Annotated in this window: 114 protein-coding genes and 3 pseudogenes (2 of these 117 only partly in view); 57 read left to right on the forward strand and 60 right to left on the reverse strand. The window is 68.9% G+C overall.

Features of this window, described 5'->3' with window-relative positions; genetic code table 11:
- From ACIBCK_RS21945 to ACIBCK_RS21960, 4 genes are all read left to right on the forward strand, one after another.
- Positions 1-37 carry the 3' portion of a carbohydrate ABC transporter permease gene (locus tag ACIBCK_RS21945; RefSeq protein WP_399392602.1) on the forward strand. The gene continues 971 nt to the left of window position 1, outside the view, so 37 of the gene's 1,008 nt are visible here — the last part of the coding sequence; the start codon falls outside the window, past its left edge; it ends in the stop codon at positions 35-37.
- 80 nt (positions 38-117) lie between these two features.
- Positions 118-993, forward strand: coding sequence for a carbohydrate ABC transporter permease (locus tag ACIBCK_RS21950; RefSeq protein ID WP_399393119.1), 876 nt, complete (start codon positions 118-120; stop codon positions 991-993).
- Between the two features lie 92 nt (positions 994-1,085).
- Positions 1,086-2,297 (forward strand): ROK family protein, encoded by a 1,212-nt coding sequence (locus ACIBCK_RS21955; RefSeq protein ID WP_399392604.1) that lies wholly within the window; start codon positions 1,086-1,088, stop codon positions 2,295-2,297.
- Between the two features lie 111 nt (positions 2,298-2,408).
- A complete protein-coding gene (locus tag ACIBCK_RS21960) occupies positions 2,409-3,311 on the forward strand; it encodes a Gfo/Idh/MocA family protein (protein WP_399392606.1) in 903 nt (300 codons plus the stop codon).
- Between the two features lie 117 nt (positions 3,312-3,428).
- On the opposite strand, the gene ACIBCK_RS21965 is transcribed toward ACIBCK_RS21960, so the two are convergent.
- Together ACIBCK_RS21965 and ACIBCK_RS21970 are read right to left on the reverse strand one after the other, a co-directional pair.
- Entirely contained in the window at positions 3,429-3,794 is a 366-nt protein-coding gene (locus ACIBCK_RS21965) for a hypothetical protein (protein WP_399392608.1), read from the reverse strand.
- Between the two features lie 252 nt (positions 3,795-4,046).
- Complete coding sequence (locus ACIBCK_RS21970) at positions 4,047-4,772, reverse strand: nucleotidyltransferase domain-containing protein (RefSeq protein ID WP_399392610.1); 726 nt, start codon at positions 4,770-4,772, stop codon at positions 4,047-4,049.
- Positions 4,773-5,034: 262 nt separating this feature from the next.
- On the opposite strand from ACIBCK_RS21970, the gene ACIBCK_RS21975 reads away from it, so the two are divergent.
- Complete coding sequence (locus tag ACIBCK_RS21975) at positions 5,035-5,868, forward strand: PIG-L family deacetylase (protein ID WP_399392612.1); 834 nt, start codon at positions 5,035-5,037, stop codon at positions 5,866-5,868.
- A gap of 139 nt (positions 5,869-6,007) precedes the next feature.
- On the opposite strand, the gene ACIBCK_RS21980 is transcribed toward ACIBCK_RS21975, so the two are convergent.
- Positions 6,008-6,655 carry a hypothetical protein gene (locus ACIBCK_RS21980; RefSeq protein ID WP_399392614.1) on the reverse strand — a complete coding sequence of 216 codons (648 nt, stop codon included), beginning with the start codon at positions 6,653-6,655 and terminating at the stop codon, positions 6,008-6,010.
- 246 nt (positions 6,656-6,901) lie between these two features.
- Positions 6,902-7,645: a metallophosphoesterase gene (locus tag ACIBCK_RS21985; RefSeq protein ID WP_399392616.1), complete on the reverse strand. Its 744-nt coding sequence runs from the start codon at positions 7,643-7,645 to the stop codon at positions 6,902-6,904.
- Positions 7,646-7,837: 192 nt separating this feature from the next.
- On the opposite strand from ACIBCK_RS21985, the gene ACIBCK_RS21990 reads away from it, so the two are divergent.
- Complete coding sequence (locus tag ACIBCK_RS21990) at positions 7,838-8,467, forward strand: CGNR zinc finger domain-containing protein (RefSeq protein ID WP_399392618.1); 630 nt, start codon at positions 7,838-7,840, stop codon at positions 8,465-8,467.
- Between the two features lie 64 nt (positions 8,468-8,531).
- Here ACIBCK_RS21990 and ACIBCK_RS21995 read toward each other — a convergent pair whose 3' ends face one another.
- The 5 genes from ACIBCK_RS21995 to ACIBCK_RS22015 all read right to left on the reverse strand — a co-directional run bounded on the left by ACIBCK_RS21995 (position 8,532) and on the right by ACIBCK_RS22015 (position 12,466).
- Positions 8,532-8,957: a DUF6069 family protein gene (locus ACIBCK_RS21995; RefSeq protein WP_399392620.1), complete on the reverse strand. Its 426-nt coding sequence runs from the start codon at positions 8,955-8,957 to the stop codon at positions 8,532-8,534.
- Entirely contained in the window at positions 8,954-9,565 is a 612-nt protein-coding gene (locus ACIBCK_RS22000) for a TetR/AcrR family transcriptional regulator (RefSeq protein ID WP_399392622.1), read from the reverse strand. The genes ACIBCK_RS21995 and ACIBCK_RS22000 overlap by 4 nt, the downstream gene beginning before the upstream one ends.
- A gap of 199 nt (positions 9,566-9,764) precedes the next feature.
- The gene (locus ACIBCK_RS22005; RefSeq protein WP_399392623.1) at positions 9,765-10,229 is read right to left on the reverse strand and encodes an SMI1/KNR4 family protein; all 465 of its coding nucleotides are present in this window, start codon (positions 10,227-10,229) and stop codon (positions 9,765-9,767) included.
- A gap of 83 nt (positions 10,230-10,312) precedes the next feature.
- Positions 10,313-11,110, reverse strand: coding sequence for an SDR family oxidoreductase (locus ACIBCK_RS22010; RefSeq protein ID WP_399392625.1), 798 nt, complete (start codon positions 11,108-11,110; stop codon positions 10,313-10,315).
- Between the two features lie 120 nt (positions 11,111-11,230).
- Positions 11,231-12,466, reverse strand: a complete 1,236-nt coding sequence (locus ACIBCK_RS22015) for an MFS transporter (protein WP_399392627.1) — start codon at positions 12,464-12,466, stop codon at positions 11,231-11,233.
- Between the two features lie 205 nt (positions 12,467-12,671).
- Here ACIBCK_RS22015 and ACIBCK_RS22020 point away from each other — a divergent pair, with 205 nt between their 5' ends.
- Together ACIBCK_RS22020 and ACIBCK_RS22025 are read left to right on the forward strand one after the other, a co-directional pair.
- On the forward strand, positions 12,672-13,112 hold the full coding sequence (locus ACIBCK_RS22020; RefSeq protein ID WP_399392629.1) for a VOC family protein: 441 nt from the start codon (positions 12,672-12,674) through the stop codon (positions 13,110-13,112).
- Between the two features lie 129 nt (positions 13,113-13,241).
- On the forward strand, positions 13,242-14,147 hold the full coding sequence (locus ACIBCK_RS22025) for a bile acid:sodium symporter family protein (RefSeq protein ID WP_399392630.1): 906 nt from the start codon (positions 13,242-13,244) through the stop codon (positions 14,145-14,147).
- Between the two features lie 28 nt (positions 14,148-14,175).
- Here ACIBCK_RS22025 and ACIBCK_RS22030 read toward each other — a convergent pair whose 3' ends face one another.
- Positions 14,176-14,481, reverse strand: a complete 306-nt coding sequence (locus ACIBCK_RS22030; RefSeq protein WP_399392632.1) for an SRPBCC family protein — start codon at positions 14,479-14,481, stop codon at positions 14,176-14,178.
- A gap of 100 nt (positions 14,482-14,581) precedes the next feature.
- Entirely contained in the window at positions 14,582-15,619 is a 1,038-nt protein-coding gene (locus ACIBCK_RS22035; protein ID WP_399392633.1) for an alpha/beta fold hydrolase, read from the reverse strand.
- Positions 15,620-15,718: 99 nt separating this feature from the next.
- On the opposite strand from ACIBCK_RS22035, the gene ACIBCK_RS22040 reads away from it, so the two are divergent.
- From ACIBCK_RS22040 to ACIBCK_RS22085, 10 genes are all read left to right on the forward strand, one after another.
- Positions 15,719-16,291, forward strand: a complete 573-nt coding sequence (locus ACIBCK_RS22040) for a helix-turn-helix domain-containing protein (protein ID WP_399392635.1) — start codon at positions 15,719-15,721, stop codon at positions 16,289-16,291.
- 242 nt (positions 16,292-16,533) lie between these two features.
- A complete protein-coding gene (fabV, locus tag ACIBCK_RS22045; RefSeq protein ID WP_399392637.1) occupies positions 16,534-17,766 on the forward strand; it encodes an enoyl-[acyl-carrier-protein] reductase FabV in 1,233 nt (410 codons plus the stop codon).
- Positions 17,767-17,841: 75 nt separating this feature from the next.
- Complete coding sequence (locus tag ACIBCK_RS22050) at positions 17,842-18,531, forward strand: hypothetical protein (protein WP_399392639.1); 690 nt, start codon at positions 17,842-17,844, stop codon at positions 18,529-18,531.
- A gap of 160 nt (positions 18,532-18,691) precedes the next feature.
- Positions 18,692-19,102, forward strand: coding sequence for an Imm10 family immunity protein (locus ACIBCK_RS22055; protein WP_399392640.1), 411 nt, complete (start codon positions 18,692-18,694; stop codon positions 19,100-19,102).
- Positions 19,103-19,205: 103 nt separating this feature from the next.
- Positions 19,206-19,988: a phosphodiesterase gene (locus ACIBCK_RS22060; RefSeq protein WP_399392642.1), complete on the forward strand. Its 783-nt coding sequence runs from the start codon at positions 19,206-19,208 to the stop codon at positions 19,986-19,988.
- A 318-nt stretch (positions 19,989-20,306) separates the two neighbouring features.
- Positions 20,307-22,730, forward strand: a complete 2,424-nt coding sequence (locus tag ACIBCK_RS22065; RefSeq protein ID WP_399392644.1) for a DUF3289 family protein — start codon at positions 20,307-20,309, stop codon at positions 22,728-22,730.
- Positions 22,717-23,313 carry a hypothetical protein gene (locus ACIBCK_RS22070; protein ID WP_399392646.1) on the forward strand — a complete coding sequence of 199 codons (597 nt, stop codon included), beginning with the start codon at positions 22,717-22,719 and terminating at the stop codon, positions 23,311-23,313. The genes ACIBCK_RS22065 and ACIBCK_RS22070 overlap by 14 nt, the downstream gene beginning before the upstream one ends.
- A gap of 18 nt (positions 23,314-23,331) precedes the next feature.
- Positions 23,332-23,505, forward strand: coding sequence for a hypothetical protein (locus ACIBCK_RS22075; protein WP_399392647.1), 174 nt, complete (start codon positions 23,332-23,334; stop codon positions 23,503-23,505).
- A gap of 50 nt (positions 23,506-23,555) precedes the next feature.
- The gene (locus tag ACIBCK_RS22080; RefSeq protein ID WP_399392648.1) at positions 23,556-24,431 is read left to right on the forward strand and encodes an alpha/beta fold hydrolase; all 876 of its coding nucleotides are present in this window, start codon (positions 23,556-23,558) and stop codon (positions 24,429-24,431) included.
- Between the two features lie 167 nt (positions 24,432-24,598).
- The gene (locus ACIBCK_RS22085) at positions 24,599-25,939 is read left to right on the forward strand and encodes an ATP-binding protein (protein WP_399392650.1); all 1,341 of its coding nucleotides are present in this window, start codon (positions 24,599-24,601) and stop codon (positions 25,937-25,939) included.
- A 71-nt stretch (positions 25,940-26,010) separates the two neighbouring features.
- Here ACIBCK_RS22085 and ACIBCK_RS22090 read toward each other — a convergent pair whose 3' ends face one another.
- Positions 26,011-27,834, reverse strand: coding sequence for a ThuA domain-containing protein (locus tag ACIBCK_RS22090; protein ID WP_399393121.1), 1,824 nt, complete (start codon positions 27,832-27,834; stop codon positions 26,011-26,013).
- A 5-nt stretch (positions 27,835-27,839) separates the two neighbouring features.
- On the reverse strand, positions 27,840-30,296 hold the full coding sequence (locus ACIBCK_RS22095) for a PQQ-dependent sugar dehydrogenase (protein WP_399392652.1): 2,457 nt from the start codon (positions 30,294-30,296) through the stop codon (positions 27,840-27,842).
- A gap of 350 nt (positions 30,297-30,646) precedes the next feature.
- Here ACIBCK_RS22095 and ACIBCK_RS22100 point away from each other — a divergent pair, with 350 nt between their 5' ends.
- The 4 genes from ACIBCK_RS22100 (at position 30,647) to ACIBCK_RS22115 (ending at position 35,007) form a co-directional block, all read left to right on the forward strand.
- Positions 30,647-32,398 carry a chitinase gene (locus ACIBCK_RS22100; protein WP_399392654.1) on the forward strand — a complete coding sequence of 584 codons (1,752 nt, stop codon included), beginning with the start codon at positions 30,647-30,649 and terminating at the stop codon, positions 32,396-32,398.
- A gap of 265 nt (positions 32,399-32,663) precedes the next feature.
- Positions 32,664-33,176, forward strand: a complete 513-nt coding sequence (locus tag ACIBCK_RS22105) for a beta-ketoacyl-[acyl-carrier-protein] synthase family protein (RefSeq protein ID WP_399392656.1) — start codon at positions 32,664-32,666, stop codon at positions 33,174-33,176.
- A gap of 225 nt (positions 33,177-33,401) precedes the next feature.
- Entirely contained in the window at positions 33,402-34,019 is a 618-nt protein-coding gene (locus ACIBCK_RS22110; protein WP_399392657.1) for an RNA polymerase sigma factor, read from the forward strand.
- Positions 34,012-35,007, forward strand: a complete 996-nt coding sequence (locus ACIBCK_RS22115) for a CU044_5270 family protein (protein ID WP_399392659.1) — start codon at positions 34,012-34,014, stop codon at positions 35,005-35,007. The genes ACIBCK_RS22110 and ACIBCK_RS22115 overlap by 8 nt, the downstream gene beginning before the upstream one ends.
- Positions 35,008-35,067: 60 nt before the next feature.
- On the opposite strand, the gene ACIBCK_RS22120 is transcribed toward ACIBCK_RS22115, so the two are convergent.
- The 6 genes from ACIBCK_RS22120 to ACIBCK_RS22145 all read right to left on the reverse strand — a co-directional run bounded on the left by ACIBCK_RS22120 (position 35,068) and on the right by ACIBCK_RS22145 (position 41,452).
- Positions 35,068-36,024, reverse strand: a complete 957-nt coding sequence (locus ACIBCK_RS22120; RefSeq protein ID WP_399392661.1) for a helix-turn-helix domain-containing protein — start codon at positions 36,022-36,024, stop codon at positions 35,068-35,070.
- A gap of 176 nt (positions 36,025-36,200) precedes the next feature.
- Positions 36,201-37,715 carry a helix-turn-helix domain-containing protein gene (locus ACIBCK_RS22125; RefSeq protein ID WP_399392663.1) on the reverse strand — a complete coding sequence of 505 codons (1,515 nt, stop codon included), beginning with the start codon at positions 37,713-37,715 and terminating at the stop codon, positions 36,201-36,203.
- A gap of 221 nt (positions 37,716-37,936) precedes the next feature.
- A complete protein-coding gene (locus ACIBCK_RS22130; protein ID WP_399392665.1) occupies positions 37,937-38,614 on the reverse strand; it encodes a TetR/AcrR family transcriptional regulator in 678 nt (225 codons plus the stop codon).
- Positions 38,615-38,653: 39 nt separating this feature from the next.
- Positions 38,654-39,313, reverse strand: a complete 660-nt coding sequence (locus ACIBCK_RS22135; RefSeq protein ID WP_399392667.1) for a TetR/AcrR family transcriptional regulator — start codon at positions 39,311-39,313, stop codon at positions 38,654-38,656.
- A 137-nt stretch (positions 39,314-39,450) separates the two neighbouring features.
- Positions 39,451-40,701, reverse strand: coding sequence for a peptide synthetase (locus ACIBCK_RS22140; RefSeq protein WP_399392669.1), 1,251 nt, complete (start codon positions 40,699-40,701; stop codon positions 39,451-39,453).
- A gap of 67 nt (positions 40,702-40,768) precedes the next feature.
- On the reverse strand, positions 40,769-41,452 hold the full coding sequence (locus ACIBCK_RS22145; RefSeq protein WP_399392671.1) for a DUF3159 domain-containing protein: 684 nt from the start codon (positions 41,450-41,452) through the stop codon (positions 40,769-40,771).
- A 235-nt stretch (positions 41,453-41,687) separates the two neighbouring features.
- Here ACIBCK_RS22145 and ACIBCK_RS22150 point away from each other — a divergent pair, with 235 nt between their 5' ends.
- Together ACIBCK_RS22150 and ACIBCK_RS22155 are read left to right on the forward strand one after the other, a co-directional pair.
- On the forward strand, positions 41,688-43,574 hold the full coding sequence (locus ACIBCK_RS22150) for a S9 family peptidase (RefSeq protein ID WP_399392673.1): 1,887 nt from the start codon (positions 41,688-41,690) through the stop codon (positions 43,572-43,574).
- Between the two features lie 60 nt (positions 43,575-43,634).
- On the forward strand, positions 43,635-43,970 hold the full coding sequence (locus ACIBCK_RS22155) for a GPP34 family phosphoprotein (RefSeq protein WP_399392675.1): 336 nt from the start codon (positions 43,635-43,637) through the stop codon (positions 43,968-43,970).
- Positions 43,971-44,087: 117 nt separating this feature from the next.
- Here ACIBCK_RS22155 and ACIBCK_RS22160 read toward each other — a convergent pair whose 3' ends face one another.
- Positions 44,088-44,615: a 2'-5' RNA ligase family protein gene (locus tag ACIBCK_RS22160; RefSeq protein ID WP_399392677.1), complete on the reverse strand. Its 528-nt coding sequence runs from the start codon at positions 44,613-44,615 to the stop codon at positions 44,088-44,090.
- A 438-nt stretch (positions 44,616-45,053) separates the two neighbouring features.
- Between ACIBCK_RS22160 and snpA the strand changes: the two genes are divergently transcribed.
- Positions 45,054-45,746, forward strand: coding sequence for a snapalysin (gene snpA / locus ACIBCK_RS22165; RefSeq protein ID WP_399392679.1), 693 nt, complete (start codon positions 45,054-45,056; stop codon positions 45,744-45,746).
- 203 nt (positions 45,747-45,949) lie between these two features.
- Here snpA and ACIBCK_RS22170 read toward each other — a convergent pair whose 3' ends face one another.
- The 13 genes from ACIBCK_RS22170 to ACIBCK_RS22230 form a co-directional block, all read right to left on the reverse strand.
- On the reverse strand, positions 45,950-46,510 hold the full coding sequence (locus ACIBCK_RS22170) for a cytochrome b (RefSeq protein WP_399392680.1): 561 nt from the start codon (positions 46,508-46,510) through the stop codon (positions 45,950-45,952).
- A gap of 68 nt (positions 46,511-46,578) precedes the next feature.
- The gene (locus ACIBCK_RS22175; protein WP_399392682.1) at positions 46,579-46,764 is read right to left on the reverse strand and encodes a hypothetical protein; all 186 of its coding nucleotides are present in this window, start codon (positions 46,762-46,764) and stop codon (positions 46,579-46,581) included.
- Positions 46,761-47,057, reverse strand: coding sequence for a hypothetical protein (locus ACIBCK_RS22180; protein ID WP_399392683.1), 297 nt, complete (start codon positions 47,055-47,057; stop codon positions 46,761-46,763). Before ACIBCK_RS22180 ends, ACIBCK_RS22175 begins: the two co-directional genes overlap by 4 nt.
- Positions 47,058-47,079: 22 nt before the next feature.
- A complete protein-coding gene (locus ACIBCK_RS22185) occupies positions 47,080-48,195 on the reverse strand; it encodes an AI-2E family transporter (RefSeq protein WP_399392685.1) in 1,116 nt (371 codons plus the stop codon).
- 121 nt (positions 48,196-48,316) lie between these two features.
- Positions 48,317-49,234, reverse strand: a complete 918-nt coding sequence (locus ACIBCK_RS22190) for a LysR family transcriptional regulator (protein ID WP_399392687.1) — start codon at positions 49,232-49,234, stop codon at positions 48,317-48,319.
- 40 nt (positions 49,235-49,274) lie between these two features.
- Entirely contained in the window at positions 49,275-50,642 is a 1,368-nt protein-coding gene (locus tag ACIBCK_RS22195) for an MFS transporter (protein ID WP_399392689.1), read from the reverse strand.
- Positions 50,639-51,784 (reverse strand): M20 family metallopeptidase, encoded by a 1,146-nt coding sequence (locus ACIBCK_RS22200; protein WP_399392691.1) that lies wholly within the window; start codon positions 51,782-51,784, stop codon positions 50,639-50,641. Before ACIBCK_RS22200 ends, ACIBCK_RS22195 begins: the two co-directional genes overlap by 4 nt.
- A complete protein-coding gene (locus tag ACIBCK_RS22205; protein WP_399392692.1) occupies positions 51,781-52,458 on the reverse strand; it encodes a DUF1028 domain-containing protein in 678 nt (225 codons plus the stop codon). The genes ACIBCK_RS22200 and ACIBCK_RS22205 overlap by 4 nt, the downstream gene beginning before the upstream one ends.
- Positions 52,455-52,922 carry a RidA family protein gene (locus ACIBCK_RS22210; RefSeq protein ID WP_399392694.1) on the reverse strand — a complete coding sequence of 156 codons (468 nt, stop codon included), beginning with the start codon at positions 52,920-52,922 and terminating at the stop codon, positions 52,455-52,457. The genes ACIBCK_RS22205 and ACIBCK_RS22210 overlap by 4 nt, the downstream gene beginning before the upstream one ends.
- A gap of 31 nt (positions 52,923-52,953) precedes the next feature.
- Entirely contained in the window at positions 52,954-54,204 is a 1,251-nt protein-coding gene (locus ACIBCK_RS22215; RefSeq protein WP_399392695.1) for a flavin-containing monooxygenase, read from the reverse strand.
- A 201-nt stretch (positions 54,205-54,405) separates the two neighbouring features.
- Positions 54,406-56,052 carry a dihydroxy-acid dehydratase gene (ilvD, locus tag ACIBCK_RS22220; RefSeq protein WP_399392696.1) on the reverse strand — a complete coding sequence of 549 codons (1,647 nt, stop codon included), beginning with the start codon at positions 56,050-56,052 and terminating at the stop codon, positions 54,406-54,408.
- The gene (locus ACIBCK_RS22225; RefSeq protein ID WP_399392698.1) at positions 56,049-56,255 is read right to left on the reverse strand and encodes a fumarylacetoacetate hydrolase family protein; all 207 of its coding nucleotides are present in this window, start codon (positions 56,253-56,255) and stop codon (positions 56,049-56,051) included. Before ACIBCK_RS22225 ends, ilvD begins: the two co-directional genes overlap by 4 nt.
- Before the next feature lie 111 nt (positions 56,256-56,366).
- Positions 56,367-57,533 (reverse strand): SIS domain-containing protein, encoded by a 1,167-nt coding sequence (locus ACIBCK_RS22230; protein ID WP_399392700.1) that lies wholly within the window; start codon positions 57,531-57,533, stop codon positions 56,367-56,369.
- Between the two features lie 1,046 nt (positions 57,534-58,579).
- Here ACIBCK_RS22230 and ACIBCK_RS22235 point away from each other — a divergent pair.
- Positions 58,580-59,338, forward strand: a complete 759-nt coding sequence (locus tag ACIBCK_RS22235; protein ID WP_399392702.1) for a DeoR/GlpR family DNA-binding transcription regulator — start codon at positions 58,580-58,582, stop codon at positions 59,336-59,338.
- Positions 59,339-60,020: 682 nt separating this feature from the next.
- Here the strand turns inward: ACIBCK_RS22235 and ACIBCK_RS22240 are convergent.
- Positions 60,021-60,503, reverse strand: coding sequence for an SRPBCC family protein (locus ACIBCK_RS22240; protein ID WP_399392703.1), 483 nt, complete (start codon positions 60,501-60,503; stop codon positions 60,021-60,023).
- A gap of 75 nt (positions 60,504-60,578) precedes the next feature.
- On the opposite strand from ACIBCK_RS22240, the gene ACIBCK_RS22245 reads away from it, so the two are divergent.
- Both ACIBCK_RS22245 and ACIBCK_RS22250 read left to right on the forward strand, forming a co-directional pair.
- A complete protein-coding gene (locus ACIBCK_RS22245; RefSeq protein WP_399392705.1) occupies positions 60,579-61,190 on the forward strand; it encodes a TetR family transcriptional regulator in 612 nt (203 codons plus the stop codon).
- A gap of 60 nt (positions 61,191-61,250) precedes the next feature.
- Positions 61,251-61,685 carry a hypothetical protein gene (locus tag ACIBCK_RS22250; protein WP_399392707.1) on the forward strand — a complete coding sequence of 145 codons (435 nt, stop codon included), beginning with the start codon at positions 61,251-61,253 and terminating at the stop codon, positions 61,683-61,685.
- Positions 61,686-61,749: 64 nt separating this feature from the next.
- On the opposite strand, the gene ACIBCK_RS22255 is transcribed toward ACIBCK_RS22250, so the two are convergent.
- Positions 61,750-62,556 carry a DUF899 family protein gene (locus ACIBCK_RS22255; protein WP_399392709.1) on the reverse strand — a complete coding sequence of 269 codons (807 nt, stop codon included), beginning with the start codon at positions 62,554-62,556 and terminating at the stop codon, positions 61,750-61,752.
- Positions 62,557-62,831: 275 nt separating this feature from the next.
- Between ACIBCK_RS22255 and argF the strand changes: the two genes are divergently transcribed.
- On the forward strand, positions 62,832-63,833 hold the full coding sequence (argF, locus tag ACIBCK_RS22260) for an ornithine carbamoyltransferase (RefSeq protein ID WP_399392711.1): 1,002 nt from the start codon (positions 62,832-62,834) through the stop codon (positions 63,831-63,833).
- A gap of 86 nt (positions 63,834-63,919) precedes the next feature.
- Positions 63,920-64,591: an HAD family hydrolase gene (locus ACIBCK_RS22265; RefSeq protein WP_399392713.1), complete on the forward strand. Its 672-nt coding sequence runs from the start codon at positions 63,920-63,922 to the stop codon at positions 64,589-64,591.
- A 36-nt stretch (positions 64,592-64,627) separates the two neighbouring features.
- Here the strand turns inward: ACIBCK_RS22265 and ACIBCK_RS22270 are convergent, their stop codons facing one another.
- Together ACIBCK_RS22270 and ACIBCK_RS22275 are read right to left on the reverse strand one after the other, a co-directional pair.
- The gene (locus ACIBCK_RS22270; protein WP_399392715.1) at positions 64,628-65,524 is read right to left on the reverse strand and encodes an aminoglycoside phosphotransferase family protein; all 897 of its coding nucleotides are present in this window, start codon (positions 65,522-65,524) and stop codon (positions 64,628-64,630) included.
- Between the two features lie 52 nt (positions 65,525-65,576).
- A complete protein-coding gene (locus ACIBCK_RS22275; RefSeq protein ID WP_399392717.1) occupies positions 65,577-66,527 on the reverse strand; it encodes a GlxA family transcriptional regulator in 951 nt (316 codons plus the stop codon).
- Between the two features lie 70 nt (positions 66,528-66,597).
- Between ACIBCK_RS22275 and ACIBCK_RS22280 the strand changes: the two genes are divergently transcribed.
- Positions 66,598-67,476 carry an alpha/beta fold hydrolase gene (locus ACIBCK_RS22280; protein ID WP_399392718.1) on the forward strand — a complete coding sequence of 293 codons (879 nt, stop codon included), beginning with the start codon at positions 66,598-66,600 and terminating at the stop codon, positions 67,474-67,476.
- Between the two features lie 104 nt (positions 67,477-67,580).
- On the opposite strand, the gene ACIBCK_RS22285 is transcribed toward ACIBCK_RS22280, so the two are convergent.
- Complete coding sequence (locus ACIBCK_RS22285) at positions 67,581-68,240, reverse strand: hypothetical protein (RefSeq protein ID WP_399392720.1); 660 nt, start codon at positions 68,238-68,240, stop codon at positions 67,581-67,583.
- Between the two features lie 109 nt (positions 68,241-68,349).
- The gene (locus ACIBCK_RS22290) at positions 68,350-69,399 is read right to left on the reverse strand and encodes a hypothetical protein (RefSeq protein WP_399392722.1); all 1,050 of its coding nucleotides are present in this window, start codon (positions 69,397-69,399) and stop codon (positions 68,350-68,352) included.
- A 154-nt stretch (positions 69,400-69,553) separates the two neighbouring features.
- On the opposite strand from ACIBCK_RS22290, the gene ACIBCK_RS22295 reads away from it, so the two are divergent.
- The gene (locus ACIBCK_RS22295; protein ID WP_399392724.1) at positions 69,554-70,129 is read left to right on the forward strand and encodes a hypothetical protein; all 576 of its coding nucleotides are present in this window, start codon (positions 69,554-69,556) and stop codon (positions 70,127-70,129) included.
- Between the two features lie 24 nt (positions 70,130-70,153).
- Here the strand turns inward: ACIBCK_RS22295 and ACIBCK_RS22300 are convergent, their stop codons facing one another.
- The 3 genes from ACIBCK_RS22300 to ACIBCK_RS22310 all read right to left on the reverse strand — a co-directional run bounded on the left by ACIBCK_RS22300 (position 70,154) and on the right by ACIBCK_RS22310 (position 76,843).
- On the reverse strand, positions 70,154-70,621 hold the full coding sequence (locus ACIBCK_RS22300) for a hypothetical protein (protein ID WP_399392726.1): 468 nt from the start codon (positions 70,619-70,621) through the stop codon (positions 70,154-70,156).
- Between the two features lie 127 nt (positions 70,622-70,748).
- A complete protein-coding gene (locus tag ACIBCK_RS22305; protein WP_399392727.1) occupies positions 70,749-75,581 on the reverse strand; it encodes a cation-translocating P-type ATPase in 4,833 nt (1,610 codons plus the stop codon).
- Positions 75,582-76,282: 701 nt separating this feature from the next.
- Complete coding sequence (locus ACIBCK_RS22310; protein ID WP_399392729.1) at positions 76,283-76,843, reverse strand: TetR/AcrR family transcriptional regulator; 561 nt, start codon at positions 76,841-76,843, stop codon at positions 76,283-76,285.
- Positions 76,844-76,985: 142 nt separating this feature from the next.
- On the opposite strand from ACIBCK_RS22310, the gene ACIBCK_RS22315 reads away from it, so the two are divergent.
- On the forward strand, positions 76,986-78,584 hold the full coding sequence (locus tag ACIBCK_RS22315) for a carboxylesterase/lipase family protein (RefSeq protein ID WP_399392731.1): 1,599 nt from the start codon (positions 76,986-76,988) through the stop codon (positions 78,582-78,584).
- Between the two features lie 20 nt (positions 78,585-78,604).
- On the opposite strand, the gene ACIBCK_RS22320 is transcribed toward ACIBCK_RS22315, so the two are convergent.
- Both ACIBCK_RS22320 and ACIBCK_RS22325 read right to left on the reverse strand, forming a co-directional pair.
- Entirely contained in the window at positions 78,605-79,252 is a 648-nt protein-coding gene (locus tag ACIBCK_RS22320) for a hypothetical protein (protein WP_399392732.1), read from the reverse strand.
- Between the two features lie 152 nt (positions 79,253-79,404).
- Positions 79,405-80,073: a cysteine hydrolase family protein gene (locus ACIBCK_RS22325; protein WP_399392734.1), complete on the reverse strand. Its 669-nt coding sequence runs from the start codon at positions 80,071-80,073 to the stop codon at positions 79,405-79,407.
- A 76-nt stretch (positions 80,074-80,149) separates the two neighbouring features.
- On the opposite strand from ACIBCK_RS22325, the gene ACIBCK_RS22330 reads away from it, so the two are divergent.
- The 6 genes and pseudogenes from ACIBCK_RS22330 to ACIBCK_RS22355 all read left to right on the forward strand — a co-directional run bounded on the left by ACIBCK_RS22330 (position 80,150) and on the right by ACIBCK_RS22355 (position 84,313).
- Entirely contained in the window at positions 80,150-80,662 is a 513-nt protein-coding gene (locus tag ACIBCK_RS22330; protein ID WP_399392736.1) for a PadR family transcriptional regulator, read from the forward strand.
- Between the two features lie 137 nt (positions 80,663-80,799).
- Positions 80,800-82,092 (forward strand): MFS transporter, encoded by a 1,293-nt coding sequence (locus ACIBCK_RS22335; protein ID WP_399392738.1) that lies wholly within the window; start codon positions 80,800-80,802, stop codon positions 82,090-82,092.
- 201 nt (positions 82,093-82,293) lie between these two features.
- A complete protein-coding gene (locus ACIBCK_RS22340; RefSeq protein ID WP_399392740.1) occupies positions 82,294-82,908 on the forward strand; it encodes an SH3 domain-containing protein in 615 nt (204 codons plus the stop codon).
- A 269-nt stretch (positions 82,909-83,177) separates the two neighbouring features.
- Positions 83,178-83,509, forward strand: a pseudogene (locus ACIBCK_RS22345) (epoxide hydrolase N-terminal domain-containing protein).
- Positions 83,497-83,712: an alpha/beta fold hydrolase gene (locus ACIBCK_RS22350; protein WP_399392742.1), complete on the forward strand. Its 216-nt coding sequence runs from the start codon at positions 83,497-83,499 to the stop codon at positions 83,710-83,712. The pseudogene ACIBCK_RS22345 and the gene ACIBCK_RS22350 overlap by 13 nt, the downstream one beginning before the upstream one ends.
- Before the next feature lie 415 nt (positions 83,713-84,127).
- The gene (locus ACIBCK_RS22355; RefSeq protein ID WP_399392744.1) at positions 84,128-84,313 is read left to right on the forward strand and encodes a hypothetical protein; all 186 of its coding nucleotides are present in this window, start codon (positions 84,128-84,130) and stop codon (positions 84,311-84,313) included.
- 23 nt (positions 84,314-84,336) lie between these two features.
- Here the strand turns inward: ACIBCK_RS22355 and ACIBCK_RS22360 are convergent, their stop codons facing one another.
- Positions 84,337-85,617 (reverse strand): YeeE/YedE family protein, encoded by a 1,281-nt coding sequence (locus ACIBCK_RS22360; RefSeq protein WP_399392746.1) that lies wholly within the window; start codon positions 85,615-85,617, stop codon positions 84,337-84,339.
- A gap of 378 nt (positions 85,618-85,995) precedes the next feature.
- On the opposite strand from ACIBCK_RS22360, the gene ACIBCK_RS22365 reads away from it, so the two are divergent.
- From ACIBCK_RS22365 to ACIBCK_RS22385, 5 genes are all read left to right on the forward strand, one after another.
- Positions 85,996-86,349: an ArsR/SmtB family transcription factor gene (locus ACIBCK_RS22365; RefSeq protein ID WP_399392748.1), complete on the forward strand. Its 354-nt coding sequence runs from the start codon at positions 85,996-85,998 to the stop codon at positions 86,347-86,349.
- Positions 86,346-86,615, forward strand: a complete 270-nt coding sequence (locus ACIBCK_RS22370; RefSeq protein ID WP_399392750.1) for a hypothetical protein — start codon at positions 86,346-86,348, stop codon at positions 86,613-86,615. Before ACIBCK_RS22365 ends, ACIBCK_RS22370 begins: the two co-directional genes overlap by 4 nt.
- 71 nt (positions 86,616-86,686) lie before the next feature.
- Positions 86,687-87,406 (forward strand): DUF4097 family beta strand repeat-containing protein, encoded by a 720-nt coding sequence (locus tag ACIBCK_RS22375; protein WP_399392752.1) that lies wholly within the window; start codon positions 86,687-86,689, stop codon positions 87,404-87,406.
- A 132-nt stretch (positions 87,407-87,538) separates the two neighbouring features.
- Entirely contained in the window at positions 87,539-87,796 is a 258-nt protein-coding gene (locus ACIBCK_RS22380) for a hypothetical protein (RefSeq protein ID WP_399392754.1), read from the forward strand.
- Positions 87,793-88,164 carry a fic family toxin-antitoxin system, toxin component gene (locus tag ACIBCK_RS22385; RefSeq protein WP_399392756.1) on the forward strand — a complete coding sequence of 124 codons (372 nt, stop codon included), beginning with the start codon at positions 87,793-87,795 and terminating at the stop codon, positions 88,162-88,164. Before ACIBCK_RS22380 ends, ACIBCK_RS22385 begins: the two co-directional genes overlap by 4 nt.
- An 87-nt stretch (positions 88,165-88,251) precedes the next feature.
- Here the strand turns inward: ACIBCK_RS22385 and ACIBCK_RS22390 are convergent, their stop codons facing one another.
- From ACIBCK_RS22390 to ACIBCK_RS22420, 7 genes and pseudogenes are all read right to left on the reverse strand, one after another.
- Complete coding sequence (locus ACIBCK_RS22390; protein ID WP_399392758.1) at positions 88,252-88,587, reverse strand: DUF3140 domain-containing protein; 336 nt, start codon at positions 88,585-88,587, stop codon at positions 88,252-88,254.
- The gene (locus tag ACIBCK_RS22395) at positions 88,584-88,811 is read right to left on the reverse strand and encodes a DUF2945 domain-containing protein (RefSeq protein WP_399392760.1); all 228 of its coding nucleotides are present in this window, start codon (positions 88,809-88,811) and stop codon (positions 88,584-88,586) included. Before ACIBCK_RS22395 ends, ACIBCK_RS22390 begins: the two co-directional genes overlap by 4 nt.
- A gap of 443 nt (positions 88,812-89,254) precedes the next feature.
- Positions 89,255-89,647: a hypothetical protein gene (locus tag ACIBCK_RS22400; RefSeq protein ID WP_399392762.1), complete on the reverse strand. Its 393-nt coding sequence runs from the start codon at positions 89,645-89,647 to the stop codon at positions 89,255-89,257.
- Between the two features lie 242 nt (positions 89,648-89,889).
- A pseudogene (gvpJ, locus tag ACIBCK_RS22405) lies at positions 89,890-90,171 on the reverse strand (gas vesicle protein GvpJ); the annotation flags it as partial.
- Between the two features lie 120 nt (positions 90,172-90,291).
- A complete protein-coding gene (locus ACIBCK_RS22410; RefSeq protein ID WP_399393122.1) occupies positions 90,292-91,428 on the reverse strand; it encodes a phosphatidylserine/phosphatidylglycerophosphate/cardiolipin synthase family protein in 1,137 nt (378 codons plus the stop codon).
- A 175-nt stretch (positions 91,429-91,603) separates the two neighbouring features.
- Positions 91,604-91,732, reverse strand: coding sequence for an LPFR motif small protein (locus ACIBCK_RS22415; protein ID WP_399393124.1), 129 nt, complete (start codon positions 91,730-91,732; stop codon positions 91,604-91,606).
- Between the two features lie 109 nt (positions 91,733-91,841).
- A pseudogene (locus ACIBCK_RS22420) lies at positions 91,842-92,174 on the reverse strand (transcriptional regulator); the annotation flags it as partial.
- 149 nt (positions 92,175-92,323) lie between these two features.
- Between ACIBCK_RS22420 and ACIBCK_RS22425 the strand changes: the two are divergent.
- Positions 92,324-93,175, forward strand: coding sequence for an aldo/keto reductase (locus tag ACIBCK_RS22425; RefSeq protein ID WP_399392764.1), 852 nt, complete (start codon positions 92,324-92,326; stop codon positions 93,173-93,175).
- A 239-nt stretch (positions 93,176-93,414) separates the two neighbouring features.
- Entirely contained in the window at positions 93,415-93,957 is a 543-nt protein-coding gene (locus tag ACIBCK_RS22430) for a flavodoxin (protein WP_399392766.1), read from the forward strand.
- 44 nt (positions 93,958-94,001) lie between these two features.
- On the opposite strand, the gene ACIBCK_RS22435 is transcribed toward ACIBCK_RS22430, so the two are convergent.
- Positions 94,002-94,379 (reverse strand): MerR family DNA-binding transcriptional regulator, encoded by a 378-nt coding sequence (locus ACIBCK_RS22435; protein ID WP_399392768.1) that lies wholly within the window; start codon positions 94,377-94,379, stop codon positions 94,002-94,004.
- A gap of 75 nt (positions 94,380-94,454) precedes the next feature.
- On the opposite strand from ACIBCK_RS22435, the gene ACIBCK_RS22440 reads away from it, so the two are divergent.
- The 4 genes from ACIBCK_RS22440 (at position 94,455) to ACIBCK_RS22455 (ending at position 97,562) form a co-directional block, all read left to right on the forward strand.
- Positions 94,455-95,186 (forward strand): SDR family oxidoreductase, encoded by a 732-nt coding sequence (locus ACIBCK_RS22440; RefSeq protein WP_399392769.1) that lies wholly within the window; start codon positions 94,455-94,457, stop codon positions 95,184-95,186.
- A 212-nt stretch (positions 95,187-95,398) separates the two neighbouring features.
- Positions 95,399-96,052 (forward strand): hypothetical protein, encoded by a 654-nt coding sequence (locus ACIBCK_RS22445; RefSeq protein ID WP_399392771.1) that lies wholly within the window; start codon positions 95,399-95,401, stop codon positions 96,050-96,052.
- Positions 95,985-96,653, forward strand: a complete 669-nt coding sequence (locus ACIBCK_RS22450; protein WP_399392772.1) for a hypothetical protein — start codon at positions 95,985-95,987, stop codon at positions 96,651-96,653. The genes ACIBCK_RS22445 and ACIBCK_RS22450 overlap by 68 nt, the downstream gene beginning before the upstream one ends.
- A 78-nt stretch (positions 96,654-96,731) precedes the next feature.
- Positions 96,732-97,562 carry a hypothetical protein gene (locus ACIBCK_RS22455; protein WP_399393126.1) on the forward strand — a complete coding sequence of 277 codons (831 nt, stop codon included), beginning with the start codon at positions 96,732-96,734 and terminating at the stop codon, positions 97,560-97,562.
- A 124-nt stretch (positions 97,563-97,686) separates the two neighbouring features.
- On the opposite strand, the gene ACIBCK_RS22460 is transcribed toward ACIBCK_RS22455, so the two are convergent.
- The gene (locus ACIBCK_RS22460) at positions 97,687-99,075 is read right to left on the reverse strand and encodes a CoA transferase (protein WP_399392774.1); all 1,389 of its coding nucleotides are present in this window, start codon (positions 99,073-99,075) and stop codon (positions 97,687-97,689) included.
- Between the two features lie 62 nt (positions 99,076-99,137).
- On the opposite strand from ACIBCK_RS22460, the gene ACIBCK_RS22465 reads away from it, so the two are divergent.
- On the forward strand, positions 99,138-99,680 hold the full coding sequence (locus ACIBCK_RS22465) for a DJ-1/PfpI family protein (protein WP_399392775.1): 543 nt from the start codon (positions 99,138-99,140) through the stop codon (positions 99,678-99,680).
- Between the two features lie 140 nt (positions 99,681-99,820).
- Here the strand turns inward: ACIBCK_RS22465 and ACIBCK_RS22470 are convergent, their stop codons facing one another.
- The 3 genes from ACIBCK_RS22470 to ACIBCK_RS22480 form a co-directional block, all read right to left on the reverse strand.
- Positions 99,821-100,111 (reverse strand): hypothetical protein, encoded by a 291-nt coding sequence (locus ACIBCK_RS22470; protein ID WP_399392777.1) that lies wholly within the window; start codon positions 100,109-100,111, stop codon positions 99,821-99,823.
- A gap of 422 nt (positions 100,112-100,533) precedes the next feature.
- The gene (locus tag ACIBCK_RS22475; RefSeq protein WP_399392779.1) at positions 100,534-101,172 is read right to left on the reverse strand and encodes a hypothetical protein; all 639 of its coding nucleotides are present in this window, start codon (positions 101,170-101,172) and stop codon (positions 100,534-100,536) included.
- Between the two features lie 113 nt (positions 101,173-101,285).
- A complete protein-coding gene (locus ACIBCK_RS22480) occupies positions 101,286-102,080 on the reverse strand; it encodes a hypothetical protein (RefSeq protein WP_399392781.1) in 795 nt (264 codons plus the stop codon).
- Positions 102,081-102,432: 352 nt separating this feature from the next.
- On the opposite strand from ACIBCK_RS22480, the gene ACIBCK_RS22485 reads away from it, so the two are divergent.
- The 3 genes from ACIBCK_RS22485 (at position 102,433) to ACIBCK_RS22495 (ending at position 104,533) form a co-directional block, all read left to right on the forward strand.
- Positions 102,433-102,738 (forward strand): hypothetical protein, encoded by a 306-nt coding sequence (locus ACIBCK_RS22485; RefSeq protein WP_399392783.1) that lies wholly within the window; start codon positions 102,433-102,435, stop codon positions 102,736-102,738.
- Positions 102,739-102,947: 209 nt separating this feature from the next.
- On the forward strand, positions 102,948-103,547 hold the full coding sequence (locus tag ACIBCK_RS22490; RefSeq protein ID WP_399392785.1) for a DoxX family protein: 600 nt from the start codon (positions 102,948-102,950) through the stop codon (positions 103,545-103,547).
- A gap of 356 nt (positions 103,548-103,903) precedes the next feature.
- The gene (locus ACIBCK_RS22495; protein ID WP_399392787.1) at positions 103,904-104,533 is read left to right on the forward strand and encodes a hypothetical protein; all 630 of its coding nucleotides are present in this window, start codon (positions 103,904-103,906) and stop codon (positions 104,531-104,533) included.
- Positions 104,534-104,602: 69 nt separating this feature from the next.
- Here ACIBCK_RS22495 and ACIBCK_RS22500 read toward each other — a convergent pair whose 3' ends face one another.
- Positions 104,603-105,046 carry a DUF4190 domain-containing protein gene (locus ACIBCK_RS22500; protein ID WP_399392788.1) on the reverse strand — a complete coding sequence of 148 codons (444 nt, stop codon included), beginning with the start codon at positions 105,044-105,046 and terminating at the stop codon, positions 104,603-104,605.
- Between the two features lie 141 nt (positions 105,047-105,187).
- A complete protein-coding gene (locus tag ACIBCK_RS22505) occupies positions 105,188-105,697 on the reverse strand; it encodes a nucleoside deaminase (protein ID WP_399392790.1) in 510 nt (169 codons plus the stop codon).
- Between the two features lie 133 nt (positions 105,698-105,830).
- Between ACIBCK_RS22505 and cynR the strand changes: the two genes are divergently transcribed.
- Positions 105,831-106,790 (forward strand): transcriptional regulator CynR, encoded by a 960-nt coding sequence (cynR, locus tag ACIBCK_RS22510; protein ID WP_399392792.1) that lies wholly within the window; start codon positions 105,831-105,833, stop codon positions 106,788-106,790.
- Here cynR and ACIBCK_RS22515 read toward each other — a convergent pair.
- Positions 106,760-107,674, reverse strand: a complete 915-nt coding sequence (locus ACIBCK_RS22515) for a carbon-nitrogen hydrolase family protein (RefSeq protein WP_399392794.1) — start codon at positions 107,672-107,674, stop codon at positions 106,760-106,762. The genes cynR and ACIBCK_RS22515 overlap by 31 nt on opposite strands.
- Before the next feature lie 156 nt (positions 107,675-107,830).
- On the opposite strand from ACIBCK_RS22515, the gene ACIBCK_RS22520 reads away from it, so the two are divergent.
- Positions 107,831-108,442, forward strand: coding sequence for a TetR/AcrR family transcriptional regulator (locus tag ACIBCK_RS22520; protein WP_399392795.1), 612 nt, complete (start codon positions 107,831-107,833; stop codon positions 108,440-108,442).
- A gap of 110 nt (positions 108,443-108,552) precedes the next feature.
- Positions 108,553-110,070 carry the start of a WD40 repeat domain-containing serine/threonine protein kinase gene (locus ACIBCK_RS22525; RefSeq protein ID WP_399392796.1) on the forward strand. It continues 1,932 nt past the right edge of the window, so only the first 1,518 of its 3,450 coding nucleotides appear in the window; the start codon lies at positions 108,553-108,555; the stop codon falls past the right edge of the window.

Consider the following 110,070-nt stretch of genomic DNA (forward strand, 5'->3'; position numbering starts at 1 on the left):
GTTCTTCGGCAAGAAGGTGCAGGAGGAGTCGGCATGACCCGGACCCAGACGATGACCCGAGCGGGCACCGAGCAGCCACAGCGGCCGGACCGCCCCCGGTCCGAGCCGCCGAGCCGCATGCCGCGGCTGACCCGCGCGCAGTTCGAGGAGCGCTTCTTCGGCGTCCTGCGCTGGGTCGTGATCGCCTTCCTCGCCGCGATCACGATCGTGCCCTTCTACTACATGCTCCTGCTGTCGGTGAAGCCCATCGACGCACTGCTTCTCGACCCCGGCAACCTCTGGGTCTCTGCCAAGGACTTCACCCTCAGCACGTACGAGAACGTGCTCAAGTCGTCCTCCGACGGCGGCCAGGGTTTCCTCGGCATGCTGCTCAACTCGGCACTCGTCGCCGTCGCCACGGTCCTGCTGACGCTGGCCGCCGCGGTGCCCGGCGCGTACGCGGTCAGCCGACTGAAGTTCTTCGGCAACCGGCACGTCAGCGCCATCTTCCTGGCCGTCTACCTCTTCCCCGCGACACTGCTCGCGGTGCCGCTGTTCGTCATGTTCGCGAAGATGGGGCTCTCCGGCAGTCTCGTCGGCCTGGCCATCGTCTACATCGCCCAGACGGTCCCGGTCTCGATCTACATGCTCAAGAACTACTTCGTCACCATCCCCTTCAGCATCGAGGAAGCGGCGGCGATCGACGGGGCCTCACGGCTGCAGACCGTCCGAAAGATCATCCTGCCGCTCGCCACGCCGACCCTGATGGCCACCGGGCTCTACGTATTCATGATCGCGTGGAACGAATTCCTCTTCGCGCTCCTTTTCCTGGCCGCCGAGCCCGACAAGTGGACGGTCTCGCTGGGACTGCAGCAACTGGCCAACGGCATCGAGGTGTCCAAGACCGTACTGATGGCCGGGTCGGTCATCCTCACCATCCCCGTGGTACTCCTGTTCTTCGCCGCCGAACGGCTCCTGACCGAGGGCCTGACCAGCGGCGCGGACAAGGGCTGACACCGGCTCAGCACGGCAGGCACCACACGCATCACACGCATCACCCGCACGACACGGCACAGATCAACAGGACAGGACGGGGAACAGCGGGCATGGCAGGAAACCAGGCCAGCGCAGGGCACCTGCTGCAGCTCATCCGCAGCGGACAGGCCACCACGCGCGGAGCGCTCCAGCAGGCCACCGGACTCTCCCGGTCGACGGTGGGCCACCGGCTCGACCAGCTCTTCGCGGCCGGCTGGCTGCGCGATGCGACGGGTGCCTCCACCGGCGGACGCCCCTCCGCGCGCCTGGAGTTCGACCCGACGCACGCCGTGGTGATCGCCGCGGACCTGGAGACCCGGCACGCGCGCGCCGCGGTGCTCGACCTGTCGGGAAACGTTCTCGCCGAGCACAGCGGAGCCCTCCTCATCGGCGACGGCCCCGACCGCGTCCTGGACGAACTGGCCCGCTGGTTCGCCCCGTTGCTCGCCGAGGCAGGTGCCGACGCGGCACGGGTCTGCGGCATCGGCCTTTCCGCGCCGGGCCCGGTCGACTGGGAGACGGCCCAGATCGTGCAGCCGCCGATCATGCCGGGCTGGGACCGCTTCCCCGTACGGGAACGACTGCGCGAGGCATGGGCCGAGCACATCGGCCCCGCGTCCGATGCGGGGCCCCCGCCCGTCTTCGTGGACAACGACGCCAACCTGATGGCCTTGGCGGAGCAGCGAGTCGGTCACCCGGACTGCAGTGCCTTCGTTCTGATCAAGGCTTCCACGGGCATCGGCGCCGGCGTCATCGTCGGCGGACAGGTCTACCGAGGCATCGACGGCGGGGCCGGCGACATCGGCCACATCCGTCTGCACGACCGCCCTGACGCCCTGTGCATGTGCGGTTCCTACGGCTGTCTCGCCGCGGTCGCCAGTGGTGGCGCCATCGCCAGGCAGCTGACCGCCGCCGGAGTGCCCACCGCTTCGGGATCCGACGTTCGCGCCCACCTCGCCACCGGCCACCCGGACGCTACGCGCTTCGCCCGGGAGGCGGGCCAGCGCGTGGGCGAAGTCCTCGTCACCGTCGTCACCTTGCTGAACCCCGGCGTTCTGGTCCTCACCGGCGACTTGGCCGGAACGCCCTTCCTCACCGGTGTACGTGAGCTCCTCTACCAACGCGCCATGCCGCGCACCACCTCCCACCTTCAGGTCGTCACGTCGGAACTGGGCGACCACGCCGCCCTGATGGGCGCCACCCTCATGGTCGTCGAACACCTCTACGCGCCGGATACGGCGGATGCGCGCCTCGTCGCGCTCCTCGCCACCGGCGACAGGTGAACCGCTCACGCGCGACGCCGGACCCACTTCCGCGCACTACAGGCCACGCGCACCACAGGCCATGCCCCCGCACATCACAGGCCACGCACACGCACACCCCGGAGTAGCACCATGCCGCACCTCAGCACCCCCGACGCCGCCGCTTGGGCCCATGCGCCCGTCCACGTGGGCCTCGTGGGGGCCGGCCCGTGGGCTCGTGCCATGCATGCGCGCATGCTGGCCGCGGGCCCGGAGACGACACTCGCCGGGGTCTGGGCCCGTCGGCCCGAGGCTGCCGCGGAGGTCGCCGCGGCGTACGGTGCTCCGGTCGCCGCCTCCTACGAGGAACTCCTCGACATGTGCGAGGCAGTGGCCTTCGCCGTACCGCCCGCCGTGCAGTCCGCCCTTGCCCCGCGTGCCGCTGCGGCGGGCCGCGCACTGCTCCTGGAGAAGCCGCTCGGTGTCGACCTGGACGCCGCCCGCGGAGTCGCGTACGCGGTTGCCGAGCACCAGGTGATCTCCCAGCTCGTCCTCACCAAGCGGTACCACCCGGCCACCCGCGCCTTCCTCGCCGAAGCGGCGAAGCGGGATGTGTCCGGTGCCCGCTCGTGCTACCTGCACGGTGCCTTTCTCGGGGGCGACTTCGCCACGGGGTGGCGGCTGGAGCACGGCGCGCTGCTCGACCTGGGCCCGCACCTCCTCGACCTGCTCGACACCGCCGTCGCCCCGATCGTCTCCGTACGCGCCACGGGCGATCCGAAGCGCTGGATCGAACTGACCTGTGAACATGAGAACGGGGCGATCAGTCAGGCTTCCCTGTCCGGCAGCGTGAACCTTCCGCGGGCCAGGACGCGGGTGGAGCTCTTCGGGCCCGGCGAAGAGCTGGTCTACGACACGGCCGGCATCGACCACGAGGAGTGCTGGCCCATTCTGCGGCGCGAGTTCGCCACCGCGGTCCGTACGGGACACGGCACGGGAATCGACGCGGCGCACGGCCTCCACATCCAGCGACTGCTCGACCACGCCGCGGGCTGACGATACGGGCGCCCGCTGTCAGCGCGACAGCGGGCTCTACGACTGAAGGCGTCAGGGTGGAGAGGGGCAATGCCTCTCCACCCTGACGCCTTCAGTGGTTGATGTATGCGGTAGAAGTCAGATGCGCCCATGCGTCAGCCGTGTCAACGGTCCGCCCTGGACCTTCGCGGTCCGGCGCCCGGCGGTGAAGGAAACACCGACCACACTGACCAGGCCGGCGGCAGCCCCCGCGGCGATGGCCTTACGGTTCTTCACCAGGGTCCAGCCGGCGACTGCCGTGGAAGCGACCTTGCCGGAGGCCGACACCACTGTCTTGCCGCCGCTCTCGATGCCCGCGGCTGCCGCCTGCTTCGCACGCTGCGTCGCGAGTCCGAACGAATGCGCACCAGAAGTGGCGGCGTCGGCCGCCTCCCCGGCGGTCCCCTTCGCCTTCTCGGCAGCCTCGGTCGATTCCTGCTTGGCCTTCTGTGCGGTGGTGTTCACCTTGCGCGCTCCTGTACTCGCAGCGGACCGCCCCTTGGCGGATGTTGCCTTCGTGCTCTGTCGAGCGTTTCCGGCGCTGTCACTGGAATTTCTTCTCTCGTCAGCCATGGAGTCCGTGTTGCCGTTCAACGCCTCGTGAAACAAGAAGGGTTCGACTACTGGTGAACATCGCTCCCACGAGCTGGATCTTCCGACGCATATTGCTACCGATATTGCTACCGAAAACGGACGGGTGGACGCCGCACCGCATGCTCACGCGCGCCAGCGGTGTACGTATCCCTCCATCAACGGGCCCCCGACCAAGTCGAGAGCCTGCTTGACCGCAGCGGCCAACGGCGCGGGGTCGGCGTGCTCGGACACGGCGCGATGCCCGTTCAGGAGGGCTGTACCCAGGGTGGGATCCGCGATCAGCAACCGGCGGGGAAGCCACTTGCCGATCCCTGTCCAGGCACGGTGATGGGCGGTAACCAGGTCAGCCGCCAAGCGCAGCACCTGATCGGCGAGGGAAAGCTGCTCGTACCGGTCCGCCGGTGGAGTGTCGCCGAGGTCGTCCAGGAAGCAGGTGAGGGCGTAGCGACCGTGTTGCCATTCGGCATCGGTGAGCGGTGGAGGACCGGACGCGAGCACGCTTCGAGCCAGCTGGCGGGTACGGGCCACGTGTCCGTGTGGATCAGCCAGGGGCAGACCTTGGTCGTAGACGAAGAGGACGGTGCCGCGACGCCGGGCCCGGTCCCAGGCAAAGAACTCGGGAACGTCCGCAAGGGTGTTCAGAAACAACTCGACTATGCGGCCATCGTGACGGATCACCTCCCGGCGGCTCGTGTCGGAGTCGGGGAGGAGAACGGCCACATCCAGATCGCTGGCAGGGGTGGCACGCCCTTGAGCGGCGGAACCTCCGAGCAGGGCACCCAGGGCATGCGGGAACAGCTCGTTGACCACACGGAGAGCTTGGGCTTCGACAGCTTCTTGATCGTCCATGGACGCTCATCGTGCCAGCCCACCCGCTCGCCACGGCATTGGTTCCCGACGCCTGGAAAACTAGAGGCCCGTGCCGGGAACAGGTGATCCGGGCGGTGCTGTTGCACCGACGGGGGCACCGGCGCCCGGCGGCCGGGGAACGGAGAGCACGAGGTCATCGGCCCCACCGGGATTCGGGCGTCCGCGCCCCAGATCGCGGCGCAGTGGAGCCTGGGCCACGACGCCTGGGCCAGGACATTTTCTTGCAGGAGGACTGTTTTTTATGATCGACCGGCCTTTGACACTCATGGCAGTACACGCCCACCCCGACGACGAGGCCACCGGAACCGGAGGTGTCCTCGCGCGGTATGCGGCGGAAGGATTCCGTACGGTACTTGTGACGTGTACCGACGGCGGTTGCGGGGACGGGCCGGGGGGCGTAAAGCCAGGCGATCCCGGCCACGATCCGGCGGCCGTCGCCCAGATGCGCCGTCAGGAACTCAGGGAGAGCTGTGACGTCCTGAAGATCAGCGATCTGGAGACGCTGGACTATGCCGACTCCGGAATGATGGGCTGGTCGAGCAACGACGCCCCCGGATCCTTCTGGCAGACCCCCGTGGAGGAAGGCGCCGCCCGCCTCGCGGAACTCATGCGGCACTACCGCCCTGATGTGGTCGTCACTTACGACGAGAACGGCTTTTACGGCCACCCCGACCACATCCAAGCCCACCGCATCACGATGGCGGCGCTGGCGATGACCACGCTGACACCGAAGGTGTACTGGACGACGATGCCCCGCTCGATGATGCAGCGGTTCGGGGAGACCATGCGCGAGTTCCAGGAGGACATGCCGGAGCCGGATCCCGCCGAGGCCGCCGCGCTCGCTGAGATCGGTCTTCCCGACGACGAGATCACCACGTGGGTGGACACCACCGCCTTCAGCGGCCAGAAGTTCGACGCGCTGGCCGCGCACGCCAGTCAGGGCGAGAACATCTTCTTCCTCAGGATGGGCAAGGAGAGGTTCGGCGAGCTGATGGGCATGGAGACCTTCGTACGCGTCGCGGACTCCACGGGCGCGGCCGTACCCGAGAACGACCTCTTCGCCGGACTACGCTGATCCACCCGACAGGGACGGGCTGGGTGGGCCGGGCCTGGTCGCCATCGGCCAGGCGCTAACCGGGAAGCAGCCACCACACCGCGGCCCGGACCGTCCGCGGTCTACCCAGCGCCCCCGTGCGCGAGCAGTGCGACGCCAGTCATCCGATCGGCACGCGCATCTCCTTGCGTACCTGCAGCGTCGTCCGCGCGACCTGCGCCAGGTCGACGTCCTGGGGGTCCTGGTTCACGTTCTCATCGGTCACCAGGCCCACGGCGGCTCCGGTGTTGGCGTCACCCCACGCGCACATCGGGACGTTGCTCCGTGTTCCGTCCCGCTCGGAGGTCAACACCTGGCAGCGCAGCGTCGTGTCCGAACCCGAGGGTGTGATGTCGCGGGCGGGGACGGCGACCGTAGCGCCCTCGGCTTCGGCGGCGCCCTCCATCATGTCGGAGCGCGCCGCGGCCGGGTTCTTGAACTGCCCGTACATGCCGGAGACGACCAGCCTGCTGCCGTCCTGTTCTCCTTGCCCCATGTAACCGCCCACGACAGCCGTGGGGTTGCGGACGTTGCTGCGGTTGCGGTTCTGCTCCACGACCCGCCGACCTGCGGTGTCCGACTGGTCCGTGCTGAGCGTGAACGTTCCTCCGGCCAACTGGTCAGGCACCCGCAGGCGGTACTTCGCCTCCGGGAACCCCGCACCATCGCCGACCATGGCGAAACCCGCGATCACCAGGACCAAGGCCCCCACGCCGGCACCGACGACGGCCAGCACTTTGCCGGTGCTGCGTTTGGCCGGCGGCGTCATGGGCGGCGCACCCCAGTAACCGGGGCCGGGACCAAGACCTGGGCCAGGACCCGGGCCCGCCCCATAAGGCTGCTGCCCGGACGGCCCGTACGGGGGAGGGGCGGCACCGAAACCGGCGGGTGGTGAGGGCGGCGTGGACATGCCGCCACGCTACGTCATTGCGTGGACACGGCAACGCCCGGCCCGGCCTGGGCAGTTGTGGGGCGGCGCCTCCGAGCGAGTGAGCGATTGAGTGAGCGGGCCGGGTCAGAGCACGACGCGGTAGTGGGTGGTCAGGCGACGGTCGTCGCCCAGAACGTGGAAAGCGAGACCGGGGGGCTGGTCGCGGTCGGCGGGGTGGTCGCTCTCCCAGGGCATGCGCAGGGTCCAGGTGACGGCCGGCCCGACGATCAGTGGGCGAGCGGCGAAGGTGGAGGCCGCCGCTGTGTGAGCGTGGCCGGTCAGGAGGGCGACGACCTGGGGGTGTGCGTCGAGCAGGGCGGCCAGTTGCTCGGGCTGTTCGAGCATTCCGGAGTCGGGCAGGGGATGGTGGAGTTCGACCGGTGGCTGATGGAAGGCGATCAGCGCCGGGGTGTCCTGCGGCAGGCCCGCGAGTTGGGTGTCGAGCCAGTCGAGCGTCTCGGCATCCAGGCGCCCCTCGTCGCGGCCGGGGATCGTGGAGTCGCACATGAAGATGGCGGTCCCGGCAATGTGGTGCATCCGGTTGATGGGGGTGGTGCCTGGGGTCTCTCCGAGCAGGGCCTTGCGGTAGGCCGGACGTGCGTCGTGGTTGCCGGGGCAAGTGAGCACCGGGAAGGGGGCCTTGAGGATGCGCGCCGCTTCCTCGTACTCCGCCTCTGTGCCGTGGTCGGCGACATCTCCGGTGACCAACAGGGCGTCGACCGGGTGGGGCAGGGCTCGCAGGTAGTCCATGACGCGGTCGGCACGCTGGATGGACCTCTGGCTGCCGTCCAGGTGCAGGTCGCTGATCTGGGCAAGCAACACTGTCATGATCCATCCCCCGTAATTCGTCTCCTCGTCTCGTCGGTTCCTTCGAGACGATCTGACCACCGCTCCACGCCGGGACAGGCCCCCGACCATCCAGTGTCTAACGGTAGTTCTCATTTAACCGTTAGGGACTCTAGGGTGTACGTGGGCGGGTGATCAAGTAGCTGACGCGGACAGACCCGGAAGGGGGCGCTGATGGAACGCTGGCTGGCACTGGAGTTGGCGAGCACGATCCGCCACGACGGAGACGGCGGCGTCACCGATGACCTCGCCACGGTGCATGGAACGGGCCACTGGATCCAGGCTCAGGCCGATCTCCTGGCTGTACACGTCGCGCCGGGAGAGGTCGCCGCGGACGAAGGGCTCAGGAGCGAGATCATCGAGCTGCGGCGCGCGATGCGCGCGCTGTTCGCACGGACGGTCAGCCCGGCGCCGCCCAGCCCGGCGCCGCCCAGCCCGGCGGACGCACGCCGGCTGATGCCGGCTGACCAGGCAATAGCCCACATCAACGCTGTCGTTGCGCGCGAGCCAGTCGTTCCGCAATTGGACTGGCCCTCCGAAGGAACACCTGCTGCCCGCCTGCAGTCGCCGGAGAACGACCCGAACATCCGGCTCATGGCCACCTTGAGCCGCGCCGCCATCGACTTCCTGAGCGGCCCCCAGCGCGAGCACCTCCGTGCCTGCACCGCTCCGCGGTGCGTGCGTTACTTCGTCAAGTCCCACGGGCGGCAGGAGTGGTGCAAACCGTCCTGCGGAAACCGCGCCCGGGCAGCGCGCCATTACCGACGCCAGCGCCTGGCACCCGAGGGTGGCCCCACCTTGTGATGACTCCCGGAGGCGTTGGCGCTGAACGAAAGCACCGACCGCCCAGCGCCACCTCTGCGGTACGTCAGCGCTGCGCGACGGTCACATCACTGCAGTTGCTCCGCGCCCCGGGGTTCCTGCCGCCAAGCCCCGGGATCAGTACCGCCGCCACCGCCAGGTGCATCAGAGCGAGGGCGGCCCGGGTGCCGCCGTCCATGCCGTCGCCGATGAACGGCAGGAAAGACACGGCCAGTACGACGCCGGCTGCCCCGGTCCAGATGGCGCGGGCGCGGCGCGCCGCAAACCGCTCCAGGATGGCCAACAGCCCCCAGGCGGAGAGCGACGCCAGCAGCGCGACCGACACCACCGGCACGGCTCCGATGTGAAGGGTCTGCTCGCTGTCGGCGATCCGTAGCCGGTGTCCCAGCAGGGGGTCCGCGACCAGCCATACCAGGGCGGCGGACAGGACGGCTAAGGCCGTGACTCCCAGGCGCCTTCCTCGCGCGCTCACTTGGCGCCCCTTGAGACCGCTCCGTGCAGGAAGACGTCCACCAGTTCCTGCGGGGTCAGGTCGGGTTCGTCCTCCGTTCGCGGCTGGGTGAAGAGCAATCCGAAGAAGAGGGCGGCGATCTGCTCGGGCGGCCGGCGCAGGGTCGCCCTTTCGGGCTCCAGCAGTTCCGCGAGGGCCGCGCGGATACGGGTCGTCGACTCGGCGCGGCCCGCGCCGCGCACCGTACCGGGGTGCTTGCCGCCGCGATGCCCCAGCGAGCCGACGATCGCGCCCATCCTGTCCATGTGCGCCTGCAGCGCCTCGGCCGCCTCCGCGAGCCGGTCGGGCAGAGGCTGGGACACGTCGATCGCGTCGAGCTCGCGGATCGCGTGCTCGGGGGAGAGCGCCTCGGCCACGCAGGCCTGCAGCAGTTCGTCCTTGTCGGCGAAGACACGGAAGATCGTGCCCTCGCCGATGCCCGCGGCGCGGGCGATCTTCGCGGTCGTTACCGCGGCCCCGTATTCGGCGATCAGCGGGATGGCGGTCTGGATGATCATTTCACGGCGCCGCTCCGGCGACATGGCGGCGGCGCGGCGGCGAGGGGGCGGGTTCTCCTTGGCTGCTGTCATGGTGCCGAGCTTACGGAGTGAGTCCTCACTCCGTCAATGAGTGAGGACTCACTCCGTTCGTGTGACGTACTCGATCACCTGTCGATGGCCGCCTGGCCGGCTCGGCCGCCCTCACCCTGAACCTGACGGTCAGACACCACTCAAGAAGACCAGTAGACCGGCCCCTCGGCGCCGCCCGCGCGTGACAACCCGTGAGCCGTCAAAGGAGGTCGTCATTGGATGCGAACTCATGCTCTGCAGGGGGGAAATCGTCGAAGTAGACCGTGTCGGCTGCTCCCGTAAGAACGGAGAGGAGGAAATCCGCGCAGGGGTGGGGGTGGTACTCCCATTCGGGGCCACGGCCCTCGTTGAACAGGGTGGTCCACTCCTCCGGCCTCTGCCCCGGCCGGCGCAGCCAGTAGAGCATCGCGCCGCTGCCCTCTATGTAGGCCCAGGGCAGCACCTCGGCTCCGTCGCCTTTCAGCAATTGCGGTGGCTTGGCCTCGGTTTTCCACAAGCGAGCGAGGATCTCCGCACGTGCCGTGGCCTCATCAAGGAGGTTGCAGCCCCTGTCAGGGCATGCGGGGTCCAGGAGCCAGATCTCCTCGTCGAAGACACCTCCCCCGTAGACCTCGACGAGTTCCTTGTAGTCCTGCGGTAAGGCGGTGCCGAGCAGTTGCTCCACCGCGGGCCAGTCTCGTGAGCGGCGAGGCCCGGGAGGAGGGATGAGCCTGGCAAGGCGTTCGACGGTGGGGTGCATGCGCTCGGTCACCCGAGACCGCCGTCGCTCTTAAGAAGCTGGCCGTTGACCCATCCACCCTCGGCCGAACAGAGGAACGAGACCAGGTTCGCGCAGTCCTGCGGCACGCCCAGGCGCCCCAGGGGAGTGAAGCGGACCATGTCCGCCCTCTGCTCCTCGGTCATCCACCCGGTCTCGGTCGGCCCGGGGTTGATCGCGTTGCAGGTCACTCCCAGGTGGGCCAGTTCACGCGCGGCGGCCAAGGTGATGCGGTCCATCGCACCCTTGCTTGCCCCGTAAGGCAGGTTGCCGGCGGTGTGGTCGCTGGTCAGGCTGACGATGCGCCCGCTGCCATGTTCCCCGCGGAACCGCAGCCCGTACTCCCGGATCAGCAGCCAGCTCGCGCGTGCATTGACCGCGAAGTGCAGGTCGAAGCTTTCCACCGTCGTGTCCAACAGCCCCGAGTCGACCGACTCGCAGTGGCAGAGCACCAACGCGGTGACGTTCCCCAGTTCGGGCTCGACGCTGTCGAAAAGCTGAGCCGGCACGGCCGGATCGCTCAGGTCCGCCTCGATGGCATGGGTTCTCGCCCCGAGGGACGCCACCTGCTTCCGCAAGTCCTCCGGCGCCCCCGGCTCTCCGCCCCACTGCATCCGCGCGTCATACGGAGTCCAGTACGTGAACGCCACGTCCCAGCCCGTCCGGGCCAGATGCAGGACCACGGACGCCGCGATTCCCGCCGAACGCCCCGCCCCCGTGACCAGGGCAAGCGGGCGCCCCGAAGCTGCCATGTCCCGTCGCTCATCCCCGTGCGTCTCGCCGCTCATGATCCCCATTTTGGCGCGACACGCGGCCCCTGGCACTCACTTTTCCCCACCGCACGACGCCCTCGGCGTCCGGAGCCGGAATCACAAACGCCGGTTCCTGCGCCCAGCGGCCACCTCCCATCACATTGGGAGCAACTGGGATCGAGTTCGCGTACCCCAGCGTTCGAGCGAGGGGCCGACGGCGCCCACTATGGCGAAGAACGCGCCGAGGATCAGCCAGCCGGTGGTGCCAAGTCCGAGTACGACGGTGGTGAGGATGGCGGGGGCGAGGGCCTGGCCCGCGCTGAAGCCGAGCCCGAGAAGGCCTTGGTACTGGCCCTGCGCATGGTCGGGCGCCAGGCCGAAGCCGAGGGCGAAGCCGGCCGAGGACTCCCATATCTCGCCGAGGCTGTGGACGAATATCGCTGTGACGACGAGGGCGACGGCCGCCCACACCGGAGTGTGTGCGGTCAGGGCCATCATCGGACAACTGAGGAGGAAGAGCAGCCCCGCCGTGCGGAATGCTCTACCGCCGTCGCGAGGGGTTTCGATACGGGATCCGATTCTGGTCTGCAAGAGGACGCAGACTCCCGCATTGAGCGCGAATACCGCGGCCACGGTCCAGCGCGGCGCGTCGGTGTGCTCCGAGATCCAGATCGGCAGAAGCAAAGACACTGCCGGGTATTGCAGCCCCATCGCCCCATAGAGGGCGGTGAACGCGACGAACGGACGGTCGCGGAGAGCGATCCAGCGGCGCTGCTCCGGCGGTCGCGCCAACGCTCGGTAGTGGGGGAGCAAGAACAAGAGAAGCGCGCACAGCGCAAAGCTGGTCGCATTGCCGAGAATCAGCACGGTGTAGGCAGTGCGAGTATCCGCAGCGACCGCGACTCCGGCACCCACGGTTCCCAGGACGACGCCCAGATTGACGTAGGTGCGGAGCTTTGCCCTGAACAGCGCAGGGCGGTCAGTGCCGACCCGGACGACTAGGGCTCCCCAAGCCGCGCCGCCGACTGCCGCGGCAAGTTGGTCGACAGTTGCGATGACCGTGAGGGCGCCCCAGCTCTCGACCAGTACGAGAGCGGACATCGCCACTGCCTGAACCGCCAGAGCGAGCACCATGATCGTGCGAGGCCCGCGTCGATCGGCCAGGTGTCCTCCCGGTATGCCCGCGAGCAGGCCCAGCAACCCAGCGACCGTGAGAGCGACACCGACCTGCGCCGGCGGTAGACCCACGACCAACGTGAAGTAGAGCGCCGACGCCGCGTTGAAGAGTCCATTGCCGACGCGGTTCACGAAGCTGGCCAGGATCAGTACACGCTCAGGCCTGTCGTTCCCCGCTATGTGAGCTATTCGACCGGGCTTTCTTCCGGTGATCATGGACGCAGGTTAGCAGTGGTCGAACGCACCGCCAGGGGGGCGAAGTTGTAGCAGCGCGGTGCAGTGTCTGCTGTAGCGGTGCCGAGGACCGATCCAGAATATTTCGGAGTTCGGCGGTCCGAGGATGTCGAGAACGTGCCACCGGCTCCGTCCCAGGGACATCAGCGGCCACCACCGGCCGCACGAGGAAGAAGGAGAAGCCAGCATGGCGATTCAGCGGATGGACAATGTCGGCATCGTCGTCGAGGACATGGACGCGGCCATCGCGTTCTTCGTGGAACTCGGTATGGAGCTGGAGGGCAGGGCGGAGGTTCAAGGCCCCGTCGCCGACAAGTGCACCGGCCTCGACGGCGTCCACTGCGACATCGCGATGGTCCGTACTCCGGACGGACACAGCCGGCTCGAGCTTTCGAAGTACCGCAGCCCCGCGGCGATCAGCGCGGGGCCGCGTAACCAGCCGCACAACATTCTGGGCACGCACCGCGTCATGTTCGCCGTCGACGACCTCGAGGACACCGTTGCCCGCCTGCGCCCTCACGGCGCCGAAGTCCTCGGCGAGATCGCCCGGTTCGAGGACAGCTATCTGCTCTGCTACGTCCGCGGCCCCGAGGGCATCATCGTAGGACTGGCCGAGCAACTGAACTGAGACTCGGGGACGATCTCAGTACGCGGAACGGCGAACCGGGCTCGACGATCTGCTCGCCCTGTTCGTTCTCCGGGGGCGTTGTTCGGCATGAGCGTGTACTTTTCGAGCGGCCTCCCGGAGGCTGTTCGCGTGGACTCACCGTTGACCACCTATCTGCTTCCCGCCGTGCTCGCCGTGATCATGTTCGGTCTCGGACTCGGTCTGACCGTGGCCGACTTCCGCAGGATCGCGGCGTATCCGCGGGCCGTGGCCGTGGCGCTCGTCTGCCAGCTGGTGCTGCTGCCCGCCGTCTGTCTGGGCCTGGTGCTCGCTTTCGACCTGAGCCCCGCGCTGGCCGTCGGCATGATGCTGCTCGCGGCGTCTCCCGGCGGCACCATGGCGAACATCTTCAGCCACCTCTTCGGAGGCGACGTCGCCCTCAACGTCACACTGACCGCGATCAACTCGGTGATCGCCGTCGTCACGCTGCCGATCGTCGTGAACCTCTCCCTCGACCACTTCATGAGCGGCACGGACGAAGCGCTGGGCCTGCGCTTCGACAAGACATTGCAGGTCTTTCTCGTCGTGCTGGTGCCGGTCGGGGCCGGGATGCTGGTGCGGCGCCGGCGGCCGGACTTCGCCGAGCGCGCCACCGGGGTGGTCAAGGTGACGGCGGTGGTGGCGCTCGTCGGCATCATCATCGCGGCGCTCGCCGCCGAGCGGAACAACGTGCTCGACTACCTCGCCGACGTCGGCCTCGTCGTCTCCCTCTTCGCCGCCATCTCCCTCACCGTCGGTTACGGTGCGACCCGGCTGGCCCGCGGCGATCACCGGCAGTCCGTCGCCACCTGCTTCGAGATCGGCATGCACAACACGACGCTGTCGATGGCCATCGCCCTGAGCCCGTCGCTTCTCGACAGCACCCGGATGGCCATCCCTTCGGCGGTGTACGCGGTGCTCATGTTCGTCATGGCCCTGGCCGCGGGCTTCCTGCTGCGCCGCTTGGCTCCGGCCGATTCCGTCGCCACCTCCAAGGCGGCCCGCACTGCCGAGTGAGGCTCGGGACCTGACTGCGTCACGAGCGTCACTGAGCCTGTCCGACCTCCTCGGCATAGCGGGCAAGACCTTCCGCCATGCCTTGCACGCCCTCGTAGGCCAAGAGGCGTTGCTCGACCTTCTGGGTCAGGCGCTCCCCGGTCACGGTGCGTCCCGTCCGGAAGGCCCGGACGGCACCGACCCCGTCGTCCCCGCCCGGGTCCAGGTCGACGGACCGTGTCGTGTCCAGGCTGTCCACCTTGGACCACAGCGGCCAGCTCGCGGCGTCGACCAGCAGCTTCCAGACGACTTCCGGCGGGGCGCCAGTGGTCACTGAAACGTCGTAGTTCGGCATGGTGCGATGCTCCTGTGAGTGGTGGTTTCCGGCGCAGTCTCCGGCCAAGAAGACGCTGTTGATACGGAGGGAAGGGCTGAGCCTCGGCCCGGGTGCGAGGTCACTGCGCGGCGGTGAAACTGAGGATCTCGCGCGCCACGGCAACGGGGTTCTCCTCGGCGAGCCAGTGCCCCGACTTCGGAATCTCGACGGCGCGTGTGACGTTGCGCAGCATCGGTGTCAGGGTCGGCCGGGTCGCGGCGAGCGAGCCGGTCGCCGTGAGGAGGAGGGTGGGGGTGTCCGTGGGCGTGGCGGCGGCGTTGTCCCGCTCGTCCCTGTCCAGGCTCCGGTAGAGCTCGAACCCGGCGTGCCGCGCGTCCGGTCGGCCGTAGGTGCGGACGTACTCGTCGGTCTCCGCGACGGTAAAGGGAGGCTCGGTCCTGGTGCCGCCGAAGGCCGTTCCCCCGTAGGCGACTTGTGTGGTGAACGCCGTGAAGTACTCGCGCATGTCGTTCTGGTCGTCGACGAGCTTTTCGGGAATCGCCTGCTGGCTGTTGAAGGCCATGTGCCAGGAGAACGTACGGTACTTGGCGGCGGGGAGCTCCCGTCCGGGAAGCGGATAGTCCATGTGTACGTAGGAGTTGACCTGCCGGGGGAACTGCGAGACGTACTGGGCGCCGACGCCGGCGCCCAGGTCGTGTGCCGCCAAGTCGAACCTGTCGAGCCCGATGCGATCACGCAGCAGTCCGTCGACGTGACGGGCCAGCGTCTTCTTGTCGAAGCTCGCCGGGTTTCCCCTGCTGTCGCCGAGGCCGGGAAGGTCGAGCGCGTACACGGTGTGATGGCGGGCGAGCGCAGGCATGATCTTCCGCCACTCGTACCAGGTCTGCGGCCAGCCGTGCAGCAGCACCAGCGCCGGCCCCTTGCCGCCAGTGACGTAGTGCATGCGTACGCCGCGGACCTTCGCGAACCCGTGCTTGAACGTCGCGTTGAACTCCGCGTCGTGCACGGTCGCGGCGTCGTACGCCGTGTCCTCCCTGGTGGGGAAGGCAGAGGCGGAAGCGGCGGCCAGGGGAGTGGCGAGTGAGAGAGCCAGGGCGCCGGTCTGGAGGAGCAGGCGTCGGCGACCGGGATGCCTCGTGTTTCGAGCGAGTGTCATGGTGCGATCCTCGAAGGGATCCTTGCGGAACTGCACGCACTTTTGCAGACTTGCAAAAACCTATGTCAGGTGCCCACGCGGCAGTGGAGGTGTCGGCCGGTGACGGAAGATCAGGCGGTACTGGAGAACGTCGGGCCGAGACTACGGGGCTTCCGGCAGGCCCTAGGCCTGACGCTCGCCACTCTGGCGGAGCGCACAGGACTCACGCAGAGCACCCTCTCGCGACTCGAACGCGGACACATCCGCCCGACTCTGGAACAGCTCCTGCCCCTCGCCCGCGCCTATGCCGTGCCGCTCGACGAGCTCGTTGCCGCGCCGTCCACCGGTGACCCGCGGGTCCACCTGCGCCCCTTTCACAAGGACGGGCTGACCTTCGTGCCACTGGGCGTGAAGACCGGCGGCATGCGCGCGTACAAGGTGATCTACCCGCCGATGTCGACACTCCCGGCACCGCGATTCCACATGCACCCAGGCCGGGAATGGTTCTACGTGCTGCACGGAACGGTCCAACTCGTCCTGACCGACACCCGGACAGAACTGACGGCGGGCGAGGCCGCGGAGTTCGACACGTCGGTTCCGCACTGGATCGGCAACGCCCGGGACGACACACCGGCGGAGACCATCGCCATCTACGGGCAGCAAGGTGAGCGAGTGCACGTCACCGACGTCTGACGCACCCGCGCGACGGGTCGTCTCACATCGGGGCTGGAACGGGGCAGATGGGCGCGGGAGTAGGAGTGGGCGTTGCCGCGCTGAGCCGCGCCATAGCCAGTGGGAACCCCTCCAAGGCCGGCCGGACATCGTTGTGGCGGTCAAGATCGCCGTGTTTCTCCGCACGGCAGCAGGCTTGCGGGAGAGCGGTGGCCGGACGGCCGCCGCGTCCATGTCCGTGACGACACCTGGGGCACCCCACCGTGAGCGAACGCGTCATCGCGCCCAAGAACCGAGGCTTCCTCTTCCTCGACTCCCACCCTGACGGCTGCCGACAGCTGGTGGACGAGATGTGGCAGGCCGTTCCGGCCCCGGGCCCGACCTCCGCCGGCGGGGAGAGGCCGGTCGCTCTGGTCGTCGGCTCATCCGCCGGGTACGGCCTGGCCGCTACGATCGCGGGCCTGGCCCGCGTCGGAATCCGTGGCATCGGTGTGTGCTTCGAGAAGGCACCCGCGCGGCGCACCGGCACCGCCGGCTGGTACCGCACCGCCGCCACCGCCCGGCTCGCCCGACAGCACGGGCGGGACATGGTCTTCCTCAACGGCGACGCCTTCAGCGACACGATGAAGGAACAGGTCGCCACCCTCCTGAGCGAGCGGTTCGGGGGCCGACTCGACTACCTGATCTACTCGGTGGCCGCCCCCCGCCGCACCGACCCGGATTCCGGCAACGTCTACACCTCGGTCCTCAAGCCGATCGGCGCCCAGCACACCACCAAGACCCTCGTCTTCGACGAGCACGGTGCCCATGAGGTCAAGGAGGTGACCACCGCGCCCGCCGAGGGGGACGACATCGAGCAGACGGTAGCGGTGATGGGCGGAACCGACTGGGAACGGTGGATCACGTTCCTCGCCGACCGCTCCCTGCTCGCCGACGGGTTCACCACCGCGGCCCTGTCCTACATCGGCTCGCCCCTGACCGCGGCGATCTACCGGCAGGGCACCGTCGGGGCCGCGAAGTCCCATCTGGAGGCCACCGCACGTACGTTGCACGAGCGGCTCGACAAGACCGTGGGAGGCAGGGCCGTAACTTCCGTCAACGCCGCCGCCGTCACCCAGTCCTCCACTGCCATCCCCGGCATCGCCCTGTACGTCGGCTTGTTGCGCGGTGTACTCGGCGACGCCATGGTGGCTCCGATCGGTCAACTGGTGGAGCTGTGGGACCAGTTGACCGGCGCCCGTCCACTCGACCTCGACGGCGAGGGCAGGGTCCGCCTCGACACCTGGGAACTCGATCCTGCCGTACAGAACGCGGTCGCCGATCGCTGGTCCACCGCCACCAGCGACACCATCACCGAGCTCGCCGACCTCGACTGGTTCAGCGACGAAGTCCGCCGCCTCTACGGCTTCTCCGTCCCCGGCATCGACTACACCGCGCCCGTCGAGACCGATGTACCGTGGCCGGGGGTTTTGGTTTCGTCCTCACGATGGTGGTGAGGTCTCGCCCCATCGGTACCGGATAGCCTGACGACGCATCAAGGTGTTGTGCGAGGTCGGCGAGGAGGGCATGTCATGACGTCCAGGAGTAAACAACGCGTGATCGCCGACCGATTGGGCATCAAGGCCGAGGCCGCGGAATGGTGCACGCTCGACAAGATTCCCGCACCCCCCGCCGATGTCCTCCAGGCGGCCGGGTCACCGCGGCTCCGGCCGGGGCGGATGCCTCTCTTGGAGATGCTCGGAACGGTGCTCATCTCACCGTTCATCCTGATCGGATGGTTGCTGACACCGCTGGGAGGCGCGCACGAGGCGGTCATGCGAGCCCTCTCCACCTCCAAGAGAGAGAGGGAGCGGAGCCAAGAGAAGCACGCCGACGCCAAGCAGCGTGAGACCCTCATCATCGAGCGGGGGCTCGACCGCGTCTTCGACGGCAACTGGCAGGGAGCCGCAGGGCAGTTCCTGCTGCGCTGGTACACCCACTCCACCTGCGACGCACGCCTCGTCGTCATCACCCAGGACGGCATCGTCCTCGCCGCCCCGCCCGTGCGCGCGGTCACGGACCGCGAAAAGCGCATGCAGGTAGTCACCAGGCTCACCCCCGAAGAGGCGAGCCTGGTCGACCCCTTCCCCTACGAGTACGAGACACGGATGCTGCTCCTGAGTTTCCGCGACGGGACGTGGCTGCGGATCGAGGCGGGAGACACCCACAGCGACCTGCACAAGTACCTGCTCCGCCAACCCGCCCCCGACACCGGCAACTGAGGCCTTACCGCAGCGATCAGGGCTAATTCAGTGCGCCTGCGGGGGTGCAGACGTGAGGCCTCCAACCGTCGGACGAACTCCTGGAGTTCCCCCTTGGCTCATGAAGAGGCCAAGCTGGCACTCGGACTGGCGAGGGGGATCGCGTTGATACAAAGGCTGCATGACCTATCGATTCACCGCTCGTGCCGCCGGAGCTGAGAAAGACCCGGACGGGTACTTCATCGAGGCCGGAATCTCCGAAGGCGTGGACGGCGGTGGCTTCATGCTGCTGTTCATGAGTGGTGAGGAAGACCCGGACGAGCAGGACACCAGGCTGGGGTTCGACACCCATTGTTTGGCCACCGCAGGACAGGGCACGGCATATGGATGCGTACGAAAAGCCGTCCTGACCGGCAATGTCCTACGGCTCTCCCTGAACCCGGCAGCGCTGACAGCGCTGGGCCTCGATGACACAGAGGTCGAAGCCACCATCGAGGCGCCGGCCGAGGACATCGCTCGGTTCCGCGAGGTTCTCGCCCAGATCCTGGCCTACGGACGCGCTGACGCACTGCCTGCCCACGTCGTCATCTGACCTGAGGAGCAGTCCGATGGTGATCAACAGGGCCGTCGCCAACAATCATTCGCCCTGAGCGTTATCGGTTGCCGCGCCTGAAGTGGCGTTGGAGCGTTCCAGGGTGACCGTATCCATCGCGCACCTCAGTGACCCGCACATCGCAACCGGCCCACTGGCCGGCGCCCCCGCGGAGGGGTTGGCCCGGGCGCTCGGCCGTGTCCTCACGCTCGACCCGCAGCCTGACTGCGTGGTCATCACCGGGGACCTGGTCGATCGTGCCACCCCGGAGAGCTACCGGGCGCTGCGCGAGGTGATCGATCGCTTCCCACTGCCGCTGTACCTGGTGGCAGGCAACCACGACGATCACCGAGTGCTGCTGGAGGAGTTCGCCGATTCACGCTTCCTGGGCGACGGAGCGCAGGCGCACTACGCGGTGGACTGTCCCACGTTCACCCTCGTCGTCCTGGACTCGTCGGTTCCCCAGTCACCGGGCGGCCGCCTGGGGGCCTCGCAGTTGGCGTGGCTCGATGAGGTCCTCGCCCGCAGGCCGGAACTCCCGGCGGTCGTCTGCCTGCACCACCCGCCGATCGCGGTCGGCATCCCGTTCTTCGACGGCATGCGCTCGGACGACGGCGAGGATCTGGCTGACCTGCTCACCCGGCATGGCAATGTCGTGCGGGTTGTGGCGGGCCATGTGCACCGCCCCATCACCGCCGCGTTCGCAGGCAGCATCCTGGCCACAGCTCCCAGCACCCACCTACAAAGCGGCCTGGCCCTCCGCGGCGGCGTACCCAACTACCTCCCGGACCCGACGTCCTTCCTCCTCCACCTCGTCAGCGGCGCTTCGTGTGTCACCCATACCGTCTCCGTCAGCCATGCCGCGGCACCCATTGCCTGCCTCTGAGAAGTGGGGTCTGATGCGTCCAGAATTGAGACTTACATCGTTCGTCGTTCTGAGGATCCCGGTCTCGCTACGCGCTACTCGCGACCCCACCACGCACACGAGGTGACACGAGGGCTCATCCGTCCCCCAGACCTCGCACGAGCCACAAGTTCCCTTTTAGACACGGGACTTGACGCTCTTTCAGTCATCCTCAACCACCCCACCAAACGGTCACGATTCCATCACCCCCATCTGTTACGTTCCTGCTCGATTGGCGAAGTGCCGTGAAACGGGGGCTACTTCGCGTCGACAGGTAAGTCTCCATTCGAGGGGGGCGCCATGAACAGACGTGTCACACTGCCGCTCAGTGCCTTATTACTCCTGGTCGGCGTCGCGGCGCCGGCCGTCGCAGGCGACGACCGCGACAGCACCGATTCCGGGAAGACGATCTATCGGGACGACACGGTCGACGTGTCCTACCGGCAGCTCGCGGCGGACGATCCGCAGTGGAGCAAGGTTCCCCGGACCTTCCGCGACAAGGTGCCGGAGGGCTCCTACATCGCGCAGCTGCAGATCAAGAACGTATCCAAGGGCGACATCAAGGACTGGTCGCTGTCGTTCGAGTCGCCGGACAAGATCACGGCGACCGAGTCGGCGAAGCTGGGCGCCCAGCAGAGCATGCGTACGACGATCCAGAACGACCCGGCGGACAAGCTGATCGAGGCGGGATCGACCTCGACCATCTGGTACCGCGCGCAGGACGGGAAGACGACGGCGCACACGCCCGCTTGGGCGACCTTCGCGAAGGGCGGGGCTCGGCCGACGAAGGACACCGATGGTGACGGGCTCCCGGACGACATGGAGCAGCGCGCCAAGCTCGACCCGTCGAGCAAGGACACGGACCGCGACGGCTTGTCCGACTTCCTCGAACTCGGCACCGGGAGCAGTCCGTTGAAGGCGGACAGCGACGGTGACGGGGTCCAGGACAGCAGCGAGGACCCGGACAGCGACAAGGTGCCGAACCAGCGCGAGGTAAAGCTCAAGACCTCCCTCACGCGGGCGGACACCGACGGTGACGGACTTGCCGACGGAAAGGAGCTGACCCGGCACACGAGCCCGGCCAAGCCCGACACCGACGGTGACGGCGTGGACGACGGCCAGGAGACGCGGATCGGGTCGGACCCGCGTGCCGAAGAGTCCGCCTTCGACGTGACGCGGTCCGCGAACGGCGGCGCCACCAAGGCCTCGGCCACGATCAAGGGTCTCAGTCCTCGGCAGGTGTCGACGTTCCGGATCACCAAGCTTCCGGCCGACCAGCAGCAGTTCCCGAAGTCCACTCCGGGGCACGTGGGCAACGGGTACGAGTTCGCGGTCGACGGCCGGTTCGAGCAGGCGAAGATCTCCTTCAAGGTCGACGCGAAGCAGGCGGGCCCGGACGCCAAGCCCGCCGTCTACCGCTACGACGACAAGTCCCAGCGGCTGGTCAAGCTCGCGGACCAGCGGGTCGACGGCGACACGATCACGGCCACGACCGGCGACTTCTCCAAATACGTCGTCCTCGACAGCCGCGTCTTCGACAAGGTGTGGGACCAGCCCCAGCGCAAGAGTTCCGGTTCCGGCGAGGCGCCGTCCTTGTCGAAGGACACCGACAACGACGGGATCAGCGACTACCACGAGAACGAGATCCGGGACGGGAACCTCCTCCAGGGCAACGGCGTGCCCGTCGGCGCGATGGACCCGAAGAACCCGGACACGGACGGCGACTCGCTCAAGGACGGCAAGGAGGTCCAGATCGTCACGGACGAGCTGTCCGGGACGAAGGAGCTGGTCTACGCCAAGCTGACCTCGAATCCGCTGAAGAAGGACACCGACGGCGACGGCTCCCGGGACAGCGCCGACCAGCAGCGGCGCGTCGCGGACCCGACGAACATGCTGATCCACCAGTCCCAGAACCGGGAGGGCCGGCGCAAGGAGCCCGACCCCAACAACTTCCCGGTGCCGCCGAGCCGGCAGGTGGCGGACGACCTGACGTTCAACGACTACAACTACGACGAACTGACCGATCTCAGCTGGGACTTCTGGGTCGCCTCGTTCACGCCCGAGTTCCTGATGTGGGGCGAGTTCAACGACATCATGAATATCGGCAAGGCAGGCGCGGACGCCGACAACCAGCAGGCGGTGGACGACCTGCGCAACGCCTTCCGCTACGGCCACGACGGGCAGAGCGCCGGCTCCGTATCCGTGGAAGACAACTATGACCCCGCCAAGTACCTGCAGGTCGGCTCCGGCAGTGCCCTGTCCCGGGCGGTCGCGGCATCTCCGCAGGAGCAGAGCTACATCGACAAGGCCAAGGGGATCATCCTCCAGTCGATCACGGAGAACCGGGGCGGGACGGCACAGTTCCAGGTCCAGGACGACCTGAACAAGAACCTGCTGTACCAGCTGTTCAAGAACAGCGGCCTGCAGTACCCGGTCTACGACTTCTCCGTCGGCGACGCCAACCAACGTGCCCTGTCCATCGCCATCCATCAGTTCCACGGGCACACGATCCAGCTCAAGGACTACACGGTCACCGGAAACACGTTCTCCGGGACCCTGGTCTTCCACTCGTACGACCACTTCGGGCTCGACCCCGACGACGAGATCACCAACTACGGGTTCATCGACTGGTTTACGCTCCAGCACTATGACCGGTTCGAGGGGAAGTACCCCCCGGCGATCGCGGTGGCGGACGTCGAAGTACCCATCAGTGGCTCGTTCTGACGCCCTCGAACTGGAGCGGCGCCTGAGGCGGCGCTCGCCGGGCCGGATCGTGCTCGTCACGCTGATCGTCGTGGCGGCACTCATCCTGGCCTGGCGAGTCGTCGCCTTCGGCGCGCTGGAGAAGTACTTCGGCAGCGGGTTCGACGACCGGCGGTTCGACAAGCTGGAGACGGAGTTCGATCACCGCCGACGGGCCTTCGCCCAAGCCGACGCCCGGATGCGGGAGTTGGCGGCCGCCCACCCGCGGGCCGAGCGGATCGGCTGGAGCCTGGCGCTGATCTGCGTACGCGATGCCGGTCGGGCCGAATCCTGCGAGCCGACGACGCCGCGGGACCAGGCGACGTACGAGGCGCTGGGCGGCGTGGACGTGATCGTGCGTCAGTCGAAGGACGATGGGCGCACGTTCTTCCGCTCCTACGCGGACGACCCGCCGCGTTACACGATCATGCACGCGCACGACGGCACGGACGTGGCGGCGTACGCGAACGACCGGGGGTTCCGGAGCACCCGTTCGCTCAAGCCGGGGTGGGTGATCCTCGGGCCGATCCCTGACGTGGATCGTGAGAACGCTCAGTGGCAGTGAGATGCGGCTCGGGCAGCGGTGCAGATCGACCGGTACGCCCGCCTGGAGCAGGCGCAGCGCATGGGTGATGCCCTCGTCGCGGAGCGGGTCGAACGGATCGGCAAAGCCCTGGGCTTCGACATCACCGAGCCGACAGGCCTGATCCGAGCGGGGCTCGCGCTCACCGCTTGGCGGCTGCTCGACGACGCATGACCGGTCGTGGAGGCGGGCACAGGATCGTTTCCGAAGCTAGGGAGGCCGGGGTGTTCGAAGGGTTCAAGGCGACGCACGTCGATGTCGGGGAGGCTCGCATCTTCGTCCGCTTCGGCGGGGACGGGCCGCCAGTGGTGCTGCTGCACGGCCATCCCCGCACGTCGGCGACGTGGCACCGGGTCGCTCCACTGCTCGTACGAGCCGGCCACACGGTGATCTGCCCGGATCTGCGGGGATACGGGCGCTCCCGAGGGCCGGCCTTCACTGCGGATCACGCGGGCTATTCCAAGCGCGCGGTCGCCGGGGACGTAGTGGTCGTGATGCGGCACCTCGGACACCATCGGTTCGCGCTGGTCGGGCACGACCGCGGCGGGAGTGTGGCACTGCGACTCGCGCTCGACCATCCCGAGGCCGTCTCGCGGGTGGCCTTCGCCGACTGTCTGCCGGTGACGGAGCATCTGTCACGGATCACCGCCGATTTCGCCACGCAGTGGTGGCACTGGTTCTTTTTCGCGCAACCGGCCATTCCCGAGCGAGTGATCACCGCCGATCCCGACAGTTGGTACGTCGGCGACCCGGAGGCAATGGGACAGGAGAACTACGACGAGTGGCGGCAGGCCACACGCGACCCCGACGTGGTGCGGGCCATGCTCGAGGACTATCGCGCCGGCCTCACCGTCGACCGACGGCACGAGGAGGCCGACCGCGCCGCCGGCACACGCATCGCCTGCCCGACACTGGTTCTGTGGTCGCTTCAAGACGACCTGGAGGATTTGTACGGAGATCCTCGCGCGATCTGGCGCCGGTGGGCGCACGACGTCCGCGGTCACGGCATCGACTCCGGGCACCATGTCGCCGAACAGGCGCCCGAAGCGCTGGCCTCCGCGCTCGTCGACTTCCTTCGGCCGAGCCCGGACCCCCAGTAGCGGCCGTTCAGGAGCGGCCCCGAGCATGCTCGCCGTCCCGCGCCCAGTGACGGTTCGTAGCGTTTCCCCCTCGCGCCTTGTGCACTGTGGCGCACGACCCGTGGTCTTCGGCGCCTCTAGCCTCGCCGCATCGGCGCGACCACGAGAACGACCGAGGAGCGGCACCTGTGAACTGGCTGATCCATGACTACCGCGAGAGCGATCTCGCCGCAGTGGTCCACCTGATGGACACCACGGCCGAGCTCGGCCAGGAATCCGTCTTCTCCGTGGCGGAGTGCATCAGTGCCCTGACGTCCCGCCAGCCCGGTGTCGTCGCGGTCCACCAGGGTGTACCGATCGGGATGGCCCTCGGCTGTGTGGCCGGGGAGCGGGCCTGGGTGATGCGGATCGCGATTGCCCCGGCCTGGCGCGGGCGGGGCCTGGCCAGCGCGCTTCTGGTCGAGCTCGAGCGCCGCCTGGTCGCCGCGCGGGTCGGCCGGATCGCCTATGTCCTGCCGGAGGAGGACTTGTTCGGTGACGGACTGCTCAACGCGGGCTACACCCGCCGGCCTGCCGTCGCCTACTTCGAGAAGGTCGAGCCGGTGCACGGCCCCGCCGCAAGTCTTCTCGACGACCTCGGCGGCCGGCTGCTGCCCGGTGATCTGTGGGCCAAGGTCGTCGGGATGGAGCGTGAGAAGGATCTGATCGAGCGGCGGGTCGTGCTACCGCTCGCCGAGCCGGAGCGCGCGGCGCGCCACGGTGTGCGCCCGCCGCGGGCCGTGGGCCTGTTCGGCCCGCCGGGTACCGGCAAGACGACCTTCGCGCGCGCGATCGCCTCGCGGCTGGGCTGGCCGTTCGTGGAGATCCTGCCCTCGCGGCTTGCTGACGGGGGCAATCTGGCGGCGGCGCTGCGCTCCGCGTTCGCAGCCATCGCCGAGCTGGAACGAGTCCTGGTCTTCATCGACGAGGTCGAGGAGATCGCCCCGGTCCGCCAGGAACCGGCGCAGCCCGGCGGGATGCACGGGGTGACCAACGAACTGCTCAAGCTCATACCGGGCTTCCGGGAGCGCGACGAGCGGCTCCTGATCTGTGCGACGAACTCCATCCGGTCCTTGGACCCGGCCTTCCTGCGCCCCGGCCGGTTCGACTACCTGATCCCGATCGGTACGCCGGACAAGGCGGCCCGCGCGGCGATCTGGGGGCGCTACACCGACGGCCGACCGGAGGTGGACCTCGACGAACTGGTGGCAGCGAGCGACCAGTTCACGCCGGCTGACATCGAGCACGCCGCCCGGATCGCCGCCCAGAACTCCTTCGAGCGCGATCTGGTCTCGGCCGGCGTCTCGGGCGGCATCCGGGGTGGTGACTCGGCGGGCGTCCCGGTCGACGGGCAGGCTGCCGCCACGCAGGCGCTGCCGGGCGCGAGCACGGCCGGCTACCTGGAGGCGATCGCCCAGTGCCGCCCCACGGTGACGCCTCAGATGATCGACCAGTTCGAGTCCGACATCACCTCGCACGCCCGGTTCTGACCTGGCGCGAGCCCCCGGAGATCTCGTCGATCTCCGGGGGCTCCGGCCTGCGTGCGGTGTCCCGCTGGGTGTCAGTTCCGCATGCCGTCGAAGCGCGACGCCCAGTACGCCGTCCGGTCCAGATAGGCGGTCTCTGCCGCCTCACCCGTCTTTCCGTACGCTCCTTCGAAGGTCAGATAGCCGTGACCGGCCGGCGGTGAACCGTCGGCGGGCTCGATGGAACTTCCCTCGTGCCACTCGTTGAAGGACGTCACCGACACCCAGGCCGGTGAGCCGCCGATGGCCGGGTCCAGGGCGTTGTTCCACTGCTTGTCGTAGGCCGCACCGTCCGCGCGATCCAGGGTGGGAGTGGTGTTGCCCGGGACCGCCCGGTCGTCGATGTACCCGGGTGCGACCGACGGGGCCCAGATCAAGTCGTGGGCACGGGCGTAGTCGCCGGCCTGCTTCCAGCCGGGGGCCGTCGCACCCGCGATCCCGTCGTACGTGTACATCCCGGAAAAGTGCGCGATCTTCGTCGTGTCCGTCGTCTGAGCGAGCACGATATTGCTGTCCGTCACCTCGTCGAGCGCGGTCCAGTCGGTGATCCGCAGGCTTTCGAAGACGTAGAACGCGGGCTTGTCGCCATGCTCGGCGGAACGGTAGGAGGCGGGATGACTGCCGTAGGTGTCGTTGATGTACCGGATGTCGGACACCGTGGAGGCCGCGGTGCGCCCCGAGTACGGCTCCAGGTGCCAGGCCACCTTGACACCCTCCTTGGCCGCCGCGTCCAGGACGCCCTTGGCGAGCTGGTCCTCGTAACCGTCACGGCCCCACCAGCTGTAGACGATGACCCCGGCGCCGGACTTCCTCACCCACTTCATGTGCTGGGCTACGGCGCCCTGCATGTCTCCGGAGTCGTACGCGCCGAGCGCGGGGTAGTAGTCGGCGCCGACGTCGTCGGGCGGGGTGTGACCGCCCTGGGGCCAGTGGCGCCAACTGCCGTTCAGGGAAGGGCTTCCGTACCACGGGTAGTAGAAGAGATGGACGTTCTGCGATCCCTCCTCGGCGGCGGCCTTCTTGGCCGGCCGGGTATCGCGGTTGGTGCAGTCGCCGGGCGCTTGCCCCGCCGCCCAGCGGACCGCGCCCAGCAGCAGGGTGCGGAAGTCGGGGTCGGCGTACGACTCCGCGGTGTGGCCGAGGCCCGTGTAGAAGGAACGGCCCTGGCCCTGCGCATGGCACCACGTGATGGGGTGGTCGCCCGCCATCTCTCCGCCGCTGTAGGTCGATTCGTCCAGACTCTGCAGGACGTGGACGCCGGAGCGGGGGTTGGCGCGGTAGTTGTACCACTCGTCGGTGCGGGTCCACGTGGCGCCGAGGTGAGAGGTCGCCGGGTGGGTGCGGTCCTCGTTGACCACGGTGGCCTGCTGAATGGCGGGATGGCTCTTGAACCAGGCCCCGACGAGCTGCCCGTAGTACGGCCAGTCGTACTCGGTGTCGGCCGCCGCGTGCACCCCGACGTAGCCGCCGCCGGAGTCGACGTACGACTGCAGGGCGTCCTGTTGGGTGCCGTTGAGGACATCGCCCGTGGTGCTGAGGAAGACGACGGCCTCGTATCCGGAGAGATTGTCCGGGCTGAAGACCGTGGCATCCTCGGTGGCCGTGACGGTGAAGCCCTGCTCCTGGCCGAGGCCGCGCAGGGCGTCGATGCCGGCCGGGATCGAGTCGTGGCGGAAGCCCGCCGTCTTGGAGAAGACGAGGACGTCATAGGGGGCGGTGTTCACTCGGGCGTCGGCCTCCTCCGTGGACGCGGCCCGCGCGGACCCGCTCGACGCGCTGATCGGCACGGTCAGAGCGGCGGCCAGTGCGAGGACGCAAGCGGCGGGTGCGCGGCTCAGCCGCCTCGACACTCTACGCATGCTGCTCATGGTTGGCGCCCCTTCTGCGTGGCCGTGGCGAGGGTGAACGCGTCGACGTCGAAGAGGTTGCCCTGACCGCTCGGGCCCTTGAAGACGAGGACGAGGTCCGTGGTCCCCGACGGCGCTCCGGACAGGTTCGCCGTGACGTCCTGGAAGTTCTCCCAACCGCCGGTCACCGGCACGGCCACCGAGCCGAGCTGGGCCCCGGTCGGTGAACCGGCGCGGATCTCGATGGTGCCCCCGGCGCCGCCCGAGGAGATGCGGGCGGTGAACGACTTCGCGTCGCCGAGTGCGTAGGGCTTGAAGGAGATCCAGTCGCCGTCGTCGGTGAAGCCGACGGTGTTGGCGCCTTCCGCGTTGCCGTGCCCGGCGATCTGGATGCCCGACTGGGCGGTGAAGTGCTCGGCCTGGCGGTGGCGCGGCTGCAGGGTTCGGCGGTGGTGCGTGGTCAGGCCCGCCTCGTCCGTGTACTCGGCGTCGAAGACCCCGTACAGATTCGCCGCGCTGTCGTGCTCGCCGTCGGCCGGGACGGTGATGCTGCCGCTGCAGCCGTTCTTGGACGTGATGGCGTGCGAGTGGCTGTCGTGCCCGAGGAGGTAGGTGACCTTGACCTTCGCGCAGTCGATCGCATCGTCCTCCGGGTCGCTCACCGCGACCTCGAAGGGCACCGTGTCGCCGAAGGAGAACAGCTTTCCGTCAGGTGGCTGTCGGAGGGAGACCGTGGGTGCGGTGTTGCCCGCGGTCACCACGAGGCTGGCGCTGCCGGTCAGGCCCTCGGGGTCCTTGACGGTGAGCGTCGGCCGGTAGGTCCCCTTCGTGGTGTACGTGTGTGACGGATTGGCCTGGGTCGATGTGGTCCCGTCGCCGAAGTCCCACGAATAGCTGAGGGATTGACCCTCCGGATCGGAGCTGCCGGCGGAGGAGAACTGCACGGTGAGCGGCACGGCGCCGGAGGTCTTGTCCGCGGCTGCCTTGGCTATCGGGCTGCGGTTGGAACCGCCGAGGTATTCGATGCGGTACAGGGCCTGGTTGTTGCTTCCGGTGCCGTAGTCGAGGACGTACAGGGCGCCGTCCGGACCGAAGTCGCTGTCCATGATCTGGGTGCCGGTCCACGGGAAGTCCTCGATGGTGCCCCGGGATCCGTCGGACTTCACCTCGATCGACTTGATCCATTTGCGGCCGTACTCGGTGGCGAGGAAGCGGCCGTCGAGGGACTGCGGGAACTTCACGGACGACTCGAGATCAGGGTCGTAGCGGTAGACCTCGCCGCCCATCGGGGACTCGGAGCCGCTGCCCAGCTCGGGCGGCGATCCGTCCCATCCGTACTTGATCCAACTGGCCTTCGCCGCAGGCAGCTTGGCCTGTCCCGTGTTACGGAACGAATCGTTGGCCGGACCGCCCGCGCAGTCGTACTTGGCCCCGGCTGGTCCGCTGGGGAAGGTGTACGCGTTGTACGTCTCGGCGCTGGTGTTCGTGCCGGTGCAGTACGGCCAGCCGAAGTTGCCCGGGGCGGTGATGCGGTCGAACTCCACCTGGCCGCCGGGTCCACGGTTGGCGTCGCCGCCGCCCGCGTCGGGTCCGTAGTCGCCGAGGTAGACGATGCCGGTCTTCTTGTCGACGCTCATCCGGAACGGGTTGCGAAAGCCCATCGCGTAGATCTCGGGCCGGGTCTTCGCGGTGCCGGGGGCGAAGAGATTCCCGGCGGGGACGGTGTAGCCGCCGGCCGCGGTCGGCTTGATGCGCAGCACCTTGCCCCGCAGGTCGTTGGTGTTGCCGGAGGAGCGCTGGGCGTCGAACTGCGGGTTGCGGTCGGTCCGTTCGTCGATGGGTGCGTAGCCGGAGGAGTCGAACGGGTTGGTGTCGTCACCTGTGCTGAGATACAGGTTCCCGGCCGCGTCGAAGTCGATGTCCCCGCCGACATGGCAGCACTGGCCGCGATCGTTGGCGACTTCGAGTACGACCTTCTCGCTGGTCATGTCGAGGGTGTTGTCGGACTTGAGCGTGAACCGGGAGAGATTCAGATGCCCTTTCCACCGCTCGAAGTCTGCGGCGCTCCCGGTGGCAGGCGCGTCACCGGCCGGGGTGTCGAGCTTGGGGGAGTAGTAGACGTACACCTGGCGGCTCGAGGCGAAGTCCGGGGCGGCGGATATGCCTTGCAGCCCCTCCTCGTCGTGGGTGTAGACGTCCAGTTTTCCGGCCTGGGTGGTGTTCCCGCTGGGGTCGGTGTATCTGACCGTGCCGTCGCGGGCGGTGTGCAGAACCGAACGATCGGGCAGCACGGTGAGGGACATCGCCTCACCCATCTCGGCGCCACCAGTGGCGAGTTGGACCTGCTGATAGTCGGCGGCCGGGATGTCCCGGACGTCCGCGCCCGCACTGGCGGTCGTGACGGCGGTGAGCCCGGACAGTGTGAGCGCGAGTGCGGTGAGCAACTTGAGCCCTGTACGAGGGCGTGGGGACATGAGGCATCCTCCTGACGCTTGGGGGCGTGTCAGGCAGGGCGCGCGCCGGCCGCGCTGGCTGCGGTGATGGAGAGGTGCTGGGGAGGTGGTGAGCGCGTACTGAAGTACGGAGCGACATGCCGATGCTGCATACATGAATTACGCATTCGGCACGGGAAATTGCATAGAAATGCGAGCGCTTTGCATCCTGACGAGCCGTCATCAATTTGTCAAGGCCGTGTCAAAATGCGGCCGTTGATTCCTTTCTCCAGAGGTCTTGACAACTCGATTGGTCTGGACCAGCTTTACGCGCAGTAGCGGTGGCCACCGGCTCTCACCTTCTACCGTCGCTTCTCCCTGGAGGTATTTCCATGGACCGTGTACGCAAGGGCAGACCCGGGGTTCGCCACAGAATCGGAGCGGCCATCGCCGTCGGTGCGGCCGCCGCGCTCGCCGTCACCGGGCTCGCAGCGCCTGCGCAGTCGGCGGACGCCAAGGCGGCGGAGGTGAAGGCGGCGGAGGTTGAAGCGGCGGATGTCAACGTCGCCAAGAACGCCGGGTTCGAGTCGGACCTGAGCAACTGGACGTGCACCGCGAGCAGCGGAGCCATCGTCGCCTCCCCCGTGCGCGGCGGCGCGAAGGCGCTCAAGGCCACCCCCTCGGGTCAGGGCAATGCCGAGTGTTCCCAGATCGTTTCGGTCAAGCCCAACTCCACGTACAAGCTGAGCAGTTGGGTGCAGGGCAGTTATGCCTATCTGGGTGCCCGCAGCACAGGAACCACCGATGTGTCGACCTGGACGCCGGGCAACTCGTCCTGGCAGCAGCTCTCCACCAGCTTCACGACCGGCGCGAACACCACGTCGGTCACCGTGTACACCCACGGCTGGTACGGGCAGAGCGCGTACTACGTGGACGACGTGAGCGTCCTCGGGCCCGACGGGGGCGGCGGCACCGACCCGGTGGAGATACCGGCGGTGCCGCCCGGCCTCAAGGCCGGCACGCCGACGTCCACGTCGGTGGACCTGTCCTGGACCCCGGTGTCCACGGCCACCGGATACACCATCTACCGCGACGGCACCAAGGTCGCCTCGGCCGGCGGTGCCTCCACGACCATCTCCGGCCTCACGCCGGAAACCACCTACAGCTTCCAGGTGAGCGCCTCGAACGCCGCGGGAGAGTCCGCGAAGTCCACGTCCGTGTCCGTACGGACCGCCAAGGGCGGCGGCGGAGACGGCGGCCCCGTGCCCAAGCACGCGCTGACCGGATACTGGCAGAACTTCGACAACGGCGCGACCGTGCAGAAGCTGCGGGATGTCTCCTCGCAGTACGACATCATCGCCGTCTCCTTCGCCGACGCCACCACCACGCCTGGCCAGATCACCTTCAACCTCGATCCGGCCGTCGGCTACTCCTCCACCGCCGACTTCAAGGCGGACATCGCCGCGAAGAAGGCCGCGGGCAAGTCGGTGATCCTCTCGGTCGGCGGGGAGAAGGGCACCATCTCCGTCAACAGCGACGCTTCCGCGACCGCGTTCGCCAACAGCGCCTACGCGCTCATGCAGGAGTACGGGTTCAACGGCGTCGACATCGACCTGGAGAACGGCCTCAACCCCACCTACATGACGAAGGCGCTGCGCCAGCTCTCCGCGAAGGCGGGCCCGAACATGGTGCTCACGATGGCGCCGCAGACCATCGACATGCAGTCCACGTCGGGCGGGTACTTCCAGACGGCGCTGAACGTGAAGGACATCCTCACGGTCGTCAACATGCAGTACTACAACAGCGGTTCGATGCTCGGGTGTGACGGCAAGGTCTACAGCCAGGGCAGCGTGGACTTCCTGACGGCGCTCGCCTGCATCCAGCTGGAGGGCGGTCTCGATCCCTCGCAGGTCGGTATCGGCGTCCCGGCATCGACGCGCGGCGCGGGCAGCGGTTACGTGGCTCCCTCGGTCGTGAACAACGCCCTCGACTGCCTGACCCGTGGCACCGGCTGCGGCTCCTTCAAGCCGTCGAAGACGTACCCGTCCTTGCGCGGCGCCATGACGTGGTCCACGAACTGGGACGCGACAGCGGGCAACGCATGGTCGAACTCCGTCGGCCCAAAGGTGCACAGCCTTCCGTAGCCAACGGCCACACGAGGCAGCTGGGCCGACCTGACCACAACTGCCGTTACCCGTAACCAGGCTGGCGGCCCGGCCCTCTCGTGACGAGGGCCGGGCCGCAACGCCTAACGGCCCCATGCGCCGTCCGTCAACAACACCACCCTCTCGCCCCTCGACGACCCTCGCTCCACAGCGGCATGCGCCCGTCCGGCCTCGTGCAGGGGGAGCCTGCGGATCGCGCGAGAGCGTGCAGCGATCGGCGTCGGTAGGCGCCGCGGTTCTCGTCATGGAACGCCCCGACCACGCGCAGCAACGCGGCGCCCAGGTGCGCGCTCTGCTGCGCGGCTACGGCTCCAGCGCCGACGCCCACCATCCCGTCGCGCCGCATCCCCAGGGCGAGGGAGCTGAGCAAGCCATGCGCGCCGCACTGTCGGACGCCGGTTGCGGAATTGGGGACGTCGATCATGTCAACGCGCACGGGACGTCAACTCCCGTCGGCGACACCGCTGAAGCGCTCGCCCTCCTGCGGCTGTTCCGCGGAGCTCCTCCGGCCGTCACAGCCACCAAGAGCGTCCTGGGCCACGCCATGAGCGCATCAGCGGCCATCGAGGCCGCCTTGACCGTACTGGCCCTGGAGCACCAGGCCGTCCCCCCGACCGCCAACCTCCGTCAGCAGGCACCGGGCAGAGAACTCGACATCGTCACCGATCGCCCCCGCCCCGCGGCGCTCGGCGTCGCGCTGTCCAACTCCTTCGGCTTCGGTGGGCAGAACTCCGCGCTGGTTCTCGCCACTCCTTGACCGGACACCCGCGGCCGGACACCTGCGGCCGGACACCCGCGACCGACGGCGCGACCCCTAATCCGGCGGACCTCCGCGCGCCCCGGCATGCAGTTCTCCTCATACTCAAGACTTGCTTCGAATACTCGCTCCAGGGGCCCGATGGAACTCACCCGGGGCGAGCGGCGAAGGAGAGGTGAAAGCCCAAGCCTTCGAAGCAAGTTCCCCTGAACGAGAGGAGCCCCGATGACCGTCGAACCAGGCGTCCGCGTGGCGGCGGAGAGTGATGCCTCGGTGATAGCGCGGTCCCGGGACGAGCCCGAGGTATTCGCCGTGCTGTTCGACCGATACGCGGAAGCGGTCCATCGCTATCTGGCTCGTCGGCTCGGCGGTGAGCCGGCCGACGACCTCATGGCAGATACCTTCACCACCGCGTTCCAGCAGCGGCACCGGTACGACCCCTCGCGGGCCACCGGCGATGGCGCCAGGCCCTGGCTGTTCGGCATAGCGACCAACCTGGTCGGCCGACACCGGCGGGCCGAGGCGCGCCGCTTCAAGGCCCTGGCGCGCCTCCCGGCTCCGGCCGACCACGAGGAACCGCTGGCCGACCGTGCCGCGTCCCGGGTGGGGGCGCAGGCCGTGGGCCGCGAGCTGGCGGCGGCACTGGCCGCCCTGCCCGCACGGAACCGGGACGTGCTGCTCCTGGTGGCGTGGGGAGGCCTCGGCTACGAGGAGGTGGCCCAGGCCCTGGATGTCCCCATCGGCACGGTCAGATCACGGCTGCACCGGGCTCGCGGCAAGCTACGCGAAGCGCTGGGTGGATCCGACCCGACGACACTGCGAGAGGTTTCCGACCATGCCTGACGAACTCGAACTCCTGCGGGACTGGGACGCGGACGCGGCCCCGCTCACCGAAACGGCCCGAGCGAAGGCCCGCCACCGCCTGCTGAACACGATGGCGCGCACGGAGCGGAACACCGACGCCGCCCCCAGCCGCCGCCACGCGCTACGCCTCGCGACAGCCGCCGTGGCCGCCGCGGCGGTGACGGGAACGGCGGTACTGATCACCGAGGGCGCCGACGAGGGCGCCGACGAGGGCGATCGCCGCGACCGAGCCGAGCGCCGGTCGGGTACGGAGACCCCACGGATGGGCAACGCCAGCGCCGCAACGGTGCTGAACGGGGCGGCAGTTCAGATCGGAAAGCACGAGAAGACGGTGGCGCCGCGCGACGACCAGTTCATCTACTCGAAGCGGATCATCAAGGAGACGGAACGCAGGACCGGCGAGGTCAAGACCTACGAGGACGTGAACTGGGACTCGGTGGACGGCTCCAAGCGCTCCTTGACCATGGAGCTCGGCCGGGTGATCTGGGAGGAGCCCATGGGGAAGGGCGAGGGTGTGTGGCCGCCCCGGGAGTGGAGCAAGCTCAAGAAGCTGCCCACCGACCCGGAGAAGCTGATACCGAAGATCATCGGTGTCGGAACGTCGAGCAAGCCGCTCGGCGAGTTCACCCCACACGACTGGTACGACGCCCACTTCATGCTCGGTGAACTCCTGAAGTGGCCGGTGCTGCCCGAGGGACTGCGTCCCGCCGCGTACGAGGCGATGGCCCTGGCGCCGGGGGTCAGAGCGGTTCCGGGGGTGAAGGACTCCGCCGGGCGCGCTGGCGTGGGGATCTCTTATCCCAAGAGTCCGTTCGCGCACGGCAAGTACCTCATCTTCGATGCGGAATCCTACGAGTTCCTCGGCTTTCGGGATGAGCGGACCTCGGCGTCCGGCGGCAAGACGTACACCCAGCTGTCACACGTGGTGGACTGGGCGATAGTCGACCGATTGAGGCAGCGCCCCTAGCCACGGCGGGCGCCCCTGGGCCGCGGCGGGCAACCCTGGGCCGTGGTGGGAGAGACACCGTCAAGAAGGTGGCACACCGGCGTTGAGGAGATCGGCGCCCAACTGCGTGAGGGTGTGCCGGACGTGCTGGCGCTCCCGCACGCTGGCCACCAGCCCTGCGTTGCGCAGTACCGCCGCGTGCTCACTGGCCGATGACAGCGAGACACCGGCGTCCCGCGCCAGCTCGGAGGTGGTGCGGGGGCCTTGGAGTGTCTGCAGCACCGCGGCCCTGGTGTGCCCCAGCAGCGGCGCCAGCCTGAAGTGTGGCGTGCTCGCCTCCTCCGGAACAGGTGGGCAGGCGGGGTAGACCAGCACGGGCAGTAACTTTTCGTCCAGGAGCGCAACAGGCGTACGGCGGCAGAAGTACGAGGGGACAAGCAGCAGCCCGCGCCCGCCCAAGTGCACGTCCCTGTCGACCGGGTACTCGGCGGAGAGCACAGAGGACTGCCAGCTCAGCATGGGCCCGAACGTGTGCAGCATGGCCTCGGTCCCGGCGCGGCACTGCACCCCGGTGCGGTACTGGCGGTCGGCCTCGACGCGGGCGGCGATGTCTGACCACCGGGGCCCCAGGACGTACGTGTGGTACCGGTGCAGAGCCCGGCCCACCCAGTGCAGCGCGGCCACTTCGCCGTCGGCGAGGCGTCGGGTCCAGGAGGGCAGCGGGTTGTGCTGCGCCAGCAGGGAGAGTTCGTCGCGCAGTCGGCGTTTGGGGGTGGACAGCACGGCGTCGATTCCGCTCTCCAGGCCGCCCGACGCTGCCGCGGGGGTGAGGAAATCCGGGAAGTAGCCGCGGGTCGGCATCAGCGGAGCCAGCGCGCGCATCATGTGCCGCCGGTCCTGACGTGTCCGCTCGGCGGTGCCGGTCCGGGTCCTTTCTCTTCCTTCGCGGAGTTGGTGCATGCTCAGGACGATCTCCCACAGAGGGTCCGGCCCATCGGCGACCCTGGTGCGTGACAGATCTCCCACGGTGAAGTGCATACGCAGCACGGTTTCCCCCGATGGTCCGCTACGGCGTTGTCTTGATGTGGGCCGCCGATCCTGGTCAGGGCTCGGCGCTGTGTCGGGCGCGGGCGGTCACTCTCACGCTAGAAGTCACCGCGGCCCGGGGCCAATGTGCACGGTGCTCAATTCCGGGCGGTGGTTGTGCACGTTGCTCAGATGGCTCGCGCTGCGGCGATGCGCAGGGCGTGGACGACGTCGTGGGTGCCGGTGCTGGTGGTGAGCAGATCGAGGCCCAGGGCGGCCTCGGCGGACCGCAGGTGCGCCCGGACCGTGTTGCGGCTGATGTCCAGGCGGTGAGCGGCTTGCTGGGCGTCGGCGTTGGCGTCGATCCACGTCTGGAGGGTGCGGCGGTGGCGGTCCTGCAGGGGGCGCAGGATCGTCTGGGCCCAGGCAGCGGCGGATTCGGTGCTCAGCAAGTCGGCCAGAGCGGGGTGCCGTTGGGGGCCGGGCTCGGCGGGTGGGCAGGAGCTGGTGAGCGTGAGAGCCAGGTGGACGTCGGCGCGGGAGCGGACGTCGGCAAGGTCCTGCCCGAGGGCTTGTTGCGCACGTCTGAGATGCGCGGTGACGGTGTTGCGGCTGAGGCCGAGCAGCCGGGCCACGCCGGAGCGGGGCATGGTTATGGCCAGGCGGGTGATGTCGGCGCTGTTCTTGGGGGCGGAGTCCAGCGGCCGGAGAAACGCGCGGGCCCAGGCGAGGGCCGGCTGAGGGGGAAGGATGCCCGTCAGAGATGTCTGACCGTGGTGGTACGCCACACGGTCGGCCGTGGTGCGGGCGGCGGCCAGCGCGTGGGTGGCCTGCGTGTAGGCCTCGGCTGTGGCGTGCAGGGGCTGTACGTCGCTGACGCCCAGTGCGTAGCGCGGGTTGTCGCGGACGAGACGGTGCAGTACTTCACCCAGAGCGCGCCCCCGATTACGGGCGCTGCCGCCGCTGCTGCCACCGTCGCCGCTGTGGCCGTCGTCCTCGGCGATGAGGCAGATCAAGTGCTCCTTGAACACGGGGCAGTGCACCATCAGGGCCGTCCCCTGGTATCCGGAAGGGTCCTGGTGGGTCTGGGTGATCTCGTCACGGTCGGCCGATGGGCAGCGCAGCAGATGGATACGTAGCCGTTCGGCGTCGAGCAGCGGGGGAACGGCCCCGGTCGTCATGCGGCGCGCCAGCAGCGGCCCTCCTGCCAACAGCCCGTGCAGGACGGCGAACCGTAACTGCCGTGCTTTGTCCTGGTAGTTGCGCCGATTCCGGTCGCCGGCCTCGGCGTGGCGCAGCAAGGTCAGCACGCTGCCTGTGTGCGACGTCAGCGCGACGGTCTGCGCAGTCGGCTCCGCGCGGGATGCCACCACCAGGACAGCGCGAGGCCTGCGTGGTCCCAGGGCTTCACAGCGCACGTGCAGTGCTTCGGCCTGTGTCGCGGCTGCGGCCAGGTGCCCATCGGAAAGGCGCGCGACCATCCCGGCGAGCGGAGCAAGCACCCTGCGCGGAAAGTCTGCTGTGGACGACTCCACCGTGACCGCGTCCTCCGCGATGACCGCGGCGTCGAGGCCGGTCTGCCGGTGCAGCCAGCCGAGCAACTCGCCGACGCCCGGCCCGGCCTCGCACGAAGCCTGCCGCCTCACCTCACGCAGCAGACCGCCCAGTTGGACTTCCCACCCGCGCCCCTCGTCACGCTCCACGGCCCTGCCCCTCTGCCGGCACTCCGTACCTCCCGGCACGACACGTAACGCCCCAACCACCCACGGGCTTCGAACCGGCCCGGCCCTCACAGCTTCTCATCGGCTGGTGAGCACGGGAGCGAGGAATCCGGCCCCGGATGGGGGGCGGGGGGGCGCGGACGTCTACCTGGCGTCACGGGCGGGTGGAACGACGGCGCCCGGAAGGGGTACACCGGCAAGCACTACTCCCGTGAGTTGCAGGTCCTCTGTGGAGGGGCGACCGCGTCGCTGATCGCATCGCTGATCGCATCGCCGATCGCGCCTCCGGTGGCGTTGCGGACGGCTCGTGCCACGTGGCGGATCACGTTGCCTTCGAGGGCCTCGGGAGTGACTCCGCGCGTCGCGGCGGCGCCGAGTTCCTCGTTGACGACCCTGAAGGCGGCGGAGGCCGCCGCGCCGTGCAGCCGCATCGCGAGCTCGTCGGGTGAGCGCCCGAGGCGCTGCGCGATGATGCCGGTCATCTCGCGCTCCACCTGGTCACAGGCCATGAGCCAGGCTGTTCGGATCGGCGGTTCGTGGTCCGCGAGGCGGATCATTCTGACCGCGAGCAAGGTGTCGGCCTGCGCTCCGGCGTCCGCGGCGTTGTCGTACCTGACGACCTCCGCGGCGAGATGGTCCTCCAGGGAGAGGTGGCGCGGCCAGCTCCGCAACGCGCTCAACTCCCATTCCACGCCCTGCGTGACGATGGGTTCGGCGCAGCTCTCCTTGCTGCGGAAGTGGCGCCAGATGGTGCGGGTGGACAGGCCCACCGCTTCGGCGATCCGGTCGCCGCTGGTCGCTGCCACGCCGTACTCCCAGAACAGGCGGGATGCCTCACGGGAGATTTCCAGACGCAGCCGGTGGCGCCGTCGCTCACTCATACCTCTTGCCGAAGGGCTCGGGAGCGTTGCCATTCGATATCAGCCCCGCACGGTTACCGTGTCCCCCACGGCCCCTCCCGTCGCCCTGCGGACGGCGCGTGCGATGCGTTCGGACGCGTCGGCGAACTGGGCGGGGTCGGCGCCGTCGAGGAGAGCCGCGCCGATGTCTTCGTTGAGGACGCGGAGGGCGGCGGAGGCCGCCGCGGCATGCAGGCGCACATCGAGATCGTCGGCAGGGCGGCCCAGACGCTTCGCGATGATGTCGGCCATCTCGCGCTCCACCAGGTCGCAGGCCATCAACCAGGCGGTACGCAGGGCAGGTTCCGTGTCGGCGAGTCGGATCATCCGCATCGCGAGCCCGGTGTCGGCCAGCTCGACCGCACTCGCCTCGCGACGGAACCTGCTCGCCTCGGTGCTGAAGCGCTCTTCGAGCGACATGTCGGCGGGCCAGTCGCGCAGCGTACGCATCTCCCATTCCACGCCCTGCGTGACGATGGGTTCGGCGCAGCTTTCTTTACTGCGGAAGTGGCGCCAGATGGTGCGGGTGGACAGGCCGACCGCCTCGGCGATCTGGTCGCCACTGGTGGCGTCCACGCCCTGATCCCAGAACAGGCGGGAAGCCTCGCGGGAGATCTCCAGACGCAGCCGGTGGCGCCGCTGCTCGCTCATTCCGTTTCCGCCACGCTTGGCCGCTGCCATGCCGGTCACCTCCGCTCGTTCCACTGCCGGCCCGTCAGTGTCATAATGACACTAAGTGACGCCCGGTTCCAGCTTGGCTCGATCCCAGCTCGGCCCCGGTTGTAGCTCGGCCCGGCTGCCGGGAGCGCGGCGAGTGTTCAGTGCCCGTCCGCGCCGTCGCCCGACTCGGCGCACGCTTCGGCCAGTACGGCGGCGATGTCCCCCACCAGCCCCGCCACGGGATCGTGGGTGAGCTCCGTCATCCGGAGCCGCCCGGCGACGGTGACGACGCCGAGCACGTGCTCGCCGCGCAGCTGGGTGATCTGCCCCGGGCCCCACAGCGCGGTGAGCGTGCCCGTGCTCCGGAGTCGCGGTTCCGCCGCACCGAGGTTGGTGATCTGGATGTCGGCGGCCGTGGCCGCCCCCATCATCGCCTCGGCCTCGCCCGCGCTGGTCGGGGCGTGCGCCGCCAGCGCCGCACCGGCGGCCTTGAGGGCGCCCGGACCGCGCTGCCGCGCGAGCGATTCGCGGGTTCCGCGGGCGAGCTTCCAGAGGTCGTCGGCCTCGTGCGCCTCGCTCGCGGTCCGCGCCCCGGCGAAGCGGTTCACCACCTCGTCAGGCAGGCCGCAGGCACGGCGCAGGTCCATCGGAGTCAGCACCCGTACGTACTCCCGTCCGCGCCGGTGGAACACCACTGCGGCGGCGGCGCAGAGCGCGGCGTGGACCGACGTGCTCTCCTGGCGGCAGCGGTGGAGGAGCCGGGTGGTCAGCTCCTGGTCGAGCGCCAGAGCCTGCAGGTGCGGCAACTGGCCGGAGAACGGGGCGAGTTCGCCGCCCGCGCTCATGCGCGGATCGTCCGGCGGCACCGCGGAGCCCGTAGTGTCCGGCGCCGTGACGTCGCGGGCGAGCAGGTCTTCCAGCGCCTCCGGCACGCCGCCGGGCGCCAGTTCCTCGCCGTCCAGTACCGCCACCAGGTCCAGCAGCACCCGCAGCCCGCCGACCCCGTCGGTGATCTGATGGGCGAACGTGAGCACCATGTCGCACCGTCGGCCGCGAGGCAGAAGGACGGCGCGCACCGACGGGCCGCCCGGAGCCGGGGAGATGGGACGAATCTGCTCGCCGGCCATGACGGCCTGCCAGGGCGTGCCCTCGGCGAGCGTCGTCACCGGGGTCGCCGCGTCGGTCTTCCGGTAGACGGCCTCAGGTCCCGTGCGGTCCACGCTCACCCCGAGCATCGGGTGCCGTTCACGCAGCTTCACCAGGGCCGAGGCCAGCTCGGACTCCGGTATGTGCCGGTCGAGTTCGGCGACCAGGGAGAACTGGAGGGGGTTGTGGCGCATGTAGAGGTCGATGGTGCGCTCGAACGCGCCCAGCGGTCGGACGACTTCTCCTTGGCTCCTCGTCGCCATGGCTTTCCTTTTCCGGGGGAGAGGGGGCGGGCTCTGCGGTGGAGGTCAGCTGCGCCTGCCGGGGAGGTCAGGTGCGCTTGGCCGGCAGCAGGCCGATGGCCACTAGCCGCTTGTTCGAGCTCCGGGCGGCCCAGGCGACCACCAGGAGGGCCAGAGCGAGCAGGGGGAAGCCCATGGCGATCTTGGCGGCGCCCAGCGAGCCGACCTGGTCCGTGGCGTAGAAGTACTGCTGGACGGCGAACCGGGCACCGAAGACGGCGGCGAGCACCAGCGTGGCGACGTCGTAATAGAGCCGCGAGCGCTTGTCGGCGCGCCATACGTTGCCCTTGCCGGTGGCCGCGTTCCAGATCACGCCCGCCAGCGGCCACCGCACCAGGACGGAGGCGAGGAAGAGGACGGCGCCGGCGAGGCTCGCCCAGATGCCGATGAGGAAGTAGTCCTTGGCGGAGCCGGTGAACCAGACGATGCCGGCGGCGATCACGACGCCGAACACGCCGCCGATCGCGGGCTGCACCGACTCCTTGCGCACCAGCCGCAGCACGCCGATGGCCACCGCGACGCCGAGGGCGGCGATGATCGCCACGCGCATTCCGCCTGCGCTGTTGGCGACGACGAAGGCCAGTGCGGGCAGCGCCGAGTAGATGACTCCTTCGGTGCCTCCCGCCTGGTCGAGGACCGAGGGGCGTTGCTGGGATGCCGTCTGCTCCGCCTGTGCGTCGGTTTCTGTCTCCAGGAAGCTCTTGGTCTTCATGGTGGTCAGTTCTCCCGAGTTCGTCTGGGGGCAAGGTGCGGTAATGCAATGTCACTAAGTGATAGCGTGGCATTAAGTGACACAACTGGCCACCCCTCGGCGCGTGTGACGTGCCTCACTCGGTGGCCATCATTGGCCGACTGCCCCGGAAGGTCGGTCGTACCCCTCGGAGGTTTTGTAGAGGGGTACTTGTAGGCACCTGGCGCCGTCGAGCGCCCTCGCAGGAAGGACCGACATGGCACAGCGGGAGACCATCTCCGTCGAGGAGTTCTTCGGACCGCCGCCTCGCGCGAAGGCCACCCTTTCGCCGGACGGCAAGCAGATGGCGTACCTGGCGCCCTGGAAGAACCGGCTGAACGTCTGGTTGGAAAGCGTCGACGCACCCGGAGACGCGCGGTGCGTGACCACCGAGGATCGTGGAGTGGTGAGCTACCACTGGACCCGCGACCCGCGGTGGCTGCTCTACTCCCGGGACCAGGGCGGCGACGAGAACCTGCACCTCTACCGCGTCGACCTGGAGGACCCGGACGCCACCGCGGTGAACCTCACGCCCTATCCCGGTGTGCGCACCGCCGGCCTGGACCTGCCCGCCGGGCGGCCCGGCAAGGTGATCACCCAGCTGAACCTGCGCGACCGGGCCCGGTTCGACCTGGTCGAACTGGACATCGCCACGGGCGACCTCACGACCCTCGCCCAGAACCCCGGCGGCGTCGAAGGATGGCTGTACAGCGAGCGCGAGCTGTTCGCGGTGGCGATGACGGCCGACGGCGACATCGAACTGTCACGGTGGGACGGGGCGACAGGCGCCCTGGACTTCGTGGCGCGGTTCGAGGGCGGCGACGCCCCGCTGGGGGCCTACCCCACGGAGGTCACGCCGGACGGCACCGGCGTGTGGCTGGGCTCGCACCTCGGGAGTGACCGTCTTCGCCTGGCCCGGCTCGACCTGGCCACCGGCGAGGAGGAAGAGGTCGACTCCCACCCGGAGTTCGACCTGGACACGCGTGCGCGGGTCTTCCCCGCCCTGCCATCCCCGCTGATCCGCAGCCGGCGCACGGGTGAGCTGCTCGGAGTCCGCTACCTCGGGGAGCGGCAGGTCATTCACGCTCTGGACCCGCACTTCGCCGCGGTCCTGGAGAACCTGGAGAAGCTGTCCGACGGTGATCTCGCAGGCCTGTCCTCCGACGAGAGCGGACAGCGCTGGGTGGCCGCCTTCACCCACGACCGCGACCCCGGGGCCACTTACCTCTACGACCACACCACGGGCGAGAGCCGCGTGCTCCACCGGGCGAAGCCGCACCTCGACCCTGATTCCCTGGCACCGATGCGAACGGTGTCGATCACCTCCCGCGACGGTCTGACGCTTCCCTCGCACCTGACGCTGCCGGTCGGGTCCGAGCCCTCGGGGCTGCCGCTGGTGCTGTTCGTCCACGGCGGCCCCTGGACCCGGGACAGTTGGGGGTACAACCCCGCCGCGCAGCTCTTCGCCAACCGAGGCTGCGCGGTGCTCCAGGTCAACTTCCGGGGCTCGACCGGTTATGGCAAGGCGTTCACCAGGGCCGGCATCGGGGAGTTCGCAGGCAAGATGCACGACGACCTCATCGACGGCGTGCGCTGGGCCGTCGATCAGGGGTACGCCGATCCGGACCGCGTGGCCATCATGGGCGGCTCCTACGGCGGTTACGCGGCCCTGGTGGGCGTCACCTTCACCCCGGACGTCTTCGCCGCCGCCGTCGACGTCGTCGGCATCTCGGACCTGGCCAACTTCATGCGCAGCCAGCCCGACTTCGTCAAACCGATGCTCGCCTACAACTGGTTCACGTACGTCGGTGACCCGGCCGACCCGGAGCAGGAGGCCGACATGCTGGCCCGCTCCCCGATCAGCCGCGTCGACCAGATCCGCACCCCGCTGATGGTCGTTCACGGCGCCAACGACGCCCGCGTCGTCCTCGCCGAGTCCGACCAGCTCGTCGAAGCCCTCCGCGCACGAAGCGTTCCCGTCGAGTACATGGTGATGGAGGACGAGGGGCACGCCATCGAGAACCCGGAGAACGTGATCGCCCTCTACACCGCGGCGGAACGCTTCCTCGCCGAACACCTCGGCTTCGAGACCCACAAGGCATGAGGGCACTCGCCCCATGCCGTGCGCCACCTGAAACCCCGCCCCCTCCTCATGGGAGACGCCATGCCCCAGACGCTGCCGCAACGCCTGTACCTGCTCTGCTACACCGTGGACCAGGGCAAGTTCCAGCTCGACAACAAGCCCAAGGGCTGGCTGCAGTTCATACACAACAAGGCCCACACCGCGGAGACTCCCGTCCGCGACCAGCTCTCCGCCAGGGGAGAGGTCGACGTCTCCCGCGGCAAGGTGATGGGACTCATCCCCGCCGACCGGGTCACCGTCGCCCACCCGCAAGATGTCCGCGCTCTCCAGGATCGCGTACGCGACACCGTGCTCGGCGGAGCCGACCCGGCGTCGATCCCGCTGGATGAGCTGGCCACTCGCCGCACGGTTCGATGAGCTCGTCCCCGGCCTGCGCAAGGCGTTGCGCGACTCCTACCTGTCGAGCCGGGCGGTCGGCGGGGGCTGGAGCGCGTGAATTCTGGGAGCGCTGGAGGGAGCACTGGATGTCGTCCGTCAAGCGGTGAGCGGCACCTCGGCGAGGGCCTGCCAACCCTCGGGTGCGAGGGCGACCACGTGCACGGCCGACACCTCGGTGGAGATCGGTAGCCGCCCGGAGACGCGACGCGCGACATCGGCGGCAGTGGAGGGTGCTGCGGCGTCCAGCGCCAGGGTGACGTGCACCGGCGGGTCCTGCCCGAACCGACCCCCGTAGGGGACCTGTTCGGGGAACGCGGCGCGAACGGCAGTGGCGAGGGAGCACAGTTCGGGCACCGGGACGCTGACGAAAGAGCGGGCCGGCTCGACCTCGGCCAGCCGCAGGGGGATCCGGCCGTCTTCCGGCGAGGCCCGTACCAGCACGGCCCGGAGTCGCTCCAGTTCCGCCGGGCCGATCCGGTCGGCCGGCAGCCACGGGTAGAGCAGCGTCGCGTGAGCGGGTACCCCCGGTCGCACCACCCGCGCGTCCACCTGGGCGGCCAGCTCCAACAGCGGTTCGGCATCCGGCAGTAGAGCCAGAACAGCCGTGGTTCCAGAAACCGGCATCGCAACCATCCCCCGGGTCTCCCGCGTCGAGTGCCGCCGCATCATCCTGCGCCGGTGAAGCCGGCGTATCTCTCCTCGGTTCCGGTCTCGCTTCGGTTCCGGTCTCTCCTCGGTTTCGGCCGCCGAGCAGCAGTGTCACCGACAGCATCGATCCCTGTCACATCGCCCTCCCGACGTATCCGAGGAGGGTATGTCGATCGATGGCCCATCCAGGTGTCCTGGATGCAGTGCAAGTCCCCTCCTGTGCACCGCAGTTGATGCTCTCCCGCTATCGCCGATCGGTATCGGTACGAACTGGCCCCGCCGTCCCGATACTCGTCCCGACCGAAGGCGCACCGCAGGCCCTCGGTCCCGGGATCCCGGGCATCCGCGTGCCCCAAAGTTCCCGGCGACCCCGGCCATACAGGCCACCGGACATCGGGAAGGGACACACCCCCCATGAACAGATCCCGCACCAGATCGCTCGCCATCCTCGGCGCCGCCGCTCTCGTCGGCTCGCTCGCCGCCGCCCCCTCGGCATTCGCTGCGCCGTCGCCCGACGTGGCCAAGTCCCTCTCCACGAGCGCCACATCGAACGCCACGGCGGCCTATGCGGGCTCCGCCGAGAACGAGGCCGCCAACCGGCGGTTCTTCGACGCCGTCATGAAGTCGGCGCTGAAGAAGCAGGCGGCGCAGCCGGGCATCCAGGTCGTCACCGTCCGGTACCGCACGACCCGGGCGCCGAGCTTCCGCAGTCAGATAGCGCAGAGCACGCAGATCTGGAACTCCTCCGTCAGCAACGTGAAGCTCCAGGAGACCAGCTCGACCGCCGACTTCGAGTACCGCGAGGGTAACGACTCGCGCGGCTCGTACGCCTCCACCGATGGGCGCGGCCACGGCTACATCTTCCTGGACTACCGGCAGAACCAGCAGTACAACTCCACCCGCGTGACGTCTCACGAAACGGGGCACGTGCTCGGCCTGCCCGACCACTACTCGGGCCCGTGCAGCGAGCTGATGTCCGGCGGCGGCCCCGGCACGTCCTGCACCAACGCCTACCCGAACGCGCAGGAGCGTCAGCGGGTCAACAGCCTCTGGGCCAGGGGGATCGCCACCCTCAAGGACAAGGGTGAGCTGACGAAGGTCCGCTGACCGAGCACGCCACCCGCTTGGCACATCGCCCCGTACCGCAGGCAACCTCCGTACCAAGCCGGCCGCGCGCGGCGCGCTCTCCTCCGACGTGGGCATTGACGCTCAGGGGGGGGGGAGTCGCGCCGCCGCGGTCGGCTGCGGTGAGCGGCCCCGGTCGCGCTGGGTCACCATGATCTCGGAGGTGGCTGAGTTCGCGAGTGACGTCAGGTCATACGGCGCAGAAGGTGATCGCGGTCGACCAGTTGATGCTTGAGGACCAGACCGACGTGGGCCGCCAGAGCCGCGAAGAAGAGGATCTGCGCGGCGACATGCAGAACGAGCAGCCCGTCACCCGACAGCACCAGTGCGATGCCTGTGGCCGGGACGGCGAGCATGGCCGCGTACAGCGCCGTCTCGGTGCCATGCGCGATACGTCGCTCTCGTCGGGTGAGAGTCGGCGCCCACGGGGGCAGTGGCGTGGCCAGCCGCCAGGCGATCCGGACGACACCCAGGAGGAGGACCGCGGCGCCGAGTACGACGTGCACGGTCAGCAGCGAATCGTCACCGAAGGGCTCATACCCGTCCTCAGAGCCCCGGCCACGGCCTCGCCCGCGGCCCGAGTCCTCGCCGCGCCCGCGGCCGCGCCCCCGACCGTGGCCGCCGTCGTCCGGGTCGAGCAGATACCCCACGACGAACTGCGCGGCCATGGCCACGAAGACCACCCAGTGAAGCGTCTTCGTGACCACTCCATAGCCGTGCGGACCGTTGCGCAAGTGGGTTCTCATCCCTCCAACGTGCCCTCTGGCGGGGTTCCCTAGTCAGAAGGGCGTCCGGCTAGACGCACGGGCGCTCTTCAGCGGCTGTCGCAGGGGTCCTCGTCCGCCGGTATCGGCTGGGTGTCCGCCGCCAGGCAGGAGGAGTACACCCGCGGGGGCGTGGGCCGCGGCTCGGGCTCCGACGTAGCGCCCGCGGCGACGAACGTCCCGGCGGCCACGAAAGACAGCGCCGCGATCGTGGCGAGCCAGGCACCGCGGCTCACTCATCGCCTCCGAAACGGTCGCGGAACGCGTCGCTGCAGTCGTCGTTCTCGGGGCCGGCGTGGACTCCCGCGAGGGCCACCACTCCGTCTTCCGTGCCTTCCTGCTTGGCCTTGGCCAATTGCGTCTCGATGTCCGCGATGTACTTGTCGCACTCGGCGCTGACGGACTTCTCGGGCTGCTGGTCCCGAGCGGAGGAGGCGTCCAGCGCGGCGGTGAGGGCGAGGCCGGCCGCGCACAACACAGCCCACGCGGCAGCCCACTTGCGGCGGCTCATCGATATCGGCTTGGACATCCCGGCATCTTACGAGAAGGGACTACGACGGGACCGCTGCGCCCGGCGACGTATCGTCGGCCTCCGGTTCCTGCGGCGGGTCGCTGAGCTGTTCCCGCAGATAGTTCCAGACCACCGCGATCAGGGCGGCTGCCGGTACCGCGAGCAGGCTGCCCACGACGCCGGCCAGGTTCGCGCCCAGGGTGACGGCCAGCAGGACCACCGCGGCGTGCAGGCCAAGACCGCGGCTCTGGATGATCGGCTGGAACACGTTGCCCTCGAGTTGCTGGACCACGACGATGATCGCCAGCACGATCAGCGCGTCCGTCAGGCCGTTGGACACCAGCGCGATCAGCACCGCAACGAAGCCGGCGAACAGGGCACCCACGATCGGCACGAAGGCGGATACGAAGGTCAGCACGGCCAGCGGGAGCACGAGGGGCACTCCCAGGATCCACAGACCCAGACCGATGAAGACCGCGTCGAGCAGGCCGACGAAGGCCTGAGAACGTACGAACGCGCCCAGAGTGTCCCAGCTGCGCGCCGCCACGATCGGGATGTCCTCGGCGAGCCGGCCGGGGAGCTGACGGGCCAGCCACGGGAGGAACCGCGGGCCGTCCTTGAGGAAGAAGAACATCAGGAAGAGCGCCAGGATCGCGGTGACCAGACCGTTCAACACGGTGCTCAACCCGGTGAAGAGAGTGGTGACCATGCTGCCGACGCTGTCCTTGATCCGGGCGGTCGCCGAGTCGACGCCGTCCGAGATCTGGGCGTCGTTGATGTTCAGGGGCGGCCCGGAGGCCCACTCGCGCAGTTTCTCGATGCCATCGGCCACGCCGTCGGCCAGTTCACCGGACTCGGACGCCACCGGCACCGCGATCAGTGCCACGATGCCCGCGGCGACCAGAAGGAACAGCACGGTCACCACCGAGGCGGCCAGGGCGGGGCGCCACCCGCGTCGGCGCAGGAAGCTGGCCAGCGGCCAGGTCAGTGTGGTGAGCAGGAGTCCCACTATGAGCGGCCAGACGACCGACCACATCCGACCCAGAACCCACAGGGCCACCGCGGCGGCGACAACAACCAGCAGCAACTCGACGGAGACCCGCGCCGATCTGCGGAGCGCGGCGGCGGACTTTGTGGAACTAAGCGTGGCAGGCATGGGGGACACCCTATTGATACTCCAGTCGTAAGCTGCACCGCAGTGGGCAGGGAGTGGACTGGGATGCGGTGGGGGATGCCGATATGTCCTTTCATGACGCGGTCGAGACGGAAGATTTCCTCTACGACTGGGCGGTGCTCTCCCGCAGTACGTCCATCACCGCGCGTGCCCGCGCGGTCTGTGTCATGCCGTCAAGCGTCGCGATTCTTACCTCCAACGGGCGTCCGGCGTCCCGTAGTTCGAGTTCTGCGAGCTCGCCGCCGCCGTAGGTCCGGTCGGTCGCGGGGCGTTGGTTGAGCACGGAGTAGCCGAGGCCGCGGGCCACCATGGAGCGCACCGTCTCGTAACTGCGGGTGCGGTAGCGGACGTCGGGGGCGGTGCCGGTGGCGGCGACGAGGGAGCGGAAGTAGTCGCGGCTGTGCGGGAGGTCGAGGAGGACCAGCGGTTCCGCGGACAGTTCGGCCAGGCGCACGCTGCCCTGGCCCGCCAGTGGGTGGTCGGCCGCGACGATGACGTAGGCGGGGGCGCGGGCGATCGTCTCGCTGCGCAGCTCCGGCTCGGTGGAAAGGCCCAGATCGTAGGTGAGGGCGAAGTCGATGCGCCCCGCGGTCAGGGCCTCGACGAGCTGGTCCGCCTCCGCCTCCACCACGTCGATCTCGATGCCGGGGTGCAGGCGCGTGCACTCGCTGAACAGGCGCGGCAGATAGTACGGGGCCAAGGTCACGAAACAGCCGACGGCCACCGGCCCGGAGAGCTCCGCGCCGTCCCCCCGCGCCTCCCGCTCGACCTCGCGCGCGCGGGCAATGAGGTCACGGCCCTGCGTGCGCAGCCTTTCCCCCGCAGGGGTCAGGGTCAGGCCCCGCCCCCGGCGGCGGATGAACAGCTGCACCTGGAGGTCCCGCTCCAGATTGTGGATGGCGGCGGACACGGCGGACTGTGCGATGTGCAGCTCGGCCGACGCCTCCGTCATGGAGCCGCGTTCGGCGGCGACCAGGAAGTAACGCAGCTGAACGAGCGTGAAACCCAACGGCGACGTCATACGAGCCCTCGTGCTAGGTGAACCGGGTGCGGGCCCGACTCTAGGCGCCGTCCACGTCCGATCCAGGCGTCGTCCGCGTCCGAGCCGCCACGTCCTCGGCATGCAGCAGCGCCGAGCCGGCCGTCTCCTTCAGGGAGAGTGCCGCGATCAGGCCGCCCACGGCGAACACCATCAGATACGGACCCGGCACCAGCGTGCTCCCGGTCGCCGAGATGAGCAGCGTCATCAAGTACGGCACGGTGCCCGCGAACAGCGCCGCCGTCACGTTGTACGAGATGGAGAGCCCGCTCTGCCGGGTGCGCGTGGGGAAGACCTCCGCCGACCACACCGCGTACGTGCCGAGGATCGCGGCCAGGATCGCGCCGAGCGCGAGACCGGCGATCCACGTTCCGGCCATCCCGGTCCGCATCAGCCAGAACGCGGGGGTGGCGACGATCAGGAGGGCCACCGTCGCCCCGATGAACACCGGCTTGCGGCCCACCCGGTCGGACAGCCTGCCGAACAGGGGTACCAGCACGAGGCCGAGCAGGGAGATGACGGTGGACAGCAGGGCCGCGCTGTCGGCCGAGTGACCGAGGTGGTCGGTCTCGTAGGTGACCAGGTAGGTAAGCACCGCGTAGAAGGGGACGTGCATGGCCGCCATCAGGCCCGCCGCCTGGAGCAGTTGGCGCTTGTGGGAGCGGAGCAGCTCGCGGGCCGGGCTGCGCGGGACGGTGTCGTTCTCCTCAAGTGCCCGGTACTCCGGGGTGTCCTCGATCTTGTTGCGGATGACCACGCCGATGATGCCGAGCGGCGCCGCGACGAGGAACGGGATACGCCAGCCCCAGGAGGTGAGCTGGGCGTCGTCGAGCCCCGTCGACAGGAGCAGGAAGACGAACGAGCCGGCCAGGAAGCCGAGCAGTGAGCCGACCTCCAGCCAGCTCACACCGAATCCGCGCCGTCGGCGCGGCGCGCTCTCCGCGAGGAAGCTGGCCGCACTGCCGAACTCGCCGCCCGCCGCGAACCCCTGGATCAGACGGAGGACCACCAGGAGCACCGGGGCGGCGACCCCGATCGAGTCGTAGCCGGGCAGCAGGCCGATCGCCAGCGTCGCGCCGGACATCATGAAAATGACCAGGGACAGCGTGCGCTTGCGGCCGATCCTGTCGCCGAGCGGCCCGAAGACGAGGGCACCGATCGGCCGTACGCCGAAGGAGACGGCGAAGACGCCGAACACCGCGAGCAGCCCGGTCGTACTGTCACCGGCGGGGAAGAACACCTTCGCCACGGTGCCGGCGAGATAGGCGTACGCGGCCCAGTCGAACCAGTGCACGAAGACGCCGACGGCCCCCGCCGCGATGCTGCGACGCAACGTGGCCACGTCGGTGGGGACTTCGGCCGCGGTGTCCTGAGGCTCGGTCACGGTCATGTCGACGTCTCCTCTGCCGGTCGGCAGCGGTCCACGCCCGTCCACGCCAGCGCCGTCGCCGCGTCGAGCAGTGCCCGCTGTGCGGTGGAGCCCACGCAGTACGCGGCGAACTCGTGCTGGTGGTTGGTGGCGGGCAGGGAGCCGATGCCGATGTAGGGGTGGATGGCGGGCACCACCTGTGACACGTTGCCCATGTCGGTGGAGGCCCGGTTCATGCGCGCGGCCTGGCCCGGCGGGGCGAATGCACGCCCCAGAGTGACGGCGTTGGAACGGTAGTGCGCCAGAGCCTTCTCGTCCGCGCGGAACTCCGCGTACGGCTTGCTCTCCGGTTCGATCTCCAGGTCGCAGCCGGTCGCCAGCGCGCCCGCCTCGAAGGCCCGCATGACGCGCGGCTCCAACTCGGCGAGTTCCGCGAGGGTTTCGGCCCGTACGTACCAGCGGCCCGAGGAGCGCTCCGGGATGGCGTTCGGTGCGTCCCCCGCGTGTGTCACGACGCCGTGCACGCGCGCGGAGGCCGGGAGTTGCTGGCGCAGCAGGCCGATGGCGACCTGCGCCACGGTGAAGGCGTCGGCCGCGTTGATCCCGGCCTCGGGGTAGGCGGCGGCGTGCGCGGACTTGCCGGTGTAGGCGACCTTCGAGTGGCTGACGGCGAAGGGGCGGGCCTCGGCGACGTCGACGGGTGCCGGGTGCGCCATCATCGCGAGGTCGACTCCGGCGAAGGCGCCGCGGTCGAGCAGCTCGATCTTGCCGCCGCCGCCCTCCTCGGCGGGAGTGCCGTAGACCTCGACGGTGAGCCCGGCGTCGTCGGCCACGGCGGCGAGGCCGAGCGCGGCGCCGACCGAACTCGCGGCGATGAGGTTGTGCCCGCACGCGTGCCCGAGGCCGGGCAGCGCGTCGTACTCGGCGCACAGCGCGATCCGGGTGGGCCCGCTGCCGAAGGAGGCGTGGAACGCGGTGTCCAGACCCAGGTAGGACGCGGTGACGCCGAAGCCGGCCCGGTCGAGCAGCTCCGGCACGCGGGCGGCTGCCCGGTGTTCCTCCCAGGCGGTCTCCGGGTCGGCGTGCAGGTGTTCGGACAACGCGACCAGATCGTCGGCGTGCCGGTCGACGGCCGTGCGGGCGGCCTCTTTCAGGGCGCTCATCGTTCATCTCCGGGAACGCCGTACGAGGGCGAGGTCGCCGGGTCGAGGCCGCGCGTCACGTAGTCGTCGCGCTGCGGCAGCCAGACGTCGAGGAGCTCGCCGAGCCGGTCGATCGGGTCGTCGGCCCAGTCGATGCGCAGGTCGGTGACCCGCCAGCCGACGTCCGCGACGACCGCCATCCCTGCCGAGCGCACCGGACCCTGCTCGCCGCCCGCCGCGACGGCGGCCTTCATCGCGGTGATCAGCCGCTCCTCGAGCTCTCCGGTGGCCTGCTGGTACGCCTCCAGGAGCACGCCGGGGATGTGCTTCCCCGACAGCATGTTGCCGGCCGCCACGGCGCCGTCCGCGGTGGCCGACGCGTAGGTGCCGAGCGTGTGCGGGCCGCTGTGGGCGAAGCCGGGGCCTTGCCGTCCCAGGACGGTCAACTGCCGGTAGGCGATGGTCTTTTCGTTGACTGCGGCGCCGGTGATTTCGGCGAGGGCGCGCTCGGCGTCACCGTGCGCGGCCAGGCCGTCGAGGAGGGCCGTGCCGAGCATGGGGTCGGTGATGTTCTGCGAGCTCGCGGCGCCGACGCCGGGACGCAGATGGGCGATGCGGGCGGCGACCGCTGGGCTTGACGAGCTGCCCGCGATGCCGAACCGCTCACCGTCGCGTACGACAAGGGAGAACGTCATGCCCGCTCCTCCCTCGGAATGACGGCGACGGCCCTCGGAATGACGGCGACGGCGTCGATCTCGCACAGCCACTCGGGACGGGCGAGCGCCGAGACGACCAGGCCGGTGGAGATGGGGTGGACGCCCTTGGTCCAGCGCCCGACCGTGCGGTACACCGCTTCCCGATACCGCGGGTCGATCAGGTAGATCGTCAGCTTGACCAGGTGTTCCATCCGGCTGCCGGACTCTTCGAGCAGCATCTTGATGTTGGCCATGGCCTGCTCGGCCTGTGCCTCGGCGTCGCCGACGCCGACGGATTCGCTGGTGTCGAGGTCCTGGCCGATCTGCCCGCGCACGTACACCGTGTCGCCGGCGACGACGGCCTGGCAGAGGTCGTTGTCGAGGCTCTGCTCGGGGTAGGTGTCGCGGGTGTTGAACGGCCGGATCCGGGTGTGCCCGCCGGCCACGATCGGGGCGTTTGCCATGGTCTGCTCCTCAGCTGGTGCCGTACACGGGTCAGTTGCTGCCGTACGCGAGGTATCCGCGCCGGGTCGTGATGTGATCGGCGATGTACCGGGCGTCGTGCCAGACACCCCAGATGAAGCTCGACCCGCGGCGGGACAGCCACGGCAGGCCCAGGAAGTAGACGCCGGGCTCGCGGGAGATGCCCCGGCTCTGGACGGGCCGGCCTTCCTCGTCGAACGCGTCGACGTCGAGCCAGCCGTAGTCGGCGGCGAAGCCGGTGGCCCAGACGATCGAGGTGACCCCGGCCTCCGCCAGGTCGAGTTCGAGCCGGGGGTCGCTCACGCACGCCGGATCGGGGCCAAGGACATGCGCCTGCGGCTCCTCGGGAAGGTCGAGCCCATTGCGCTCGACATACGCGTCGGCCGCCCGCAGCAGCGCCAGGTACTTCTCGTCGCCGGCCGCGATGTTCGTGGCGAGGTCGGGCGCGAAGCGCAGCACACCCTTGTCGTACGCCGCGGTCATGCCGACGAGTTCGACACCGGTACCGGCAAGCGCGCGGAAGTCCACGGTGTGGCCGCCGCGCGCACCGCTGACCGCGATGGTGACATGGGCGGCGCCCTGCGGTGGCGTGGTCAGGTCCCAGAGCCCGAGCACCCCGAGCCACCAGCAGAAGTCACGCCCCCGGTACTCGCGCGGCGGCCGGTCGTGCGGGCCCACCGACAGGAACACCCGGCGCCCGGCCCTGCGCAGTTCATCGGCGATCTGCACCCCGGAGGAGCCGGCACCGACCACGAGGACGGCGCCCCCGGGCAGTTGCTCCGGATTGCGGTAACCGCTGGAGTGGATCTGCGTCGTCACGGCGCCGTTCGGGACGATCGGCGGGACCACGGGCCGCTGGAAGGGGCCGGTCGCGGCGACGACGAACCGCGCGTCGATGGAACCCTCGGACGTCTCGACCCGGAAGCCCGGCCGGCCCTCGTGCTTGCGCACCGACGTCACCTCGACGCCGCAGCGGACCGGGGCGCCGATCTTCTCGGCGTACGCGACGAAGTACTCCGCGACCTGTTCCTTCGTCGCGAAGGCGTCGGGGGCGATGTCGGGGAATTCGAGGTTGGGGAACCTGTCGTGCCAGGCGGGCCCGTTCGCGACCAGGGAGTCCCAGCGTTCCGTGCGCCAGCGCTCGGCGATCCGGTGCCGCTCGACGACGATGTGCGGTATGCCCTCGGCCCCCAGGTGCTCGCTCATCGCGACGCCGGCCTGGCCCGCCCCGACGACGACAACTTCCGTCTCTTCACTCGCCATTTCGGCCTCCAGTCAGGCGGTAGTCCACCTATCTTTGGGTGCCTCCGAAACCCTGTCCAACAGATGTTTCAGTGGAGAGTGATCTGATTTTCCGATGCGGTACCGCAGGCGCGCACTGTCCGCCGAGCGACGCTCGGCGGACAGTGCGGCACGGTTCCATCGGCTGCCGGGGCGTGCTTTCGGTGCCTTCGGCTGTCGGCGTCACACGGTGATCGCGCCGTCCGACGCCGAGCCGACCGCTGCCGCGTACTTACTGAGGACGCCGCGTTCGACAGTGCGGTCCGGGCGGGTCCAGCGCGCCCGGCGCTCCGCGAGCTCCTCGGCCGGGACGTCGAGGTCGAGCGTGCGGCGCGCGGAGTCGACGACGACCGTGTCACCGTCCGCCACCAGGGCGATGGGGCCCCCGTGCCACGCCTCGGGGGCGACATGGCCGATCACGAGGCCGCGGGAGACGCCGCTGAAGCGTCCGTCGGTGACCAAGGTGACCGATTCCCCGAGGCCCTGCCCGACCAGGGCGCCGGTGATCGACAGCATCTCCCGCATGCCCGGACCGCCCGCCGGGCCCTCGTAGCGGACGATCACCACGTCGCCCTCCGTGATCCGGCCGCCCTGGATGGCCTCGAAGCACTCCTCCTCGGAGTCGAAGACCCGGGCCGGGCCCTGCCGGACGAAGTCGGGGCGTCCGCCCAGCTTGAGCACACAGCCGTCCGGAGAGAGCGAGCCGCGCAGGATTGCCAGGGCGCCCGCCGGCTTGACGGGGGACTTCACCTCGCGCACCACTGTCTGCCCCTCCGTCCCTACGGCGGCCGCGGCGACGTCCGCCGGTGAACGGCCGTCGACCAGGGTCACCGACTCGCGCAGCACACCGGCCTCCAGCAGCCGCGCCGCCACCAGCGAAGTGCCGCCGGCCCGCCACAGATCCGCCGCCGTGTGGGGTCCGGACGGCTTCAGCGCGGTGATGATCGGCACCTCACGGCATACCGTGCCGATCGTGTCGATGGAGAGGTCGATGCCCGCCTCGCGGGCGATGGCCAGCAGATGCAGTACGGCGTTGGTGGAGCCGCCCGTGGCGGCCACGGAGACGATCGCGTTGTGGAAGGCGTCCGCGGTCAGGATCGAGGAGGGCCGTAGGTCGCGGGCCGCTACGTCGAGGGCGAGTTCGCCCACGCGCTCGGCCGCGGCGGTCTTCTCCGCGGCCGTGGCGGGGATGTCGCCGACGCCGAACGGTGCGAGGCCGAGGAAGTCCGCGACGGTGCCCATCGTGTTCGCGGTGTACTGCGCCGCGCAGGTTCCGGCGCCCGGGCAGGCGTGCCGGGCCAGATCGTCCACGTCGTCCTGGCTGACGCGGCCGACGGCCCGCTCGCCGAGGGCCTCCCACATGTCCTGGATGGTCACCTCGCGCCCGCGCCACGTGCCCGGCATCATGCTGCCGCTGTAGAGGAGCACGGAAGGGATGTCCAGGCGGGCCATGGCCATCATCGCGGCGGGCACCGTCTTGTCGCAGCCGACGATGCAGACCATGGCGTCGAACTGATGGGCTCGCCCCATGAGTTCGATCGAGTCCGCGATGACCTCGCGGCTGACGAGCGAGGCCCGCATGCCGGGCGTGCCCATCGTCAGGTTGTCCGAGACGGCGATGGTGTTGAACTCCATGGGTGTCCCGCCCGCCCGGCGCACGCCTGCGGCGACGTGACGTGCCAGGTCACGGTGCGTGAGGTTGCAGGGCATCGTCCCGGTCCAGGTCGAGGCGATGCCGACGGTGGGCTGCCGCATCTCCTCCTCGGTCAGGCCCATCGCGTACAGGTGTGAGCGGGCCGGTGCGCGGTCGGGATCGTCGGCGATGTTCATCGCGGCTCCTTCAGCGGAGAGGGGGGGGAGGGGAGGGGGGGAGAAGCCCGCTGGGGTCGGCGGTGGGTTCCATACCCACGCGGTGCGGGGTTCCCTTGGTCGACCTGTTCGGTGGCGATCCACGGACCGAGCGGGCAGAACCCGTCGAAGTTCTTGCCTCGGAACCACTGCCCGTCGGAGAATCGTGCGTCCCGCGCCGACACGTCGTTGGCGACGGTGTAGCCGAACGTACGACATGGCGTTCTGCGCGCTCACCTCACGCGCCGTACGGCCGATGACGAAGGCCCGCTCGGCCCCCCAGTCCAGTTGACCGCTCAGCGCGCCGGTAGGGGGTGGATCGTGACGCCCTGGACGACCCGGTTGACCTCCCCGTCGGGGAAGGGATTGTCGGGCCGCATTCCGCAGGCCAACGAGGCTGCCAGCGCTATGAGTTGGGCGCACAGCACGGCGGGCAGTGCCAGCGCGGCGTCCTCGGCCTCGGCCATGCCCTCCACCAGCCAGGTGTGTTCGGCCGGGAGCCCGTCGGGCCGTGCGGCGACGGCCACCACCTGGCCGGCGGGCAGGGCGCCGCGCAGTTCCCGGAAGATGTCCAGGTCGTACTGGCGCGTGTAGGGGTTGTTCGACACATAGACGATGGCCGCCGTCCGCTGGGTGAGGAACGCCTTGGGGCCGTGCCGGAAGCCCAGCGACGATTCGGGCAGAGCGGTGACCGCGCCTCCGGTCAGCTCAAGCAGCTTGAGCGCGGACTCGCCGGCGAGGGCTTGCAGCGCGCCGCTTCCCAGGTAGACGAAACGGTCCGGAGCGCGATCGGTCAGTTCCTCGACCCGGGCGGGCACTGCGCCGGACAGCAGGCCCCGGGCCGCGGCGGCGCAGTCGTCAAGCCCTTGGACGCTGCTGCCGCCCAGCGCGCTGAGCGCCCCGAGGAGCATGCACGTCAGGCTGGAGGTCATCGCGAAGCCCTGGTCCTCCGCCTCCGGAGGCGTCAGGAGCACGTAGGAGTCGGCGCGGTGCCGATGCCGATCGGCCAGGGCGCCGTCCGTGTTGCAGGTGATGACGAGGTGGGCGCAGTGGTCGAGCAGCCGGTCGGCGATCTCGGTCGCCGCGATGCTCTCGGGGCTGTTGCCGGAGCGTGCGAAGGACACCAGCAGGGTCGGCCGGTCAGGCTCCTCGAAGCATGTGTCGGGGTGGGCCGTGATGTCCGTAGTGGCGACGGCCTCGACCGCCCGGCCCGTTGCTCGCGCGAGGGCCGACCGTGCGATCTGCCCCGCGTAGGCGGAGGTCCCCGCGCCCGTGAGGACGATACGCAGCCGTGCCTCAGCAAGCAGGGGGGCGAGGAACACGTCGATGGCGGAGCGCTCCTGCGTCAGGCGGGAGGCCATCTCGGCCCACAGGAGCGGTTGTTGGTGGATTTCACGGTGCGTGTGGGCGGCGCCTTGCGGCACGGACGGGCCCTCGGTGGTTTCGGGGACGGCGGTCTTCACGCGAGCTCCTTCGAGCAGGGGCGAGTGGGGGTGCGGGGGCGGGTGGGGATGGTTGATGGGTTCGGTCCGGGTGGTCGGGCCGGGCGACGAGAATCTCGGCGCTGATGCTGGGCCGTCAGCGCCACATCCGCACCTTATTAACTCGCATTCACAAGCGTCAATGAGCAGAAACGAGCAACAGTGAGCGATGATGTCCGGGTGGGCCCGGCGGGTCTCGCGTGCCGCAGCCCTGCTGAAGTGAACGCGCTGAACTGCCCCTGACGAAAAAGACGGAGCCCGATGGCTGAAAAGCCCTCAGGCGAATAGTCCTCAGGCCCAGACCCTGCCCATGCGTCAAAGGCCGCACGTTCGCTGGTCGTTGGAGCCACCCGTATCCTGCGCCCCGCGGTCACGGCGCTGACCGGACGAGGCGTGTCCGTGACCGCCGTTGCCCGCTCCGCGCCCGACTTGCGAGAACTCGCCGATGGACAAGCGGGCCGCGGCACCCCACTCGCCGCGGACATCACGGCGGACGCCTTCGGCGCGGAGCTGCGCGGCACCGCCGAAAGGCCCCGGCCCCGTCGTCCTCCTGGTAACGAGCGAACGGGCAGCACCGGACCGTACCAGCGCCGACTCCGAGGTCTGGCTCGCCAATGACCTGCCCGCCGCAGCCCGTTCGGAAGCGGCGAGCAGACTGCTCGTACTGGGCTGGCAGGGGCAGGGGCAAGGGCACACTGCGCGCCGGCACGCACCGCAGGAGATCTCCGCTGCCGCTCTCGCTCTCCTGGACGCCCGGCGGACAAGGACGCCGTGTTGGGAGGGGCCGCTTGTGGGCGTCGCGGCCGGAGTGAGCGTGCGTGCGCCGTCGCACGCATCTGAGTCAACGCACGCATCTGAGTCAACGCACGCAGTTGAGTCCACGCACGCATCCGAGTCACATTCCGGCAAGGATGAGCATCCCCAGTAAGCTGCCGGTGCGGCAGGCGGACCACCGTCGGCCCAAGATGCCCCGGGTGCCGAGGCCGAGCAGGGCGCCGGGACCATGACGAGGGAAGAGAGACCAGGCCATGCTGGGCGCCGAGCGAAGGAAGAGGCTGCTTCACGCGGTGCGCGCGGAGGGCGTCGCGCATGTGGGCACGCTCGCCGAGCGTCTGGACGTCAGCCCTTCGACCATTCGCAGGGACCTGTCCGCGCTGCAGTCCCAGGGCCTGTTGAACCGTACCCACGGCGGCGCGATGGCCGAGGCGGTCCAGGCGGACGAGGCGGACCGTCCTCAGCGCAGCGGATTCGCCTCCTGGGAGAAGAGCAAGCTGGCGAGCGCCGCCGTGGAGCACATCGCCCCCGGGGCCACGATCCTCATCACGGGCGGCACGACCACGGCCGCGATGGTGCCGCTGCTCGACGGGATCGAGCGGCTGACCGTCGTGACCAACTCGCTCCATCTGGCCGGTGAACTAGCCCAGTTCGAGGACATCAGCACGGTGGTGCTCGGCGGATACCTGCGCCACCGCGAGATGTCCCTGCTGGGTCACCTGACACGTCAGGCCCTTGAAGAGCTGCAGGTGGACGAGGCGTTCGTGGGCGCCTACGGCATCACGGGCGCGGGGATCAGCGGTGCGCACGTGGACGAGGCGGAGACCGACCGGTGGCTGCTCTCGCGCGTACGGCGGGTCACGGCCCTGGTCGACGGGTCGAAGTTCAGCCGCTCGGGTCCCGTGCGGATCGCCCCCGCCGTCCGGCTGCACCGGGTGATCACCGACGGCTCGGCGCCCGAGAACGAGTTGGGGGCACTGCGCGCTGCCGGTGTGGACGTCGTGCAGGTCTGACCGGCCGCAGGGGGGCCCGGTCAGACGCCCGTCGGCCGCAGGCCCGCCGCCCACTCGACCCAGGCCTCCCCGTGCCGAACGCCCCACCGTTCGGCCAACGCCCCCGCTGCTGCATCCAGTGCCCTGCGCGTCGCCTCACTGCCCCGGTCGGATCCGTGCACGACAGCCAGCGGCCGGGTAGCCACGATCCCGTCCCCCCGTACTGATCAGGAAGGTCTCGCACAGCACCGCGACCACACTGAGGGCGGCAGCCCCAGGGCCGCGGCGACTCAGACCTCAACCGGCGACAGTGACTGTTTCGACGTCCTCCGCGTAGCGACGCAGTTCGGCCACAGATGGTCCTTTCAACTGGCCGGACCGTTGTGGTAGTTGACCATGCGCAGGAACTGGCCCGCACGCAGATCGTTTTCCGTGCACTCCGCGCTGACGCCCAGCTCGGTCTTCAGTGTGCCCTTCGAGCTGATCGCGGTAGACGGAGAAGGCGTCAGCGAGTTCGGCGGAGTCGGCCGACTGGCCGTGATCAACTGACCTTGCCACTGTGCTGGTTCACGCGACTGGCGGCAATGATGCGCACGCCTTGACTGAAACTGCTCACTTGAGTGGGTGCGTGCGTGGCGGCAGCTTCACGCTGAACCCCCGCCGGAGACCGCGACCCGTCGATGCTCGGCTCAGCGTTCAGCGTTCAGCGAGCAAGAGCGCGTAGCAGCCGTACGTATCGACCCCGTCGGGCAGGGCGCGCAACCGCTCCCGTGCAAGCGAGTTCGGCGCGGTCCAGGCTGTCCTCCAGGAGTGCGTCGTGGAGTGGCTGCCAGACCGGCGGCCAGGTGAGCCGTGCCAGGCCGCGTGCGTTCATGGCGAGGGTGTGGCGCAGCAGCGTGTGTTCCTCGTCGACGGCCAGGACGGCGTACTCGTGGAAGCCATGAAAGCCGCGTGGCCCGCTGAAGGTGAAGCGCACCCAGGTGGAGGGGGCGTAGGCGGCGACGGTGTACCTGACAGGGCCGTGGCCACCGACCGCCCCGGCAGCCAGCGGGCGGTCGAACTTCATGGGCGGCCATTCCTCGCGCGGCCACAGCGCGTCCTCGGATCCGGCCAGGGTATCGATCAGCGCACCCACCTCGCTCTCCGTCGCGGCCAGCACGCGCTCGTGAACGTTGTAGATGCCCATAGGGTCTCCCGGGGCTAGTCATGGAAAGCGTTATAGAGAGCGGTCTCTAATACGTTTGAGAATACTCTCTGGGGCATGGCAAGACCACCCCGATTCGACATGCACCAACTCCTCGACGCCGCCGTGCGGCGGGCCGCCGCTGCGGGGCCGACCGGCGTCACCATGTCCGCCGTGGCCAAGGAGGTAGGAGCCCCGAGCGGCTCGGTGTACCACCGGTTCGCCGGACGGACGGCTCTGCTCGCGGAAGTGTGGCTGCGGACGGTCGAGAGGTTCCAGGAGGGGTACCTCGCGACGCTCGAAGCAGAAGCCGACGCCCAGCGGGCCGGGGCAACGGCAGCCCGCCAGGTCGTCGCCTGGGCCAGGGCCCACCCGGAGGAAGCCGCTCTCCTCCTCTACGGCGCCGAGGACTTCGGGCGCTCCGAATGGCCGGAGGAACTCATCCGGCGCGCGGACCGCGGCAACCAGCGCGTCTACACCGCACTCGCATCCGTCGCCGCAGCTCTGGGTGCAGAGGACCCCCAGGCCACGGAAGGTGTCACGCTCGCCCTGGTCGACCTGCCCCTGGCACTGGTACGCCGCCACCTGCGCGCCGGCAAGCCCCTCCCCGCCCATGCCGAGGATCTGGCCGAGGAATCCGCCACCGCGCTGCTCAGCATGATTTCTGCGAAGCCGGCCGCCACCGGCTGAGGGGTTGCCGACGCTGTCAGCGTCCGGCCGTTGTCAGTGCCTGCTGGCAGGATCACCGCCATGAAACCGTTGCTTCTCACCGACATCGAACGAGCCGTTCGCAGCAGTTGGAGTGCCGAGACGTGCACTCCTGAGTTCCGGTCGCGCTGGTCCGAGGACAACCCGGCCCGGGATCAGTGCGGGGTGACCGCCATGGTGCTCAACGACCTGCTGGGAGGTGAGTTGATCCGCGGAGAGGTCCACGTCGACGGAGAGCGTGTGGACTTCCACTGGTGGAACCGTCTGGGCATGGGCGTTGAGATCGACCTCACCCGCGAGCAGTTTCGGCCGGAGGAGATCGTCACGGGAGGCATCGTGATCCCCCGCCCGCCCGTGGCCGAATGGCGCAGGCTCCAGGAGGAGTACGAGCTTCTCCGCGACCGCGTCTCGGAGAAGCTCGATCGGCAGCAGGCGACGGACTCCGCGGCTGCGGCCGGGGCGCCTCAGCCGGCTTGAACCTCCAACCTGAACCCCAAAAGGGGTGGCTGGTGCGACCGTGACGGCCCGAGGGCGGGCACGATCAAGTTCCACCGGCAAGGTCGTCGGAGTGTCCGGCGTCGAGTCGCGGCCACTGGGCAACGGGCCGTCCGCCCGACTCCTCCGACACCGGCCGCCACGTGGGTGAGCCGCTGTGGGTCCTCATGGAGCAGTGTTGGGGCCAGCCGGGCGGTGAGTCCTCCCAAGGCTCCTGACGGCCGTAGACGGCGAGGTCCATAAGTGCGTAGCTGTAGTCCATCGCCTCCACGCCGCGGCGGTTCGTCCAGTAGGTCTCGAAGACGCGGTCGCCGTCCCGGAGGTAGCACACGAGGTGGAACAACCCGATCTCGCGGCCTACGAGGAGCGTATCGAGGGAGGGTTGCGCCGAGTACCACGGCATGGTCCAGCCCATGAAGTCCCGATAGCGCAGGCTCTCGTCGTACGAGACCTGCGGGTCGCCGGGGCCGAACGCGGTGTTGCGGCCCTGACTGAAGACGGCGTAGGTGATGTCACGGGAGTGCAGGTAGGACAGCTCGGCGACCTGGCTGAGGAACAGCGTGCACCCTTCGCACTGCTCCGGCGCGGGCCGGGTCGGCCACCACATGAAGTAGTACGCGGCGAGCTGTCGGCGGCCTTCGAACGCGTCCCGCAGGGTGAGCGGGCCGTTCGGTCCGATCAGCTCGAGCCCGGGGTCGACCTCGACCATGGGGAGGCGCCGACGGGAAGCGGCGATCGCATCGCCTTCCCGGGTGTGCGCCTTCTCCCGGGCCCGCAGGTTGTCGAGTTCGGCCTGAAAGGTGGCGCGGTCGACGACCGCGGGCTTGCCGGGGATTGCTGATTCATCCGTCATGGCTGCTTCTCTCCTTCGCCGCTGTTTCACCGCTGAGTCCCTTGGAACTCAACGACGGTCGTCGACCGGACGCAACGGTGCCGCGGCGTGCCGCGGCGTGCCGCGGCGTGTGGCATCCCAGCGACCGGTCGGCTCCTTCGGTGCTGCCGGTGCTGCCGGTGCGGATGAGGACCCCGGAAGGTTCATCCGATCGGACGGGTGCGGGTGCCCGCTCTTTCGTCCAGGTACAGGCTCGGGCTGTGCCGCCTGGTGAAAACCTGAATCGGAGACGTGCCATGCCCCCTCCTTCCCGTCCCCCCGCACCCTTCGTTGCCGACTCGCCCGTCACGCGAGGCAAGATTCCGGATCATCTGCTACGGGTCAGCGATCTGGACCCGGGCGTCCTGCCGGCGCTGCTCGATCTGGCGGACGGCATGAAGCGCGAGCCGCTGGGCTGGCTCGACAGCCTTCGCGGGGCGACGGTCGGGTGTGTCTTCGAAAAGCCATCCACACGTACGCGGGTGTCGCTGGCCACAGCCGCTCAACGACTCGGCATGGCCGCCATCGTGCTGAACCGGAACGAGCTTCAGCTGGGGCACGGGGAGACCGTCGCCGACACCGCCCGCGTCCTGTCCTCCTACCTCGACGCCGTCACGGTGCGCACTTACGAGCACTCCACGGTGGAAGAGGTGGCTGAATCCTCCTCCGTCCCGGTCATCAACGCGCTGACCAACAGCCACCACCCATGCCAGTCCCTGGCCGATCTGATGGCCCTGCGCGAACACTTCGGGACACTGGCCGGATTGCGGGCCGCCTTCATCGGAGACGGGAAGAGCAACACCTGCAATTCCTTCCTCTCCGCATGCGCCGCCTCCGGCATGCACCTGGTCATCGCCAGCCCTCCCGGCTACGAGACCGACGCGGACCTTCTGGAGGAGGCACGGCAGACGGCAGACCAGGCGGGCGGGTCCGTCTCTGTCACCACGGAACCCGAGGACGCCGTCCGCGAAGCGCAGGCTCTCTACGCCGAAGTGTGGGTGGCCATGGACAAACACGACCAGGCCGCGGAGCGCACGACACATCTGGCGCGGTACCGGGTCGATGACCTGCTGCTGTCCCTCGCGCCCCAGGACGCGATGGTCCTGCACTGCCTGCCCGCCGTACGCGGGCAGGAGATCACCTCAGACATCCTCGACGGCCCACGCTGCTTGGCCTGGCAGCAGGCAGCGAACCGACTCCCCACCGCCCAGGCCGTACTCCACACCCTGATCACCACGTCCCAGCAGCGGGCCGGCTGAAGACAGCCGCCGAGTGGGGGGAGTGACGTAGACACTCGACTACGCCGGGGGAGGCTGACGCCGCGGGGTGATGGCATGATCACGGCGTGACCAGCCAACGTACCGAACCGAGTTCCGGGAAGTATGTCCTCTTTGACGTCGACGGCACGTTGATCGATGCGGTCGCCAACCAGCGTCGGGTCTGGGCGACGTGGGCGGCGCGCTACGGACTCGAACCTGCTGCGGTCTACCAAGTGGCGTTGCGGACGCGCCCTGTGGAGACATTTCTGGCGGTAGCCCCGGAGCGGGACCCGCGGGAGTGCCTGGCCGTGTTGCATGAACTGGAGGACGAGGACGTCCGGTCCGGTGTCTATGCCGCTTTCGACGGTGCGACGGAGTTGTTGTCCGCCCTGCCCTCGGGCTCCTGGGCGCTGGTCACCTCGAACTACGAGCACCGGGTGCGCGGGCGATTCGCCCGGACAGGGCTGCCGCTTCCGAACGTGCTCGTAGATGCCGCCGCCGTCGCGGAGGGAAAGCCGTCACCCGTCCCCTACCTGCTGGCGGCCGAACGACTTGGTGCCAAGCCAGAGGACTGCCTGGTCGTTGAGGACGCACTGTCCGGCGTCGAGTCCGGCCTGCGGGCCGGCATGACGGTGTGGGGAGTCAACGCCCAGGCACCAGTGGACGGTGTGCACCGCCACTTCGCGAGCCTGCGCGAGGCAGTACCCGACATCCTCGCCTTCGCGGCGAGCTCACATCGCCGGGTCTCCACCGTCTGAAAGACCGAGAGCAAGCACGTATAAAGAACCCCGCGGTCAAACGCCCGTCAGAACACGATCAAGCGCCGCCCGGCCCGCAGGGCCCCAGCGCGGCTTGCCGCCCGGAAGGCCTCGGTCTCCGTTCTGCCCCATGAGCATCAGGAACAGGCTCTTCATGGCGGCGAGCCCGCGGGCGCGCCGGATCGCCGCTTCGTCTGCGTGCGCGTACGTGTCGAAGAATCGTGGGGCTGTGCCTTCGGGTAGCAGCACCCATGCGGCGGCGAGGTCCCAGGCCGGGTCGCCGGCGAACATGGCACCGAAGTCGACGATGCCCGAGAGCGTTCCGTCAGAGACGACGACGTTCGCGGGATGAAGGTCGCCGTGCACCCAAACCGGCGGACCCTCCCACTCGGGGGCCGCGACGGCGTCGTCCCAGACAGCCCGGACGTCGGCGGCGATGTCGTCGGGCGTGACGGCTCGGAAGAAGTTCTCGAAGCCGTGCGTGCAGTGTTTGGGGTGAGCGCCGAAGTCCGCACTGCTCGGCGCCTCGGCGGGCGCCTCCACGTGAAGTGCCTTGAGGAAGCGCGCCAGCGTGTCGGCGGCGTGGTCGCCGCGGCTGATCGAGGCGTGGTCCAGTGGCTCGCCGGGGACCCACGTCATCACGGTCCAGTGCTTGGGGAAGCGCTCGGACGGTGCACCGAACCGCACGGGGTTCGGGACGGGGAGCGGCAGGCGCGGGGCCAGTACGGGCAGCCACTGCCGTTCCTTGAGCTGGAGCTCCGGGGTGGGGTCCATGCGCTGCATGCGTACGGCCAACTCGTCACCGAGGCGCCACATTTGGTTGCCCCAGCCGCCCGCGACCTCGCGGATGGCCAGCCCTGCGAGGTCTGGATGCTGTTCCCGTAGCAGGTCGCGGACCAGGTCTGCGGTGATCTCGATCTCGGAGTCGGTCATGCGAAGCCACAGTACTAATGCGGCAGACGGGAAGATGCGAAGCCCAGTTCCGTCACATCTGGCCGAAGGTGCGTCGGTAGGCGCCGGGTGTGGTGCCGAGGTGTGCTCGGAAACGGCGGCGCAGATTGACCGCCGAGGTGAGTCCGACGCGGCTGGCGATGGCTTCGACCGGCAGGTCGGTCTGCTCCAGCAAGACACGTGCCTCGTCGAGGCGTTGGCCGAGCAGCCACTGTCCCGGGCTGGTGCCGAGTTGTTCGGTGAACCGCCGAGCAAGGGTCCGGCTGGAAAGCCCAGCCTGTTCGGCGAGCCGGTCGAGGGTCAGTCGGGTGTCGAGTCGGGAGGCTGCCCACTCCAGTAGGGGTGCCAATGACTCGTCCGCCCTGGCCGGCGTGGACTGTGCGGCGTACTGGAGTTGGCTGCCCTCCCGGTGCGGCGGCAGGACCATGTTTCTGGCGATCTGGGCGGCGTAAGCAGAGCCGTGGTCGGAACGGACCAGGTGCAGGCACAGGTCGATGCCCGCACCGGTTCCGGCGCTGGTGGCCACGTCTCCGTGGTCCACGAAGAGCACATCCTGGTCGACGTGCACCCTGGGGAAGGCGGCGGCGAGCCGAGCGGTGTCTCGCCAGTGGGTGGTGGCGCGGCGGCCGTCGAGCAGTCCGGCCTGGGCGAGGACGAAGGCGCCCGTGCAGATGGCGACGATCCTCGCACCGCGCCGGTGGGCGGCCCGCAGCGCCGCGGTGACGGCCGGTGATGCGGTGGCGCCGGCCGGTTGCCAGCCGGGGACGACCACGGTGTCCGCTTGCTCCAAGGCCTCCAGCGCGGCGTCGACGACCATCGCGTAACCGGCGGTGGTCGGCAGCGGGCCGGGGTGCTCGGCGCAGATCCCGAAGCTGTAGCGGGGCGGACCTTCCTGCGGGGCGGTGCCGAAGACCTCGGTGACGCAGGAGAGTTCGAAGGGCGACTGAGGAGGATTGAGCAGGGCCACCACCCGATGAGGACGCATGGCAAGAATGTACCCCTGGGTGTCTTTCTCGACTCTCGGCCGGACAACCCACACGGGTCACAGTGGCCCGATGAGCGAAACCACTGGAATCACCGAAACCAGCGAGCCCTCCGAATCAACCGTGGTGAGGACCGTAGTCCAGGTGGACGGCGAGGCAGTCAGCTACTTGACAGCAGGGCGGCAGGACGCCACGCCCGTGCTGATGCTGCACGGAACGTACTGGAGCCGGGTCTGGCTCCCCGTACTCGGCCACCTCGCCGAAGCAGGGCTGCGGCCCCTGGCCGTCGACCTCCCCGGGCTGGGACGCTCAGGAGGCCGACTCACGCCGGAAACGGCCACGGTTCCGGCCCTCGCCGACTGGGTGACGAGATGCGCCGCCGCACTGAACCTCGCCGGCCCCATCGCCGTGGCAGGCCACGACATCGGCGGCGCCATCGCCCAGCACCTCCTCGCCCACAAGGGGCTCGACGTGTCCCGGCTGGCCTTGGTGAACTCGGTCCTCTACGACTCCTGGCCCGCGCCCCACGTGGCCCAATTCCGGGGCGGGGGTGCGGAAGAGGGCGTACTCGCCGCCCGTCGGCAGGCGATCACCAGAGTCCTGGCCGGTGTCGCCACTGAGCCGTTGATCACGGAGTACTTGGACCCGTGGACGGACGAACGAGTGCGCCGTTCCTGGATGGCTCTGGCAGCCGCCGCCGACAACCGATACACGCTCGACCTCGTCCCCGCCCTGAAGCGGTCCACAACGCCCAAGCTGTTGATCTGGGGGGAGGACGACCTCCACGAAACAGTGCAATACGCCGAACAGTTCGCCTCAGAGATGCACGACACGACGCTCATCCGCATCCCCAATGCGGACCACATCCCCACAGAGAACGCCCCCGACCAAATCGGCCGCGAGCTCGCCAACTTCTTCGCGACGCCGACGCCGACGCCTTCGAACTCGTAATGCGATCACGAGCTCGCGCTTTCGAGGCTGCGACTGTGGCGAGCCACGCCGAATACGACGGCCGAGCGATCCGGGACCCTGACGGGTTGGGCCGGCCGGCAGCTCTAGTGCAGAGGCCGCCAGGCAGGATGCAGCATCAGGGGTTCGCGTGGGTCCCCCCATGTCAGGCAGCCTTTCTCCAGTCCCGGCACCTGCCTGTCGGTGACCAGCGGTCCTCCGCCGTGTGTGATGCCCTCGACCGTCTGCTCCAGCAGGTCAGCGATCGACGCAAAGCAGGTACCGCCGATATGCAGGCCCGCCATCGCATCCCAACGGCCCACGGGACTCGGCGAAAGCGCGGCATCGACGTAACGGCCAAAGACACCCCCTTCCCAGTGCTCGCCCAAGAACGGCACCCACTGGATCCCCAGCGGTGTCGACTCGCTTGCGAAGCCGTCGGAGCTGAGGCGCGCATGGACAGCCCACTCCGGGGAGAGCAGATTCCCTTCCGGGATGAACCCGTGCGGGTTCAGGTCACCGTCGTCCTCGTCTTCCTCCGGCAGATCAACTGGCTGGAGCCCTCCACACAGCGACCACAAGGTCTTCAGCTCGGCCGGGAAGCCGTGCCCGGCGTAGTCGCGCAGCTTCTGCTCGGCTGCAATGACCTCCTCCGACGGTGCGGGCGGCAGCAGCGCCTCGCTCGACAACGGGGCGTGTTCCGCGAGCCAACTACTTATCTGTCCCCACGCTGCTGCGACTCTGTCCACGTTCATCTGATTAGACATGTCGGCCACACTAGCGAGCGCGGCCCTCTCGCCAGGGGCCTCCACCCGCCGACCGGGGCAGCGGCTCCGCCGTCGACAAGTCGGGTCAGTGCTGAAGCGCACCCACCGCTCAGCCCGCCCAGTCCCAGTCCTCGTCGTTACCGCCCCGCATGGTGCGCCAACCCTTGAAGTTTTCCAGAGCCATTCGCGCCAACTGGGCGTACTGCACCGGGCATTCCCACAACTCGCGGGCCGAGAGTTCGACGGGGACGGGGGTGTCGGGGTGGTCCAGGGGCGCGTAGAGGTGAACCACTGCGCGGCATCGGGACTGCACCGTTGAGTTGGCGGCGGACCATGGGTGTTGCGAGTGCTCGCAGGAGACATCCAGGTCGATGGTGTCAACGGCTTCGGCCAAGTCACGCGCATACGAGGGTGGTAGTCCCTCGTATGTCTGGGCAATGCCCATCCACATGCACAGGAACAGGCCGAGCCGCTCCTCTTCCCGCACCTGCCCGGAGAGCCAGCGGCGGGCGGACCACAAGGCGACCGGGCCGGTGTTGTTCTCCCAGGTACGGCGGATTGCCTCCTGCATGGCGACGATGTCGAGGCTGCCGCCGCCTTGGACGAACTGTGCGTCCAGATGGGACACATCGATGCCACCGAAGAGCTCCCGGTGCGCCTCGCGCATGCGCTCCAGGGCCTGATCGGCCAGGTCTGAGAGGAACCCCTCGCAGTCGAGCGCCGCCAGCTCGTCGGCGTTGAGGCCACCGTCCTCGGCGAAGGCGGCCCGGCCTGCCTCGGTCAGCATGCTCACCCCGGCCTCGACCGCGTACTCCGAGTCGAGGTCGACGGGGTGGGCATCCCCCGGGCAGGTGCAGGATGCCCGGTCCAACTCGGTACGGAACCCGTCCAGGACCTGTATGTAGGCCGCGAACAGGGACTTGTTGACGATGCGTGCGGCGACGTACCAGCAGGTTGCGTGGAGGAGGATCGTGTACCCGGTCCGCTCGCGGCGGCCCTGCGGGGTGGCGTTGCGGCCGAGTGCCTCCGCCGCGTCGTCGGCTAGGACAGTGAGGGTCGATTCCGGATCCACGTAGGGGTAGTCGCTGACGATCCCGGACAGGTCGGAGATCAGTTCGCGGCGGTGGTCGGCTTGCAGGGCGGGCGTCACTTCAGTCACATCCGTACCTGACGACCGGGCTGTACGGGGTGGTTCCCCAGAAGCGGAGAGGACGGTCGAGCGCCCGCAGTGTGTCGTGTGGCTTTCGGGAACCGTTCCCCCGGAGCCTGCGTGACCTGTTGAGGTGTTGTCGGCTGGTGGTGAGGGAGAAGTAATGAGTGCGCGCACGATGGTGAGCGTGGCGGTATCGGCCTGCGTGGTGCTGGTGGCGTGCGGGTGCGGTGCCGACGAGGCGGGGAAGGACGTCGACGCGAAGCCTTCGCAGTCGTCCATTTCCACACCCACAGGTTCCACGCACACGAGTAAGCCGTCGGCCACGCCGTCCGGTGCCGCCCGGACCGAGAAGCCCTCGGCCGAACCCACAGGCGACCAGCCCGCGCCCAGGACGAAGCAGGGCGCGATCAAGCGCTACGAGCAGTATCTGCATGCCCTGGGTCGTGAGGACATCGACACGGTCTGCGACGTGGCCAAGCCCGCTGCGAAGAAGGCCCAGGATCAGGGCTTCGGCCCGTGTACGTCGACGTACACCACCGTGTTCCAGATGATCTCGCCCGTACAGAAGCAGGCGCTGAAGACCGCGACGGTCGACCCGCAGCGGGTCGCCGTGCGCACGACCGACAAGGTCGAGATGCCGGTCGAAGCGGTCAAGGCTTCCGCCTCGTTCACCGAGAACGACCTGGGCAGTTACACGCTCGAGTACCTCGACAACGACTGGTACATCACCGAGTGAATCCGACGAACCGGGTGCCAAGCGCTACTTGGCGCTCGTGTTCCCCTCGCCGGTGAGGAGCGGGCGCGCAGGGCCCCACTTGCGCAGCGCGGCGTACCCCACGCCGATGGCCGCGGCTGTCGGTCCGCCCACGGCGCCGACGGCGGCCAGACCGCCGAGCCCGAGGTAGACGGGCATGCCGTCGCGAGAGGGCAGCGCCCGGCCCGCGGAGGCCAGGGGAGTGGAGACGGCGTCCACGAGACCGCGAGCCATGCGCTCGACCGGAATGGACATGGTGTAGCCGTCCTGTGAGCCGGAGCCTCGCGTACGGGGCGTGGATCCACCGGCGGAAGACTTGGCCTTCGCGGCGCTCTTGGTGGTGGCCTTCGTCGACTTGGAGGCCTTCGTCGAGCGGGAGGCCGTCTTCTTTGCCGCCGGTCGGGACGAGGTCTTCTTCGCCGAACGGGAGGCAGCCGTCTTCTTGGCCGGGGTCTGCTTGCGCGCTGTAGCCATTGGGCATTGCTCCTTCTGATCGCGGCAGATGTCCATCTTGAAATGGATCGTGCCGCCCCGCACCTCCGGCGCGTCCCGGTGTCACGGTGTGTAGCGCTCCAGGGGTGAGGTCGGGGGAGTGGACCTGTCAGTGCCCTTCCGGGCCTGCTGAAACATCCGAGCCTTGCGAGCCTTCTGGGCCTTCTGGGCTTTCCAAGTCTTCCGAGCCTTCCGCCTGCAAGCGCTCCTCGTCCGCACTTTTCGCCCAACGCGTGCCCGCCGTGATCGCGACTGCCGTGGCGGCCGCACAGGAGCCTACGGACACTGCCCAGGAACCGGCCCGCAGAGGGCGGCAGCCGAAGAAGCGGCTGATGACCGGCGTCTGAACCCCGGCCAGCAGGGCCAGGCCCGAAACCCCGCTGGTCAGAGTGACCAGACGGCTGTGGCGGGCCATCATCAGGGTCTGCCCCAATTGGGTGCCGATGAGCGCGACCAGGCCCATCGTGCTGGCCTCGTGCACGCGCCCGGTGGCTTTGCCCGCGCCCCAGGCGAGAGTCGCGCCCAGGGTGGTGGCCCCGCCGCGGACGGCAAGGGTGTGGGCCAGGGACGTACCCCAGACGGTGGTGACGGGGCCGGAGTGGAGCGGGTCTTGGGCGTACTCGTCCTGTTGCGGCTGTTGCGGCTGTTGCGGCTGTTGCGGCCGTTCGGGTGCTGAGTCCTGCATCTCGCGCTGCGTCTCGCCGCCCGCGGCGTCCCCGGCCCGGTCGCCGGGAGGAGGCGTGGACGGTGCCAGCGCGACCGCGAGGGCAGGCAGCATGTCGGTGAGCATGTTGACCAGGAGCAGCTGACGGGTGGACAGCGGCGAGCGGCCGTCGACCGCGGTGCCCAGGACGGTGAAGGCGACCTCGCCCGCGTTGCCGCCCACCAGGATGGACACCGAGTCCCGCACTCGGCCCCACAGGGCCCGGCCCTCGCTCATGGCGGTGGCGATGCGCGAGGGGTCGGCCTGGGTGAGCACCAGATCGGCCGCTCGGCGCGCGGCGGTCGACCCGTGTCCCGCGATGGCGATACCGACGTCGGCGAGGCGGATCGCGGGGGCGTCGTTGGTGCCGTCTCCGGTCATGGCGACGACGTGGCCGGAGCGTTGCAGGGCCTCGACGATACGGGTCTTGTGTTCCGGCGAGACGCGGGCGAACACGGAGGTCTGCGCGATACGGCGGTCGCGGTCGCGTTTGGGGAGCGTGTCGAGTTCCGCGCCGGTGAGTACCGACTCCGGTGCCAGCAAACCGAGTTGGGAGGCCACGGCGGTGGCAGTGACCGGGTGGTCACCTGTGATCATCACGCTGCGGGTGCCGGCTTCGGTGAGACGGCGGACAGCGTCGGCGGTTGTGCGCCGTGGGGCGTCCGCGAAGGCGAGGAATCCGATCAGGGTGAGGTCGTGGGTGAGGGCCGCGAGTTCGTCGCCGTGGTGCGTACGGTCGGCGGGCGGAGTTCCCTCGGCAACGGCGAGGACACGCAGGCCCGCTGCCGCCAGTTGCTGCACCGTGCGTTGTGCGCGCAGGCGTCGGGCGGCAGTGAGAGCGACCGTCTCTTGGCCCGCTTCCCACACCGCCGCGCAGCGTTCCAGGACGACTTCCGGGGCTCCTTTGACCTCCAGGTGCAGCTGGTCGTCGTTGGTGCCCAGCGCGGCCGCGTAACCGCGGTTGGTCTCGAAGGGCAGCTCCCGGATCAGCTGCCAGGCGTGGTCGGGCTCGCCGTGCTCGGCCACCGCCTCGATGACGGCCCGGTCGGTCGCATGAGCCACGGCTCGGGGTGAGTCGGGGTCGGCCTGAGGGCAGGCGCGGCCGCTGACGCGCAGCAGGCGGTGGGCGTGGGCGCTGTCGAAGGCCACTTCGCCGCCGTAGTCCGCGAGGCGTGTCACCGACAGCCGGCCCGCGGTGAGCGTTCCGGTCTTGTCGAAGGCGACGGTGTCGACGCGCCCCAGTGCCTCCAGGGCGCGGGCGGAGCGGACCAGGACTTCCTGGTTGCCGAGCCGCCGTGCGGCGGAGAGCTGGGCGGCCGTGGCAACAAGGGGCAGGCCCTCGGGGACCGCGGCGACCGCGATGGACACGCCGGAGCCGAGCGCCTGGCGCAGGGGCGCGCCGCGCAGCAGGGCGAGTCCGGTGACGAGCGCTCCCGCGGCGGCCGTCGCGGGCAGGGTGATGCGGGTGAGGTCGGCGAGGCGGGCCTGCACGCCGGTCGCGGGGGCGGCGCGCCCGGTCGCCGCGGAAGCACGGCCGGCTTCGGTGTTCGCGCCGACCGCGGTGACGACGGCGCACCCGTGCCCGGCGACCACGGTGGTTCCCTCGTAGACCATGCAGGAGCGGTCGGCCAGTGCGGCACCAGGGGTAGGGGCGGGGTCCTTGTCGACCGGCAGCGGTTCGCCGGTGAGGCTGGACTCGTCGACTTCGAGTTCGGTGGCACTGAGCAGCCGCGCATCGGCCGGTACGACATCGGAGGGGCCCAGCAGCATGACGTCGCCGACGGCGAGGCGGTCGGCGGTGACCGTCTCGAAGGGCTCCTTGGCCAGGGCAGCCGACCAGCCGCTGTCGCGCGGGGTGGCTGTCAGGAGGGCGCGGCGGACGGTGACGCGCTCGACGTCGAGCAGTTCGTTCAGGGCCTGTTCGGCCTTCATCCGCTGTGAGCCGCTGACCAGGGCGCTGCCCAGCATCACGCCGCCCACGAGGAGGGCGTCCACACGAGAGCCGACGACGGCGGAGGCGGCCGCGCCGAAGGCGAGCACCGGTGTCAGGGGATCTCGCAGTTCCTCGGCCACCGCCCGGGTGAGGGCGACAGCTTTGGGCGGCAGCAGGGAGTGGGGCGGCCGGGGCTTCGTCCGGCGCTGCGCGGCGTCGGCCGTGTCGTCGGCGGCAGGGTGCGAGGCAGCGTACTCGCGGACCCTGAGGAAGGTCGCGCGGGCGGTGAGGCTGTGCCAACTGCCGCGCAGTGCGGGCTTCGGTGCGGGCAGGGTGCCGACCTTGCGGGCGCTGATGACGCCTCCGAGCAGGGCGAAGGCGGCTGAGCTGTGCATCGGCGAGAGCTTGCGGCGCTGGTGCAGAGGGCTGGCGTCCACCAAGGTCAGCAGTGCGCCCATGGCTGCTCCGCCCAGGGCCGTCTTGGCCGAGCGGCGGCTGACACGGCGGGCGGGGCCCAGGGTGCGCAGGAGCAGCCAGGCGGAGTCCAGTTCGTAGGCGCAGATGAGGTCGGCCGACCAACTCGCTCCATGGGAGCCGTGCAGCACGGACACGCCGACATCCGCCAACGCCAGGGCGGTGTCCTGCCCGGCCGCGATCACCATGACGACGCGGCCCTCGGTCTGCAACTGCCGGACGCTGTCGGACAGATCGCCGGGCGGGAGTACCTCGTCGGCCAGCGGCAGCAGCTCGCCGATGCCGGCGTGCTCGGTGACGACCACGTGCTCGGCGTTGGACCGAGCTGCCTTGAGTACGGCCTCCGCCAGCGGATCGAGGCCACAGCCGATGGTGACCGTGCCGCAGTGACGCTCCTGCCTGTCGAGCAGACGGAAGGTCACAGTGCCGGTGCCGTCCAGGAGAGGACGCGCGTGCGCGCCCTCCAGCTCCAGGGTCCAGCTGTCCCTGCTCCACCGACGCTGTTTCTGAAGTGTCGTCACATCCCTGGCGCCGAGCACTCCTTGGGCGGTACGCCATACCTCCGTGTCGTCGACGTCCGTGTGCACCGACTGCGCCGACAACAGGACGGGGCGACTGCCGCACAACACGACGGAATCGATGATGACCGTGTCGACCCGGTCGAGCCGGCGCAGCACGGCGGCGTTCATCGGCAGCACTCCGCGCCGGGCCAGGCGCCAGTCCAGAACAGCCGCGTACCCTTCCCGACCGAGCCAGGCCGCCGGCGGCGCGGTCGTCATCAGGAGCTCGGTGGCCCGGAACGGACTGCGGGTCCCCAGGAGCAGCGCCGCCGCCCCGGCCAGGGAGCCGAGCGCGGTGCGGTCGGTGACTGTCTCGACGGGGCCGGACGGCAGCGGCTCCGGCCGTGAGGGGCGTTTGACGCACTCGTGCGGCAGTACCGACTGGATGGAGTGCAGATCCATCTCGTGCCGGGCCCAGGCGGCCCGCCGTGCGTGGGCCTCGACGATCTGAGCGCTGCGCCGCAGTACGTCGACGGCGATGGGCGCGGCGTTGTGGGTGAAGGCGTGGGCCGTGGTGATGGCCAGCGACAGCAGCAGATCGCCGCGGATGCGCCCCAGACGTTCTTCCACGAGGTGCCGAAGCCGCAGATGCGCTTCGGAGAGCACCAAGCACTCGCGGACCCCGTACGGCAGTGGCGGCACCCGCACGAGGCGTCCTGTGGCGGCGATGCCGAGTCCAACCAGGCCGACGGTGAGGGCGACATAGGCGGCCGTCTGCTCGATGTTGTCGGCGGGGTGCTCCTGCGGAGCAGCCGGGAACGCCTCGTCGGCCACACCGTGGGCGGCTTCCACGCCCTCGACGACCTCTTCGATGAGGTCAATGCCGACCCGGTTCTCGTTGAAGATGACCAGGAGCCGACGAGTCTCCGCGTTGGCCTCGGCCCAGTAGACGCCGTCGGTCTCCATCAGCGCCATGATCGCGGCCTTGAGGATGGTGCGATGCGCGGTACCCCGCCCGGTCAGGCCGCGGACCTGCAGATGGGCGTGACCGTCGTGCGACCAGACCTGACGGGCGACGTGGACATCACCCGAGTCAGCCAGCTCCGTGGCGATGGTCCTGAGGTGGTTCGGTGCGTCCGCGAGCAGCGATCCGAGCCGCTGGGGCGACGCCCCGGCCAGCAGCCGCACGGCACCCCCGCCGAACTCGACCACCGCGGCCCCACCGCGCGGCACCGCCTGCCCGGCCGCCCGGAGCCCGCCGTGCACCACACGCCCCACACTCGCGACGGCAGCCAGCGGCAGGCGCACGCTTGGGCGCAGGGGGAGCCGCATGCGAGCCACGTTTGAGGCCTCTCAGGGGGGCGACGTACCGGGGGAGTCGTAAAGGGACGGCAATGATCGATACGCCCAGCCTGCTCCGAGCGGCCGGGCAGCGGTCCGCTGGGTTCGGCCGAACAGCCGCGGTCTGACACACATACGTGTGTCGTGCAGGGGGGCGCACGCGAGGGACTGCGTGACGGCATCGAGCCATTAGTCGCGGGCCGGTGCGCAGAGCCTTCCGCGTGCGACCGGACTGCTGTGCGCGGCTCTGGTGGATCTGAGGGCCTGTTGGCGTGCCCGCTCGCTGGTCCGACTGTGGCGAAACGTCAGTCGCAGCCGTGGGCGTGGCGGATGAACTGTGGTCGCTCATCGACTCGTTACTGCCGGTGGTCACCCGCCTGGGGCGCCTGCCCCACGAGCTGCGCTGTGGCTCGGGGGTGGCAGCCGAGTGGGTTGCCGAGATCAGGACGGCGACGTATGCGGAAAGTGTGCCTGTACGGCGCCTCAGGAATCCCCGCTCAAGCCGCCGCCTCGGCGGTACGTCCCGACCGTGCGCCGGCTCGGGCTCGTTCTCGGACATGCGGATGCGGCCCGCGTCGGCGGACGTGGTGCCTGACGTCTGATCAACTGTGCGGCAGGGTAGGGGCAGAGGCATAGGGAGGGAGCGTGTGGACGGTCCCGTGGCGATCCTGTGCCCCGGTCGAGCTCCTGCCCTACGTCTCCTCGGGCAGGCAGGTGGCCAGCGCCCGCAACCCGGCCAGCACCTCGTCGGCGGTGGGCGCGGACTCGGGGTCGGTGAGATGCTGCATCATCAGGCCGCTGACCAGGGCGAGTTGCACTGATCCGAGGGTGCGGATGGTCTCCTCGGAGAGCTCGGTCTCGGCGGTTCCGGTGACCTCTCGCGCCATGCCACTGCGTCCTTGCCGCAGCCCCGCGGCCACCTGCTCACGTAGATCCGGATCCCGCTGCGCGCGCAGGACGGTCTCCAGATTGGCGATCCAGAAGGTTTTGTTGCCCGAGAACGCCTCGATCAGGCGACGCCACAGCGCGCCCAGATCGGTGTCGTCCGCCGACGGCCCGAAGGCCTGGCCTCCGGAGTCGAGTGCCTCGAAGAGCGCGTGGTTGAGCAGCGCCTCTTTCGAGCCGAAGTGATAGCCGATCGCCGCCATGCTGACGCCCGCCGCTGAGGCGAGGTCGCGGACCGTCGTGCGTTCATAGCCCTTCGTGAAGAGACAGTCTCTGGCGGCCTCCAGCAGCTTCTCCCGATTTCCCATGACGCGGACCCTAGCAACAACCTGCACGTTTGTGCCAGACGATCGCATTAGGCAATCGCCTCAGGCGAACGTCTTGCGCATCTGCCCAAATCTTGACTACGGTTCCGGGCATCGAACATCACGCCGATCCCGGAGGTCCTGGATGAGCACCACGAAGTCGCGCGTCGCCGCCATAGCCGCAGCTACCGTCTCCGCGACGCTCGCCGCCACGGTGATCACAGCCGGCCCTGCCTCCGCGCTCGCCGGCGCACACGTCTTCCCCACCCGGGTAGTGACCACCGAGGGGCCGGTACAGGGGACGGCCGCCGGCGCGGTGCGAACGTTCCAGGGCATCCCTTACGCGGCTCCGCCGACCGGAGAACGCAGGTGGAAGAAGCCGCAGCCCGTGCGCCACTGGTCGTCGCCGCTTGACGCCCGTACCCCGAAGAGCGCCTGCGCGCAGCCGACCGACCAGCCGATCGCGATCGAGGGCGGAGGCAGCGAGGACTGTCTCCACCTGAACGTCACCACTCCGGCCGGGCGGACCACTGGACCATTGCCGGTCATCGTCTGGATTCACGGCGGCAGCTTCACCTACGGCGACGGCGCCACCTACCGCGCGGCCAAACTGGCCGCCGCGCAACAGGGCGCGATGGTCGTGACGGTCAACTACCGGCTCGGCGCGTTCGGCTTCCTCGCCGCTCCCGGCCTGCGCGCACCAGCCAACCTCGGCCTTCTCGACCAGCAGGCCGCGCTGAAATGGGTCAAGCGCAACGCCGGTGCCTTCGGGGGCGACCCCGGCAATGTCACGATCATGGGACAGTCGGGCGGCGGCTACAGCGTCTGCGCCCAGTTGGTCTCGCCCGGCGCCCGTGGGCTCTTCAGCAAGGCGATCGTGCAGAGTGCGGGCTGCGTCGGGCCGGACGGCTCGTTCACCCGCACGCAGGCGGAGGCCAACGGCCTTGCCGTCGCCAAAGCCGCGGGCTGCGACGATCCGCGCACCGCAGACCCCTGCCTACGGCGCAGATCCACGGCCGACCTCACCAAGGCGTCCAGCTCAGGGCACAACGGCTACCGGCCCGTGGTGGACGGCAAGGTGCTGCCCGAGGCCCCGGCACGGGCGATCGCCGCCGGACGGTTCGCACGCGTACCGGTGTTGCACGGCTCCACTCATGACGAGATGAGCGGGCTGGCCGGCCTCGAAGAGATCCAGACAGGGAAGCCATTGACTGCTGAGGGGTACACCAAGAAGGTCACGGAGCAATTCGGAAAGGACGCCCATGCGATCCTGGCCGAGTACCCAGCAGCGAACTACCTGGCGCCCGGAGCCGCACTCTCGGCTGTGCTGACCGACTCGGAGTGGTCGACAGCGGCACTCGACACTCAGCGCGCGCTGGCCCGCCACACCCCCGTCTACGCCTACGACTTCGCCGAGGCCAAGGCCCCGTACTTCAAAGGCGTGCCACGGCCGGTGAGTTTTTCGCTCGGAGCCGGTCATATGACCGACCTGGCCTACCTGTTCGACAACGACCTGTTCGAGCCGCTCGACCCCGCGCAAGCCGGGCTCTCGGACACGGTGACCGCCTACTGGAGCCACTTCGCGCGCACAGGGCAGATGAACACGGACGGCATGCCCACGTGGAAGCGATTCGCGATGCGCACCCCGTACGTGCAGCGGCTCGCGTCCGGCCGTATCGGGCAGACGGACTTCGCAGCCGACCACCACTACGCCTTCTGGAAGGCGCTCGGCTCCGCACGGTGAGAGACCCGGCCGGGGCTGGGTCAGCCGACGATGGAGAAGAAGATCGTGTCCTGCGTGTACCAGTCGACGTCCTGCATCTCCCGCCAGTTGTCGTCCTCGGTGTCAAGCAGCTCGATGAGCTCGTTGAGGTCGTAGCGGAAGTCTGGATCGATCCGGTCCAGGACCGCGCGGTACGCGTCGGCCGCGGGCTTGGCCTGGTCGAGCGGCCAGCGGCCGATCTCCGGGGAGCCGTCGACGGGGGAGGGAATGTAGAAGGGGATCTGGGGCGGCCCGGCGTACAAGAAGTCGGAGGGCAGCAGGTCCCGGGGCACGCCCGCCTGTGTGAGTTGCTTGTCCAGCAGTCCGAAGAAGGTGGACGGGCTCGAATAGCTGCCGAGGGTGTTGGAGTCGGACCCGATGGAGTCGATGATCTTCTGCAGGGCGGTGTAGTACGCGTTGCCCGCGCACTCGGCATCGGAGTCGGCCCGCCCGGCTATCAGGTGCTCCAACGCCTCGGGGATCGTCAGCCCCCAGTCGACGCCCTGCCCGTCGAGGTCCAGCTGCTTGGCGTGAGCCCTTGCGCGGATGGAGCCCAGGGTGCGCTGCTGGTCCGCGGTGAGCTGGTCGGCGCCCATAAAGGCGACGACGCGGGCCTGGTCGGCGGTATTGAAGTTGATGACCTTACTCATGCGCGTCATCGTGCCATCCCGCACTGACACCACTGATGAGACAGGATGCGAACGGGCCTTGATCGAGGGCAGCTTGACGGTGGAGCTGACCAACTGCGCCGGGCTCACGGTGAAGTACGGCACCTGGCAATGGCCTTCCGGCAAGTGCCGCATCAGGCACCGCTCGCCCTGTCCCCGTTCTCCGGTGCTGGGGTGGTGGCGATCAGTCGTTTCCTGATCTCGTCGGCGCTCAGCACGAGTGCGAAGCCTTTGCGCAGCACGGCGAGTTCGGGTTCCTGGCGTGACTCGTCGTCGGTGGCGGTGGTGTCGGATCCGAAGACGACCTTGTAGCCGCGTTCGTATGCCTGTCGGGCCGTGGTGCCGCAGCAGTAGTTGGTGAGAGTGCCCGTGACGATGACCGTGTCGCAGCCGAGGTTGCGCAGCATCGTGTCGAGCGGGGTGTCGTAGAACGCGCCGTAGGAGGGCTTGCGGATCAGTGCCTCATCGGGGCGGCGGCCCATCGGAGCCCACACTTCGGCGGGACCCGGGCGGCGCCAGTCGGTGTCGGCATGCGGGAGGAAGCGCAGGGCGTGCGGCCGGTCCAGTCCGAGATGGGTGTCGTCGAAGATGGTCCAGATCACCGGGATCGAGGCGGCCCGGCAGTCTTCGGCCAGCCGCCGCAGCCGGGGTGCCATCCGGGTGGCTGCGGGCACCCAGTAAGGGCTCGCCCCGGGGCGGACGAATTCGTCCTGCATGTCGATGACCAGCAAAGCCGTGCGTTCGGGCCGTACGGCGAACGAGGCTTGGCCGTGCTCGTAGGCGTCGCGCGCTCGTGTGGTCACCCAGTCCTCGGTATACGCCATCCCTGCCCCCTATATCGATTCGAGGTACCTCGTTTCGATGTGCGAGAGTAGCAGCATGCTGGAACTTGCGATCCTGGGATTCCTGGCCGAGGGGCCGCTGCACGGCTACCAACTGCGGCACAAAATCGCGCAGTTGTCGGGTCATGCCCGTCCGGTCAGCGACGGCAGCCTCTACCCGGCGATCAACCGCCTGGTCAAGGCCGGTCTGCTCGACCGCACCGCTGAGCCAGGCGCCTCGGCCGCCCAACGGCACACCCTGGACCTGACCGCTACCGGCCGCACCGAGCTTCTGCGCCGGCTGCGGGAGGCCGGCGGCCTGGATATCAGCGACAGCACCCGGTACTTCACGGTCCTGGCATTTCTCTCGCAGCTTCCCGACCTCGCCGACCAGCACGCGGTGCTGCGCCGCCGACTGGACTTCCTGGAACAGCCCGCGAGCTTCTTCAATGACGGCGACCGCCTCCTGGGCGCCGAGGACACCGACGACCCCTACCGCCACGGCATGCTCACCATCGCCCGCGCCACCAGCCGCGCGGAACGGTCTTGGCTGCGGGGGCTGCTGGCCTGACACCCCACCATGGGCGGACCCCAGCGCGAAGAACCAGATAGCTGACCGGACAGGCATGACGCTGCAGAGTCGTGCTGGCGGCACGGAACAGAGACCCCGTGATCTAATCGCTGCGGCCATCGCGAGAAAGGCGGTTCGTGTCTACACGTGATGAACGGGAAGGCGTGACGCCGACTGAGAGCAGGAGGGAACAGAAACCTCCTGGCTTATGGGCCAACTCCAACTACCGGGTATTTCTGGTCATCCAGACGCTATCGGCTCTCGGGGATTCCTTCTCCTATGTAGCGATTCCACTCCTGGTCCTGCAAAGCACCGGCTCGGTAGTGCAGATGGGCCTCGTCACCGGCCTGACGGGCGTGGCCTCAATCATCACTGGATTGTTCGCCGGGGTGATCGTCGACCGGTTCGACCGGCGCAGAGTCCTCATGACCGCCGACTGGGCGCGTTGTCTGCTGTTCGCTCTTGTCCCGCTGGTCTGGTTCTTCGCCACCCCGATGTGGTTGATCTATGCGGTGGTCCCGGCCGCAGGCGCGTTCATGATGCTCTTCCGGGTGACCTATGTGACGGTCGTCCCCGCCATCGTCGAGCCAGGTCAGATCACCAAGGCCAACGGTCATCTTTTCGGTACTTACGCTGCTGCCAGCGCGGGCGGCCCAGCGCTGGCAGGATTCATAGCTTCCGCCTTCAGCCCAGCTGCAGCCATCGGCTTCGACTCCGCCACCTTCGCGCTCTCCGCCATCGGCATACTCTTCGTAAAGATCCGATCTGCCCACCGGACCCCCACCGACACTGGGACCGAAAGGGCCAGTGTGCGTGGCGAATTCCTCGCAGGCATACGGTTTTTGTGGGCCCATCCGGTACTACGCCCGCTGACTGCGCTGCTCTCCCTGCTGACCTTTCTCACGTACGGGCTCACCGACCTCATCATCTTCCTCGTCAAGGAGGATCTCGGGCACCCCGACAGCACCGTCGGCTTCGTCCTGAGCGCCGGCACGCTCGGTACCTGCCTGGCATCCTTCGCCGTCGCGCGAGTTCGCGAACGCTTCGGCTTCGGCGTCAGCTGGATCGGAGCCTTCGTGCTGTGCGGGACCGCCGTGCTGTGCCTGGGCCTGTCGGAGAGCGTCGTCGTGGTCGGGGTGCTCGCTGCCGCGATGCTGTTCTGTACCGGCATCGCGGGTACTTGCTCCATGTCACTGCGCCAGGAGGTCACCCCCAGCCATCTCTTGGGACGGGTGACTGCCGCGTTCTGGACGACCCACTCCGCACTCGGCCCGCTGGGAGCTGCCGCAGTCACGGCTGCGGCAGCCGGGGTCGGTGTCACCGTGACGTGCCTGGGTATCGGCGTCACCGTGGTGTGCGTCGCCCTGGCCGGAGTCCTGACGGGGGTCGGGAAGAGTCGTCCGGGTCGATCGGCTGTGCAGGGCGTGTGACATAGGCAGGTCATCCGCGGCAGGTCATCCGGCGCCGTGGAGAACACCGGCCGCCGCAGTCACGCTCCTGCATTCTGGTGATGAGGAGCGTGTCGGGCGACCGGTCGCGTCGTATTCCCGGTGTCAGTTCTATGTTGCCCGCACAGCGCAGAAGTTCGGGCTCCTTCAAGGCCCGGCGCGTCACCAAGGAGAAGCGAAGTCATGGTTCGTAGTGCTGTGAGCGGGTGTGCGGTGGTTGCTCTCGCCTCTGTGGCGTTCACTGGTGTCGCGCCGGCATCGGCGTCTGATGCTCCGAGGGCGGAGCCGAGGGTCACGGTCACCCCGGCCTCGGTCAAGCAGAAGGCTGCGGTGACGGTGCGGGTGGTGAACGTCCCCAAGACATGCCGTGCGGTGCAGGCGAAGTCCGACGCGTTCGCCAAGCCGGTGATGCTGGCGAAGAAGACCAAGCCGCTGATGTACACCGGCCAGGCGGCCGTGAAGGCGAACGCTGCTCCCGGTAGTCACCAGGTCGTGGTGGGCGGAATCGGCTGTGGCAAGTGGGTGGCGAAGGGCACGTTCACTGTTCCCGCGGCGCCCAACTCGAAGGTGGTCAAGGGAACCGTCACCTCGAAGGCCGGGCTGTTCGTACGTCGGCAGCCGACCTCCAACTCGCCCGCGACCGGGACGTACCGCTACCGGCAGACCATCGCTCTTGTCTGCAAGAAGGCCGGGCAGCCGGTCGCCGGCAACCGGACCTGGTACCGGGTCAACGTGCCCAAGGGATGGGTCACCGCTCGCTACGTGAAGGCGCAGGGCTTCGTGCCCAACTGCAAGTAAATGCAGGGGGATTGGGCCTTGTAGGAGGCTTGCAGTGTCCGGCCGTCGCGCGGGTGCGGCGGCCGGATCTGTGTAGGTCCGTCTTGAGGGGGACTCCCGGAGACGCTCACGCGACGGGTCGAGACCATGGCCTGCTTCGGTAGGAACTCCATGGCCTGCCTCGCCGGGAACTCCGTCAGGTCGTGCTCGGCCTTCGAGTGCACAGAGCCGTCACCCCTTAACAGCTGTCGCACTGGAGGGGTGAGAATGCCTCGACGCAGACGTTCGGGATCTCCACGCCCGACGAGGCACTCGCCGACTTGCGCGAACGGCTCGCGCGCACCCGGTTTCGCGAGGATCTGCCCGGTGAGAGCTGGGACCGGGGGACGCCGCAGCCCTGGCTGCGGCAACTCGTCGAGCACTGGTTGCACGCTACGACTGGCGCCGCACCGAGGCGGAACTCAACGCCCTGCCTCAGGTCATCGGCGACGTCGCAGGGCTGCGAGTGCACGCCTTCGTGGTGCGCTCACGGCATGAGGACGCCACGCCGCTGCTGCTGTGCCACGGCTGGCCGGGCTCGGTGGTGGAGTTCCTCGACTGTGTGCCTGTGTGCCCGCGCTGACCGACCCCGTCGCGCACGGCGGACGCGCCGAGGACGCCTTTCACGTGGTGCTCCCTTCGATGCCCGGTTTCGGACTGTCCGGGCCGACCTCAGTGGCCGGCGCCGATGTGGTCGCCATTGCCGACACGTTCGCCGCTCTGATGGGTGAGCTCGGCTACTCCCGCTTCGCGTGGCCCAGGGCGGGGACTGGGGAGCCTTCGTAGTGCGTCAGCTGGGTCTGGCGCACGCCGACCGGCTGCTGGGAGCGCACATCAACTTCCCCTGGGCAGTGCCCCCGCCGGGCATCGAGGATCCTGAGGCCGAGGCGACACCGGCTGAACGCGAGGCGCTGGAACGCAACATCAGGGTGTACGGCGCGGACAACGGCTACTACATCCAGCAGGCCACCCGGCCACACAGCATCGGCGCGGCCCTTGAGGATTCCCCGGCAGGGCTGGCGGCCTGGCTGCTGGAGAAGTTCCACACCTGGTCCGACACCCGGGAGGGGCTCCCCTTCACGCTCGACCGGCTGCTGGACAACACCATGCTCTACTGGCTCACCGGACTGCCACATCGTCCGCCCGTCTGTATGCGGAGTCGGCGGCGTACGGCTCCGATGCGCAGGTATGGGGCCGCAGGGTGGACGTGCCCACCGGCATCGCGCTCTATCCGCGGGAGAAGACCCGGGCTCCGCGCCGGTGGAGCGAACGCCAGTGGAACGTCGTGCACTGGGCGGAACAGCCGCGCGGCGGCCACTTCGCGGCCTTCGAGCAGCCTGACCTCTTCACCGCCGACCTGCAGGACTTCGCCCGAAAGCTGCGGTGATTGATGGCTGCGGCGCCGACAGGTCAGCAGACGCTGTCGGTCGGCTTCGGGTTGCCCAGGCCGAACAGCGGGCGCAGGCGCAGACCGGCCCAGGTGCCAAGGATCGCTACGGCGGCCCAGATCCAGCCGTGCAGCGACCCGGAAGCGATGCCGGCCAGGTAGGCGCCGATGTTGCAGCCGCCGGCGAGACGGGCGCCGACGCCCATCAGGATGCCGCCGATGACGGCAGCGAGCGCGGTGCGGGCGGGGATGTTGCGGTGCAGCTGCCACACGCCGCCGGCGGCCGCGGCGACGGCCGCGCCGACCATGATGCCGATGTCGGTGAGGCTGGTCTTGTCGGCCAGTACCGGCCCAGACAACTGGGCCGCGCTGCCCGGCTGTTGCCAGAACGCCCAGGTCTCCGGCGCGCCCCCGAGTGCGCCCACGACCTTCGAGCCCCACAGGGCGAACGCGCTGGTGACGCCCCAGGCGCCGCCCGAGACGAGCAGTACGCCCGCGCCGAGCAGCGCGAGGACCACGGCGCCTGCGGCCAGCGGCCAGGAACCCCGCACCGTACGGCGGAGGACACCGCGCGCGGAGGGCGGGGTGCCGACCGGCGGGGGAGTGCGGCGGGCCTGCACGGCGCGGGCGATGAACCAGATGCCGGCGAGCACTGCGATCGTCGCCGCCCAGGAGCCGAACCAGCCGATGTGGTCGGACAGCACATACGGGTCCAGCGCGGGCAGGTCGCTCCAGAGGCCGAACTGCCAGGCGGCGAGGGTGGAGCCGGTGATGAAGCCGAAGAGGGTGAGCACGATGGTGCCCTGGCCGGAACCGACGGCAAAGAGAGTCCCCGAGGCGCAGGCGCCGCCGAGCTGCATGCCGATGGCAAAGAGGAAGGCGCCGACGAGCAGTGCCACTCCGATCGGTCCGGCGCTGGGCGCGGGCACCGAACCGAACAGGCCGCTGCCGGTGCCGATGACCAGGGCGAAGAGCGTCGCGGTGGTGCCGAGCAGCAGGGTGTGGGCCCGCAGCCCGGTGCCGTTGCCGACAGCCACCAGCTGCCGCCAGGCGGAGGTAAAGCCGAACCGGGAGTGAAAGAGGGCGAACCCCAGCCCGAGGCCGAGCAGCAGCAGTACGCCCGGCTTGGCCCCGTGCTCCGCGAAGACGTAACCGGCGAGCGCGACACCGATGGCGCCGGCGACGGCCAGCGGCACCCGCCGGACCGGCGGCGCGGCCTCGGCCTGAGGGACGGGGGCGGAGGTGGGGGCAGGAGCGAGCAGGGCGGTGCGGGGCGGCGCCCCGGCATCGGCAGCGGTCGTCAAGGGGGTCTCCGGGAACGGGAGGGGGATGATCGGACAGGCGGGGCTCGCGCGAGGGAGGAGCGAGGCGTCAGCGGCGACAGAGCGCGTCGTCGACGCTCCACGGCGTGGCCGCGAAGAGCGCGAGAGCGAGCTGACGGGCGGGTCCGAACATGCGCACCACCATAAGCATCCAGCGGAGATCCCGAAACGCCGTCTCACATAGAGAGCACCGGAATGAGACAGCGGGATGAATCGGCTCCAGCGCTGCAGGTCAGCCCCTCCGTAAGGCCCCAGCTGCACTGAGTACCCGGCGACGGCGGCGCCCCATTCCCCCGCACTTCCTGGTTGTACGTCTCGCTAGCACCTGCTAACTTTTCTTGGCACGAGCAAGGAGTCCACATGAACCTCTCCGATCTCAACGGAGACGAATTGACGAAAGTGCTCGCGGCTCTCTCCAACCCCCATCGGCTGCGAGTGGTTGCCGCCGTGGCCAAGGAACGCAACTACGTGAGCCGGCTGGCTCGCGATCTCGGCATCAGCCGGGCGTTGCTGCAGGTGCATCTGCGCAAGCTGGAGAGTGTCGGACTGGTCTCCTCAACGCTCGAGGTCTCGGCGGACGGGAAGGCAATGAAGTACTACGAAGTCGTGCCGTTCGCCTTGCATCTCACGCCGAGCAACATCATCCCGGTGGCCGAGACGATCAGCATCGCCACCGACGAGAAAGAGGCCGGTCAGGCCCAGGGGGAACGATGAACATCTACGACCTTGACGCGATCATTTTCACGCTGGGCGGCCTGCTGCTGCTCGTGCCGGTGGTCATCGTGGCCCTGCGTCAGCGCGGCAAGACCCAGCGGGTCGAGGCGCAGCTCGCCCGCGACCAGGACTACCGCAGGCTGACTGAACTAGCCGTGACCACGCAGGAACTGACGGACCATAAGCTCACGGACATCGCCGCCCAGCTCTCCGACATGCGCTCGCGGGTCGAGTCCATGGAACGCACCCTCAAGGACGTCGAGTAACCCTGGCGCGCAGGGGCGAGTGGGCGTCATCCCACGCCCTCCCCTTCCAACCGACCTGAGGAAGAAGCACGATGGCCACGCCGCCGAAGAAGTCCATGACGAAGACCAAGACCCTGCTGCTCGTCGCCACCTCCGTCGCCCTCGCCGGCGCCGCCCTCACGGCCTGCGACGGCAAGGTCAAGACAGAGAAGTCGCAGTATCAGGTCGATGAGAAAGTGACATCTCTTCGTATAGAGAGCTACGGCGGCAATGTCGAAGTGGTCGATGGGGGAGGCTCGGGGATCAGCGTCACTGAGGAGTTCGAGTACACCGACGAAAAGCCCCGCGCCGAGCATGCCGTGAAATCGGGTGAACTCTCCCTGAACGCTCCCGGATGCGAGAACGACGACGCCGGCAAGTGCGGCGTCAATTACACCGTGGAGGTTCCCGTCGGAACCGCCGTGAACGTGGAGTCCGGCGGCGGCGACATCACAGTGCGGGGCCTGTCGGGCGACACCGCGGTGAAGACGGGCGGCGGCACCGTGCGCATCAAGGAGTCCGCCGCGAAGACGATCGACGCGTCCACCGGCGGTGGCGACGTCGAAACCTCCTTCACCAGTGCTCCCGACCAGGTCAACGCAGAATCGGGCGGCGGCAACGTCACCGTACGGTTGCAGGACGGAAAGTACTCCGTAGACGCCAAGACCGACGGCGGCAACCGCGATGTCGGGGTCACGAACACGCCGTCATCGCCGCACAAGGTCAAGGCCCACACCGGAGGCGGCAACGTCACCGTGACGACGGCGAAGTGACCCGCGGCCCGAAGGCGAGGCTGCCCCCGGCAGAGGCGTCGGCGGCTCCCTGGGAGCGCGCAGGTTTATGAAGCCACCCTCGGTCTCGACTCCCGGCGCCCGCCGCGGCTACCACCCTGCTACCTTCGGTGTATGACGTCAGCGAAGAAGCAGACCCAGCTACGGCTCGAGGCCGACGTGCTCGCCGCAGGCAAGGGGGCTGCGGCAGCCCGCGGCCTGGACTTCAACAAGTACGTCGCGGCCCTCATCGTCGAGGACACCACCGGCGCACGCGCCGCCGGTATGGCCGCCGCGCAGAAGTTCATCGACGATCACGGGGCGTTCCTGGACGATCTGGAGCGTCGGCTGGACCAGCCGCACGCCGCCTCCCGTCCGGGTACCGCCGCGTGATCCTGCACATCGACGAATCCTGGATCCTCGAGGCCGCCCAGCGTGCCGCCCACCGCGATCCCGCCGTCGACGACTACGGCGTGCCGATCGCCGCCGTTGCCCGCCACCGCGGCGAACTCATGGAACACCCCGTCTACAACGGCCCTTACGCGCGTGCCGCGGCCCTCGTGCACACCCTGGGGCGCTGTCACTGGCTGGCAGCCTCGAACCTGACCGTGGCCTGCGCGGTCGCCGTCATGTATCTCGAGGCGAGCAACATCCCCGTAAATCCCACCCGTGAGCAGCTCACTGCCCTCGCCCACGAACTGCACAGCTCCCGCTGCACCGTTGCCCGCGTCGCCGAGTTCCTGCGCACCTGGAAGCCGTGAGCTGTGAGACGCCGACTGCGGCCCGAAGCGCGGCGAGTCAGCCTTCCAGGGCCGCCGGTACCCGCTTGGGAGGCGCGGGGTTCCTGCTCACAGGGGGTCGTGTCCCCAGTTCATCAACGAGTAACGCCACGGGGTGTCGGCGACGTCGCCCTTGGGGCGTTGCTTGAGGTGCCGGTGGATGTAGCCGGTGACTTTCCGCATGTGGGCGACATCTTCATCGCTGAGGTCGCCCTTCTTGGTGCGCTGAAGATCGACGATGCGCCGTCCTGAGGCGTGTCCGACACTTTCACCGCCGTTCTTGCTCTGACCGACGCTTTTCGACTCGTCCGTCTCCAGCCATTTCTCCAGAGCGGCCGGGGACATGTTGACCGCTTCCTTGAAGTCCCTGATGTTCTTGTCCCGGCCGTCGTCCTGCTGCGTCACGATTTCCTGCCCTTCTTGCGCAGCGCACCGGGTTTGTGCACGGCCGAGCGGCCGGACTTGTCGCTTTCCACCTCGTACTGCGGCTCCTCTTTCGAGGCCTTCACGGTGCGGCCGGCGGTCTCGGTGTTTTCGGCGATCTTGCGCTTCACCTTGCCGGTGACTGTCTGCCCGTGGCTTTTCCACGTGACCTTGTCGCCCTTGCCGATGTCCTTGTCCTTCGCCATGACTCTTCCCTTTCTGCTGCGGACCTCGCCGCACTGGGAGGCGGGTCAGGTGAGGGCGGCGAAGCGGGCAGCGACGGACGCCGCGAACTTGAGCAGGCGCCACATTCGTCTATACGGGGTGCTCCGCAGCCCGCAGCCCGCAGTCCGAAAGTTCCTCACCCTCGGGACCCTCGGGGCATACGAACAGCTTGTCCCGGCTCGTCGCGGACCGCATCCGCGGCTGGTTCGCAGCGTGGGGCTCGCGGCGGCGCCTGGGGGCGGGCCGACGCTCGCGGGCGGGATGGAGGCGTGACCCGCTCGGCAGCTACGGGCACGTCACATCGTCCGGCGTTTCCTCAGCTCGGCGAGCCATGCGCGTAGTTGCTCGTCGTTGTGCAGGTAGGCACCGCTCTCGTCTGCGGGAAGGTCAATTCCCTGGAGGCAGTTCATCCATGCGGCAGTAGCTACCTCAGCGGAAGCACGCCCGCGGGTACCTCCGCGTCCCGCGCCTTGTCCCCCGGCGAGAGCTGGTCGGCGTAACCGGCCTGTGTCCAGACGAACTTCTTGAACTGCTCCGTGGTGAGCGCGCCCTGCCACGGAGTGCCGTCCGGGCAGAAGACCGAGCTGCAGCCGGAGCAGAAGTGGGCGGGGCGCCACAGCTCGTCGGCACGGGCGGCCCCGGCCTCCTCGGCGGCCTTCTCGCGTGCGTCGATGCGCACCGCCATGATCGTCCCGAAGAAGCAGATCAGGGCGAGCGCCGCACCGCCGAGTGTGTACAGGGGCTTGTGCTCCTGCAGACCCATGTACACGAGGGCGCCGCCCATGCTGGTCAGCACCATGCCCTCGACGAAGTGCATGCACCCGTCCCCCGACTTATTAGGCCCGGGTGCCAGGCGCGTGCTCAAGTTGTCACGCAGAGAGCCCTTGCCATGTTGCGCCTTCTCGACCGTCCGTATCTCGGTGCTGCCGCACTCCGGACAGGCCACCTGACGCGGCCCACCGGCCCCCTTGTCATCCATGCCGGACACCCTAACGCCGCATCAGCCAGCGCTGGCTGGAGGCTTTGCATGCGCTGTGGGGCTGGTGCGAGCGGCGGCTAGCCCCGGGAGTCGTTTCCGTTCAGATCACCGATCAGTTCGGGCAGACCGGGGCGCTGTCCCGGCCCCGAGTCCAGGTCGAGTCGGTTGCAGGCTTCGGCGAAGCGCAGGTAGGTGTCCACACTGGCGATCACGATGCGCACGTCGATCTTGATGAGCTCGATACCGATGACCGAGATGCGGATCTCCGCATCGATGACCAGTCCTCGGTCAAGGATGAGTTCCAGGACGTCATACAGTCCGCTGGTTCCGCGTGATGGGCCACCTTGCTGTGCGGGGAGCATCGCTGCCACTTTCCTAAGTCGTCCGAACTGGGCCGTTCAGAACTTCGCGGGTGTTGCACGCCTCGCTCACGGGGTGCTGTGTCGGAGCGGCGCCCGCCTGGAACCTGCCACGCATGTGGCTCACAAGTAGCGGCGGATGGGGGCGACGGCAAGTTCCCGTGCCCGCTGCGTGACAGGGCGGCGCTTCCAGCGTGAGTGCAGCATCTGCGTGCTCTTTCGCAGGTCTTGGTCGAAGTGCTGGTCGAGGGTGGCGGTGAAGTCCTCGTCCAGGACCGCGAGCATGACCTCCTCGTCGTGGTTCAGGGAGCGGCGGTTGAAGTTGGTGGAGCCGACCAGGGCCGCGATCCGGTCCACGGTGATGACCTTGGCGTGCATCATCGTCGGCTGGTACTGGAAGATCTTCACGCCGCAGGAGAGCAGAGTCGCGTAGTAGTGCTGGCCGGCCAGTTGGCAGACCCGCTTGTCGGTGTGCGGGCCGGGCAGCAGGATCTCCACCTCGACACCGCGGCGTGCGGCCGCGCACAGCAGCTCGATGAAGTACGCATCGGGAGCGAAGTAGGCGGTTGCCAGGCGGAAGTGTTCCTGCGCGGATTCGAGGGCGACCCGCAGCAGGGTCTGCATGTCCTGCCAGCCGAAGCTGGCCGAGCCTCGAACGACCTGTACCACCGCTCCACCGGCGGGCGTGTGCTCGATGAAACGGTCCCGTTCATCGAACAAGGTGTCATGACACTCGGCCCAGTTCTGGGCGAAGGCGGCTGCGATGCCGTCGACGGCAGGTCCGCGTACCTGGACGTGTGTGTCGCGCCACTCGTTCGCGTTGCGGGCGTCCCCGCACCACTCTTCGGCGATGCCCACCCCGCCGGTGAACGCGGTGTGCTCGTCGACGACCAGCACCTTTCGGTGGCAACGGTGATTCTGCTTGAGAGGAGAGAGATAGAGCGGCTTGCGGAACCATGCCACCTGGGCTCCGGCCTCTTCCATCATGTCCAGTAGCTCCTGCTCGATGAGGCGGCTACCGAAGCCGTCAAGGAGCAGGCGGACCCGCACACCGTGGCGGGCCCGGTCGGCGAGGGCATCGGCGAACTGGCGGGCTATCTCGCCACGCCAGTACACGAACGTCATCATGTCCACCGTGTGCTCGGCGGCACGAATTCCGTCCAGCATCGCCTTGAAGATCTCATCCCCGTTTCGCAACGGGAGGAGTGAATTGCCCTCGGTGGCGGCTACTCCGATCAACCGCTCCAGACGTCGCCGCATCCGTTGCTTGCGCTCGTCCGCCGACTGGCGCGGCACGTCGGCATGCTGGGCTGACGCTGCGGATCTACTGTCTGTGCTTGTCATGCTCTTCCTTGGCCGGTCGAGGCAACTTCCCCAGATGCCCGGTGTGGCCGACGGGGTGAGCTGACTGTCGAGGAACTAGTGGCTACGGCGGTCAGTGGTTGCCGCGGGCGCTGGAAGACGCCCCGCCGAAGAGCCTCGCGACCGCACGAAAAGGAAGAGTGACAACCGTGGCGATGGCCCCGCCAATGGCACGGAATACATCTGCAATGGCCTTGAGCATTTCCTGGACCTCCATGCTGGGTTTCCTGCTGAGCTGAGCACTGGGCCCCCTGTGGGGGCTGCCTCTGCCGATTGCCCTGCGGATGGAGCCAGAAACAAATTCACGCGGTTCAGTAGCGAGGCGTGGTGCTGGGCATCGCGACGGATGGAGCGCTCATGTCGAGCAGGAGCAGGGCGTCGTGGTCGGGGCTGCCGGGGTCGGCGGTGTAGACACCGATGCGCTGGCCGGGGGTGCCTTCGACGTGCAGGGACTGGGACGTGAGGGTGAGCGTGCCGACCTGGGGGTGGTGGAAAATCTTGTGGGCGGGTTTGCGTCCCGTCACTTCGTAGCGCTCCCACAGACCGGCGAAGTCCGGGCTCTTCAGAAGCAGTTCACCGACGAGGTTGGTGAGGTCGGGTGCGTCCGGGGCCGTACCGGCGATGGCACGCAGGCGGGCGACACAGGCACCATCACCCCCGGCCGCGTCTTCGACCGGACCTTCCCTCTCGACCGGACGCCGGACGCCTACCGGGCCATGGCCGAACGCCAGGTCCTCAAGGCCCTCATCCATCCCTGAGCCCCAACTCGCCCGCACCACAGAGGACTTCCCCCATGCAGCACGTGACCTTGAACAACGGCCTCCGCATGCCGCTTCTCGGCTTCGGCGTCTATCAGATCCCCGCCGAGGACACCGAACGCGCCGTCTCCGACGCACTGGCCGCCGGCTACCGCCTGCTCGACACCGCAGCCGCCTACGGCAACGAAGAAGCCGTCGGTCGAGCCATCAAGTCCAGCGGTATTCCGCGCGAGGACCTGTTCGTCACCACCAAGCTGTGGGTCCAGAACGCTCCCGCCCAGGACAACACCAAGCACGCCTTCGAGACGTCCCTGGGCAAGCTGGGCCTGGACCACCTCGACCTGTATCTGATGCACCAGCCGTTCGGCGACGTCTACGGCCAGTGGCGCGCGATGGAAGCCCTGAACCGCGAGGGCGTGGCCAAGGCGATCGGGGTCGCGAACTTCTACCCCGACCGGCTGGTCGATCTGATCGTCAACAACGAGGTCACCCCGGCTGTCAACCAGGTCGAGACCCACCCTTTCTTCCAACGCGCCGACTACCAGGACCTGATGCGCGAGCACGGGGTGCGGATCCAGTCATGGGGCGGCTTCGCCGAGGGCAGGAACGACCTGTTCACCAACCCTCTCCTCGCCGGCATCGGCAAGCAGTACGGCAAGTCCGTCGCCCAGGTCGTCCTGCGCTGGCTCACCCAGCGCGGTGTCATCGCCATCCCCAAGTCCGTACGTGCCGAGCGCATGGCCGAGAACATCGACGCCTTCGACTTCCGGCTCACCGACGAACAGATGGCCCAGATCGCCACCCTCGACACCGGCAGCTCCTTGTTCTTCGACCACCACGACCCCGAGATCGTCGCCTGGCTCGCCAAGCGCCGCTTGGATGCCTGACCTACGCCACCCAGAGATCGGGTGGCCTTCGAGGGGCCGGCCGCCGCTCGCTCCCACATCGGATCGCCGCGTGAAGGGACTTGCCATGCACCAGCAGGACCCAGCGCCGCCCGGCGTCGGACGATCCTGCGCGCCGCGCTGCTGACCGGAGTCACCGCCATGGCCACGCCTCACGTCACCAGCTGCTCATCCGCGGCGAGCAGCAGACTCCGGAAACGAGCCGAACGCCGGGTCCGACGGTGAGCGGCGGGGCGCGCGGCAAGGTGCTGCTCGCGTACTTCTCCCGCCCCGGCGAGAACTACTACTACGGGGACCGCACCCACCTGAAGGTCGGCAACACCGAGGTCATGGCCCGTAAGATCCGCGACCTCATCGACTGCGACCTGTACCGGATCGAGCCCGCCGACGCCTATCCGGCGAGCTACGACGCGACCGTCAAGCGCAACGTCCGTGAACAGCAGGCCGACGCTCGCCCCGACATCAAGGGCGGGCTGCCTCAACTCGACGGCTACGACACCGTGTTGCTGGGCAGTCCCATCTGGAAGGTGCGTGCACCCGTGATCATGACGACCTTCACGGAGCAGCTCGACTTCGCCGGCAAGACCGTCGTCCCCTTCACCACGCACGCCATGAGCGGCTTGGGCTCCACCGCACGCGACTACGCCGCCTCATGCCGGGGCGCCACCTTCGCTCAAGGCCTGGCAGTCCAAGGAGAGGAAGTCGGGAAGGCGGACGGCCCCATCAGGGCCTGGCTGAACGGCATCGGCTTCGCCATCGCCTGATACGCCAACTGTCAACCGCTGGTGCGACGTCCGACCGAACGCGCCTACGGGTGCGTGTCCGTGATCGCGATGACCTCGTCGAGGCGGTCCAGGGCAGCCTGAAGGTCGTAGACTTTGGCCTGGATACGCTCGCGCTCGGCGCGCAGCATGGCACGTTGATCGGCGTCGGTGTGCCCGGAGTCCCAGCACGGAAGGAGTTCCGTGATCCTTCGGCTGGTCAGGCCGGCGGCGTACATCTGCTGGAAGAAGCGGACCAGGGTGATGGCGTCCTGCCGGTAGAGGCGCTGACCGGATGGGCTGCGCTCCGCGCTGAGCAGCCCTTGTTGCTCGTAGTAGCGCACGGCGCGTACGGAGATGCCGGCGCCGCGCGCCACCTCGCCGATGCGGACCAGCCGCTCGGCCGCGGCCTCTGTGACGGTCATGGTGATTCCTCTCACCTCGGCCTGGACGTCCAGCACTTGCCTCTGACGTCAACGTCAGGTTTTAGCGTACCGGGCATGGACATCAAGAACTCAGTTGCCCTCGTCACCGGAGCCAACCGCGGCCTGGGCCGCGCCTTCACCCAGCGCCTGCTCGAACGGGGCGCCCGCAAGGTATACGCCACGGCCCGCCGACCGGAGACCGTGGACCTGCCCGGGGCCGAGGTACTGACCCTCGACATCGCCGATCCCGCATCCGTGAAGGCCGCCGCCGAGGTTGCCGCGAACGTCTCGCTGCTCATCAACAACGCGGGAATCCAGACGGGAACAGACCTGGTGACCGGTTCGCTGGACGTGGTACGGCACGAGCTGGAGACCAACGTGTTCGGCCACCTGCAAATGATCCGGGAGTTCGCGCCGGCGCTCGCCGGGAACGGTGGGGGAGCGATCGTCAACGTGCTCTCCGCCATGTCGTGGTTCGGGGGCAAGGGCGCCAATGCCTACCACCTGACCAAGGCCGCGGCCTGGGCCATGACCAACGGCGTCCGCCTGGAGCTCGCCGAGCAGGGCACGCTCGTGACGGCGGTGCACCTCGGCCTGGCCGACACCGACATGGCCGCGGGCTGGCCCGTGGACAAGATCGCGCCCTCGGACCTGGCCGACGCGGCGCTCGACGGTGTCGAGGCGGGCTCCGCCGAGGTCCTCGCCGACCAGTGGAGTCGGGACGTCAAGTCCCGGCTGCCGCTGGCGCCGGAGGAGTTCAACGCCGCGATGGACCGGGCCCTGGCGGCGCTGTCGAGTCGGGGGTAGGGGCGGGCGCGGGCCGTCTCCGTAATGCATCAACGAGAAATGAGGGTGCCCTAGGTCACGGGAGGAATTCGGAACCAGAAAAGGCGGATTTGCATCCGGGGTTCTGGCTTATGCGGGGCGCCAGATAAGTTGCTCATCTGGCGCCCCGACCTCCGGCCGTGATGTACTCGTCGCCAATGCCGACGCTTTCTCGCTGGCCCCGAGGAGATTCCATGAAGCCCTCCCGATCCCGCTTGATAGCCATCGGCGCTGCTGTCGCGTGTGCTGCCGGCGCCGTGGCCCTTTCCCCGGCGATTTCGGAAGTGCAATCACCTTCCGAGGAGGACCGAGAGAGTAATGCCGATCGTGTGATCATTGCTGGGGAACGTGTGAACATCCTCAAGAAGAAGAGTGAAAAATGGAAGGAGGGGGCCGAGACGCAGTGGGACTGGTGGGTCACGGACAGCACTCCTGCACGGGTCTATGGCGAGTGCGGAAAAGACTGGAAGCAGTACTTCGACGGTGGCGCGACGGAAGCGAAGCTGTCGCGGGACGGGAAGTCCGTGGTGGTGGCTTCCTCGGCCGGTGGGGTCGCAGTAATCCCGTACAACCCTGAAGGGCCCGCACGGCCGAAGACAGCGGCCTCCTTCGTGGCGTGTCCGGACGGTAGTCCGCATTCTGCCGAAATGCTTCCCGACGGTAATGTCGCCGTGGCGACGGCGAGTGGAATCTTCCTGTACTCCGCCACCCGCCCAGCTGATGGAAAAAACGGTTGGGGAGATGGGGACTATGTGGACTGGGTGGAGCTTCCCGCCGCGCATGGCCTTCATTTGGGACGAAGAGCGAAAGAAGCTCTGGGCGTCGGGCAGCACGAAGGGTCTGGATAAAGCAGACGGCAAGGGGGCGGTCCTGGGTATCACCTATTCCGGCAAGCCTAAAACTCCCAAGTTCGGCAAGAAGTCTGCAAAGTATGTGATGCCGACGACCGGTAAGGAACTTGGGGATATAGGGTGGGGGGAGGGTAATGCCTCAAATGGAGTTGCCTATTACGATTCTCCCCACGAGCTCTCTCCCATTCCTGACGGGTTCCGGGATGGCGGGACCATGGCCATCACGACCGACCTGTCGATATACGAATTCAACCCCGACGCCGCGGGAGAAAAGTTCACCTCGCCTCGTCGGCCCATCCCCGGTACGGCTGAGTGGAATCACGACAAGCACCCACTCAACGAACTAAAGGGCCTCTCCATCCGTTCCGACGGGGCGGCAGCCTACGCACGCGGAGCAACCTTCGTAAAGAACGAACGCACGTGCAACACCTACAGCGCTGCTTATATCGACTTCTTCATCGAGGGGAAGCACGACGAGCTGCAGCTCGCACAATGCAACAACCCAAACGCAAAACCTGCTGACGCGGACAAGAAATACACAGCGGGGAGCATCTACAAGGTGCGCTGGGTCGCTGCGACCCCGGGCAGCCGTCCCTGACATGACAGCCGGGGTTCGCGGGAGGGGGAGGCCGCGTATGAGGAGTAACCCCGCAGTGTCCCGTACCGTCGAACCGTGATGATCAGATCGGGAGCCCCACGCAGCCTCGGCCTTCCTGCGCCCGAGGCACGGTTGGGCTTCGACACGGAATGGAAGAAGACCGGCGGCGGGCCACGGCGCCGCTTGCTGATGGTCGACGACGAGCCTGCCTTCGAGCTCAGCTTCTACTGCGGCACATGCCCGTTCCTGTTCCGACGGCTGGAGACGGCGAGGGAGAAGTTGTCCCTGGAGGGTGTGCAGGAAAGGCTTACCGGGGCGCTGGACGATCCGGATGACGGGGGAGTGATCGACGCCTTTGCCGCGCTGCTGCCGGAAGGCGAGTACCTTCCACTTCTGTTGAGTGTGGAACCCCGGCTGGTCGTCCCCGGTACGGAAGCCGACTACTTCAGCAGCGAGCAGGTCATGACGTGGGGGGTCGATCAGTTCTGGGGGCTGCCGGAGTACCCACATACCCCGTACTACCGGACCTTCGAGACTGCCGTCGACACGGACGCCCACCTGTACGAGTTCGTCGTGCCCATGGTTCCTCCGACGTGGAACGAGAGGGAGCGCGTCGGCGAGTATGTGGCGCTCATGGGGCAGGGAACGGTTCCCATGGCGGTAGCGGTCTCCACGCTGGACGTGTGCGAGCCCGCCAGCGGGATGCCGATCGACCACTACCGACACTGGGGCCTGACCCACTTCCTCCTCGACGGCCACCACAAACTGGAGGCCGCTGCCACGGTCGGCCGGCCGGTGCGGATCCTCTCGCTCCTGACCCTGGGCGACAGCCTGGCCGGAGCGGAAGAATGCGCCCGGTTGCCTGCCCTGCGCGCACGACCTCGATCGGTCCGAGCGAGCAGGACTTGAACCAGCGCGCCGCAGATTCGGTCCGCGGCCGACCTGATTCAAGTCCTGCTCGCTCAGGGACCACCTTCCGGCGGCCGTGACGCGAGCGCGACGGTGTAACGGGCGCACCGCTCGAACGTATTCGTCAGGCGCCGTTCCAGACGGGGGCGTCCGTCCCCCACAGGCCGGGCGGGCGCGCCCAGTTCACCGGGCCCCCCTCGTACGACACCGGCGACAGGGCGTGCCGCAGTCGGCCCATGGGGCTGTCGGTCTCGGTCAGTCGGTGCTCGGCGTCGAAGCCCTCATCCACGCCCGGAACGCTTGTCAGACCGTGGACCAACCAGTGCGCGGTCTGCGTCAGGGCCAGACGGACAAGACGGGTGCCGCCCGTGCGGTGCTGCTCGGTCAGGGCGCGTAGGACCCCGGCCGCGAGCAGATATCCGGTGCCGTGGTCGAGCGCCTGGGCGGGCAGCACACCGGGCGAGTCCGGCGAACCCTCCAACTCGGCGATGCCGGTGACCACCTGTACCAGGCTGTCGAAGCCGCGCCGCTCGTGCCACGGCCCGTAACGGCCCCACGCGGAGAGCTGGGCAATCACAAGACCCGGACGGCGCTCGGCGAGCGCCTCGGGTGTCAGTCCGAACCGTTCCAGTGCGCCCGGCCGGTAACCGGTGACCACCACGTCCGCGGTCTCGAGTAGTTCGTCGAAGAGTTTGCGGTCGGCGGCCGCTGTCAGGTCAAGGGTGGTCGAGCGCTTCCCCATTCCAGTGTCGTTGTGGGCCTCCTGACTCTCCGGCAGCTGCGGGGCGTCGATCCGCAGCACGTCGGCGCCGAGCAACGCCAGAGTTCGGGTGGCGACCGGTCCGGCCAGCACGCGGGTCAGGTCCAGGACGCGAAGCCCCGCGCACGGTAGTGCTCCACCACCAGGCATCCGCTCCGGGGCTTCATCGATGCGCGCCATCGTCAGCAGCGGCTGCCCCGCGACCATGACTCCCTGCTCGCTGGCGGCCCAGTCTTCGGGGCTGCGTGCCGCGACGGCCAAGCCGCCCGCCGCGTACACGCGCTCCTCCACCTCTAGCGCGGGAAGCCGTGCGATCGCCCGGCCCACGGCGTCCGCCTCATTCCCGCCGATGTCCTCCGGCACCCCGAGGGCGGCGAGCAATCGGGCCCGGTGGTGCGGGTAGTTGGCGTGAGTACGAACCCATCCATCGGTCGCCCGCCAGAACCGAGACAGCGGCGAGAAGGTCGACCACGCTTGCCCGTCGACCCGCACCAACCGGTCGCTGAGGAACGCCGTCGCGACTGCCTCGTCATCGACCCGCACCCGGGGAACGGGGCGCCGCGTTCGTACGGAAGTGAGCTCGGCTGCCGCGAGCGAACACACCGCGACAGTGGCGCGCGCCAGCTCCATGACGGGCAGCCGCGCCGGCAGCCCTCCGGACGAACCGCCGTAGGACACCCGGTCGAGCAGCGATGAATCGGCACCCAGTGCCGCCCAAGCCTGCGAGATCCCCGAGGGCAGTGACGAATCCATACCCACACTATGGCACTGAGTGTCACCACCGGGAAGGGGTCGATCTGGGACTTGAAGTGCGGATGGCGCTTCCGGCCACGGGGGCGCATCACACATGGCGCGGCAATCGGACCAAGGCCAAGAGGCAGGCTGCCGCAGGTGTGCGGTGCTCGGCGCGACCAGGGCAAGCCATCGCCGCGATCGACGCCCAGACCCGCAACCCGAACTTCCTGATGTGGCTCCAGCAAGTGGACACCGCGACCACCTTCACGACGTCGGTCTGCATGGGCTCCGTCCTGCTCGCCGCAGCCGGTCTCCTGAAGGGACGGCGCGCGACCTCACACTGGCTGGGCCTGCACCAAGGCCGACTTGATGGCTACGGCGTCACCCCCGTCGACGATGAACGGGTGGTCACGGACGGCAAGTACGTCACCGCCGCCGGGGTCTCCGCCGGAATAGACATGGGTCTGGCCATCGCCGGACGCCTTGCCGGAGACGATTTCGCGCAGATCGTGCAGCTGATGATCGAGTACGCCCCCGAGCCGCCGTACGCGACCGGCTCACCGCACACCGCTCCCGCGTCACTCGTCGACGCCATGCGCACGCAAGGCTTCCCGCACTCTTAGCCACCCCGACGGTCATGGGGCTCCCGGCTGTACCCCGATCCCTGTCTGGTCGGATCGCCTGAGAGATGTGCGGGTGCGGGCCGGTCCGCTCCAGGAGGCGGTGGGCCGGCGGGTGATGTGGTCGGCGCGGGCGCGGGGTCTCAGCGCGACAGCTGCTCGGTGTCGCCGGTCTTCACGCACGGGTAGTAGGTCATCTCGCCCTCACGGCGCGCGAGTTGATAGCGGATGATCATGTTGTGCTTGCGGGCTATCTGCCCAGCCATGTGCAGCGCCCGCTCGATGGTCGACGCCGAGCGGGTTTCGATCACACTCAGGCGGCGGGCGTACGAGCTGGAGCGGGTGCCCAGGGTCGCGCCGTAGCGGTTCACGATGATCTCGAAGCGTGGGCGCAGGGTGTCGGCCACGTAGGGAGGCTGGTACAGGGTGGTCATCGCGAGGAGCCTTTCAGCGGTGGGGCATTCACGCTGGTGCGCTGTGTGTGCGTTGGCGACTTTCTGTACCTACAAAGCTAAAGGAAAGGCAAAGGCGGGGCGGGAGGCGAAGGACCCCAGTACACGGAGTCGGAAGCCCTCACGTAAATGCCTTCGGTGCCGCGCGAGCAGGGTCATTTCGTTGACAAGGGCGGGCGAGTAGGTAGCTCCGTTGGGGCTCGTGCTCAAGCTGGCGGCGGCCGATTCGATCGTCTCGGCGCGTCGGAATGTGCTGTTGCCGCCTCGCGAGTGCAGGTGTGAACTCCTGGCGTGGCCAATGGACTTCGTGCGCACAGGGACTTGGGGGAGGCCTTGAGGGTGATTCTCACCGGCTACGGGCAGACGCTGAACCGCCGTGCCTCAAGCTCTGGTGACAGCGGCTTCTAGCCCTCGGGCGTGATGGTCTTGGTGCGCCGCCACGCGATGTAGCCCACCCCGCCCACCAGCGCGGCGCCCAGGGCGATCTGTCCTACGCTCCCAGCGGTGGTGCTGCCGCCGACTCCGGCCCTGGTGCCTCGCCAGTGGTGGTTGGTGACGGTGACCGTGGTGTTCCACTGCTCGCCGGTCGGGCAGGTGCCGTCGATGCCCCAGGACGATTTCCTCCCGACACCGTTGGGCCCGTCGCCCTTGAAGCCGGATGCCCCCGCCAGGACGGCGGAGCCGCGGTAGTTGGTCTGGTTGCCGTAGAGGTTCGCGCCGCCGCCTCCGTACATCGTCAGCTGGACCGAGCCGCCGGAGAAAGCCTGGCTGTTGGCGCTGATGGACTCCTGATCGCTCTTGGGGCAGGAGACAGTGATCTCGACCGTCGCTCCTGGCGCGGCAGTGGACGGGGATACGGAGGCGGTGGCGCCGTCGCCCGCGAGCGCGGTGGTGGCCGTGGTGAGGGTCAGGGCGGCGGTTGCGGCGAGGGTGCAGGCTATGCGGCGCGTGGGGGGATCTCCGGGGCCGAGCGGGCGGTCGACGCGCGGCGAGACCCCGGCCAGGGGCAAGGGGCGCCGGCCGCGCTTTGTCCCATCGGACACCGCCCGCATGCCGGATGCCCCCCGGATGCCGCCGACCGGGTTCCCCGTACACGGACAGGGCCGGCACCGACGTGTGTCCGGGGCAGGCTCTGTCCGTGTGCGTGCTTCCCGACTCAGGCAGCCGGGGCTATCGGGGCGTCGGTGCCCGGGGCGGGCGTCGGCGCGGGCTTGACGGTGTCGGTGTCCGGAGCGGGCTTCGGCGCCGGCTTCACCACGTCGTCCGGGACGGGCTGCGGGTCAGGCTGGACCTCGTCGTCCGGGGTGGGCTGGGGGTCGGGCTGCACCTCGTCATCGGGGACGGGCGCGGGGGCGGGCTCGTCCCCGGCCTTGTCCATCCAGGACTTGAGGACGCCGCTGGGCGACAGAGTCACGTGCATGCCGTTGTTCTCGCCGGAAGCCGTGCGTCCGTTGGCATCCAGCGATCCGGCGGAGGTGACGGCCTGCCAGTGCGTGGGCGAGAACTTGTAGACGCGGGCCATGGAGCCGTCGGCAAGGGTGTCGTTGCGGACGTGCTCACGCTTCTCGGGGTGCGGCTTCGGCTTGGCCTTGTCCATCCAGGAGGTGATGGAGCCGCTGGGGGTGAGCTTGATGTGCATGCCGTTGTGGTTGACGTGCACGGTCCTGCCGTTGGCGAGCAGCGTGGTGCCCTTGGGGCCGGAGATGACGGCCTTGGCCTTGTTCTTGCCCAGCTTGTAGACCTTGGCGGTGGAGCCGTCGCGCAGCTTGACCGTCTTGGCCTTCTTCGGCTTCTTGGTCTTGGAGTGCGCGATGGACTCGACGCTGATGGACGCAGGGCCGGCCGTGTGGGAGGCGGTGGCGGCCATGGCGCCGGAAGCGGCCCCCAGGCTGATACCGGCGGTGGCGACTACGGCGATGGCGGTGGTGCGCAGAGTACGGGCGGTACGCATGAGGAAGGTGGCCCTCTCGGGTCGGTCTCAGTGGGGGGTGCGTTGCCGCCTCGTTGCGGCGACATCTACGAAGCTACGCACCTCACATCAACACCACCCGTAGGAGATGTAACAGATTTAAGGAGCATTTGCCGCAAAAAGGACACAAGGGTGGGCTGCTCCACCGCAAATCTTCCTGCACAGACTGCTGACGGCCCCGTACGCCCTGGTCAGCAGCCCAGTGGATGCGCCGCACGCGGCGGTTTTCATCGGCTTCTCATCCCCGCAGGCCGACGGAGACAGAGACGAAATGCGCCGGCTGTGAGGATCGAAGGGCAAGGCAAAGCAGCACCCACGATCACGGAGACTCCCCATGAAGAAGTCCACAGCGATCGCCACGTTCGCGCTCATCACGCTCGGGACGCTCGGTTCGACCGCCGCCGTCGCGAACGCGTCCACCGCCCCCAGCAAGGGACACAGCCACACCGTCGAGCGCCCGGCTGGTACCGACTCCAAGCCCGCGCACAAGACCGGTGAGGGCTCGTACTCCACGACGGTCAAGGTGCCGGCCGGGACCGACAGCAAGCCCGCGAAGAAGTCCGAGAGCGCTACGCCGAACTACAGCAAGACGGTGGAGAGGCCCGCCGGGACCGACTCGATCCCCGCGCACAAGCGGTAACCCCCGCAAGCGGCAGAGCAGACGTCCGGCCCCCGCCCACCACCGTGTGCGCGGGGGCCGGACGCGCGCCAGGCGCGCCGGGTTCGCGATCGAGCCATCCAGCCTGGCGCGCCGATCCGGCTCAGCACGCCGGGATACGCGCCGCCCTCCGGACGACGGTTTCGCACGAAACGCTGTCTGAGTGGCCGTATCGGGGGAAGCCGATGTGCATGGCTGTTCTCAGGAAATTCGCACGCCCCTTGCTCGCCTCCGTCTTCCTGTCGGGAGGCATCAGTACCCTCCGGGATCCCAAGCGCGTGGCTTCCGCCGCGGAGCACGTCGCGGTTCCCCTGAGTTCGCGGATTCCCCGTCTCACGGAGGACCCCGAACGCCTGGTCCGCATCAATGGTGCAGTGCAGGTCGGCGCCGGCATGATGCTTGCCACCGGGCGGGTTCCGCGTTTCGCCGCGCTCGCGCTGGCGGGCACTCTCGTGCCGACGACCCTGGCCGGCCACGCCTGGTGGAAGGAGGAGGACCCGGACCGCCGAGCCGCCCAGCGCACCCAGTTCATCAAGAACCTCTCACTGTTCGGTGGCCTGCTCATCGCGGCAGCCGACACGCACGGCAAGCCGTCCCTCGCCTACCGCGGCCGCACCACCGCCACCCGCGGACGAGCCGCCGCCAAGTCCGGTGCCACCCGCGGTCGTTCCGCCGTGAAGTCCGGGGCTCACCGTGGCCGCACTGCCGCGAAGTCCGGTGGCCGGGCAGCCCGCCTTGCCGGGCGCGATGCAGCAGGTGCGCTGAGCAAAGCGGCAGGGTCGGTCCGGTAGCGGCGGGTTTCGGGAAGCCCGCTGGGCCTGGTCGGCACCGCGTTGGAACACCAACACACTGACGGGAACGGCCAGGCTCCCGCGCCGCGCCGCGGCGGGTCGTGCAGCGCGGCTCGGGCGGTGAGGTCGTCCAGGCGGACAGTCACGGCGTCATGTGACGAGTTCGCCTGCGCCCCTGCGCCCCTGCGCGGCGCTGGGCGCGTGGCTCTGCAGGAGGGCGGCGCGGCCTGGTGCGGATCGCGTCCAGCCCGTGCCGGAAAAATGCTTCCTCCAGTCAGCGGAGCCCGGCGAGCGAAACTATGCAACCGCAGGAATCGTGGGTTCGGTCCCTGGCAGAGCGACCTGGAGGATTCCTCATGCGCGCCCGTACCGTGCTCGCCGCCGCAACCCTGACCGTGACGGGCCTGATGATGATCTCCGTCCCGCCCGCCACCGCTGCCCCCGAACACCCCGACGGGCCCGGCTTCCTGCTGATCAGTCAGGTGACAGCGGAGTGTGTCGGGCTGCCCGAGAGCCCTGTCCTGGATCGCGGAGTTCCGGGCCTGGCCATGGTCCACACTCAGCAGATCCCCGCCGGCGCCTCACCGGAGATTATTCGTGACTGCTTGTCCGATGCCGCCACGAACCCCGACAACCCCGTCAAGGAACTCACCGACAAATACGGCGCCCTGCTCGGGATCACGCCCCGGCTTCCACAGCCGGGTCTGCCCGGCTCCCCCCTGCCAGGCGCTGACAGCCGACGAGCCGAGGCGCCCGCAGAGGTTCCGTTGGCGCTGATCGACGGCACTCTGAACACGCCGTGCATCGGCATTCCGGTCGATGCCAACGTGCAGAGCGTCATGGCCTTGACCAACGTCGGCATCCTTCAAGACGTGCTCAGCTCGCCACGGCAGAAGAAGTGCGTCGAGGGCAACACCTCCGCGGACGGGCCGCTCACGCTGACACTCGACAAGCTGCCGCGCCTTTCGGACGTCAGCACCAGCTGACGAGAGCTCGGGCCTGCCCTGGCCGAGACGCTGGGCGGCGCCGCCCTCGGAAGCCACCATGCCGGGAGGTCAGTCGTTCAGCTCCCGGTCGAAGTCCTTGGCGCACGCGTCGCGTTCACTCTGCGAATCAGCATGGTCGACACAGTCGTCGAAATTCTTGAACTCGTCGGAGTTGAGGATCGAGGCGCCGATCGCGAGGATGACACCGGAGGCGATCAGCCCCAGCGCGCCGAGCACCGCTCCGATGACGGACATCTTGCCGTACGGCGCCCGCCCGCCACGTGCTCTGCGTGCGCCGATGATGCCGAAGACCAGTGCCAGCAGGCCCAGTACGACACCGCCGATCACGGTCCAGAAGAAGACGAGCGCCACGATGCCCAGAACGAGCGCCGTGACCGCCATGCCGTTGCTCGATCTTGTAGGCGGGTGTGGGTGCGGGTGGGACTGCGTGTAATCGTGCGATGCCGAGGGCTGGGGCTGGGGCTGGGGCTGGGACCGGTCGGAGAATGACATGCCATCACATCCATCTCTGTTGCCGTCCAGGGCGTTGTCGTACGTGCCCGAGTGCCCCCGAGCGGCCCGCGCATGCGCTCGCGCGCTCGCGACGGGCGCTCCGGGGCGGTTCCGGAGCCGCCCGCCCTCCGCCTCAGTGGCTCAGTGGCTGTCGTCAGCCGCCGGCGCGCCCGGGACGTGGCGATCCCCGCCGTTGCGGTCCTGCCAAAGACGGTAGACGTCCACGGAGCTCTCGCGCGGCTCGTGGCGCATCGGCAGTCGGCGCTCCTGCCAAGGCTTCGCGAACTCGTCGTAGAACGTGCTCAGTTCGAAGTACTTGCGGTCGTCGACGTAGTGCGGCTCGTAGGCGTCGCGGGTCGTGACGAAGACGACCTCATCGGGGGAGCAGTAGTAGAGCGCGCCCAGGCACATCGGGCACGGCTGGGCCAGGACGTAGATCGTGGCGCCGATCAGGTGCTCGGTGCCGAGCTTCATGCAGGCGTCCCTGACGGCCAGCACCTCGGCGTGCGCCGTCGGGTCGTGGGTCTGGGCGACCTGGTTGGCGCGCTCAGCGATGATCTCGCCGTCCTTGACGATGACAGTGGCGAAGGGGCGTCCGCCGTCCAATACGTTGGAGCGGGCCAGGTCGATCGTGCGCTGGATGAAATCCATGAGGTGCCTCCGGGCGGATCCGTTCGACTGATTTCCGGTTCCACCAGTGTGGCTGACCTGGAGCTATAGAGTCCAAGACGCGCTGACGATGCCTCCCATTGGTGAGGGCTATACATGGCGTTACGCTGGCGATATGGCCTCTGTGGAACTGCGGCACCTGCGCTATCTCCTCGCCGTCGTGGAGCACGGCAGCTTCACTCGGGCCGCCGATGCCATGCACGTCTCCCAGCCGACCCTGTCGCAGCAGATCCGGGTGCTGGAGAGGGCTGTCGGCCTGCCGCTGCTCGATCGATCCGGGCGCGCTGTGCGGCCCACTGACGCCGGGGAGGTGTACGTGGACCATGCGAGAAGGGCGCTCCGCGAACTCGCCGCCGCCGACCGCGCTGTGCAGGACGTACGGGATCTCTCGCGCGGCAGGCTGCGGCTCGGCGTTACTCCCACCTTCACCGCCTACCTGGTCGGACCGCTCATGGCCGCCTTGCATGCCCGCCACCCGGGGCTCGACCTGAGCGTCCGTGAGGCGACGCAGGTGCACATCGGGGAGGCGGTGCTTGCCGACGAGATGGACGCGGGGATCGGCTTCACCGGCGATCCCGTGCCCGGCGTCGAGGCCGTGCCCCTGTTCATCGAGGCGCTCGCTGTCGTCGCGGGCCCCGGGGCAGGTGGCGCATCGCCGCTGAGCGTCGATGAGCTGGCAGGACGGGAGTTGGCGCTGCTCGCCGGCGACTTCGCAACCCGCGCCCGGATCGACGCGTACTTCGCCGGCCAGGGCGCCGCACCAAGGGTGGCCGTCGAGGCGGACTCGGCGCTGGCGCTCCTTGAGATCGTACGGGGCGGGGCGCTGACCACGGTGTTGCCGGAAGCCGTGATCCTGGACCGGTCGGGCCTTTCACAGGTGTCGCTGCGGCCGCCGCTGCCGCACCGCACCGCGGCGCTGTTGACCCGGTCGGGCGGGCATCGCTCGGCGGCCCTGCAGGCTTTCGTCGGGCTGCTGCGCACACTCGTGAGCGAGCTTGGTCTGCCGCCCGCCGGGCCGGGCGAGGCCGGAGCGCCAGGTACTTCTCAGCTGACGACAGAGCTTGCCGAGGGGTGAGCTGCTCGCCATGGTCCCTGCTGGGCGGCGGGTGTCGGGTTCCAGGTCGTGGGGTCGATACGCCCGCCGTACAGCGGCAACGGCACGGGCTGGTCGTCCGGGCGGAACTGGTCCCAGATGCGGCTGAGCCCGGCGGTGCCGAAGCGGCGGACGTTGCCGGTCTCGTCCAGGTCGATGACGTCGGTGAGGGTGGCGTCCCCGTCCGCCGGGGTTTCGGCACGGACCGTGCCCTGCGGGTCGATCAGCAGGCTCCGGCCCACCCCGGAGGGGGCGGCAGCGTTGACGCTGGCGACAAAGATCTGGTTGGCGATGGCGTTGGCACGGTTGAGCACGACCTCTTGAGCGCGGTCGCTCGTCGAGGTGCGCACGACGTTCACGATCAGTTCGGCGCCCATCCAGGCCAGGTGCCGGGAGACCTCGGGGAACCAGGTGTCGTAACAGATCGAGAGCCCGATCCGGCCGATGCCGTCGAGGTCGACGACGGTGAACTCCCTGCCCGGCTGCGTCGTCTCGTACGGGCGCCAGGGGAAGATTTTGCGGTAAGAGGCGATGCGCTTGCCCTGCGGGGAGTAGACGGGGGCGGAGTTGTAGACGTGGCCGTCCCCTCCGCGCTCGTAGATGCTGCCGGGAACGAGCCAGATGCCCAGGTCGCCTGCGAGCTCGGCGAGTGTGGCGTCGCGGGGCCCGTCGAGAGGCTCTGCGCCCTCCTGGGGCGCGGCCTGCAAGCCGGTCGAGGTCTCGCCGAGGTGCAGCTCGGGGTAGACGACCAGGGCGGAGGGAGCGCACCCTCGGACACGCCGCTCCACGTCGGCGGCGAACCCGGCCAGGTCACCGAAGGGGCGGCCGGGTGCCTGGGCGAGGATCAGCGGCAGGGGACGGGACACAGGGGATCACCGGGCCAATCGAGAAGGTGACGGTGGGGGCGAGGCGCACTGCGGTGAGGCCGCACTCGGCACCGGAGCGTATTCATTAAATGAAATTTATTCAATGATCCAGGATGGGTCAACGCCTCGACCGAAGCACCTGTGCAACGATCTGGCATGGCCCGACCGAAGAACCAGGCAGCCCGCCGCGCCCAGCTGATCACCGCGGCAGCCAAGACTCTCCAGGAGCGCGGGGCGACCGGAGTGAAGCTGCGTGACATCGCGCAGGAGGCCGAGGTCACCCCCGCATCGGTGCTCTACTACTACCCCGACATCCGGGCCCTCTTCGTGGAGGTCTTCGCCCAGGGCGCGGCCCGCTACTGCGAGGAGCGCGAGCGGCGCATTACCGCGGCCGACTCGCCGGTGGCCCGGTTGCGGGCCTGCGTCCACTCGGGAGTCCCCTGGCCCGGCGAGGCAGAGGTGACGAGCCGTCTGCTGTTCGAGCTGTACCCGGTCGCCCTGCGTGAGGAGCCGGCGCGGCGGATGCAGCGCACCTTCTTCGACCGGCAGGCCGGTCTCTACCAGGACATCCTGACGGAAGGCGCGGCCGCCGGGGACTTCACCCTCGCGGCACCCGCACCCGAGCTGGCCCGTACCTTCATCGCCATGGAGGACGGCTACGCCATGGACGTCCTGACGGGCGGCACCACGGCAGCGGAGCAGGAGCGAAGGCTGCTCAACTACGCGTACCTCGCCACGGGCAACGCGGAAGTGGCAGCGCCCTCCTGACACTTCCGGTGTTCCTCGGATGCAGATCCACCGTTGACCGTACAGACCCCAATGGCCCGATCTCTAATGAGCAGGAAGGCGCAGTCGACTCGGCGAAGGGTGTGTTGTACGTGGGCGGCAGGGCATTCGAGGAGGTTCTCGACGATCGCTACGAGGTCAAGGAGATCGCGGGGGAGGGCGGGATGGGGCGGGTGCTGCGGGTCCTGCACCGGCAGTGGGGAATCGACCTGGCGGTCAAGACACCGAAGCCGGAGGTGTTCGCGACAGAGGAGCAGCGCGAGCGGTTCGTCACCGAGGCCGAGGCGTGGGTCGCGCTCGGACTGCACCCGAACATCTGCGGATGCCACTACGTGCGCGTGGTCGACGGCGTCCCGTATGTCTTCTCCGAGTACGTAGGCGACGGCAGCCTGCACGACTGGATTGCCGACCGCCGCCTGTACGAGGGCGGCCAAGAGACTGCGGTTGCACGCATGTTGGACCTGGCGATCCAGATGGCCTGGGGCGTGGGCCACGCGCACGCCGCGGGTTTGGTGCACCGGGACGTCAAGCCCGCCAACGTGCTGCTCGACGTGCAGGGCGGCGACATCATCGCCAAGGTCACCGACTTCGGCCTGGCGCGCATGCGGCCGATCGTCGCCGAGGACGCCGGCGACCCTTCGTACGGCGTCAGCGTCCCGGTGTCCGCGGGTGGGCGGACACCGGCGTACGCCTCCCCGGAGCAGCTGTCGAACCGGCCGGTCGGGCGGCGAACGGACGTTTTCAGCCTCGGTGTCACGGTTCTTGAGATGTTCACCGGCGGGCCGCGCTGGGGCCGGGGACCTTTCGCGAACGACACGATCAGAGAGCGACACGGGATCGAGTCGTACGGGCCGGGCCTGCCGCCGCTGCCGCCGGATCTGGCCGATCTGCTGGAGCTCTGCCTCGCCCCGGACCCCGAGCAGCGGCCGGGAGCGATGGCGGCACTCGCCGAGGAACTGGCGGCGATCTACCGGCGGTTCACCGGGGAGCGGTACCGGCGCCTGGAGCCGAAGGCCGCCGACCTGCGCGCCGACGAGCTCAACAACCGGGCGCTGTCCCTCCTCGACCTCGACCGCGAGGAGGAGGTCGCCGCCGCGTTCACCGCGGCGCTGACAGCCGACCCGCAGCACGCCGAGGCGACCCTGAACGCGGGGCTGTGGCGCTGGCGCGGCGGCGAGATCACCGACGAGGAGCTGGTCACCGATCTCGACGCCGTTCGCACCGATACCGACGACGCCTGGCCCGCGCGGCACGCGCTCGGCCTCGTCCACCTCGAGCGGGGCGACCTTGTCAGGGCCCGACCGCTTCTTGAGCGCGTCGACCGTGAGCAGCCGGGGTTGCGGGACGTGGTCGAGGCGCTGGACACGCTCGGCTCCGGAACGGTGCCGGACGCGGACTGCATCGGATTCACCGAGATCCGCTGGAACCCGACCGCCGAGGGCGAACTCGACCCGATGCTCCACATCGACGTGTCCGCGGACGGGAGGACCGCCGTGACCGGTGGTGACGACGAGCACGTCCGCGTGTGGGACGTACGCACGGGCCGGTGCCTGCACACCCTGCGCGGCCACACGGCCAAGCTCCGGTCGGTGCGGATCACTCCGGACGGC

Source organism: Streptomyces sp. NPDC051218, assembly GCF_044455475.1.
In the GTDB taxonomy this organism is placed as follows: Bacteria; Actinomycetota; Actinomycetes; order Streptomycetales; family Streptomycetaceae; genus Streptomyces.

Bases quoted from the DNA above. Each gene is read 5' to 3' on its own strand.
- ACIBCK_RS22455 (WP_399393126.1), top strand. From the start codon at position 96,732: ATGATCAGATCGGGAGCCCCACGCAGCCTCGGCCTTCCTGCGCCCGAG.
- ACIBCK_RS22470 (WP_399392777.1), bottom strand. From the start codon at position 100,111: ATGACCACCCTGTACCAGCCTCCCTACGTGGCCGACACCCTGCGCCCA.
- ACIBCK_RS22205 (WP_399392692.1), bottom strand. From the start codon at position 52,458: ATGACGTTCTCCCTTGTCGTACGCGACGGTGAGCGGTTCGGCATCGCG.
- ACIBCK_RS22210 (WP_399392694.1), bottom strand. From the start codon at position 52,922: ATGGCAAACGCCCCGATCGTGGCCGGCGGGCACACCCGGATCCGGCCG.
- ACIBCK_RS22145 (WP_399392671.1), bottom strand. From the start codon at position 41,452: ATGAAGACCAAGAGCTTCCTGGAGACAGAAACCGACGCACAGGCGGAG.
- snpA (WP_399392679.1), top strand. From the start codon at position 45,054: ATGAACAGATCCCGCACCAGATCGCTCGCCATCCTCGGCGCCGCCGCT.
- ACIBCK_RS22135 (WP_399392667.1), bottom strand. From the start codon at position 39,313: ATGGCAGCGGCCAAGCGTGGCGGAAACGGAATGAGCGAGCAGCGGCGC.
- ACIBCK_RS22315 (WP_399392731.1), top strand. From the start codon at position 76,986: ATGAGCACCACGAAGTCGCGCGTCGCCGCCATAGCCGCAGCTACCGTC.
- ACIBCK_RS21950 (WP_399393119.1), top strand. From the start codon at position 118: ATGCCGCGGCTGACCCGCGCGCAGTTCGAGGAGCGCTTCTTCGGCGTC.
- ACIBCK_RS22155 (WP_399392675.1), top strand. From the start codon at position 43,635: ATGCCCCAGACGCTGCCGCAACGCCTGTACCTGCTCTGCTACACCGTG.
- ACIBCK_RS22365 (WP_399392748.1), top strand. From the start codon at position 85,996: ATGAACCTCTCCGATCTCAACGGAGACGAATTGACGAAAGTGCTCGCG.
- ACIBCK_RS22065 (WP_399392644.1), top strand. From the start codon at position 20,307: ATGAACAGACGTGTCACACTGCCGCTCAGTGCCTTATTACTCCTGGTC.
- ACIBCK_RS22495 (WP_399392787.1), top strand. From the start codon at position 103,904: ATGCGCGCCCGTACCGTGCTCGCCGCCGCAACCCTGACCGTGACGGGC.
- ACIBCK_RS21970 (WP_399392610.1), bottom strand. From the start codon at position 4,772: ATGGACGATCAAGAAGCTGTCGAAGCCCAAGCTCTCCGTGTGGTCAAC.
- ilvD (WP_399392696.1), bottom strand. From the start codon at position 56,052: ATGAACATCGCCGACGATCCCGACCGCGCACCGGCCCGCTCACACCTG.
- ACIBCK_RS22370 (WP_399392750.1), top strand. From the start codon at position 86,346: ATGAACATCTACGACCTTGACGCGATCATTTTCACGCTGGGCGGCCTG.
- ACIBCK_RS22375 (WP_399392752.1), top strand. From the start codon at position 86,687: ATGGCCACGCCGCCGAAGAAGTCCATGACGAAGACCAAGACCCTGCTG.
- ACIBCK_RS22105 (WP_399392656.1), top strand. From the start codon at position 32,664: ATGGAACGCCCCGACCACGCGCAGCAACGCGGCGCCCAGGTGCGCGCT.
- ACIBCK_RS22215 (WP_399392695.1), bottom strand. From the start codon at position 54,204: ATGGCGAGTGAAGAGACGGAAGTTGTCGTCGTCGGGGCGGGCCAGGCC.
- ACIBCK_RS22465 (WP_399392775.1), top strand. From the start codon at position 99,138: ATGGCGCTTCCGGCCACGGGGGCGCATCACACATGGCGCGGCAATCGG.
- ACIBCK_RS22030 (WP_399392632.1), bottom strand. From the start codon at position 14,481: ATGCCGAACTACGACGTTTCAGTGACCACTGGCGCCCCGCCGGAAGTC.
- ACIBCK_RS22245 (WP_399392705.1), top strand. From the start codon at position 60,579: ATGGCAAGACCACCCCGATTCGACATGCACCAACTCCTCGACGCCGCC.
- ACIBCK_RS22180 (WP_399392683.1), bottom strand. From the start codon at position 47,057: ATGTCCAAGCCGATATCGATGAGCCGCCGCAAGTGGGCTGCCGCGTGG.
- ACIBCK_RS22240 (WP_399392703.1), bottom strand. From the start codon at position 60,503: ATGGGCATCTACAACGTTCACGAGCGCGTGCTGGCCGCGACGGAGAGC.
- ACIBCK_RS22255 (WP_399392709.1), bottom strand. From the start codon at position 62,556: ATGACGGATGAATCAGCAATCCCCGGCAAGCCCGCGGTCGTCGACCGC.
- ACIBCK_RS22110 (WP_399392657.1), top strand. From the start codon at position 33,402: ATGACCGTCGAACCAGGCGTCCGCGTGGCGGCGGAGAGTGATGCCTCG.
- ACIBCK_RS22295 (WP_399392724.1), top strand. From the start codon at position 69,554: ATGAGTGCGCGCACGATGGTGAGCGTGGCGGTATCGGCCTGCGTGGTG.
- ACIBCK_RS22055 (WP_399392640.1), top strand. From the start codon at position 18,692: ATGACCTATCGATTCACCGCTCGTGCCGCCGGAGCTGAGAAAGACCCG.
- ACIBCK_RS22235 (WP_399392702.1), top strand. From the start codon at position 58,580: ATGCTGGGCGCCGAGCGAAGGAAGAGGCTGCTTCACGCGGTGCGCGCG.
- ACIBCK_RS22505 (WP_399392790.1), bottom strand. From the start codon at position 105,697: ATGGATTTCATCCAGCGCACGATCGACCTGGCCCGCTCCAACGTATTG.
- ACIBCK_RS22000 (WP_399392622.1), bottom strand. From the start codon at position 9,565: ATGACAGCAGCCAAGGAGAACCCGCCCCCTCGCCGCCGCGCCGCCGCC.
- ACIBCK_RS22160 (WP_399392677.1), bottom strand. From the start codon at position 44,615: ATGCCGGTTTCTGGAACCACGGCTGTTCTGGCTCTACTGCCGGATGCC.
- ACIBCK_RS22485 (WP_399392783.1), top strand. From the start codon at position 102,433: ATGAAGAAGTCCACAGCGATCGCCACGTTCGCGCTCATCACGCTCGGG.
- ACIBCK_RS22150 (WP_399392673.1), top strand. From the start codon at position 41,688: ATGGCACAGCGGGAGACCATCTCCGTCGAGGAGTTCTTCGGACCGCCG.
- ACIBCK_RS22185 (WP_399392685.1), bottom strand. From the start codon at position 48,195: ATGCCTGCCACGCTTAGTTCCACAAAGTCCGCCGCCGCGCTCCGCAGA.
- ACIBCK_RS22460 (WP_399392774.1), bottom strand. From the start codon at position 99,075: ATGGATTCGTCACTGCCCTCGGGGATCTCGCAGGCTTGGGCGGCACTG.
- ACIBCK_RS22410 (WP_399393122.1), bottom strand. From the start codon at position 91,428: ATGCGGCGACGTCTGGAGCGGTTGATCGGAGTAGCCGCCACCGAGGGC.
- ACIBCK_RS22300 (WP_399392726.1), bottom strand. From the start codon at position 70,621: ATGGCTACAGCGCGCAAGCAGACCCCGGCCAAGAAGACGGCTGCCTCC.
- ACIBCK_RS22340 (WP_399392740.1), top strand. From the start codon at position 82,294: ATGGTTCGTAGTGCTGTGAGCGGGTGTGCGGTGGTTGCTCTCGCCTCT.
- ACIBCK_RS22250 (WP_399392707.1), top strand. From the start codon at position 61,251: ATGAAACCGTTGCTTCTCACCGACATCGAACGAGCCGTTCGCAGCAGT.
- ACIBCK_RS22400 (WP_399392762.1), bottom strand. From the start codon at position 89,647: ATGCACTTCGTCGAGGGCATGGTGCTGACCAGCATGGGCGGCGCCCTC.
- ACIBCK_RS22015 (WP_399392627.1), bottom strand. From the start codon at position 12,466: ATGATCACCGGAAGAAAGCCCGGTCGAATAGCTCACATAGCGGGGAAC.
- ACIBCK_RS21980 (WP_399392614.1), bottom strand. From the start codon at position 6,655: ATGACGCCGCCGGCCAAACGCAGCACCGGCAAAGTGCTGGCCGTCGTC.
- ACIBCK_RS22090 (WP_399393121.1), bottom strand. From the start codon at position 27,834: ATGCGTAGAGTGTCGAGGCGGCTGAGCCGCGCACCCGCCGCTTGCGTC.
- ACIBCK_RS22200 (WP_399392691.1), bottom strand. From the start codon at position 51,784: ATGAGCGCCCTGAAAGAGGCCGCCCGCACGGCCGTCGACCGGCACGCC.
- ACIBCK_RS22380 (WP_399392754.1), top strand. From the start codon at position 87,539: ATGACGTCAGCGAAGAAGCAGACCCAGCTACGGCTCGAGGCCGACGTG.
- ACIBCK_RS21975 (WP_399392612.1), top strand. From the start codon at position 5,035: ATGATCGACCGGCCTTTGACACTCATGGCAGTACACGCCCACCCCGAC.
- ACIBCK_RS22445 (WP_399392771.1), top strand. From the start codon at position 95,399: ATGAAGCCCTCCCGATCCCGCTTGATAGCCATCGGCGCTGCTGTCGCG.
- ACIBCK_RS22130 (WP_399392665.1), bottom strand. From the start codon at position 38,614: ATGAGTGAGCGACGGCGCCACCGGCTGCGTCTGGAAATCTCCCGTGAG.
- ACIBCK_RS22095 (WP_399392652.1), bottom strand. From the start codon at position 30,296: ATGTCCCCACGCCCTCGTACAGGGCTCAAGTTGCTCACCGCACTCGCG.
- ACIBCK_RS22395 (WP_399392760.1), bottom strand. From the start codon at position 88,811: ATGGCGAAGGACAAGGACATCGGCAAGGGCGACAAGGTCACGTGGAAA.
- ACIBCK_RS22035 (WP_399392633.1), bottom strand. From the start codon at position 15,619: ATGACACTCGCTCGAAACACGAGGCATCCCGGTCGCCGACGCCTGCTC.
- ACIBCK_RS22415 (WP_399393124.1), bottom strand. From the start codon at position 91,732: ATGCTCAAGGCCATTGCAGATGTATTCCGTGCCATTGGCGGGGCCATC.
- ACIBCK_RS22450 (WP_399392772.1), top strand. From the start codon at position 95,985: ATGGCCTTCATTTGGGACGAAGAGCGAAAGAAGCTCTGGGCGTCGGGC.
- ACIBCK_RS22305 (WP_399392727.1), bottom strand. From the start codon at position 75,581: ATGCGGCTCCCCCTGCGCCCAAGCGTGCGCCTGCCGCTGGCTGCCGTC.
- ACIBCK_RS22490 (WP_399392785.1), top strand. From the start codon at position 102,948: ATGGCTGTTCTCAGGAAATTCGCACGCCCCTTGCTCGCCTCCGTCTTC.
- ACIBCK_RS22190 (WP_399392687.1), bottom strand. From the start codon at position 49,234: ATGACGTCGCCGTTGGGTTTCACGCTCGTTCAGCTGCGTTACTTCCTG.
- ACIBCK_RS22120 (WP_399392661.1), bottom strand. From the start codon at position 36,024: ATGCACTTCACCGTGGGAGATCTGTCACGCACCAGGGTCGCCGATGGG.
- ACIBCK_RS22520 (WP_399392795.1), top strand. From the start codon at position 107,831: ATGGCCCGACCGAAGAACCAGGCAGCCCGCCGCGCCCAGCTGATCACC.
- ACIBCK_RS22020 (WP_399392629.1), top strand. From the start codon at position 12,672: ATGGCGATTCAGCGGATGGACAATGTCGGCATCGTCGTCGAGGACATG.
- ACIBCK_RS22310 (WP_399392729.1), bottom strand. From the start codon at position 76,843: ATGGGAAATCGGGAGAAGCTGCTGGAGGCCGCCAGAGACTGTCTCTTC.
- ACIBCK_RS22100 (WP_399392654.1), top strand. From the start codon at position 30,647: ATGGACCGTGTACGCAAGGGCAGACCCGGGGTTCGCCACAGAATCGGA.
- ACIBCK_RS22115 (WP_399392659.1), top strand. From the start codon at position 34,012: ATGCCTGACGAACTCGAACTCCTGCGGGACTGGGACGCGGACGCGGCC.
- ACIBCK_RS22170 (WP_399392680.1), bottom strand. From the start codon at position 46,510: ATGAGAACCCACTTGCGCAACGGTCCGCACGGCTATGGAGTGGTCACG.
- argF (WP_399392711.1), top strand. From the start codon at position 62,832: ATGCCCCCTCCTTCCCGTCCCCCCGCACCCTTCGTTGCCGACTCGCCC.
- ACIBCK_RS22050 (WP_399392639.1), top strand. From the start codon at position 17,842: ATGACGTCCAGGAGTAAACAACGCGTGATCGCCGACCGATTGGGCATC.
- ACIBCK_RS22140 (WP_399392669.1), bottom strand. From the start codon at position 40,701: ATGGCGACGAGGAGCCAAGGAGAAGTCGTCCGACCGCTGGGCGCGTTC.
- ACIBCK_RS22280 (WP_399392718.1), top strand. From the start codon at position 66,598: ATGAGCGAAACCACTGGAATCACCGAAACCAGCGAGCCCTCCGAATCA.
- ACIBCK_RS21960 (WP_399392606.1), top strand. From the start codon at position 2,409: ATGCCGCACCTCAGCACCCCCGACGCCGCCGCTTGGGCCCATGCGCCC.
- ACIBCK_RS21985 (WP_399392616.1), bottom strand. From the start codon at position 7,645: ATGACAGTGTTGCTTGCCCAGATCAGCGACCTGCACCTGGACGGCAGC.
- ACIBCK_RS22425 (WP_399392764.1), top strand. From the start codon at position 92,324: ATGCAGCACGTGACCTTGAACAACGGCCTCCGCATGCCGCTTCTCGGC.
- ACIBCK_RS22435 (WP_399392768.1), bottom strand. From the start codon at position 94,379: ATGACCGTCACAGAGGCCGCGGCCGAGCGGCTGGTCCGCATCGGCGAG.
- ACIBCK_RS21990 (WP_399392618.1), top strand. From the start codon at position 7,838: ATGGAACGCTGGCTGGCACTGGAGTTGGCGAGCACGATCCGCCACGAC.
- ACIBCK_RS22285 (WP_399392720.1), bottom strand. From the start codon at position 68,240: ATGTCTAATCAGATGAACGTGGACAGAGTCGCAGCAGCGTGGGGACAG.
- ACIBCK_RS22270 (WP_399392715.1), bottom strand. From the start codon at position 65,524: ATGACCGACTCCGAGATCGAGATCACCGCAGACCTGGTCCGCGACCTG.
- ACIBCK_RS21955 (WP_399392604.1), top strand. From the start codon at position 1,086: ATGGCAGGAAACCAGGCCAGCGCAGGGCACCTGCTGCAGCTCATCCGC.
- ACIBCK_RS22500 (WP_399392788.1), bottom strand. From the start codon at position 105,046: ATGTCATTCTCCGACCGGTCCCAGCCCCAGCCCCAGCCCCAGCCCTCG.
- ACIBCK_RS22320 (WP_399392732.1), bottom strand. From the start codon at position 79,252: ATGAGTAAGGTCATCAACTTCAATACCGCCGACCAGGCCCGCGTCGTC.
- cynR (WP_399392792.1), top strand. From the start codon at position 105,831: ATGGCCTCTGTGGAACTGCGGCACCTGCGCTATCTCCTCGCCGTCGTG.
- ACIBCK_RS22195 (WP_399392689.1), bottom strand. From the start codon at position 50,642: ATGACCGTGACCGAGCCTCAGGACACCGCGGCCGAAGTCCCCACCGAC.
- ACIBCK_RS22330 (WP_399392736.1), top strand. From the start codon at position 80,150: ATGCTGGAACTTGCGATCCTGGGATTCCTGGCCGAGGGGCCGCTGCAC.
- ACIBCK_RS22275 (WP_399392717.1), bottom strand. From the start codon at position 66,527: ATGCGTCCTCATCGGGTGGTGGCCCTGCTCAATCCTCCTCAGTCGCCC.
- ACIBCK_RS22480 (WP_399392781.1), bottom strand. From the start codon at position 102,080: ATGCGTACCGCCCGTACTCTGCGCACCACCGCCATCGCCGTAGTCGCC.
- ACIBCK_RS22440 (WP_399392769.1), top strand. From the start codon at position 94,455: ATGGACATCAAGAACTCAGTTGCCCTCGTCACCGGAGCCAACCGCGGC.
- ACIBCK_RS22010 (WP_399392625.1), bottom strand. From the start codon at position 11,110: ATGAGCGGCGAGACGCACGGGGATGAGCGACGGGACATGGCAGCTTCG.